The sequence below is a fragment of the Planktotalea arctica genome (assembly GCF_002105285.1).
Taxonomy (GTDB): Bacteria; Pseudomonadota; Alphaproteobacteria; order Rhodobacterales; family Rhodobacteraceae; genus Planktotalea; species Planktotalea arctica.
Genome location: NZ_MUHR01000004.1, coordinates 1 through 94,825 on the forward strand (window position 1 = coordinate 1; position 94,825 = coordinate 94,825).

The 94,825-nt window shown below is 55.8% G+C and carries 94 protein-coding genes, 5 pseudogenes and 1 other annotated feature; of the genes and pseudogenes, 54 read left to right on the forward strand and 45 right to left on the reverse strand.

Going from position 1 to position 94,825, the window contains the following annotated elements:
* Positions 1–152: 152 nt before the first annotated feature.
* A complete protein-coding gene (locus B9P63_RS04210; RefSeq protein WP_085307322.1) occupies positions 153–845 on the reverse strand; it encodes a GntR family transcriptional regulator in 693 nt (230 codons plus the stop codon).
* Between the two features lie 257 nt (positions 846–1,102).
* Here B9P63_RS04210 and B9P63_RS04215 point away from each other — a divergent pair, with 257 nt between their 5' ends.
* The 7 genes from B9P63_RS04215 to B9P63_RS04245 all read left to right on the forward strand — a co-directional run bounded on the left by B9P63_RS04215 (position 1,103) and on the right by B9P63_RS04245 (position 8,133).
* Complete coding sequence (locus tag B9P63_RS04215) at positions 1,103–2,290, forward strand: ABC transporter substrate-binding protein (protein WP_085307323.1); 1,188 nt, start codon at positions 1,103–1,105, stop codon at positions 2,288–2,290.
* Between the two features lie 89 nt (positions 2,291–2,379).
* On the forward strand, positions 2,380–3,249 hold the full coding sequence (locus B9P63_RS04220) for a branched-chain amino acid ABC transporter permease (RefSeq protein WP_085307324.1): 870 nt from the start codon (positions 2,380–2,382) through the stop codon (positions 3,247–3,249).
* 4 nt (positions 3,250–3,253) lie between these two features.
* Entirely contained in the window at positions 3,254–4,234 is a 981-nt protein-coding gene (locus B9P63_RS04225; RefSeq protein WP_085307325.1) for a branched-chain amino acid ABC transporter permease, read from the forward strand.
* Positions 4,231–5,013, forward strand: coding sequence for an ABC transporter ATP-binding protein (locus tag B9P63_RS04230; RefSeq protein WP_085307326.1), 783 nt, complete (start codon positions 4,231–4,233; stop codon positions 5,011–5,013). The genes B9P63_RS04225 and B9P63_RS04230 overlap by 4 nt, the downstream gene beginning before the upstream one ends.
* A 3-nt stretch (positions 5,014–5,016) precedes the next feature.
* Positions 5,017–5,739, forward strand: a complete 723-nt coding sequence (locus B9P63_RS04235) for an ABC transporter ATP-binding protein (protein WP_085307327.1) — start codon at positions 5,017–5,019, stop codon at positions 5,737–5,739.
* Positions 5,740–5,745: 6 nt separating this feature from the next.
* Positions 5,746–6,429 (forward strand): aspartate/glutamate racemase family protein, encoded by a 684-nt coding sequence (locus B9P63_RS04240; protein ID WP_085307328.1) that lies wholly within the window; start codon positions 5,746–5,748, stop codon positions 6,427–6,429.
* Positions 6,430–7,185: 756 nt separating this feature from the next.
* Positions 7,186–8,133, forward strand: coding sequence for an aldo/keto reductase (locus B9P63_RS04245; protein ID WP_425439731.1), 948 nt, complete (start codon positions 7,186–7,188; stop codon positions 8,131–8,133).
* On the opposite strand, the gene B9P63_RS04250 is transcribed toward B9P63_RS04245, so the two are convergent.
* From B9P63_RS04250 to B9P63_RS04285, 8 genes are all read right to left on the reverse strand, one after another.
* Complete coding sequence (locus B9P63_RS04250) at positions 8,130–8,357, reverse strand: hypothetical protein (protein WP_139816199.1); 228 nt, start codon at positions 8,355–8,357, stop codon at positions 8,130–8,132. The genes B9P63_RS04245 and B9P63_RS04250 overlap by 4 nt on opposite strands.
* 163 nt (positions 8,358–8,520) lie before the next feature.
* Positions 8,521–9,210, reverse strand: coding sequence for a phosphate regulon transcriptional regulator PhoB (gene phoB, locus B9P63_RS04255; protein WP_085307330.1), 690 nt, complete (start codon positions 9,208–9,210; stop codon positions 8,521–8,523).
* Positions 9,211–9,223: 13 nt separating this feature from the next.
* Positions 9,224–9,925 carry a phosphate signaling complex protein PhoU gene (gene phoU / locus B9P63_RS04260; RefSeq protein WP_085307331.1) on the reverse strand — a complete coding sequence of 234 codons (702 nt, stop codon included), beginning with the start codon at positions 9,923–9,925 and terminating at the stop codon, positions 9,224–9,226.
* 10 nt (positions 9,926–9,935) lie between these two features.
* Entirely contained in the window at positions 9,936–10,733 is a 798-nt protein-coding gene (pstB, locus tag B9P63_RS04265) for a phosphate ABC transporter ATP-binding protein PstB (RefSeq protein ID WP_085307332.1), read from the reverse strand.
* Positions 10,734–10,744: 11 nt separating this feature from the next.
* Positions 10,745–12,076: a phosphate ABC transporter permease PstA gene (gene pstA / locus B9P63_RS04270; protein WP_085307333.1), complete on the reverse strand. Its 1,332-nt coding sequence runs from the start codon at positions 12,074–12,076 to the stop codon at positions 10,745–10,747.
* On the reverse strand, positions 12,076–13,548 hold the full coding sequence (gene pstC / locus B9P63_RS04275) for a phosphate ABC transporter permease subunit PstC (protein WP_085307334.1): 1,473 nt from the start codon (positions 13,546–13,548) through the stop codon (positions 12,076–12,078). The genes pstA and pstC overlap by 1 nt, the downstream gene beginning before the upstream one ends.
* A gap of 107 nt (positions 13,549–13,655) precedes the next feature.
* The gene (locus B9P63_RS04280; protein ID WP_085307335.1) at positions 13,656–14,696 is read right to left on the reverse strand and encodes a substrate-binding domain-containing protein; all 1,041 of its coding nucleotides are present in this window, start codon (positions 14,694–14,696) and stop codon (positions 13,656–13,658) included.
* 134 nt (positions 14,697–14,830) lie between these two features.
* Entirely contained in the window at positions 14,831–15,889 is a 1,059-nt protein-coding gene (locus tag B9P63_RS04285) for a sensor histidine kinase (RefSeq protein WP_085307336.1), read from the reverse strand.
* 303 nt (positions 15,890–16,192) lie between these two features.
* Between B9P63_RS04285 and phnC the strand changes: the two genes are divergently transcribed.
* The 7 genes from phnC (at position 16,193) to B9P63_RS04320 (ending at position 22,475) form a co-directional block, all read left to right on the forward strand.
* Positions 16,193–17,008: a phosphonate ABC transporter ATP-binding protein gene (gene phnC / locus B9P63_RS04290; protein ID WP_085307411.1), complete on the forward strand. Its 816-nt coding sequence runs from the start codon at positions 16,193–16,195 to the stop codon at positions 17,006–17,008.
* A gap of 72 nt (positions 17,009–17,080) precedes the next feature.
* The gene (gene phnD / locus B9P63_RS04295; RefSeq protein WP_085307337.1) at positions 17,081–17,992 is read left to right on the forward strand and encodes a phosphonate ABC transporter substrate-binding protein; all 912 of its coding nucleotides are present in this window, start codon (positions 17,081–17,083) and stop codon (positions 17,990–17,992) included.
* A 64-nt stretch (positions 17,993–18,056) separates the two neighbouring features.
* Entirely contained in the window at positions 18,057–18,932 is an 876-nt protein-coding gene (gene phnE / locus B9P63_RS04300) for a phosphonate ABC transporter, permease protein PhnE (protein ID WP_085307338.1), read from the forward strand.
* 19 nt (positions 18,933–18,951) lie between these two features.
* The gene (gene phnE, locus B9P63_RS04305; protein ID WP_085307339.1) at positions 18,952–20,265 is read left to right on the forward strand and encodes a phosphonate ABC transporter, permease protein PhnE; all 1,314 of its coding nucleotides are present in this window, start codon (positions 18,952–18,954) and stop codon (positions 20,263–20,265) included.
* The gene (locus tag B9P63_RS04310; RefSeq protein WP_085307340.1) at positions 20,265–20,906 is read left to right on the forward strand and encodes an SDR family NAD(P)-dependent oxidoreductase; all 642 of its coding nucleotides are present in this window, start codon (positions 20,265–20,267) and stop codon (positions 20,904–20,906) included. The genes phnE (B9P63_RS04305) and B9P63_RS04310 overlap by 1 nt, the downstream gene beginning before the upstream one ends.
* Positions 20,903–21,532 (forward strand): LbetaH domain-containing protein, encoded by a 630-nt coding sequence (locus tag B9P63_RS04315; protein ID WP_085307341.1) that lies wholly within the window; start codon positions 20,903–20,905, stop codon positions 21,530–21,532. The genes B9P63_RS04310 and B9P63_RS04315 overlap by 4 nt, the downstream gene beginning before the upstream one ends.
* Before the next feature lie 70 nt (positions 21,533–21,602).
* The gene (locus tag B9P63_RS04320) at positions 21,603–22,475 is read left to right on the forward strand and encodes a lysophospholipid acyltransferase family protein (RefSeq protein ID WP_085307342.1); all 873 of its coding nucleotides are present in this window, start codon (positions 21,603–21,605) and stop codon (positions 22,473–22,475) included.
* 30 nt (positions 22,476–22,505) lie between these two features.
* On the opposite strand, the gene arsJ is transcribed toward B9P63_RS04320, so the two are convergent.
* From arsJ to B9P63_RS04340, 4 genes and pseudogenes are all read right to left on the reverse strand, one after another.
* Positions 22,506–23,768, reverse strand: a complete 1,263-nt coding sequence (gene arsJ / locus B9P63_RS04325) for an organoarsenical effux MFS transporter ArsJ (protein WP_085307343.1) — start codon at positions 23,766–23,768, stop codon at positions 22,506–22,508.
* On the reverse strand, positions 23,765–24,763 hold the full coding sequence (locus tag B9P63_RS04330; RefSeq protein ID WP_085307344.1) for an ArsJ-associated glyceraldehyde-3-phosphate dehydrogenase: 999 nt from the start codon (positions 24,761–24,763) through the stop codon (positions 23,765–23,767). Before B9P63_RS04330 ends, arsJ begins: the two co-directional genes overlap by 4 nt.
* Positions 24,760–25,599, reverse strand: a pseudogene (locus B9P63_RS04335) (arsenate reductase/protein-tyrosine-phosphatase family protein). Before B9P63_RS04335 ends, B9P63_RS04330 begins: the two are co-directional and overlap by 4 nt.
* A gap of 79 nt (positions 25,600–25,678) precedes the next feature.
* Positions 25,679–26,335, reverse strand: coding sequence for an HAD family hydrolase (locus B9P63_RS04340; RefSeq protein WP_085307345.1), 657 nt, complete (start codon positions 26,333–26,335; stop codon positions 25,679–25,681).
* 216 nt (positions 26,336–26,551) lie between these two features.
* On the opposite strand from B9P63_RS04340, the gene B9P63_RS04345 reads away from it, so the two are divergent.
* A complete protein-coding gene (locus B9P63_RS04345) occupies positions 26,552–27,769 on the forward strand; it encodes a glycerophosphodiester phosphodiesterase family protein (RefSeq protein ID WP_085307346.1) in 1,218 nt (405 codons plus the stop codon).
* Between the two features lie 95 nt (positions 27,770–27,864).
* Here B9P63_RS04345 and phnF read toward each other — a convergent pair whose 3' ends face one another.
* Positions 27,865–28,587 carry a phosphonate metabolism transcriptional regulator PhnF gene (gene phnF / locus B9P63_RS04350; RefSeq protein WP_085307347.1) on the reverse strand — a complete coding sequence of 241 codons (723 nt, stop codon included), beginning with the start codon at positions 28,585–28,587 and terminating at the stop codon, positions 27,865–27,867.
* An 81-nt stretch (positions 28,588–28,668) separates the two neighbouring features.
* Here phnF and phnG point away from each other — a divergent pair, with 81 nt between their 5' ends.
* From phnG to phnN, 7 genes are read left to right on the forward strand one after another with little or no spacing between them, the layout of a single operon-like run.
* Positions 28,669–29,124 (forward strand): phosphonate C-P lyase system protein PhnG, encoded by a 456-nt coding sequence (gene phnG / locus B9P63_RS04355; protein WP_085307348.1) that lies wholly within the window; start codon positions 28,669–28,671, stop codon positions 29,122–29,124.
* Positions 29,124–29,726, forward strand: a complete 603-nt coding sequence (gene phnH, locus B9P63_RS04360; protein WP_085307349.1) for a phosphonate C-P lyase system protein PhnH — start codon at positions 29,124–29,126, stop codon at positions 29,724–29,726. The genes phnG and phnH overlap by 1 nt, the downstream gene beginning before the upstream one ends.
* 1 nt (position 29,727) lies before the next feature.
* Positions 29,728–30,816 carry a carbon-phosphorus lyase complex subunit gene (locus tag B9P63_RS04365; protein WP_085307350.1) on the forward strand — a complete coding sequence of 363 codons (1,089 nt, stop codon included), beginning with the start codon at positions 29,728–29,730 and terminating at the stop codon, positions 30,814–30,816.
* On the forward strand, positions 30,813–31,664 hold the full coding sequence (locus B9P63_RS04370; protein WP_085307351.1) for an alpha-D-ribose 1-methylphosphonate 5-phosphate C-P-lyase PhnJ: 852 nt from the start codon (positions 30,813–30,815) through the stop codon (positions 31,662–31,664). The genes B9P63_RS04365 and B9P63_RS04370 overlap by 4 nt, the downstream gene beginning before the upstream one ends.
* Positions 31,661–32,431 carry a phosphonate C-P lyase system protein PhnK gene (gene phnK / locus B9P63_RS04375; protein WP_085307352.1) on the forward strand — a complete coding sequence of 257 codons (771 nt, stop codon included), beginning with the start codon at positions 31,661–31,663 and terminating at the stop codon, positions 32,429–32,431. The genes B9P63_RS04370 and phnK overlap by 4 nt, the downstream gene beginning before the upstream one ends.
* A gap of 3 nt (positions 32,432–32,434) precedes the next feature.
* The gene (gene phnL, locus B9P63_RS04380) at positions 32,435–33,118 is read left to right on the forward strand and encodes a phosphonate C-P lyase system protein PhnL (protein WP_085307353.1); all 684 of its coding nucleotides are present in this window, start codon (positions 32,435–32,437) and stop codon (positions 33,116–33,118) included.
* Positions 33,115–33,675: a phosphonate metabolism protein/1,5-bisphosphokinase (PRPP-forming) PhnN gene (gene phnN, locus B9P63_RS04385; RefSeq protein ID WP_085307354.1), complete on the forward strand. Its 561-nt coding sequence runs from the start codon at positions 33,115–33,117 to the stop codon at positions 33,673–33,675. Before phnL ends, phnN begins: the two co-directional genes overlap by 4 nt.
* On the opposite strand, the gene B9P63_RS04390 is transcribed toward phnN, so the two are convergent.
* Complete coding sequence (locus B9P63_RS04390) at positions 33,657–34,328, reverse strand: DUF1045 domain-containing protein (RefSeq protein WP_085307355.1); 672 nt, start codon at positions 34,326–34,328, stop codon at positions 33,657–33,659. The two genes, phnN and B9P63_RS04390, sit on opposite strands and share 19 nt — an antisense overlap.
* Here B9P63_RS04390 and B9P63_RS04395 point away from each other — a divergent pair.
* From B9P63_RS04395 to B9P63_RS04430, 8 genes are all read left to right on the forward strand, one after another.
* Positions 34,327–35,520: an alpha-D-ribose 1-methylphosphonate 5-triphosphate diphosphatase gene (locus B9P63_RS04395; protein ID WP_085307356.1), complete on the forward strand. Its 1,194-nt coding sequence runs from the start codon at positions 34,327–34,329 to the stop codon at positions 35,518–35,520. The two genes, B9P63_RS04390 and B9P63_RS04395, sit on opposite strands and share 2 nt — an antisense overlap.
* 106 nt (positions 35,521–35,626) lie before the next feature.
* Complete coding sequence (locus B9P63_RS04400) at positions 35,627–36,496, forward strand: PhnD/SsuA/transferrin family substrate-binding protein (RefSeq protein WP_085307357.1); 870 nt, start codon at positions 35,627–35,629, stop codon at positions 36,494–36,496.
* Positions 36,456–37,307 (forward strand): phosphonate ABC transporter ATP-binding protein, encoded by an 852-nt coding sequence (locus B9P63_RS04405; protein WP_085307358.1) that lies wholly within the window; start codon positions 36,456–36,458, stop codon positions 37,305–37,307. Before B9P63_RS04400 ends, B9P63_RS04405 begins: the two co-directional genes overlap by 41 nt.
* Complete coding sequence (phnE, locus tag B9P63_RS04410) at positions 37,300–38,133, forward strand: phosphonate ABC transporter, permease protein PhnE (protein WP_085307359.1); 834 nt, start codon at positions 37,300–37,302, stop codon at positions 38,131–38,133. The genes B9P63_RS04405 and phnE (B9P63_RS04410) overlap by 8 nt, the downstream gene beginning before the upstream one ends.
* The gene (locus B9P63_RS04415) at positions 38,130–38,774 is read left to right on the forward strand and encodes a class I SAM-dependent methyltransferase (RefSeq protein ID WP_085307360.1); all 645 of its coding nucleotides are present in this window, start codon (positions 38,130–38,132) and stop codon (positions 38,772–38,774) included. The genes phnE (B9P63_RS04410) and B9P63_RS04415 overlap by 4 nt, the downstream gene beginning before the upstream one ends.
* Positions 38,775–39,980 (forward strand): alpha-D-ribose 1-methylphosphonate 5-triphosphate diphosphatase, encoded by a 1,206-nt coding sequence (locus B9P63_RS04420; protein WP_085307361.1) that lies wholly within the window; start codon positions 38,775–38,777, stop codon positions 39,978–39,980.
* Complete coding sequence (locus tag B9P63_RS04425; protein ID WP_176219100.1) at positions 39,950–41,215, forward strand: MFS transporter; 1,266 nt, start codon at positions 39,950–39,952, stop codon at positions 41,213–41,215. Before B9P63_RS04420 ends, B9P63_RS04425 begins: the two co-directional genes overlap by 31 nt.
* On the forward strand, positions 41,175–41,990 hold the full coding sequence (locus B9P63_RS04430; RefSeq protein ID WP_085307363.1) for a sugar phosphate isomerase/epimerase family protein: 816 nt from the start codon (positions 41,175–41,177) through the stop codon (positions 41,988–41,990). The genes B9P63_RS04425 and B9P63_RS04430 overlap by 41 nt, the downstream gene beginning before the upstream one ends.
* 93 nt (positions 41,991–42,083) lie before the next feature.
* Here the strand turns inward: B9P63_RS04430 and B9P63_RS04435 are convergent, their stop codons facing one another.
* On the reverse strand, positions 42,084–42,290 hold the full coding sequence (locus B9P63_RS04435) for a hypothetical protein (protein ID WP_139816201.1): 207 nt from the start codon (positions 42,288–42,290) through the stop codon (positions 42,084–42,086).
* 643 nt (positions 42,291–42,933) lie between these two features.
* On the opposite strand from B9P63_RS04435, the pseudogene B9P63_RS19390 reads away from it, so the two are divergent.
* Positions 42,934–43,928: pseudogene (locus B9P63_RS19390) on the forward strand (IS3 family transposase); the annotation flags it as partial.
* Positions 43,215–43,331, forward strand: a sequence feature (AL1L pseudoknot). Its footprint overlaps the pseudogene before it by 117 nt.
* Here B9P63_RS19390 and B9P63_RS04450 read toward each other — a convergent pair.
* Positions 43,906–45,311 (reverse strand): annotated as a pseudogene (locus B9P63_RS04450) (IS30 family transposase). The pseudogenes B9P63_RS19390 and B9P63_RS04450 sit on opposite strands and share 23 nt — an antisense overlap.
* Positions 45,312–45,354: 43 nt before the next feature.
* On the opposite strand from B9P63_RS04450, the pseudogene B9P63_RS04455 reads away from it, so the two are divergent.
* The 3 genes and pseudogenes from B9P63_RS04455 to B9P63_RS04470 form a co-directional block, all read left to right on the forward strand.
* Positions 45,355–45,657, forward strand: a pseudogene (locus B9P63_RS04455) (integrase core domain-containing protein); the annotation flags it as partial.
* A 305-nt stretch (positions 45,658–45,962) separates the two neighbouring features.
* The gene (locus B9P63_RS04465) at positions 45,963–46,244 is read left to right on the forward strand and encodes a hypothetical protein (RefSeq protein WP_085307367.1); all 282 of its coding nucleotides are present in this window, start codon (positions 45,963–45,965) and stop codon (positions 46,242–46,244) included.
* Between the two features lie 256 nt (positions 46,245–46,500).
* Complete coding sequence (locus B9P63_RS04470; RefSeq protein ID WP_085307368.1) at positions 46,501–47,274, forward strand: SDR family NAD(P)-dependent oxidoreductase; 774 nt, start codon at positions 46,501–46,503, stop codon at positions 47,272–47,274.
* A gap of 102 nt (positions 47,275–47,376) precedes the next feature.
* Here the strand turns inward: B9P63_RS04470 and B9P63_RS04475 are convergent, their stop codons facing one another.
* A complete protein-coding gene (locus B9P63_RS04475) occupies positions 47,377–48,627 on the reverse strand; it encodes a urate hydroxylase PuuD (RefSeq protein WP_085307369.1) in 1,251 nt (416 codons plus the stop codon).
* A 96-nt stretch (positions 48,628–48,723) separates the two neighbouring features.
* Between B9P63_RS04475 and B9P63_RS04480 the strand changes: the two genes are divergently transcribed.
* Positions 48,724–49,629 carry a LysR family transcriptional regulator gene (locus tag B9P63_RS04480; RefSeq protein ID WP_085307370.1) on the forward strand — a complete coding sequence of 302 codons (906 nt, stop codon included), beginning with the start codon at positions 48,724–48,726 and terminating at the stop codon, positions 49,627–49,629.
* Between the two features lie 649 nt (positions 49,630–50,278).
* On the opposite strand, the pseudogene B9P63_RS04485 reads toward B9P63_RS04480, so the two are convergent.
* The 4 genes and pseudogenes from B9P63_RS04485 to paaI form a co-directional block, all read right to left on the reverse strand.
* A pseudogene (locus tag B9P63_RS04485) lies at positions 50,279–51,535 on the reverse strand (IS256 family transposase).
* An 81-nt stretch (positions 51,536–51,616) separates the two neighbouring features.
* Positions 51,617–52,216: a TetR/AcrR family transcriptional regulator gene (locus B9P63_RS04490; protein ID WP_085307371.1), complete on the reverse strand. Its 600-nt coding sequence runs from the start codon at positions 52,214–52,216 to the stop codon at positions 51,617–51,619.
* Between the two features lie 3 nt (positions 52,217–52,219).
* Positions 52,220–53,524, reverse strand: a complete 1,305-nt coding sequence (paaK, locus tag B9P63_RS04495) for a phenylacetate--CoA ligase PaaK (protein WP_085307372.1) — start codon at positions 53,522–53,524, stop codon at positions 52,220–52,222.
* Between the two features lies 1 nt (position 53,525).
* On the reverse strand, positions 53,526–53,957 hold the full coding sequence (paaI, locus tag B9P63_RS04500) for a hydroxyphenylacetyl-CoA thioesterase PaaI (RefSeq protein WP_085307413.1): 432 nt from the start codon (positions 53,955–53,957) through the stop codon (positions 53,526–53,528).
* 93 nt (positions 53,958–54,050) lie between these two features.
* Here paaI and paaZ point away from each other — a divergent pair, with 93 nt between their 5' ends.
* Positions 54,051–56,069 carry a phenylacetic acid degradation bifunctional protein PaaZ gene (gene paaZ / locus B9P63_RS04505; RefSeq protein WP_085307373.1) on the forward strand — a complete coding sequence of 673 codons (2,019 nt, stop codon included), beginning with the start codon at positions 54,051–54,053 and terminating at the stop codon, positions 56,067–56,069.
* Positions 56,070–56,075: 6 nt separating this feature from the next.
* On the opposite strand, the gene B9P63_RS04510 is transcribed toward paaZ, so the two are convergent.
* The 6 genes from B9P63_RS04510 to B9P63_RS04535 all read right to left on the reverse strand — a co-directional run bounded on the left by B9P63_RS04510 (position 56,076) and on the right by B9P63_RS04535 (position 60,361).
* The gene (locus tag B9P63_RS04510; RefSeq protein WP_085307374.1) at positions 56,076–56,669 is read right to left on the reverse strand and encodes a 3'-5' exonuclease; all 594 of its coding nucleotides are present in this window, start codon (positions 56,667–56,669) and stop codon (positions 56,076–56,078) included.
* Complete coding sequence (gene maiA / locus B9P63_RS04515) at positions 56,666–57,307, reverse strand: maleylacetoacetate isomerase (protein WP_085307375.1); 642 nt, start codon at positions 57,305–57,307, stop codon at positions 56,666–56,668. The genes B9P63_RS04510 and maiA overlap by 4 nt, the downstream gene beginning before the upstream one ends.
* Positions 57,304–57,492 (reverse strand): DUF2783 domain-containing protein, encoded by a 189-nt coding sequence (locus tag B9P63_RS04520; RefSeq protein ID WP_085307376.1) that lies wholly within the window; start codon positions 57,490–57,492, stop codon positions 57,304–57,306. The genes maiA and B9P63_RS04520 overlap by 4 nt, the downstream gene beginning before the upstream one ends.
* 2 nt (positions 57,493–57,494) lie before the next feature.
* Positions 57,495–59,126 (reverse strand): FAD-dependent oxidoreductase, encoded by a 1,632-nt coding sequence (locus B9P63_RS04525; protein ID WP_085307377.1) that lies wholly within the window; start codon positions 59,124–59,126, stop codon positions 57,495–57,497.
* Positions 59,127–59,311: 185 nt separating this feature from the next.
* Complete coding sequence (locus B9P63_RS04530) at positions 59,312–59,653, reverse strand: RidA family protein (protein WP_217806495.1); 342 nt, start codon at positions 59,651–59,653, stop codon at positions 59,312–59,314.
* 9 nt (positions 59,654–59,662) lie between these two features.
* Entirely contained in the window at positions 59,663–60,361 is a 699-nt protein-coding gene (locus B9P63_RS04535; RefSeq protein ID WP_085307379.1) for a fumarylacetoacetate hydrolase family protein, read from the reverse strand.
* A gap of 69 nt (positions 60,362–60,430) precedes the next feature.
* On the opposite strand from B9P63_RS04535, the gene B9P63_RS04540 reads away from it, so the two are divergent.
* From B9P63_RS04540 to B9P63_RS18980, 3 genes are all read left to right on the forward strand, one after another.
* Positions 60,431–60,901 carry a MaoC family dehydratase gene (locus tag B9P63_RS04540; protein ID WP_085307380.1) on the forward strand — a complete coding sequence of 157 codons (471 nt, stop codon included), beginning with the start codon at positions 60,431–60,433 and terminating at the stop codon, positions 60,899–60,901.
* A gap of 123 nt (positions 60,902–61,024) precedes the next feature.
* Complete coding sequence (locus tag B9P63_RS19620; protein ID WP_085307414.1) at positions 61,025–61,210, forward strand: BrnT family toxin; 186 nt, start codon at positions 61,025–61,027, stop codon at positions 61,208–61,210.
* 42 nt (positions 61,211–61,252) lie between these two features.
* A complete protein-coding gene (locus tag B9P63_RS18980; protein ID WP_281252304.1) occupies positions 61,253–61,417 on the forward strand; it encodes a BrnA antitoxin family protein in 165 nt (54 codons plus the stop codon).
* On the opposite strand, the gene B9P63_RS04550 is transcribed toward B9P63_RS18980, so the two are convergent.
* Together B9P63_RS04550 and B9P63_RS04555 are read right to left on the reverse strand one after the other, a co-directional pair.
* A complete protein-coding gene (locus B9P63_RS04550; protein ID WP_085307381.1) occupies positions 61,414–63,645 on the reverse strand; it encodes a glycosyltransferase family 2 protein in 2,232 nt (743 codons plus the stop codon). The two genes, B9P63_RS18980 and B9P63_RS04550, sit on opposite strands and share 4 nt — an antisense overlap.
* Positions 63,642–64,679 carry a glycosyltransferase family 2 protein gene (locus B9P63_RS04555; protein ID WP_139816203.1) on the reverse strand — a complete coding sequence of 346 codons (1,038 nt, stop codon included), beginning with the start codon at positions 64,677–64,679 and terminating at the stop codon, positions 63,642–63,644. The genes B9P63_RS04550 and B9P63_RS04555 overlap by 4 nt, the downstream gene beginning before the upstream one ends.
* Positions 64,680–64,812: 133 nt before the next feature.
* On the opposite strand from B9P63_RS04555, the gene B9P63_RS04560 reads away from it, so the two are divergent.
* On the forward strand, positions 64,813–65,586 hold the full coding sequence (locus B9P63_RS04560; protein WP_139816204.1) for a class I SAM-dependent methyltransferase: 774 nt from the start codon (positions 64,813–64,815) through the stop codon (positions 65,584–65,586).
* Between the two features lie 32 nt (positions 65,587–65,618).
* Here the strand turns inward: B9P63_RS04560 and B9P63_RS04565 are convergent, their stop codons facing one another.
* The 4 genes from B9P63_RS04565 to B9P63_RS04580 all read right to left on the reverse strand — a co-directional run bounded on the left by B9P63_RS04565 (position 65,619) and on the right by B9P63_RS04580 (position 69,174).
* A complete protein-coding gene (locus B9P63_RS04565) occupies positions 65,619–66,200 on the reverse strand; it encodes a hypothetical protein (protein ID WP_085307384.1) in 582 nt (193 codons plus the stop codon).
* Positions 66,200–67,030 (reverse strand): hypothetical protein, encoded by an 831-nt coding sequence (locus B9P63_RS04570; protein WP_139816205.1) that lies wholly within the window; start codon positions 67,028–67,030, stop codon positions 66,200–66,202. The genes B9P63_RS04565 and B9P63_RS04570 overlap by 1 nt, the downstream gene beginning before the upstream one ends.
* A complete protein-coding gene (locus B9P63_RS04575; protein ID WP_085307415.1) occupies positions 67,027–68,088 on the reverse strand; it encodes a GSCFA domain-containing protein in 1,062 nt (353 codons plus the stop codon). The genes B9P63_RS04570 and B9P63_RS04575 overlap by 4 nt, the downstream gene beginning before the upstream one ends.
* A 111-nt stretch (positions 68,089–68,199) precedes the next feature.
* Positions 68,200–69,174 carry a glycosyltransferase family 2 protein gene (locus B9P63_RS04580; RefSeq protein ID WP_085307386.1) on the reverse strand — a complete coding sequence of 325 codons (975 nt, stop codon included), beginning with the start codon at positions 69,172–69,174 and terminating at the stop codon, positions 68,200–68,202.
* Between the two features lie 213 nt (positions 69,175–69,387).
* Here B9P63_RS04580 and B9P63_RS04585 point away from each other — a divergent pair, with 213 nt between their 5' ends.
* Entirely contained in the window at positions 69,388–71,595 is a 2,208-nt protein-coding gene (locus B9P63_RS04585; RefSeq protein ID WP_085307387.1) for a glycosyltransferase family 32 protein, read from the forward strand.
* A gap of 3 nt (positions 71,596–71,598) precedes the next feature.
* Here B9P63_RS04585 and B9P63_RS04590 read toward each other — a convergent pair whose 3' ends face one another.
* From B9P63_RS04590 to B9P63_RS04605, 4 genes are read right to left on the reverse strand one after another with little or no spacing between them, the layout of a single operon-like run.
* The gene (locus tag B9P63_RS04590; RefSeq protein WP_085307388.1) at positions 71,599–72,549 is read right to left on the reverse strand and encodes an aldose epimerase family protein; all 951 of its coding nucleotides are present in this window, start codon (positions 72,547–72,549) and stop codon (positions 71,599–71,601) included.
* Positions 72,546–73,484, reverse strand: coding sequence for a ParB N-terminal domain-containing protein (locus B9P63_RS04595; protein ID WP_085307389.1), 939 nt, complete (start codon positions 73,482–73,484; stop codon positions 72,546–72,548). The genes B9P63_RS04590 and B9P63_RS04595 overlap by 4 nt, the downstream gene beginning before the upstream one ends.
* A 3-nt stretch (positions 73,485–73,487) precedes the next feature.
* Positions 73,488–74,819 carry an AAA family ATPase gene (locus tag B9P63_RS04600; RefSeq protein WP_085307390.1) on the reverse strand — a complete coding sequence of 444 codons (1,332 nt, stop codon included), beginning with the start codon at positions 74,817–74,819 and terminating at the stop codon, positions 73,488–73,490.
* A 48-nt stretch (positions 74,820–74,867) separates the two neighbouring features.
* Positions 74,868–75,929: a helix-turn-helix domain-containing protein gene (locus B9P63_RS04605; protein WP_139816206.1), complete on the reverse strand. Its 1,062-nt coding sequence runs from the start codon at positions 75,927–75,929 to the stop codon at positions 74,868–74,870.
* A gap of 485 nt (positions 75,930–76,414) precedes the next feature.
* Here B9P63_RS04605 and B9P63_RS04610 point away from each other — a divergent pair, with 485 nt between their 5' ends.
* The 5 genes from B9P63_RS04610 to B9P63_RS04630 all read left to right on the forward strand — a co-directional run bounded on the left by B9P63_RS04610 (position 76,415) and on the right by B9P63_RS04630 (position 81,160).
* Entirely contained in the window at positions 76,415–77,143 is a 729-nt protein-coding gene (locus B9P63_RS04610) for a 5-oxoprolinase subunit B family protein (RefSeq protein WP_176219102.1), read from the forward strand.
* Positions 77,140–78,138: a 5-oxoprolinase subunit C family protein gene (locus B9P63_RS04615; RefSeq protein WP_085307393.1), complete on the forward strand. Its 999-nt coding sequence runs from the start codon at positions 77,140–77,142 to the stop codon at positions 78,136–78,138. The genes B9P63_RS04610 and B9P63_RS04615 overlap by 4 nt, the downstream gene beginning before the upstream one ends.
* Positions 78,135–78,902, forward strand: a complete 768-nt coding sequence (locus B9P63_RS04620) for a LamB/YcsF family protein (RefSeq protein ID WP_085307394.1) — start codon at positions 78,135–78,137, stop codon at positions 78,900–78,902. Before B9P63_RS04615 ends, B9P63_RS04620 begins: the two co-directional genes overlap by 4 nt.
* Positions 78,895–80,217, forward strand: coding sequence for a CoA transferase (locus B9P63_RS04625; RefSeq protein ID WP_085307395.1), 1,323 nt, complete (start codon positions 78,895–78,897; stop codon positions 80,215–80,217). Before B9P63_RS04620 ends, B9P63_RS04625 begins: the two co-directional genes overlap by 8 nt.
* 118 nt (positions 80,218–80,335) lie before the next feature.
* Positions 80,336–81,160, forward strand: a complete 825-nt coding sequence (locus B9P63_RS04630) for a bifunctional allantoicase/(S)-ureidoglycine aminohydrolase (protein ID WP_085307416.1) — start codon at positions 80,336–80,338, stop codon at positions 81,158–81,160.
* Here the strand turns inward: B9P63_RS04630 and B9P63_RS04635 are convergent, their stop codons facing one another.
* Positions 81,161–82,540 carry an aspartate aminotransferase family protein gene (locus tag B9P63_RS04635; RefSeq protein ID WP_085307396.1) on the reverse strand — a complete coding sequence of 460 codons (1,380 nt, stop codon included), beginning with the start codon at positions 82,538–82,540 and terminating at the stop codon, positions 81,161–81,163. It lies immediately after the preceding gene.
* Between the two features lie 304 nt (positions 82,541–82,844).
* On the opposite strand from B9P63_RS04635, the gene B9P63_RS04640 reads away from it, so the two are divergent.
* Positions 82,845–83,051 (forward strand): cold-shock protein, encoded by a 207-nt coding sequence (locus B9P63_RS04640; RefSeq protein ID WP_009829425.1) that lies wholly within the window; start codon positions 82,845–82,847, stop codon positions 83,049–83,051.
* A gap of 112 nt (positions 83,052–83,163) precedes the next feature.
* Here the strand turns inward: B9P63_RS04640 and bhcR are convergent, their stop codons facing one another.
* Positions 83,164–83,985: an HTH-type transcriptional regulator BhcR gene (gene bhcR, locus B9P63_RS04645; protein ID WP_085307397.1), complete on the reverse strand. Its 822-nt coding sequence runs from the start codon at positions 83,983–83,985 to the stop codon at positions 83,164–83,166.
* A 175-nt stretch (positions 83,986–84,160) separates the two neighbouring features.
* Here bhcR and bhcA point away from each other — a divergent pair, with 175 nt between their 5' ends.
* From bhcA to B9P63_RS04670, 5 genes are all read left to right on the forward strand, one after another.
* Positions 84,161–85,327 carry an L-aspartate--glyoxylate aminotransferase BhcA gene (bhcA, locus tag B9P63_RS04650; RefSeq protein WP_085307398.1) on the forward strand — a complete coding sequence of 389 codons (1,167 nt, stop codon included), beginning with the start codon at positions 84,161–84,163 and terminating at the stop codon, positions 85,325–85,327.
* A 14-nt stretch (positions 85,328–85,341) separates the two neighbouring features.
* Positions 85,342–86,292: a beta-hydroxyaspartate dehydratase BhcB gene (gene bhcB, locus B9P63_RS04655; RefSeq protein ID WP_085307399.1), complete on the forward strand. Its 951-nt coding sequence runs from the start codon at positions 85,342–85,344 to the stop codon at positions 86,290–86,292.
* Positions 86,293–86,306: 14 nt separating this feature from the next.
* Positions 86,307–87,467, forward strand: a complete 1,161-nt coding sequence (gene bhcC, locus B9P63_RS04660; protein WP_085307400.1) for a 3-hydroxy-D-aspartate aldolase BhcC — start codon at positions 86,307–86,309, stop codon at positions 87,465–87,467.
* 118 nt (positions 87,468–87,585) lie between these two features.
* The gene (gene bhcD, locus B9P63_RS04665) at positions 87,586–88,551 is read left to right on the forward strand and encodes an iminosuccinate reductase BhcD (protein ID WP_085307401.1); all 966 of its coding nucleotides are present in this window, start codon (positions 87,586–87,588) and stop codon (positions 88,549–88,551) included.
* A 73-nt stretch (positions 88,552–88,624) separates the two neighbouring features.
* The gene (locus B9P63_RS04670) at positions 88,625–89,134 is read left to right on the forward strand and encodes an AmiS/UreI family transporter (protein ID WP_085307402.1); all 510 of its coding nucleotides are present in this window, start codon (positions 88,625–88,627) and stop codon (positions 89,132–89,134) included.
* Here B9P63_RS04670 and B9P63_RS04675 read toward each other — a convergent pair.
* The 5 genes from B9P63_RS04675 to puuE form a co-directional block, all read right to left on the reverse strand.
* Complete coding sequence (locus B9P63_RS04675; protein WP_085307403.1) at positions 89,078–89,449, reverse strand: DUF1801 domain-containing protein; 372 nt, start codon at positions 89,447–89,449, stop codon at positions 89,078–89,080. The genes B9P63_RS04670 and B9P63_RS04675 overlap by 57 nt on opposite strands.
* A 3-nt stretch (positions 89,450–89,452) precedes the next feature.
* On the reverse strand, positions 89,453–89,794 hold the full coding sequence (locus B9P63_RS04680; RefSeq protein WP_085307404.1) for a VOC family protein: 342 nt from the start codon (positions 89,792–89,794) through the stop codon (positions 89,453–89,455).
* A gap of 128 nt (positions 89,795–89,922) precedes the next feature.
* Complete coding sequence (locus B9P63_RS04685; protein ID WP_085307405.1) at positions 89,923–91,347, reverse strand: uracil-xanthine permease family protein; 1,425 nt, start codon at positions 91,345–91,347, stop codon at positions 89,923–89,925.
* Positions 91,348–91,411: 64 nt separating this feature from the next.
* Positions 91,412–91,894 (reverse strand): ureidoglycolate lyase, encoded by a 483-nt coding sequence (locus B9P63_RS04690; RefSeq protein ID WP_085307406.1) that lies wholly within the window; start codon positions 91,892–91,894, stop codon positions 91,412–91,414.
* Positions 91,891–93,288, reverse strand: coding sequence for an allantoinase PuuE (gene puuE, locus B9P63_RS04695; RefSeq protein ID WP_085307407.1), 1,398 nt, complete (start codon positions 93,286–93,288; stop codon positions 91,891–91,893). Before puuE ends, B9P63_RS04690 begins: the two co-directional genes overlap by 4 nt.
* Positions 93,289–93,431: 143 nt before the next feature.
* Between puuE and uraH the strand changes: the two genes are divergently transcribed.
* Positions 93,432–93,785: a hydroxyisourate hydrolase gene (gene uraH, locus B9P63_RS04700; protein WP_085307408.1), complete on the forward strand. Its 354-nt coding sequence runs from the start codon at positions 93,432–93,434 to the stop codon at positions 93,783–93,785.
* A gap of 283 nt (positions 93,786–94,068) precedes the next feature.
* Positions 94,069–94,467, forward strand: a complete 399-nt coding sequence (gene tnpA / locus B9P63_RS04705; protein ID WP_085307409.1) for an IS200/IS605 family transposase — start codon at positions 94,069–94,071, stop codon at positions 94,465–94,467.
* Positions 94,468–94,825: the final 358 nt, after the last annotated feature.

Here is a 94,825-nt window from a genome sequence, read left to right on the forward strand (position 1 = left end):
AAAGCGAACTCTGAGCCCGAGTCACCGATGCTGCGCGACGCACGAATGACGGCTTTGATCAGGGGCAGAAAACCAGTCGTTCAATAGCTTGGACTTACGTGAAGAAAAAGCAACGTACTCTGTTCGCCAACGACGCTCGGACATTCCCTGGATCAATCCGATCCAAGAATAGCTGCCAAGTCATCCTGAGGCTCCTGCCGAGATTCCATATCTAGACCGCTCTGGATGTGGTTCAGGTGAGATATGAGAAGCTGTTCAGCCAGCGCTGGATTATGGGACTGGATCGCCTTCAGGATGTTGCTGTGTTCATCATCCGGACAACTGGCGTTTTCTGATGATCCGAAAAGGCCGACGATCAATGATGTCCGTGTGACCAACTCGCGCATCATACGGAAGATAAACTTGTTTCTAGTCGCTTGGGCGAGTTTTGTGTGGAATTCACCAGACAGCCGAATGATCTCGGTGCGCTCTTTCTTTTGGCGAGCTGCATCTTCAAGCGCAATGTGGTCGATGAGGAGCTTCAGATCAATATCACCCGAGTTCTGCGCCAGTTGCCGAACGAGCGGCGGTTCAATTAACATCCGGGCCGCGAATACATCGTTCGCTTCGGACTTGTCGGGACAGGCCACATATGCACCACGATTTGACTGTAGCTTAATGATACCCTGACTTGAGAGCAGAAGAAGTGCGCGCCGAACGCGCATGCGACCAACACCGAATGTCTCACAGAGGCGCGCCTCACTCAGTTTGGTATTCGGTGCCAAACGTTGTTCCATGACGGCCTTGTATATTCGCTCAACTATAAAATTTTCATCTGGTCCCGTTTTAGGGTCCAGGGTAGCCATACTGTTTTGGTCTGGGTTGGAGGACACAAGATTACTTTCAAGACTGATTGGTTTTACGACTTCGTTTGATTGTAAACGCTTAAACTCTAATCAGTGTAAGGCCAAGCCATGGCATTTGTCGATCAAATCAACAAATGTGTTGACATAGATTGTTAACAATCGTGAACTGACGACGCGGCATGCATGGGATTCCATCAAACTGCCGGCCAAGAATGGCGCAAAATGCGTCGAAATTGAATTCAACGGGAGTTTGAAACATGCAACGAAGATCACTTATGAAGGCGGCATTGACAGCTGCAACACTGACGGCGTTTGGCGCAACGGCTGCCTTCGCTGAGAATCCAGTTCTGAAAATCGGATTTGTTGGCGTCACCAGTGGCCCTGCTGCTGCTTGGGGCATTTCCAACCAACGCTCTATGGAAGCGCGTGCTGCTTGGATTAATGAGACCGGCGGCTATACCATCGGCGATACGACTTATGACATTGAGATCGTGTCTTTCGACGATCAGAAAGACCCAAAGCGCGCAATCGCTGGCATGGAGAAGATGGCCCAAGAGGGTATTCACTATGTTGTTGGTCCGAACGTCGATGACGGCGCTGCAGCTGTCCGTCCCGTGGCTGAATCCAACGGGATCATGTATTTCCCTTACGCCTTCCCTAAGTCGCTTTATCAGGCACCAGCCTCCAATGCGGTTCTGGGCATGGTTGCAAACTACCAGTCTGGTCCTGCGATCTACAAATACCTCATGGAAAACGAAGGCGTTAAGACCGTTGCGTTCATCGCAGCAAACGAATCTGATCCTCTCAGTCAGCGTGACGGCGGTGTTGAAGCCGCAACTGCGCTTGGTATGGAAGTTGTTTCCGACAATGTGACATATCAGGTTGATACCACCGACTTTACACCAGTTCTGACGCCTGTGATGCGCGCGCAGCCAGATTTGTTGGTGCTGTCAGGTGTATCGCCCGCAAACGCACCTCAGTTGATCCGTTCAGCCCGTGAGCTGGGTTTCCAAGGCCTTATTTCGACAGAAACTGCACAGGATGCTGGCGTTCTGGCCGAAGGAGCTGGTGATCTGGCAAATGGATTTATCTCTGTAGGTGGCGCGTCCACACCAGAGCTTGCATCGCCTATGATGATTGAATTCGTTCAGCGGTACACCGATATGTTTGGCGAATATAATGACGAGTCAAACACCAAGGTCTATGCTTTAGAGTATATCCTTGAGACGCTCAAAGTTGATCCTTCTGCGATCACTGATGTTGATGCATTCCAAACGACAATGGACACGTTTGAAGCACCAAATCCCTACATGAATGGCGACGCGAAGCTGCGTTATGTCGGCATGACGTCCTTTGGCCAGCGCCGTCAGGTTGCGGTTCCTTTGGTGGTGAATGTATTTCAGGATGGCGCGTTTGAAACGCTGTTCGTCGCTGAAGTCGACTAAAGACGTCCCTTTCTGCTTTTGACCTTTTCCTAAGCAGAACCTCCCCGGGCCGCACTTGGCTCGGGGCTTTTTCAAGAAAGAAAAGCTCCATGGAACAGATACTTGCCAATGGCGTCTATCTGGGGTCCCAGTATGCGATGATCGCGCTTGGTCTGACCCTGATCTTTGCCCTGATGAACGTCCTCAACTTTGCCCACGGTCAGATGTATGTAATTGGCGGTTTCGTCACCTATACGTTCTACGGCCAGTGGGGCGTCCCGTTTGTTTTGGCGCTTGTGATGTCTTGTGTCACGCTCGCCATCCTTGGGGCCCTGATTGAAAGATTTCTCTTCGCGCCGGTTATCAAAGGATCGGCCCGCGAAGAAAGCACCATGTTGCTGGCTGCTGGTATCGCCTTCTTCCTTGATGCAGTGATCCTTCTGGTTTTCGGCGAAAAGCAACGCGGCGTTCCTAAGATTGTCGACGGCGTATTCAACTACGATTTTCGGTTGATCATGCCATATGACCGTATTTTGATATGTGTGCTGGCGATCCTGTCGATCGTCGCATTCATCGGCCTGATGCAATACACAAAGACGGGCCGCGCCCTGCGCGCCTTGGCCCAAGACCGGACTGCCGCCCAGCTGATGGGTGTGAATGTAGACCGTTACTCGATGATCGGTTTCGCTCTGGGTGCGATGCTTGCCGGTCTGGTCGGTGGTCTGCTGGTCACCATTACAGGGGTGAACCTTGGTATGGGCGGCCCGACATCAATCAAAGCCTTTATGATGGTCATGATCGGTGGTGCTGGTGTGATTTCCGGCGCGATTTGGGGCGGTATCATCCTTGGGTTCATGGAGGCCATTGGCCTCGCGGTTCTCTATCAATACGGTGATATCACTTACCTGCTGATCTTCGTCTCCTTAATGATTTTCCTAGCCATTAGACCGCAAGGCCTGATGGGCAAACCGTGGGGTTGATGTGATGCTTGGATTTACCTCAAAACAGCTTATCGGCGTCGGGATCTTCTTGTTCATGATCTTCATTGGTGTCCCGCTGATCATCGGCGCAACAGGGCGTTGGGATTTTTACTTTACCCTGACATCTGTCGCCCTCTTGGCAATCGCAAGTGCCGGAGTCTGGCTGACCTTCTACATTGGCCGGATCAACATTGGCCAAGGCGCGTTTGCGCTGATCGGCGCTTATGTCTCAGCCATTCTGGTGGTCAAAGCGGGCTGGTCCTTCTGGATATCACTCCCCGCGGCGGGCCTCTTCGCGGCCATCGTGGCAATCTTGATCGGCCTGCCCATCCTGCGTTTGCGTGGCGTATATTTCGCAATGATCACGCTGGTTCTTACACAGGTTGTGACGCTGACGGCCTTGGCGCTGCCCATCACCAACGGGGCAAAAGGCATATCGAACATCCCTTTGCCATCCGGAATATCGCTGTTCGGCATTCCGATCCTGCCTGACTTTGCAGGGATGGAGAACACGAAGCTGGCCTTCTATTACACAGCCTGCGTCATCATGATTTTGACCTATGCCGCACTTTACCGGCTGGTGAATTCCCGCCTTGGGCACCTGTGCCGCTCGATGCAACAGAACGAAGAGCTCGCCAGTTCGATCGGGGTTAATATTTCCTACATCCGCATCGTGATTTTTGCCATTTCCAGCTTCTTCGGCGGGCTTGGTGGCGCCATGTTCGGGTCGATCGCGCAGTCGGTCTATCCGTCCAGCTTTCAAGTTGCGGACTCGGTCAATTTCATGCTGAACTGCTTTCTTGGTGGCCTTGGCTATGTCTTTGGCCCGATGCTCGGCACGCTGGTGCTCTACTTTGGCTGGGACTTGCTATTTGAGTTCGGCAAATACCAAATGTTGATCTACTCAACGGTTCTGATCCTCATTATCCGCTTTCTGCCCAATGGCCTGTTGAGCATCCGTATCGGCAAAGGAGGTGACAAATGAGCCCGCTTCTTCAAGTCAAGAACGTCACCAAGAAATACGGTGGTTTGACGGCAAACAATGCGATCAGCTTTGATGTGGCCGAGAATGAAATCCTGTCGGTGATCGGACCGAACGGCGCGGGCAAATCCACGCTGTTCAAAATGATCGCTTCGTTTACTCCGACAACATCTGGCGAAGTGATCTATCAAGGCGAGCGCATCTCGAACCTCAAGCCACATATCGTGGCGCGCAAAGGGGTCGTGCGCACGTTTCAGGAAACCACGATTTTCAAAAGCATGACCGTGCGTGAAAGCGTTGTGGTGGCCCAACACTTGCGCGCCAAGGCCTCGCTTGCGGGATATTTCTGGGGGTCGAAAACGGCCAAGGAGGATGTAACCGCGTTTGAGAAATATGCGGACGAGTTGCTGGAGTTCCTTGGCATGTCCGAGATCAGCAATGAACAGGCCAGCAATCTGCCGCAGGGCAGTCTGCGCGCGCTTGGCATTGCAATAGGCCTTGCGACGGACCCCAAGGTGCTGCTGCTGGACGAACCGTTCGCGGGGATGAACCATGATGAAACCATGAATATGGTTAATTTGGTGCGCTCAGTGCGCGACGAGCGTGGTGTGACGGTCATGCTGGTGGAACACGATATGCCAGCGGTCATGAATATTTCGGATCGGATTGTGGTGCTGAACTTCGGCGAAAAAATCGCAGAGGGCACGCCTTCTGAAATCCAGAACAATGAAAAAGTCATCGAGGCCTATCTTGGCAGCGTCGACGATGAGATCGGGATGTAAACCATGACAGCAATGTTAGATTTCAAAGACGTCGAACTTTACTACGATCATGTCTATGCGCTGAAGGGCGTGTCCCTGCACGTAAATCAGGGTGAAACCGTTGCCCTGATTGGGGCCAATGGTGCGGGCAAGTCATCAATCTTGCGCGCCATCACTGGGTTGGCAAAGCCTGTGATGGGCTCTGTGACATTCGAAGGCGAGCGTGTAGATAGTACTGATCCCTCGGACATCGTCAAACGCGGTATCGCAATGGTGCCCGAAGGCCGCCGTGTCTTCCCGTTCATGTCGGTCAAAGACAACCTGATGATGGGGGCCTTCACCCGCAGCGACAAAGCCGACATCCAGAACACATTGGACAGTATTCTGACGCGCTTCCCTCGCCTCAAGGAACGTTACAGTCAGGCTGCTGGAACCCTGTCAGGTGGTGAACAACAGATGATGGTCATCGGCCGCGCGCTGATGGCCAAGCCCAAGCTGTTGCTGCTGGACGAGCCCAGTCTCGGCATCGCCCCCAAGCTGGTGCAGGACATTGCCCGTTCAATTGTTGCGATTAACCGCGATGAAGGCGTGTCAGTGCTACTGGTGGAACAAAACTCACGCATGGCGCTGAGCATTTCACACCGTGCATACGCAATGGCGACCGGGAATGTTGTCATCGAAGGTAACTCCAAGGAATTACTGCACGATGACCGGATCAAGGCCGCCTATCTTGGTGGTGAGGTGTGAGCTGATATGAAAATCCTGGTTATTAACCCGAATACGACCAGATCCATGACGGATAAAATTGCAATTGCGGCAAGGGCCGTTGCCCGTCCTGATACAGAGATCATTGCCACCAACTCGCAAGAAGGACCAGCCAGCATTCAGGGCTTTCTGGATGTCGCCACCTGCATACCCGGCCTGCTAGCCGAAGTTTCGCGGCATCCAGATGTCGATGCGATCGTTATTGCCTGTTTCGATGACACTGGCGTCGATGCAGTGCGGACACTTGTCAAGGTACCCGTCTTGGGCATCGGCGAGGCCGCCTATCACGCAGCCAGTATGATCGCCAACAAGTTTAGCGTCATAACAACACTCTCACGCTCTGTACCAGGTCTGGAAAACAACCTGATGCGCTATGGGCTTGCCCAAAAATGCGCGCGGGTTCGCGCAACAGACATTCCCGTCTTAAAACTGGAAGAGGGCGATCCGGCAACATTGTTCAAAATTAGATCTGAAATCCGCGAGTCAATCGAGCAAGACAAGACAGAAGCAATCGTTCTGGGGTGTGCCGGGATGGCGGATCTTATGGCGCAGCTCAGTGAGGAGTTTGGACTACCTGTGATTGATGGTGTTACGGCAGGTGTCACCTTTGCTGAGGCGCTAGTGAACAATCGGTTGGGTACTTCAAAAATTGGAGCGTACTCGGCCGATTGATTGAGCGGATGGCAACATCCCATTGCACCCGGATGCTGATAGACTTGAGAAATGATTAGTCGTGAGTGCGCCATAGCTGACCTTGGCGCAAGCGCAGCGAAATGGGGCTTTGTCCGCGTCTTTCCAAATCAGGCCAGGTGCAGCGAAAGGCCTGTTTGGTTTCCAGCACTACTTGCCCGTCTGAATGGCTGGTTTGGTAAAAATCGCTGCGTTGAAGAGACTATCGCGCTGAGCGCGCGAATAAATGCTGCGTCAGCATCATGGCTTAACGTCAATTTTGGGCTCTTTCGACACCTTCGCCGCTATCTGCACGAACGGCTGCTTCAGCGAAATCGCACGATTGATAACGGCGCCCAAGGTAGATCAAATTGCTATTTCTGCCTCGAAGTAGGGCGCTTGGTCTAGAATATTTTACCAGATGATAAAAAACGCATAATATACATTATGTTAAATATTTGCTTAGATCTTTGTTGGCACTTTGATTTCAATATTGTACATGTTTTGCACATAGGCGGCTGTTTAGATTCTCAATAATATGTCGAATCCGCCCACTCCTCAATTGGAGAGGATGCGGATGAAGAGTTCGAATGCATAACTGCGAACAATGCTGGCGTCGAGCTCATTTGATGATCCGCCATTCGACGCCCAAACTACGCAGAGACCTACTAATGTGGGGTTTGACAGCCTTCTTTCGGCGACGTCATAGAACAGTCATACAATTGGGCTAAAAATCACTACGATATAACCTTCGTCGGAGTGTTTCAGTTGAGAGATTTGCATGCGATAACGGGCACAAACCTTTCACCGCTTTGCTTTGGGTGCATGCAATTCGGTGGCGCATCTGATGCAGTCGCGAGCCAGGCGATGTTTGAGGCATGCCTTGGTCACGGAATAAATTTCTTTGACACAGCTCACACTTACAATGGTGGACAGTCAGAGCGATTTTTGGGGAAATTTGTAAAGCATGATCGTGAAAACCTCATCATTGCAACGAAGGCAGGCTATACAGGCGGTAGCAGCGGCGACAACATCTTTAAACAGTTTGATGAAAGCCGGGTACGGTTGGATCTGGATACGATCGACATTCTCTATTTGCATCGGTGGGATGCAGAGACATCTCTACTTGAGACTTTCGAGACTTTGTCTCGTCTTCAGGAATCGGGTAAAATTCGCTACATTGGTGTGTCCAATTTTGCAGCATGGCAGGTGATGAAAGCGCAAGGCGTTGCAAATTTGGTCGGCACGCGGATTGATGTTATCCAGCCAATGTATTCACTGATCAAACGTCAGGCCGAGGTAGAGATATTCCCGATGGCAATTGATGAGGGGATAGCAGTTGCACCCTATTCCCCTCTTGGAAGCGGCCTGCTGACGGGCAAATATCTGTCTGGGGGAACAGGGCGGCTTTCTACGGATAAACGCTATGCTGCGCGGTATGGACAGGATTGGATGGCTGAGACCGCGCAAGGTTTGTCGGATATCGCGACTGAAATGGGCATTGACGCGGCGACGCTTGCTGTGGCTTGGGCAGCGCGACACATTGCGGTGACTGCCCCTATCATCAGCGCGCGCAGTGTCGCGCAATTACAGCCCTCGTTAGAGGCGTTGGACCTAAAATTGACTGATGAGGCATACGACCGCATCGAAGCTTTGTCTGTGCGGCCCGCACCTGCGACGGATCGCTTGGAAGAAGCGGTGTTTTAAGCGGGATTCGTCAAAGAACCTTCCCAATGTTCCCCCATCGCGACAATACAGGATGTTCCGTTTGCATAGTTCTGCACAATCACCCAATCGCCGTTGCGCACAGTGACCCACACCTCAAGCATTGTCTCCGGATCGCGCAAGCCCATCCCGTGGCGTTTGGCTCCCCTCGTTTCTTTCAGGGTTTTGATCATCCGGGTGCTGTCATCACAAATAACATCAGACATCCGCGCCTGTGAATGCGTCGGGATGGCCAAACTGATACCCAGAAAAATTGCACACCGGCTGATCATTGGAAAACCTCACTGCTCTGAATCTAGAGAGTAACAGTTTTATGACACGCTGTGGATAAAATTTCCTGAACCGACGGAGATCCCCTGCCTGCTTGGGCTAGCCAAGCGCATATCCTACGCCACGCACTGTGCGCAGCGGATCGGCGCCTCCATGCTGTGACAATGCTTTTCTCAGACGGCCAATGTGGACATCCACTGTACGGGTATCGACGTATAGATCCCGCCCCCATACACGGTCGAGCAACTGCTCACGGCTCCAGACGCGCCCGGGTTTCTCCATGAACGTGGTGAGCAGCCGGAATTCCGTTGGCCCTAGCTTGAGCTCGTCTTTGCCGCGTGTGACTTTGTGCGTCTCACCGTCCAGAATAATATCGTCAAATGCAAGTTGTTGGCCAAGCGAAGAAGGTCGCACGCGGCGCAGCTGGGTACGCACCCGCGCCATCAACTCGATCACCGAATAGGGCTTGACGACATAATCATCCGCGCCAGTTTCCAGCCCGCGCACTTTATCCACCTCTTCAGAGCGCGCCGAAAGCATGATCACCGGAGTAGAGCGTGTCTCTGGCTTGTTCTTGATGCGCCGACAGACTTCGATGCCGGACATGTTGGGCATCATCCAGTCCAGCACAATGATGTCCGGCGCTTCCTCACTGATGATCAAAAGAGCTTCTTCCCCGTCTCTCGCACGGCTTACCGCAAACCCTTCGGCTTCGAGATTGTAGGCCAGAACTTCCAACTGGGCTGGCTCATCCTCTACGACCAAAACACGGGGCTGATCAGTGGACATCTGAAAGGTCTCCTTAGCTTGGCAATGATGTTTTGTCGCCTTTGGCGCGCGCCTCATCCGGGATTGCGCCAGTGACAAGGTAGACAACCTGCTCTGCGATCGACGTCACATGGTCGCCCATGCGTTCAATGTTCTTGGCGATGAAATGCAGGTGCATACAAGCGGTGATGTTGCTGGGGTCTTCCATCATAAAGGTCAGGAACTCGCGGAACAGCGCGTTATACATCTGGTCGACTTGAATATCGCGGTCGATCACGTCCTGCGCCAGTTCGGCGTCCCGTGCGACATAGGCGTCCAGCGCGTCTTTCAGCATCCCCTCGACCTCTTTGGCCATGCGGCGCAAGGCCCCCGCACTGCCATTCACGGGCTCCATTTGCGACAGCACGCCTGTGCGCTTGGCAAGGTTTTTGGCGTAATCCCCGATGCGCTCCAGGTTGGCACTCACTTTGATGACAGAAAGCACGACGCGCAGGTCAATCGCCGTGGGCGCACGTAAGGCGATTACACGCGCGGCCTCTTCGTTGATAAGTTCTTCTAAGGCGTCGATGGCTTTATCGGACTTGCGCACTGCTTCTGCACGCTCTTCGTCTCGCGTCTCAAGACTGATTGCAGCCTCAAGGATGGCATTCTCTACCAGCCCGCCCATTTTCATAATCTGTGCCTGGATCGCTTCAAGATCACGGTCGAAGGCTGATGCGATATGTTTATCGTGCATTTTTAACTCCTTAGCCGATACGGCCAGTGATGTAGCTTTCGGTGCGTGGGTCGACTGGATTGGTAAAGATGGTGGTCGTCTCACCATACTCAACAAGGTGGCCGAGGTGGAAAAAGGCCGTTTTTTGGCTGACTCGTGCTGCTTGCTGCATTGAGTGTGTGACGATCACGACCGAGTAGCTCTTGCGCAGTTCGTCAATAAGCTCCTCGACTTGGGCCGTGGCGATAGGGTCAAGGGCGGAACATGGCTCATCCATCAACAGCACTTCGGGCTCTGTTGCGATAGCACGCGCAATGCAAAGACGCTGTTGCTGGCCACCGGAAAGGCCCGTGCCTGGTGCATGCAGGCGGTCCTTGACCTCATCCCAGATCGCACCGCGGCGCAGGGCGTTTTCGACAATGTTATCCAGATCTGCCTTGTTCTTGGCCAAACCGTGGATTTTGGGGCCGTAAGCTACGTTATCGTAGATGGATTTCGGAAACGGGTTCGGCTTTTGGAACACCATACCGACCTTTGCGCGCAACTGCACAGGATCGACTTTGGCATCATAAATGTCTTCGCCATCAATCATGATGTCACCCGTCACACGGCAGACATCGATCGTGTCGTTCATCCGGTTGATGCAGCGCAAAAAGGTCGACTTGCCGCACCCCGAAGGGCCGATGAAAGCTGTCACAGTCTTATCTTCAATTTCGACGCTCACGTCTTTTATAGCATGGTTGTCGCCATAATAGACCTGCACGTCTTTGGCTGCGATCTTAACCTCGTTGGTGTCCACTTTTCTCTCCGCAATTCTCATGTCATTCATTGTACCGCTCCCTACCACCGACGCTCAAAACGGCGCCGCAAGAGCACGGCAATGGCGTTCATCGTGATCAGGAAGAGCAGCAGAATGATAATGCCGCCCCATGCTTTTTCGTAGAATCCGGGGTCCGCGCGGCTGGCCCAAGTGTAGATCTGCGCGGGCATGGCCGAGTTGGCGTCGGTAAAGCCGCCGACGAAAGTCTCGGGATATTCGCGCGCGACAAACCCAACCATTCCAATCAGCAGCAAAGGCGCTGTTTCGCCCAAGGCTTGGGCCAATCCGATGATCGTGCCCGTCAGGATGCCCGGCATCGCGAGCGGTAGCACATGATGAAATACCGACTGCATTTTCGAGGCCCCAACACCCAGCGCCGCATCGCGAATGGACGGCGGCACAGCGGCCAGTGAGGCGCGTGTCGAGATGATGATCGTAGGCAGCGTCATCAGCGTCAGGACCAGACCACCAACCAGCGGCGCCGACTGTGGAAAGCCCGCGAACTGGATGAACACAGCCAGGCCAAGGATACCAAACACAATGGAAGGCACGGCCGCAAGGTTGGAGATGTTCACCTCGATCAGATCCGTCCAGCGGTTCTTGGGGGCGAATTCCTCAAGGTAGATGGAGGCAGCCACCCCGATGGGCAGCGACAGAAACAGCACGACAAGCATCATAAAGAACGAGCCGATCACAGACGCGCCCAAGCCCGCCCCACCGGGGTTGTCCACGCCGGAATCCGTGCCCGTGATGAAGTTCCAGTTGAACGCGCCTTTGACAATGCCCGCGTCTTGAAGCGCATCCACCAGATCAAGGTCAGTTGCCATCAGGAACCGACTGTCCACAAGCGTATCGCGGGTTATCCGGCCATTGAGATAGCCATCGACACGCGACGACGCGGCCAATTCAAACGATACTGGTGTGCCGATGCGATCGGGGTTTTCAAGAAAGAAGCTGCGGATCGTGCCGCCGGGCTTTCCGACAATCCGCTCAATCGCCTTATTATCAAAGTCGACGTCCAACCCACTGGCATTAAGCTGCCCTGAAAGCGCGTTTACGAATATCTTTTGATATTCGCCGGTCTTGAGCATCTTGGATTCCGCGGTGTCGAATTGTTCCTGCGTCAGCGTAAATTCGATTTCCACAACGGTCTGGGTAAAAGCGGGAAGACCCGAGCGCAGAATAGACGTGAACAGGAACACCAAAAACAGCAGACCCACAGCGATGGCGGCCATACCGTACATGCGAAAACGGGTTTCGGCGGCGTTGCGTTTGCGTGTACGCGCGTCCTGCACCAAAAGGCTGGATTTTTCGGGCGCGGCTGCGGCGGGTGTCATACTTGTGTCAGTCATTAGTCATACTGCTCCCGATATTTGCGCACGATGTAGAGGGCAAAAACATTCAGCCCGAGCGTTAGAACAAAGAGGGTCATGCCGAGGGCAAATGCCACAAGCGCCTCCGGCGAGGCGAAATCGGCATCACCGGTCAACTGGCTCACGATCTTGGCAGTGATGGTGGTCATTGCCTCAAACGGGTTGAGCGACAGGCGCGCCGCGGCCCCTGCCCCCAGCACCACAATCATCGTCTCGCCAATGGCCCGCGAAGCGGCCAGCAGGATCGCACCGACGATACCAGGCAACGCGGCAGGCAGGATCACCTGACGGATGGTCTCAGACTTGGTGGCACCAAGCCCATAAGACCCGTCCCGCATCGCTTGCGGTACGGCATTAATGATGTCGTCTGACAGCGAGGAGACAAAGGGAATAAGCATGATGCCCATCACGAGGCCAGCCGTCATCACGGCAGTGCCGCCCTGCATCCAGCCAAGCGTATCTTTGCCAAACATGCTCACCAGCATTGGGCCAACAGTTAGCAGCGCAAACAGCCCGTAGACGATGGTCGGAATCCCAGCGAGGATTTCGATCAACGGCTTGGCGACACTGCGCACTTTTGGCCCGGCATATTCCGACAGGTAGATCGCGGAAAAGAGGCCGACGGGCACAGCGACCAGAAGTGCGATGAATGAAATATAGAAGGTGCCCCAAAGCAGCGGCAGCACGCCAAGGTCTGAGGAACCACCGCGCCCCGAAAAACTGGGTGCCCAATTCGTCCCGAAAAAGAAATCAGCCGCGGGGTACAGCTTGAAAAACTCGATGGTGTTGAAGAGCAGAGCAAACAAGATCCCGATTGTGGTCAGGATCGCGACAGACGCTGCTGCAATCAACAGCGCAAGGATGCCCCGCTCGACAGTGTTGCGGGCGCGGAAATCAGCATGGGATCGCGAATAGGCATAAGCGGCCCCACCCAGTGCGATGAGCAGGACAACCACTGTCATAAGCTTGGAACTGGTTGCATTAAGCGTGCGGTAAAGCTGCGCGCCCTTCAGCACATCCGCGCTGACAGCGGAGCCAAGGGCCACACCAACTTCTCCCAAGCGCTCACGCACATCAGACGTATCAGTGCTGAGGGATGCCGCCTCATCGCGGCTCATCGCGCCTTGCTGCACCGCCACATCAAGGCCATCTGCCACGCGGCGCACGTCACTCATCACAAGGCCGATGGAGCTTCCTTCCGACACCACCGCACCAGGCAGCGTCGCGAGCACGCGGGAGTTCACGAAAAACGGCTGCGCCAACATCCAGATGATGAGCACGGCCGCAGCGGGCACGATGGCCCACATGGCCACGTTTGCGCCGTAGTATACAGGTAGAGAATGCAGATCACGACGGTCACCACCAGCACTTTTCAGCGCGCGACCACGGCCCAGAACAAATCCGATCGCGGCAATGGCAAGAAGGATCAATACGAGCCAGGTAAACGGCATTTCGGCTCCAATCGTCGAGATAGTCAAAGTGTTAAACACCCCGATAAAGGGGCGTCAGATTTGCAAGGTGGAGGTGGCGCACCGCGCCACCTCCAATATTATCAGGCTCAGCTACCGCCGCCCATCGTTGTTTCTTCTGCAATGGTTGTCTGAGTGGCAGACAGTTCAGGGTCTGCAACCAGACCGTATGCGGAGAGGGGGCCGTCAGGTCCGGCAATCTCGTCTGCGACGAAGAAGGACGCGAACTCTTTGAGGCCCGGGATCACGCCTATATGCGCTTTTTTGATGTAGAAGAAAAGCGGGCGCGATACAGGATATTCACCAGTCGAAATGGTCTCGGTGGAAGGTGCTACACCGCCCATTGTCGCCACTTTCAGCTTGTCCTGGTTGTTCTCGTAGAATGCCAGACCAAAGATGCCGATACCGTTCGGGTTGGCGTCGATGCGGGCCAGTGTTTCTGTGTAGTCGCCGTCGATGTCTACGGACGCTCCGTCCTGACGCACGTCGATGCAAGCATCTTCCGCGTCATCTTCGGACACGCCTGCTTCCATCATAGCGGCCATTGCGCCGGTGTCTTCACAGCCCTGCAACAGAACTTTGTCCTCGAAAACTTCACGTGTGCCGTGTTTGGTGCCGGGAATGAAGGCAACGATGTCAGACGCTGGGAGGTCGGTGTTAAAGTCGGCCCACTGGCTGTGCGGGTTGTCAACAATCGCGCCGTCCACAAGAACCTTGGAGCCCAGAGCGTTGAAGATATCTGCAGGCTGGAAGGCAGTGTAGGCAGGTCCATTGATCTGGCTGGCGAAGACGATGCCATCATAGCCGATGCGTACTTCGATGATGTCTGTCACACCTGCTTCGGCACAGGCCTTGATCTCTTTTTCGCGGATGGCGCGTGATGCGTTCGCAATGTCGATGGTGTTTTCGCCGACACCTTCGCAGAACCGCTTGAGACCCGAGCTTGAGCCGCCAGATTCGACAACAGGTGTCGGGAAATCAAAGTTTTCGCCAAAGGCTTCGGCTACGATGGATGCGTAAGGCAGCACGGTGGACGATCCGGCGATCTGTACCTGATCCCGTGCAGCGGCAGTTGTTGCTGCCATCGCGGAAAGTGCGAGCGCGGATGTTGCGAGTTTCATCAAAGACATGGGTGTCTCCCGTTTGTACATTTAAAAGCGATCCCCCCATGGGAATCTCCCGTTCCATTTACGCAGGTTACGTAACAGCTTTGTGACATTCGCATTACATGTTTATGACAACCGCCGAAATACTCTTTTATGGCTCATGGGCCTTCGTGGATAGGCAGAATAACCGTAAAGGTGGTGCCTTTGCCTAACTCACTTTCAACGCGCAGACGGCCGCGGTGACGGTTGATGATATGCTTGACGATCGCAAGCCCAAGGCCCGTACCGCCAAGCGCGCGACTGCGGTGGTCATCGGCGCGGTAGAAACGCTCGGTCAGGCGTGGCAAGTGGATAGGGTCAATGCCAGCACCATAATCGATGATCTGAACACGCACGCCCGGCGCACGTAGAACCGGTTCGCGCGCGCTCTCAGCCATACGCACCGTCACCCGCCCCCCTGACCCACCATATTTAATCGCATTCATAATTATGTTGGTGAAGACCTGTTTAAGCTGATCCCCATCCGCAATCATCGATACAGGGTTCTCGGGGAATTCGGTTTCAAAAATCACATCCGCCTCGCGCGCCAGATGCTGTAAGGTGTGGAGAGTCGAATTCAGGATGTCATTCAACACGACGCTTTGCGTGGGCCGTACCCGCTCGTCCCCCTCAACCCTGTTGAGCGACATCAGATCACCCACAAGACGGTTCATCCGATCCGCCTCGTTTTGCATGATATCAAGGAACCGTGCGCTCGCCTGAGCATCATTGCGCGCAGGCCCGCGCAGGGTTTCGATAAAACCCATCAACGCCGTCAAAGGCGTGCGCAATTCATGGCTGACATTGGCGACGAAATCGCGGCGCATCTGGCCGGCTTGCTCGGTGTCAGTGATATCTTCAAAGGAGACGAGCACGACGCCTGCCTTGCCTTGGCCCAAACCTTGCACCGCGCGGCAGCTCACCCGAAATGTCGTGTCCTGCGCCCCATCATTGCTCAGGTAATGTGTCGTGCGCGCCATGCCGTCTGTCAGTGTCGTTTCGATTGCGTCAAGCAGCGCAGGCTGACGCAGCATAGTCACATAGTTCTGCCCAATAGCCTGTTGGTTGATCAATGTAAGCGCCTCGGTGTTGGCAGCGATAATGCGTTCCCTGCGATCGATGGCAAGGCTCGGCAGAGGAAACCCAGCCAGAAGAGCATTAAGAATCTCATCATTCATCTTGGACCTCATCAATTCGGTGGCTACCTGAATGGCGCTTGCGCACACATCTCTTAAGACATGCATAACCCTCAGTCCAACCAAGACATGAAAAAGCTGTAGATCAGAAAACTTTCCACCCGTCTTCGGATAAAAATTGACCTGACTTCAAATTTTACAAACGCACTGAGCACGCATCATTAACGATGAAAATTCCAAGTCGCAGCGTCACAGCATATTTGTGCAATTGTCACGTAACTGAAACAGAAGCGTCGCAAGTCTGTGATGTTCACCGCGTATCCCTCGGGCAAACTCGGGGGCGATATGCTAAGAATCGACACATTGACGAAACGCTTTGGAGATAAAACAGCCGTGGATGCGGCTAATATCTCTGTAAACGAACCATCCATGATCGGAATTATCGGGCGATCAGGCGCAGGAAAATCCACTCTGTTGCGAATGGTCAATCGCCTGAGTGATGCAACGTCTGGTACGATCACGTATCAAGGCGAGGACATCACCGCGTTGCGGGGTGCCGCGCGGCGAAACTGGCAATCGCGCTGTGCGATGATCTTTCAGCAGTTCAACCTTGTACCCCGCATGGACGTGGTATCGAATGTACTGCACGGCACGCTGAACAAACGCTCGACCGTTGCGACGCTGTTCAATCTTTATCCACAGGCAGACATCCATAAAGCAATCGAAATCCTTGACCGTCTTGGTATCGCTGAACAGGCACCCAAGCGCGCCGAGGCTCTTTCAGGCGGCCAGCAACAGCGCGTAGCAATCGCACGGGCCCTGATGCAAGATCCCAAAATTATCCTCGCCGACGAGCCGATTGCCTCTCTTGACCCGATGAATGCGCAGGTGGTGATGCAATCACTTCGCGCCATTCACGAAGAAGACGGGCGCATGGTAATCGCCAATTTGCACACGCTGGATACGGCGCGCCGCTATTGCGACCGTGTTATCGGCATGCGGGATGGCAGGATCGTATTTGATGGCACCCCTGCGCAACTCACCACTGGCGTTGCCCGCGACATCTATGGCGCAGGCGCGGATTTTTCCGAATCTGCCACCTCTACCGAAATCGAAACACTGGACAGACCAGAGATCCGCGAAGCGGAAGCCTACGTCTGAGCCAGTTTCCACCCTCACCTAAGCTGCCCTCAAAGCCCAAAGGCAATCGGGCAATCAACCACGGAGAAGACCATGAAAAAGACACTTGCACTTGCACTGGCCGCCACTACAGCCCTCGGCACGGGTGCTTTCGCACAAGAAATCACCGAATTCCGCATCGGCATCCTTGGCGGTGAAAACGCCCAAGATCGCATGAACAGCTATCAGTGCCTTGCTGATTACACGACAGAGGCGCTCGGCGTCGAGACAAAGCTGTTTGCACCTGCGGACTATAACGGTGTGATCCAAGGCCTGCTGGGCGGTAACATCGACATGGCATGGCTCGGTGCCTCCGCCTATGCCGCGACATTCCTGCAAGACGCGGACGCCGTTGAGCCTGTGCTGATCAAAGTGAACGTAGACGGCTCCGTCGGCTACCACTCCATCGGTTTTGCCCGCAAGGACAGCGGCGTGACATCACTGGATGACATGGAAGGCAAGGTATTCGGCTTTGGTGATCCAAACTCCACCTCCGGCTACCTGATCCCCTCCATCGAGATCCCGCAGTACAAAGACGGCGTAACCATGGAGAGCGGCGAGTACTTTGGCGAAGTAAAATTCACTGGTGGTCATGAGCAGACCATCGTTGCGGTAAACAACGGTGACATCGACGGCGGCGTGACATGGGCCGACGGTCAGGGCAACTGGGAAGACGGCTACAACTCCGGCGCGCTGCGCAAGGCGGTTGATGCGGGCCTTGTTGATATGAACGACATGGTCCAGATCTGGAAGTCCAAGGTGATCCCCGAGGGTCCCGTTGTTTTGCGCAAAGCTCTGCCAGCGGATGTGCGGACAAAGATGACTGCACTTGTAGATGGTCTTTATGAGGCTGATCCGGAATGCGCCTACGGCGTGGCTTCAGGTGACACACTCGGCTTTCAACCGGTTACGCATGACACCTACATTTCCATCGTCGAGGCCCGCAAAGCGAAAATCGGCGGCTAAGTAATTTTTATGACGCATCCGGTAGCCCTTTAGGGCTGCCGGTATTTCTTTGCCTGGGGACAACATGGTAGATATTTCACTCAGCGGCGCACCACAGTCTGTGCAGACGATACAGTCCAGCTATATGGCGCAGGTGCAGCGGCGCAGGCTCTATAGCGGTCTCACACTTTTGATATTTGTGATCCTGATGGTTTCGGGGTTCAACATCGCCGATGACCGCAATGCCGGTGGCTTTTGGAACGGGCTGCATCAAGTGGGAGACTACCCCGCAGATGTTCTGTCCGAAGCGTGGAAAAAACGCGCCGACCTTCCTGCACTCATGGTGAAGTATTTTCCCGCTTTGATCGAGACGATCAATATTGCGGCTGTTTCCACACTGATTGGTGCCATCGGCGGGCTGTTCCTGTCCCTGCTGGGAACACGAGGTCTGGCCAAATGGCCCCGTTTGATCCCGCTCTTTCGCCGTATCTCCGACATCATGCGCGCAGTGCCCGAAATCGTGATCGCGCTGGTGCTGATATTTGTGCTGGGCGGTGGGCCTGTGCCTGCGATGATCGCTATTGCCATCCATACTGCGGGTGCGCTGGCCAAGATGTTTTCCGAAGTCTCCGAGAATACTGACTTGAAAGCCGTCGAGGGATTGTCCTCCACGGGTGCCACATGGCTCCAGCGGATGCTGCTGGGCGTGTTGCCACAGGTCGCTCCAAATTACGTGAGCTACACGCTCCTGCGCTTTGAGATCAACATCCGCGCCTCCGCCATTCTGGGTTTTGTGGGCGCAGGCGGTCTTGGCTACGAGCTGCGCAATGCCATGGCATGGGGGCCGGGCCGTTTTGACGAGGCGGCGGCGATTTTCATCCTGCTGTTCGGTACGATTGTCTTCTTTGATCAGGTTTCCAGCCGCTACCGCAACAAACTGACCGATGGTCAGACACATTAAGCTTTGAAGGACCAAGCCCATGACCGCGATTGATCTGGACACCACCAAGCTTGCAGCCGACAGGCTTTTTCAGCGCAAGCGGCTGATGGGCTTTAGCATTCCCGCCGTTATCCTCGCCTATCTTACCTATATTTTCTTCGCCTTCGACCTGCCGGGTCTGGCCGAACGCGCCAATATGGACAATGCTGTCACGCTAGTCTCTGACAGCTGGTCCCACAAGGTGCATGTCACCCGTGACAACCGCTCGGGCGAGATCAGCTATGCCGTCGAAGGGGAGCGTAAAGGCCGCTACCCCGAAGGTGCGCGGCCTGCTTGGGTCACGGGTGACGAGGTCATCACTATTGATCTGGGCGGCGATCATATTGTCCGCTATTTGTCCGACAACCGGACCGAGATCGAGATACCGGATTTTCCGCTGATCGAGGTACAAGCAGAGGGTCGTGCCCTGACCACGAATCTGCCTGATGATTTGCCTGACTGGATTTCAGCCTCAAATCGCCGCATCGGAATCACAACGCCCGAAGGACGCATCACGCTGACAGGAGCGCGCACCGAAGTCTTCAACTATTTCCCCGGTTGGGAGCTGTTCTGGTTCACTCTCGACAGCCCTTACCACGGCCAAAGCCTTTCAAAGATCCTGTTCGGTGAGCGTGTGGACCCTGTGCGATCAAACATCTCGGGCGCGATTTCTGATTGGTGGAACAACGCCATGTGGCGCCACAAGGACGTGGCTTGGGCCATCGGCGAGACAATCCTGATGGCGTTTCTGGGCACTATGGGCGCTGCCATCATAGCACTGCCGCTGGGCTTTCTCGCAGCAAAACGTTTTTCACCAATTATGATCCTGCGCGCAGCAACACGCCGCCTGTTCGATTTTGTACGCGGTGTAGACGCTTTAATCTGGACGGTTGTACTCGCCCGCGCCTTTGGCCCCGGCCCGTTGACGGGCGCACTGGCGATCCTAATCACAGACACAGGCACCTTCGGCAAAATCTTTTCCGAGGCTTTGGAAAATGTCGATCAAAAACAGATCGAAGGGGTTTCCTCCACAGGGGCCAAACCCTTGCAACGCTACCGTTTTGGCGTGATCCCCCAGTTGGTGCCGGTGCTGCTCGCGCAAATCCTGTATTTTCTTGAATCCAACACCCGCTCTGCCACGATCATCGGAGCCATCACCGGCGGTGGCATCGGGCTGATGCTGACCCAAGCCATCCAGACCCAAAAAGACTGGGAAGAGGTCGCCTATTACATCGTGCTGATAATCGCCATGGTGATGTTCATGGATTGGCTCTCGGGTTGGCTGCGTGGCAAGCTGATCGGGCGAAAAGACTGATGGTACAGAGCCTGATCACAGGCAGAAATCGCGGCATTGGGGCAGCACTTGCCGCTGAGGCAGAAACCCGCGGACATAGCATTTTGCGCGCAACGCGGACGGGTCAAGGCGGCGATATTATCTTTGACATCAGCGACCCTAAACAGGTCGAGCAAGCGATGGCAGCTGTAAACCAGCCCATTGATATCGTCATCAATAACGCGGGTATCATTGGCCCTGACAGCCCCACCACAGATATGGACTGGACGGCCATGGCCCATACCTTTGCCGTCAATGTTGCACGAGCCCTTGCCGTGAGCACGGCCTGTCTCGATAATTTGCGGCGCAGCGACAGTCCCCGCATCCTGACGATCTCGAGCCAGATGGCCTATATGGGCTATGCCAAATCAGATCGCATCTCTTACCGTGCATCCAAAGCGGCGGTAAACAAGGTTATGCAAGGACTGGCTACGGATCTCTACCCTGATGGTATCTCAGTCGTGCTTGTTGATCCGGGTTGGGTCCAGACAGATATGGGCGGCGCGAAGGCCGAGCTTACGCCAACCGAGGTTGCGGCAGGAATTATTGATCTCGCTGAGCGCGTCACGCTTGAGCACACTGGCAAGTTCTTTCGCTGGATTGGTGAGGAGCGCGCATTTTGACCGAGACCAGATTAAAACCCGACACCGCCTTTGTTCATCCTGACTGCGAGATAAAAGATGCGACATTCGGAAAATATGTGGAAATCGGACGGGGCAGCCGCGTGGCCCATTCCCATATGGACGACTACTCCTATTGCGACCGGTTTGCCGACATTGCCAATGCCTCCGTGGGTAAATTCGCGAACATCGCCTCCTTCGTGCGGATCGGGGCAACAGACCACCCGATGGAGAAAGCCAGTCTGCATCACTTTCACTATCGCTCGGCCGACTATTTTGAGGATGCAGCTGACGATGACGCTTGGTTCGCCCTGAGGCGCAGCCGCCTCACAGTGATTGGTCACGACACATGGCTTGGCCATGGCGCACAGGTACGGCCGGAGGTGTCCATCGGCCACGGGGCCGTCATCGCTGGTGGCGCAATCGTGACCAAGGATGTGCCCCCCTACATGATCGTCGCGGGCATTCCGGCAGTTCCAATACGCCCCCGTTTTGCGCCAGACATTGCGGATAGACTGATGGCGCTGGCGTGGTGGGATTGGCCGCACGACCGTCTGCGCGCCGCGCTGAGTGAGTTTCGCAGCCTTGGTGCCGAAGTGTTTCTCGAGCGCTATGAGAGCACAGACTGAACAGCAATGTCATAAATCTGTAGTGAAACCACGCTAAGTGTCGCCAAGTGTTTCAGAAGGATTGACGCGGATGGACAAGCACGCCCCTTCACAGGTTTCTTATGCCAAAGCGGCACAATCGCGGGCAGGACAAAATGTCATCAAGCTGATTGAGAACGCCACGGGCAGGCAAGGTCTTATGAGACGCGCACAGGATTATGATATCGAAATTGCGCAGGGTCGGAGCTTTTGGGACGTCATGCTCGGCCGATACGGCGTAAGCCTTGATGTGATGTCAGGATCTTTGGCGGATATTCCGGCGCAAGGCCCCTTGGTGATTGTCGCAAACCATCCTTTTGGCATCCTTGATGGCCTTGTTATGGGGCATATTCTTTCCAAGCGGCGGCCCGCGTTTCACATTCTGGCAAATAGCGTCTTTCAGGATGCTCCCGAACTTGCAGGGACTGTTTTACCCATCAGTTTTGACGAGACGAAGGAAGCGGTGAAGCTCAACCTTGAGACACGTGCCACGGCCTTGAGCTCTCTTAAGGCTGGTGGTGCAATCGGCGTCTTTCCGGGCGGGACCGTATCCACTGCGGCAAAGCCGTTCCAGCGGTCCATGGACCCGAGCTGGCGGCGCTTCACAGCCCGCATGATTACCAAATCCAACGCGACTGTGGTCCCTGTCTTCTTTGATGGTCAGAACTCAAGACTTTTCCAGTTGGCCAGCCATATCCACTACAACTTGCGCGTCGCCTTGTTGCTTAAGGAATTCGGCAGGCGTGCGGATCAGCCCGTGAAAATTGCGGTCGGCAAACCCATATCCCCTGAAACGATTGCAGCCTGTTCGCATGATGCTCAAGGCCTAATGAACTATCTTCGAGGCCAAACTTATGCACTCTCGCCTAATCGCATTGAACAATTGGATTTTGGGTACGAGTTTGAAGAACAGTATAGGATGTAGGGGCGGCGGGCCTGCGCTCGCCCGTCTTTTTTATTCACTCTCAGGCTTGAGAAACCCAACTGTAATGGCTGAGGCCGCAACCATAACCGTCGCAGTCCCGAGCATGAGCGCGAGGCCCCCCGCCTGGTAGGTCAGCCCGGAAAGCAGCGTACCCGCGAGCCGCCCTGCGGCATTGGCCATGTAGTAAAATCCCACATCCATCGTCACACGCTCGGCCTGTGTGAACGACAGGATCAAATAGGAGTGCAGCGATGAGTTCACCGCGAATATCGCACCGAAGGCCAGCAGTCCGGCCACCAGAGTGACGGTCAGCCACAGTTGCGGCTCCCCTCCGATGAAGGCTGCGAAGGTCAGAGCAAATGGCACGGCAACAAGGCCCCAACCCCAGCTGCGGGCAGCGCCAATAAGCTCTGCTGCGCAGCGATCCTTTGCCCGCAGGATGCGCGGCGCGTTGGCTTGTACAAGGCCATAAAGGATGACCCACCCCGCCATGAATGTCCCGATCATAAAGAATGCGGCACGGTTACCAGCGATCGTGCCATCCGACAGCACTGCGTAAAAGTAGATAGGGATGCCCACCACAAACCACACATCCCGCGCGCCAAACAGGAACACCCGCGCGGCACTTAGCCAATTGACGTTAGCTGATTTCGAAAAGACTTCCGAAAATTTGGCGCCCTTGCGCCCCTTGGGCAACCCCGCAGGCATGGCCAGCAGAACAGCCAACAGGATCACCGCGAGGATCGCGGCCATGCCCAAAACGGCCCAGACAAATCCGACCGTGGCAAGCAATGCGGCCCCCAGTAAAAAACCCGCACCCTTCACCATGTTTTTGGACCCCGTGAGCAGCGCAACCCAACGAAACAGCCCCCCACCCTCGGACGGGGCCAGCAATTTCACAGCGGATTTCGACGACATCTTGGCGAGGTCTTTGGCAACGCCACTCGCCCCCTGCACCAGCATGACAAAGACGACGGAAGCCCCCACAGCCCAATTCGAGTCAAGCTGTGCCAACGCCAGCAGCGCCAGCACCTGCAACCCGAGCCCTGCATAAAGCGTCGAGGTCAGACCAAACCGCGCCGCAATCCAGCCCGCGCAAAGGTTCGTGACGATGCCCGCGATTTCATAAAGCACAAACAGATAGGCCAGCTGCACCGGCGAAAAGCCAAGCGTGTGAAAGTGCAAGAGCACCAGCATCCGCAAAGCGCCATCAGTCAGCATGAAGGCCCAATAGGCCGCCGTCACCGCGATATAGGCAGACAAGCCTTCAGGGCGCGCAGCCGTTTGTGTCACAAGCTGTCCCCAACCATGCAGGCGACATCGACCAATCGGTGTGCATAGCCCATCTCATTATCATACCACGCATAGACCTTCACCTGCGTGCCATTGATCACCATGGTGGAGGGCGCATCGATGATGCTGGAGCGTTCGTCATTGGTATAATCGGTTGAGACAAGCGGACGGGTCTCGTAGCCCAAAATCCCTTCAAGAGGTCCCTCGGCGGCAGCTTTGAACAGCGCATTCACTTCTTCCGCCGTCGTCTCGCGCTCCACCTCAAAAACACAATCCGTCAGGGAGGCGTTCAGCAGTGGCACGCGCACAGCATGGCCGTTCAAACGGCCCTTAAGCTCCGGGTAGATGAGCGTGATTGCCGTGGCGCTGCCCGTGGTCGTCGGGATCAGCGAATTAAGTGCCGAGCGCGCGCGACGCAGGTCCTTAGCAGGCCGGTCTACAATGGTTTGCGTGTTGGTTACGTCATGGATCGTCGTGATGGAGCCGTGTTTGATGCCGAGATTCTCGTGAATGACCTTCACCACAGGTGCCAGACAATTTGTGGTGCAGCTCACTGCGGTTACGATCCGATGACGCTCGGCCGCGTAGATGCCCTCATTCACCCCCATCACAATATTGGCAGCATCTCCATCCTTTACTGGCGCCGACACGACCACTTTCTTCACGCCTGCTTCAAAAAAGGGGGCGAGTTTTGCATCTGTTTTGAATGCGCCAGTACAGTCGATCACCACATCGACGCCTGCCAACGGCAGATCCGCAATGCTGCGGGTCCCGATGAAGGGGATCTTCACCCCGTCAATTGTCACACTGTCTGCGTCATGGGAAAAATCCGCCTGCCAACGGCCATGCACCGTATCGAACTCAAACAAATGGGCGTGCATTTCAGGGTCGCCCACCCCGTCATTGATCCATGCGATCTTGGCACCGCGCTCCAGCAGGGGTCTGATGGCAAGCTTGCCAATACGGCCAAGGCCGTTGAGTGCGTAAACAGTCATTTTAAGGTTCTTTCTTCGTTTGTCTGGCCAATCTCGTCGACGGCCTTTTGCAAAGACATGCGGTCGAGCGAGGCAAGCGGCAGGGCAGTAAAGGCGATCAACCGGTTGCGCAGCGCGCCATAGGTCTGCTGAAAAGCAAGGCTTTTTTCGGCATCCGAGCCCGCAACGCTGACGGGATCAGGCATCCCCCAATGGCCGCTGACGGTCTATGCAGGACATTCCTCATTTGCGGCCTGATTGCAGACCGTAAAAACAAAATCAAAGGCGGGCGCGTCATCGCCGACAAATTCGGAAATATTCTTGGACCGCAGGGAGGCCACATCATGCCCCTTTTGGGCCAGTGCTTCGAGCGCGAGGGGGTTCATCTCAGAGCGCGGTTTGGTCCCTGCCGAACGGACTTCGAAGCGATCACTCCCAAGATCGCGCAAGATGCATTCCGCAAAGATGGATCGCGCAGAATTGCCCGTACAAATGAAAAGCACATTGTATTTTTCGTCAGTCATGGGACGATCTCCCGCTCCTTCGGAATTGAAAAGAGGCGCGCAGATCTCGGGCCGTCCACGACAACAATCAAGGAGGAGGTAGTCAATGGTCGTGCGGGTGGCCTCCATGTCGATGGCATAGCGCAAGGATGTTCCAACCCGCTCCTGAGTAATTAGCCCAGCCTGCATCAACGCGTTCACATATGTCGATAATGTATTGGGCTTCAGCCGCAATGCCTGCGCCAGCTCGGTCGCTGGAACACGGTCGGGATAGCGGCGCATTAACAGCCGAAATAGCGCCAGCCGTTGAGGATGACCAAGGACTGTGAGGCGATTGGGAATCAGATTTTCCATACTTCATGAATATATGAAGTATGGCTTCATTAACAATGAAGGTTTTGTGACACCGGGACCCCACCACTGACAGATCGCTCTACTCAATATAGTCAGCGACGGCACTAAGCCGGTCAACGACTACGGCAGCACCTGCCTCATAGAGGCGCGCTGCATGATCTTCGGTGCAATGGGAACCACCCGTAAATCCAATGCAGGTCATGCCCGCCGATTTGGCCGCTGTAACGCCTGCAACACTGTCCTCAATCACAATGCAGCGCGCAGGCTCCACCCCTATTGCTCTGGCGGCATAAAGAAAGATATCAGGATACGGCTTTCCCCTTTCCACCAATCTAGTCGAGAAAATATTGGGGTAAACCAGTTCGAACAGCTCAGTCTCGATCAAACCCAGCGCCAACTTTGCGGGCGCAGCTGAGGATGCGATGCACTTGGCGATACCAAGCGAAGAGAGCAAAGCATGCGCGCCATCAATCGCGCGCAACTCGGTCTGGTATTTTTCAATGACGGCCTTTTTTATCGCAGACCTGAAACCATCGGGCAGAGGTTTGCCCAACTCTTTGGCCAGTGCCGCATCGACAGCTTCATCTGGCATGCCCGCAAAGCGTCTGGAAATTTCTTCTGTTGTGATTGGGTATCCCAAAAGTGTGTAAGCTTCGGCATCCGCGCGACACGCAATAATCTCACTATCGAGCAACACACCATCACAGTCGAATATCACAAGATCAAATCTGGCCATCAGAAACGCCCTCAAAATTAAGCTGCGCTGCTAAAAGGGAGCTGGCTTTCTGCGGACACTCATCCAGTGCAACGAGAGAATAGCAACAGCTTGCCGACACAAAGGGTCCGTTTTTTTTGCGCGCCGCCAAAAATAATAAATCTTTCATAAAACCTTAGCGCAGCTGTCATGATTGGCGACACATAAGCGAGGCATTGCATTCTGATGGAGAGAAAAATGCGAGTTACCGCTGCTATCGTTTCTACCTTGTTTGTGGCTCTGCCAGCTTGGGCCCAGACTGTCGAAAACGTGGAATATGGTCCGCGCCCCTACTACCTTATCGATAAAATGGAAGCGGGCCCGCTCAAAGACAAGCTCACCCAGTGCATGGGTCAGGAAGGGAAAACATCGATGTTCTCGATCGGGCATCGGGGCGCGCCTATGCAGTTCCCCGAGCATACTGTCGAATCCAATGTGGCCGCGGCACGGATGGGTGCAGGCATACTCGAATGCGATGTCACCTTTACCAAAGACCTTGAGCTGGTATGCCGTCATGCGCAAAATGATCTGCACACCACCACAAACATTTTGACCAGCCCGCTGGCAAGCACGTGCGCACAGCCCTTCACGCCTGCGAATGGGGAAACGCCTGCCGCCGCGGAATGCCGCACGTCCGAGATTACACTTGCAGAGTACCGGACACTCACCCCGAAAATGGATGCGGCTGACAAAACAGCGACGACCGCCGAAGCTTATTTGAACGGCACAGCGGGTTGGCGCACGGATCTCTATTCGGCCGAGCCAGCAAAGCTGATGACCCATGCCGAGTCCATCGCGCTGTTCAAATCTCTGGGCGCAAAGTTCACGCCAGAACTTAAATCACCATCAGTCGAAATGCCTTTCAACGGGTTCAGTCAGGCCGACTATGCGCAAAAACTGGTCGATGAATACAAGGCAGCCAATATTCCAGCCTCTGATGTCTGGCTCCAGTCTTTCAACCTCGAAGACGTGCTGTATTGGATCGAAGCAGAGCCGGAGTTTGGCGCGCAAGCGGTTTATCTGATGGATGAATACGACATCGAAGGCTATTCCCCGATGGATGCGGCCACATGGCCCAACACCATGGAAGAGCTGAAATCGATGGGTGTAAATTATATCGCACCTCCAACATGGATGTTGGTCACCACATCTGCGGACGGCGAAATCATCCCGTCCGAGCTGGCTGTTCAAGCCAAAGCAGCCAGGCTTGAGATCATCACATGGACGATCGAGCGGTCTGGCCCACTCAAGGACGGTGGCGGATGGTACTACCAGTCAATCTCGGATCTGACAGACAGCGATGGCGTCATGTACGAATACATCGACGCCTTGGCGCAGGATGTGGGCGTTGTCGGTATATTCTCCGATTGGCCTGCAACGGTAACCTACTACGCAAACTGCATGGGGCTTGAATAGGCTAGCACCTCTTCATGATACGCTGATCCTCCCCCGTCCGTATCATGCAGCCCTTAAAGCCCCGGCCCTTTTCGGCGGGGGCTTTTTTCTTCCAATTACGAAGCATCAAGCGTCAGTGTGACACGATCTCCTGCAAACCAGGTTCTACCGTATTCTACGGGCTTACCGATCGTAGATGTATTGACACTGGACGATCTCAGCAAAGGATCGCCTTCGCCAACATTCAAATGCAGCGCATGTGTGGCAGTTGCGCGGACAGCCGTGAGCCGAGTTGAGGCCCGCGTATAGTCATCGATACCGGCAATGCTCAGCGCTTGGGTGACGCTACTTGTCTCGGATAATGCTGCGGTAATGCGCGGGAGCCTCAGGAGCGGGAACAGGCTTTCAAATACGGCAATTGGCTGACCATCTGCCAATGAAAGCCCATGATAAGCACAGACCGGATTGCCCGCCTCGATCTGCAACGCCTGAGCCTCGCCAATCGTCGCAGCGCGCTCGTCCAACGCGAGCATGCGCTTTTCGGGTCTGCGGCCTGCGGCAATCAGGTTTTCGTGGAACCGGACCCGATTGCCAATCGGATAGTCGGTCGGCGTGGCCGCGACAAAGGCCCCTGCACCGCGACGGGTGCGCACCAGCCCTTCCTCAACCAATGCCGAAATCCCGTGGCGCACCGTGTGGCGGTTCACGCCGAAGCGGTCTGCCAGCGCAGCCTCGGTCGGCAACTTGTCCCCCGGCGCATAACGTTCTTCAGCTAAGTCACTGCGCAATGCATTGGCGATGGCCTTCCAGATCGGGGTTTTGTCAGAACTGTCACGCAAATTTCACAAAACTCTTCTGTCATGAGGACATCAATATGATAAGATATGTATAGTTGTATAGGAAAGAGACAAGTTGTCGAGATGAAAGACACTGTGAGCGAAAATAATCCCCGTAAGGTGTGGATGGGTCTGCTGGCGAAGGCGCCCGAAGGCCGTGTGGCTGCACTGTTGGATGCTGAAATATCGCGCCCTGCTTTTACTTGGCTGCGTGCACCAGAGATTGGCAGCACGATGGTCCGCGCACGCGCTGGTTCAACCGGCGCACCATTCAACCTGGGCGAGATGACTATAACCCGCTGCGCTTTGACGTTGGAAACCGGCGAAGTCGGGCACAGCTATATTCAAGGGCGTAGCAAAGCAGATGCCGAGGTCGCCGCTCTCGTAGATGCGCTTATGCAGACCACAATGGCAAGTAGGCTGCGCGAGGCGGTCTTTGAGCCTCTGGAAGCAGGAATGGCCACCATGAAAGCCGCCCGCGCGGCCAAGGCAGCCGCGACAAAGGTTGATTTCTTTACCATGACCCGAGGAGAAGACTGATGCAGGCAAACACCCTGTCCGGCGGCTTTGCCGATCCAGCCACCCAGTCAGCCCACGCCTTTCGCAGTGTGATGGAGGCCATGGCGCGCCCCGGCGCCATTCAGGATATCCACGGGGCAGCACCCCCTGCCCCGCTGTCGCCCGCGATGGGCGCCGTTCTGCTGACGCTCTGCGATACGGAAACACCGATTTATCTGGCTGGCGATATGGATTGCGAAGCGGCGCGGGCGTGGCTGGCCTTTCACACTGGTGCCCCTTTTGTTGGACCCGCGCAGTGTATGTTTGCGGTTGGCAAGTGGGACGCGCTCGCGCCACTTTCGGTCTACCCGATCGGCACGTCCGAGTACCCTGACCGCTCAGCCACGCTCATAGTCGAATGTTCCGAACTTGCCGCCTCAGGTGCCACATTGACGGGTCCCGGCATCAAGGATCAGGCAACGCTTTCCTTGCCAGAAGTGGACGCGTTTCAGGACAATCGAACCCTGTTCCCGCTGGGGCTGGATTTCATTTTCACATGTGGCGAACGCCTCGCGGCTTTGCCCCGCTCAACCGAAGTCTCGCGCTCAAGTAGCGAAGCGATAGCGCAAGTAGGAGCATCCTGACATGTATGTTGCAGTCAAAGGCGGAGAGCGGGCAATCGAGAATGCCCATGCTTGGCTCGCCGAAGAACGCCGCGGTAACACGGATATCGCGGAGCTCAGCATTGCGCAAATCCGCGAGCAACTAAGTCTTGCCGTCAATCGCGTCATGGCCGAAGGATCGCTTTATGATCCGGACCTTGCGGCACTTGCAATCAAGCAGGCGCGTGGCGATCTGATCGAAGCGATCTTCCTCATGCGCGCCTATCGCACCACTCTGCCGCGCTTTGGTGCGTCCGAGCCTGTCGATACCGGCATTATGGCGTGCGACAGGCGCATCTCGGCCACGTTCAAGGACTTGCCCGGCGGGCAGGTCCTGGGCCCAACATTTGACTACACGCACCGTTTGCTTGATTTCAAACTGGCCGCTGATGGCGAGGTGCCCAAGGCTCCATCACGTGACGCCGAGACGGGCAATGTCCCGCATGTCACCGAATTTCTGAACCGCGAAGGGCTGATCGAAGAGGCCCCCCATGACGATACGCCGCCCCCCGACCTGACCCGCGAACCACTGGAAATGCCCAGCCCCCGCGCCCTGCGCCTGCAAGCGCTGACCCGCGCGGATGAAGGTTTTACCCTTGGCCTCGCCTACTCCACGCAGCGCGGCTACGGGCGCAACCATGCCTTTGTGGGCGAGCTGCGGATCGGGTCAGTTCCGGTTGAGATGGACATCCCCGAACTGGGATTTGCCGTTGAGATCGGAGAAGTGATCCTGACCGAATGCGAAACCGTCAACCAATTCACGGGCTCGAAAACCGAGCCGCCACAGTTTACCCGCGGGTACGGGCTGGTCTTTGGCCAGACCGAGCGCAAGGCGATCTCCATGGCCTTGGTCGATCGCGCGCTACGCTGGGAAGAATTAGGCGAGGATAACGTTGGTGCACCCGCACAGGACGCAGAATTTGTTTTGTATCACGCCGACAACATTCAGGCGACGGGGTTCCTAGAACATATCAAACTGCCCCATTACGTCGATTTTCAGTCTGAATTGGAACTGGTGCGCAAGCTCCGTCGCGAAGCGGGTGCGCAACAGGTGCAGGAGGCAGCGGAATGACCGAGTATAACTTCGCCTATTTGGACGAACAAACCAAACGGATGATCCGCCGTGCAATCCTTAAGGGGCTTACCATTCCCGGCTATCAGGTTCCTTTCGCCTCTCGCGAGATGCCAATGCCCTATGGCTGGGGAACAGGCGGCGTGCAGGTGTCGGCTGCGGTGCTGACGCCCAAGGATACGTTCAAGGTGATCGACCAAGGGGCCGATGACACCACAAACGCGGTTTCAATACGGACTTTCTTTCAACGCACTGCTGGAGTTGCGACGACCACTGCGACAAGTGATGCCACTGTGATTCAGACCCGGCACCGCATCCCCGAAGAGCCGCTGCACGAGGGTCAGATCCTTGTCTATCAGGTGCCGATCCCGGAACCGCTGCGCTTTCTCGAACCCCGTGAAAGCGAGACACGTAAGATGCACAGCCTTGAAGAATATGGACTGATGCATGTGAAACTTTACGAAGATATCAGCCGCCACGGTCATATCGCGACCTCTTATGCCTATCCGGTCAAGGTCGAAGGGCGCTATGTGATGGACCCCTCCCCGATCCCCAAATTCGACAACCCCAAGCTGGGTGATATGGCCGCAATCCAGCTTTTTGGCGCAGGGCGCGAGCAACGTATTTATGCGCTGCCCCCATATACCCAAGTGGTCAGCCTCGACTTTGAGGATCATCCGTTTGAGGCGTCCAAGGCAGATCACCCCTGCGGGATGTGCGGTGCGACAGACAGCTATCTGGATGAGTTGATCATCGATGACTTAGGTGGGCGGATGTTTGTCTGCTCTGACACCGATTATTGCGAAGCGCGCCAGGCAGCGGGCCACAAAGGAAAGGACGCAGCATGACACCTTTGCTTTCCGTTCAAGGCATCACCAAGCGATATGGTGCGCATATCGGTTGCGCCGATGTGTCATTCGACCTGTATCCCGGTGAGGTTATGGGGATCGTTGGCGAAAGCGGGTCAGGCAAATCCACTTTGCTCAATTGCATGGCTGGGCATCTGACCCCCGATGCGGGACAGGTGGTGTTCGACACCCGCACGGACGGCCGCCGCGATACAATTACGATGTCGGAGCCGGAGCGGCGGATGCTCGGTCGCACCGATTGGGCTTTTGTCCACCAACACGCCCGCGACGGGCTGCGCATGGGCGTCAGCGCCGGTGGCAATGTAGGCGAGCGGTTGATGGCTGTGGGAGAGCGTCACTACGGCGACATCCGCGACAAGGCCACGGACTGGCTCGGGCGGGTCGAGATCGACGCGTCCCGTGTAGATGATAGACCCACAACCTTCTCTGGCGGGATGCAGCAACGCTTGCAGATAGCGCGCAACCTCGTGACGGGCCCGCGTCTGGTGTTCATGGATGAACCCACAGGTGGTCTAGATGTGTCGGTCCAGGCGCGGCTGCTGGATTTGCTGCGCGGTCTGGTGCGTGACTTGGGGCTATCGGCGATCATCGTAACCCATGACCTGGCTGTGGTGCGCCTACTCGCGGATCGCCTGATGGTCATGAAATCAGGCCGCGTGGTCGAGGCGGGCCTGACAGATCAGGTACTGGACGATCCGCAGCACGCCTATAGCCAGCTTCTTGTCAGTTCCGTTTTACAGGTGTGAGCGATGATTGAACTCAAAAACGTTTCCAAAACCTTTACCCTGCACAATCAGGGGAGTGCCGTGATCGAAGTGATCAGCGATGTGTCCTTCGCGGTTGCCCCCGGTGAATGCGTGGCGCTCACTGGGGCCTCTGGTGCTGGTAAATCCACGCTGATGCGGATGATCTACGGCAATTACCTGACGCAGGCAGGTGAAATTCGCATTGGCGGTTTAGACATCGTGAGGTCTGAGCCGCGCGACATCATCAAATTGCGCCGTGATGTGCTAGGATATGTTAGCCAGTTTCTGCGTGTGGTTCCACGCGTACCAACGCTCGATGTGGTTGCTGAGCCTCTGCGCGCTTTGGGCGTACCGGCAGACGACGCGCAGGACCGCGCATCGGCGCTTCTGACCCAATTAAATATCCCCGAGAGGCTGTGGTCCTTGTCCCCCACAACCTTCTCGGGCGGCGAGCAACAGCGCGTCAATATTGCCCGTGGTTTTGCCCATACCTACCCTGCGATGTTGCTTGATGAACCTACCGCGAGCCTCGACGCTGCGAACCGCGAGGTGGTGCTCTCCTTGATCGAGGACGCCAAAGCGCGAGGTGCGGCCATCATCGGTATTTTCCATGATGAGGCAGCCCGTACCCGAGTCTGTGATCGTGAAATTGATGTCGGCCGCTTTACCCCCGGAATGGCTGCATGACGCTTGTCTCAAAGTCTGGGGGACGCCTCATCGCGGTGGTCGGCCCATCGGGTGTCGGCAAGGACAGCGTGATGGCAGGCCTACACGGCGCAATACCCGATTTGTATCTAGTGCGCCGCGTCATCACACGGGCGCCCGACTTGGGTGGCGAGGATTACGATGCGGTGTCTGTGTCACAATTTGAAGCCATGGCGGAAGATGGTGCATTTGCCGTGCATTGGGGCGCGCATGGGCTGCATTACGGCATTCCGATCACCGTCAAATACCAATTGGGCAAGGGCATCGATTGCCTTGTCAATTTCTCGCGCAAGGCACTGGCGCAGGCGGCGGAAATTTTCCCACGCCTCGAAGTTCTCAACATCACCGCGAAACCGGAAACGCTTTCGCACCGTCTGGCCGCGCGGGCCCGTGAGACAGAGGAGGAGATCAGCAAACGCCTTGCCCAGGCTGACAAGCCCTTGCCGGCTGGGCTCAAGGTGATCAACCTCGCCAACGATGGCCCGCTGTCCCAGACCGTCGCCCGAGGGGCGGCACTGCTTCAGCCGGTGAGCTTGTAGCAATGGATCACCTCGAACCGGCCATCTTTCCGCTCACCGCACAAAGCGATCTGATCCAGCACAAAAAGGCCACGCAGGTCCGGCAAATGACGCCGCACAGCGGCCGACCATCGGGCGATGTCAGCCTGCGGCAGCCGCGCCGTCAGGGTCATGTGGAACCGAAACTCCTCCATCACGTAAGGATAGCCCCATTGCGCGAGCAGCGCCTCTTGCCGCGGGCTCAGACCAACTTTGCGGCGGCGCGCGCTTTCTGTCTCGGAAGCCGGGGCGCGAAACCGATCAAGCTCTCGCACACAGGCGCCGGCAACCCTGCGCACAGCTTGCATATCGTCTTGGGGGGTCAGCGCCAGAAAACCGCCCAAAGTCGTCAGTTCCAATTCGTTGCATATGGCCGGCGCGAGGCCTGCAGCAAGGTCAGATACAGCGGCTTCCAAAGCTTTCACATCTTGCCCTTCAGCCAGACGAAACGGCGGCTTCAAAGTCGCATGAAACCCGTATTTGCGCGGTGTCATCGTGATGTCATCCAGACCCGGCATATTGGGCTGGGATGCCTCACAGCCATGCAAAACATCCCAACCGAGCCAAGACGCGCCGAAATCGGCCAAGGGCCCTACCGGCGGCACATAGTAAATTGCAAATCGAGAGTATGACATGAATTCCCCTTTTCCCACGACCTCGTTAACGAAGGCTTGTGACAACGATGTGTCAAGCGACCTATGTCTCGCCAATGCGCAGCTTGTGTTGGTAGATCAGGTACTCACTGGTGCAGTGACAATCGAAAAAGGCGTCATTTGTAACATTGCTGAAGGGGATCATGTCCCAACCGGTGCCCTGGATTGTGCCGGTGATCTCGTTATTCCCGGTCTTGTCGAATTGCATACAGACAATGTCGAACGCCATATCGAACCGCGCCCAGAGGTGGACTGGCCACATTTGCCCGCCCTGATCGCGCACGATGCAGAGCTGGCGTCCACTGGCATCACGACGGTGTTTGACGCCATGCGGGTGGGGTCCATCCACAGCGGCAAGGGACGCTACATCGACTACGCCCGAAAGCTGGCGGATGAACTCTTGGCGGCGCGTGCACAAGGGTATTTCAAGATCAGTCATTTCCTCCATCTACGGGCAGAAATCTGTTCAGAGACGCTGCTTGAGGAATTGGCGGCGTTCGGATCGTCAGACAGGGTCGGCATCGTCAGCCTGATGGATCACACCCCGGGCCAGCGCCAGTTTCGCGATCTGACCGCGCTGAAAACATACGTCGCAAAGAAGCGCGGTATGAACGACGCAGAGTTTGCCGAACATGTTGAGACCCTGTTGGGTCTGCAAAAACGCTTCGGGGCAAAGCACGAGGCGGGTGCAGTGAAAGAGGCCCGCCGCCTGGGTGCAGTTCTGGCCAGCCATGATGATACCACGGCCGATCATGTAGGCACCTCTGCGGTGAACGGCGTGGGTTTTGCCGAGTTTCCCACAACGGTTGAGGCCGCAGCCGCCTGTCGCAGCCACGGCATTGCCGTGATGATGGGTGCGCCCAACCTGATCCGCGGCGGATCCCACTCCGGCAATGTTGCGGCGGTGGATCTCGCAAAAGCTGATCTTCTCGACATTGTCTCATCAGACTACGTGCCCTCGGCACTGCTTTTGTCTGCCTTCCGCCTTGCAGATATTTGGAATGACCTTCCCCGCGCCATTGCTACAGTGACAAGCAACCCCGCAAAGGCCGTGCGGTTGCATGACCGGGGTGCTTTGAAAACAGGTTTGCGCGGTGATGTTCTGCGTGTGCGCAAAATCGACCAAATACCTCTGCTCCGCGGCGTCTGGAGCCAAGGTAACAAAGTTGGCTGAGGCTTTTGGAGTCTCGGCCGCATACGTCACAAAGGTTTCATGAAACTGTAGCGCCATTGATACGCAGTCCCACTATTCATCCGAATGAATAAACCTGGAGGGTGCTATGAAACTGAAATCTCTTTTGCTGGGTGTAAGCCTTGCCACTGTGTCTGCCTTTGCAGCGACAGCAGAAACCTGGAAACTTGCCGTCACAGATGTTGAAGGCATGGAACGCCTGCAACTGGAATGGGGCCCGTTTAAGGAGGCGCTTGAAGTGGCCACCGGCGACACATTCGAATTCTATGCAGTAAACTCGCGCACGGCTGCAGCCGAGGCGCTGCGCGGTGAGACCGTGGATTTCGTAGTCTCTGGACCTGCAGAATATGTGGTTATCAACAAGCTGACCAATGCCACGCCGCTGATCGGCCTCGGTCGCCCTGATTATCACTGTGCCATTATCGTGCGCGCTGACAGCGGCATCAACGTGCCTGCTGATCTGATCGGCAAGTCGGTCGCCTTTGGCGATATCGGTTCGACCTCAAACATGCTTTGCCCCATGCAGGTACTCGCTGATCACGGCGTCGATCCGGTGAATGACATTGAAAAAACCCACACCTCACGCAACATCGCCTTTGAGGCGTTGAACAACGGCGATATTGACGCGCTTGGCATGAATGCAGGCACTTTCATCGGCGTCCGCAATGGCCAAACGGAGCTGCCTTACGGTTTTTACAAGATGATTGCGCGCTCGGGCGACCTGCCCAATGACATGATCATGGTGGGTGCACATGTGCCAACCGAGGCTGCCGAAGCAGTGCGCGACGCGGTCCTTGGGAACAAGGCGCAGGTCATCGCAGGCATCACGGCTCACGAAGAAAACGACAAGTATGTCGGCATGGACCTCGTTGCGATTGAAGACAGCGCGTATGACTACGTCCGTTCGATGTACACGAATGCGGGATACCCTCAGTTCGACAATTTCATCGGTGACTGATCTTTTGCTGAGAAGTCCGGCGGCACCGGATGTGCTGACTGAACAAACCGGGGCGGCCTTCGCTCCGGTTTGTTCAGTTGAAATTGAAGCCCGCGCCCTTTCCAAAACCTTTGGGGCAACGCCGATCTTTTCCGACGTGAGTTTCCGCCTCGCCCGCGGAGAGGCGACAGCACTTGTTGGTGCCAACGGCACTGGGAAATCGACCCTGCTGCGCTGCCTGATGGGGTTGATCCCAACCTCAGGTGGCACTGTGCATTTGCTGGGACAGCAGACAGATAAAGCAACCGGGCGCCAGATGCGCAACATTCGCGCGCAGGTCGGTCTGGTCTCTCAGAAGCACAACCTGGTGCCCCGACTGACTGTGCTTTCAAATGTCTTGCACGGTCTTCTAGGCAAGCATCCCGGCATACGCCATTGGAGCCATTCGCTGGCCCCCCAATTCTCTCGGGAAACTGCCATGCAGGCTTTGGAACGCGTTGGCCTTGCTGATTTCGCGCACCGGCGCGCGGATCGGCTATCGGGCGGGCAATCGCAACGCGTGGCCATTGCCCGCGCCATCGTCGGCGCGCCCAAGGTTCTCTTTGCGGATGAGCCTTGCGCGTCACTTGATCCAAGTGCAGGCGAAGACGTGATGGAGCTGTTCTTCCAACTCGTCCGCGACGAGAATGTGACGGTCGTCTTTACCTCGCACAACATTGAACATGCATTGAAATACGGCGACCGCTTGCTTGGCCTTGCGCAGGGGCGCATTCAACTTGATGCGACAGCAGCCTCGCTGAGTTCCGCCGATCTGAGAGGTCTTTATGACTGATACTGCGTCTCCCAGGAATGAACGGGCCCGATTTGAGCTGGCGCGGTTTGAGCGGCCCTCTGCCATCAGTTTTTTGGGCTATGCGCTTGGACTTGTCATCATCTTCTGGTGCCTTGCCGGTGCCGGCTTCTCGCTTGAAAAAGTAGCCAGCTCCCCACCCCGCTTTGCCGATTTCGCCGCGCGGGCCTTCCCGCCGAACCTTGACCCACAAGTGCTCACGCGGCTGGGCTGGAAGATGGTCGAAACCCTACAAATCGCGGTTGCCGGTGCTGTTATCGGGGTAATCCTATCCGTTCCTGTCGCACTCTTGGCAGCAAAGGGGCTGATCGCCGGCCCATTGGTGAACCAAATTGTACGCACCGGGCTGAGTTTCATCCGTGCAGTCCCCGACATTGCCTGGGCACTGGTTTTCGTTGTGGCCGTGGGCCTTGGCCCCTTTGCAGGCATGCTGGCAATCGTGATCGACACAATCGGCTTTTGCGGTCGCTTTTTCGCCGACGACATGGAAGCAACCGACAAAGGCCCCGCGGAAAGCCTAACAGCCACTGGTGCGCGGAAACTCGATGTTGTGGCCTGTGCCACGATCCCCGGCAGCCTGCCTGCTTTCATTTCCACCTCTCTCTTTGCCTTGGAGAAAGCCGTCCGGTCGTCGACTATCCTTGGCCTTGTCGGTGCGGGTGGGATCGGGATCGAGCTTAAAGTTGGCTTTGACCTTTTCGATTACCCCACAGCGATGACCGTGATCTTGATGATCGCAGTTGTTGTGATCGGGATCGAGCTCGTCAGCGGCTGGGCCCGCACCAAAATTATCGGAGAACAACGGTGAAATCGGATACAGCAGACCAGCATTGGAATGACCAATGGAAATCCATCGAAGAAGATAGCAAGTGGCTGACGCCCGAGAAGGACGTGCAAGAATGGGCGGCTGGTCTGGCACAAGGCGCACGCATTCTTGATCTGGGGGCGGGCGTGGGGCGTCACGCGCTTTGGCTGACAGCCCAGGGCTTTGACGTGATCGCTTTGGATGCCGCGCCCCGCGGGTTGGCAGAGATTGAAAGGGCCGGTGGCGTAGAAACAGTTCTGGCCCGCATGGATACGCTGCCGTTCAAGGATCACGCCTTTGACCACGTGCTCAGCTGGAACGTGATCTACCATGGCGATGAAGACATCCTGCTGCGCACCATTGCCGAAATTCGTCGCGTACTAAAGCCCGGCGGCAGCTATATGGGCACCATGCTGTCCAAACGCCGCCTGTCGCATGAGCAGGCGAAATACACAGGTCGTGAAATCAGCCGCAACGCATGGGTTTTTGATGCGCTCGGTACGGACAAAATGCACCCGCACTACTTTTGCGCGGCGGCCGATCTGTTGGCCCTGTTTTCAGGTTTTGAATGCCTGAAGCTTGAGGACCGTGAACACGAAAAGCCGGGGACTTTCCACTGGCATCTTACAATGGAACGACTTTGAATGATTACCTTTGAAGGCGCACAAGTCTACCTGCCCGGCGAGATCACTGAGACGACTGTTGCCATTAGCAATGGCAAGATCGTCGAATTAGGTGGCCGCGCGCAAGGCGAGGTGATCGACGCACGTGGATTGATATTGGCCCCTGCCCTGATCGACGTACATGGCGATGCGTTCGAACGCCAGCTGATGCCCCGTCCAGGGGTTTTCTTCCCAACCGAAACGGCGCTCATCGACACTGACCGTCAACTTGCAACCAACGGGATAGCCACCGCTTATCACGCCATCACGCTGGGATGGGAGCCGGGGTTGCGCGATGTGGCACGCGGCCGCGAACTCATGCAAGCCATGCGCGATCTGGCCGCGCGGCTGACCGTGGAAAACCGCGTGCAGCTTCGGTGGGAAACCTTCGCGTTCGAGGCTTTGGACGTTATCGAATGGGCGCTTGCCGGGCCGCTATTGCCTTCTGTGGCATTCAACGACCACACGTCCATGACCATGAGGGCCTATGACGTCCCAATTCAGGACCGCGCTTTTGAGCTGTCCCCGGATTTTTCAATCGCCTCTTTAGACGACGCGCGCATGAAAAAGCGCACCGCTTCCAAAGCCCATCGCGCAGGGCTGAGTGAGGAAGACTATATCGCGCTCCTGGGCCGCGTCTGGGATCGGCGCAGCGAGGTGCCGGACGCAATCGCATCGGTTGCACAGATGGCCCGAACAGCGGGAGCGCCCATGCTAAGCCACGATGATACACGGGCGGAAACCCGCGCCTATTTCCGCGAGCTTGGCGCAGGAGTGGCGGAATTTCCGATGGTGATTGAGGCAGCAGAAGCGGCCCGCAAAGGTGGTGATCTGATCATCTTTGGCGCGCCGAATGCCGCCCGTGGAGGGAGCCATATAGGCTCGCTTGGTGCGGGTGACATGGTGGAGGCCGGTCTGTGCGATGCGCTCGCTTCGGATTATTTCTACCCCGCCATGCTGACCGCAATTGCCAAGCTTGACGCAGAGCGCCGCGCGGATCGGCTTGCGCTTTGGTCGCTCGTTTCATCTGGCCCCGCGCGGGCGATGGGTTTGCCCGACCGGGGCGACATCACTGTTGGCAAGCGCGCGGACCTTGTTCTGGTGGATTGGCCCGACGGCTCTGTCCCGGCCATTCAGGGAACATGGGTTGCGGGCCGTTGCGCCTATCGCGGTATACCGGCTGGATGAACCTGCCAAGACTGAACCGCGATTATATTCCTGCCATTGGACTCGGCGTAACCCAGATCATGGGCTACGGGACGTTGATGTACGCCTATGCGGTGCTCTTACCAGAAATGGCCAATGATCTTGGACTGACTCTGTCAGAGGTATTCGGCATTCTGTCGCTGGGCCTTTTCTTTGGCGGCCTGGTCTCACCCATTGCCGGAAAACTGGTGGACCACTGTGGCGGTCGCTGGGTGATGACACTGGGGTCAATCGTAGCCAGCCTTGCGCTGATAGCGATGAGCCAAATTGAAGGGCGGATCGGGTTGTTTGTGCTGATCCTGGTGGCCGAAGGCGCTGGCATGTTCGTGCTGTATAATGTGGCTTTTGCCAGTGTGGCGCGACTGGATCTAGGCGTTCTGCCGCAACGCTCGATTTCTGTCATCACGCTGTTTGGCGGGGTCGCCTCGACTATTTTCTGGCCGCTGACTCTCGCGCTGTTTAACCGGTACGGCTGGGAAACAACATGGGTGATCCTCGGCTTCAGTGCCTTGGTGATCTGCACACCGATCCACTTCTTTGTCTTGCGCGGACCTGAACGTGAAGCCGATGCACCCAAACCTGACAATGCGCCGGACTGGCCCGAACTGACCGGGCATCTGCGCAAGCAGGCAATGCTGTGGATGGTCGTTTCTTTCATTTTTTCAGGCTACCTGATGGGCGCTGTTATGACACTTTGGGTGACCAATGTTCAGGACTTGGGCCACACGGCGGCCATGGCAGCCTTCGCCGGCGCAGTGATCGGGCCGTTTAAGACCGTGGGCCGGTTTTTTGAGATGGTGGTGAGTCGCAGCATGTACCCGTTATTGACCTATGCGCTTAGCCTTGGCCTGATGTTTTCTGGCTTTGTCGTCCTGTTGATCTTCGGGTTTACGTTAACTGGACTTCTGCTTGCGGCCGCACTTTACGGAATGGGCGACGGGATCAAAACCATCGCGCGCGGTACCCTGCCTTTGGCGCTATTCGGTGCCAAAGGTTACGGCGCACGACTGGGGTGGATCTCCTTCGTGCAAATGGGGATCAACTCCTCTGCCCCTTTTGTTTTTGCATGGACCACGCAAACCTACGGCGGCTGGTGGTCTTTTGCTGTCATGGCCATGTGTCTTTGCTGTGCCATCGCTACCTATATGTTTATTCCCGACCCAAGGACCCACAGACATGACCCCGCTCAAAATAGGCGCCTGCCTGAAAACATCTGAGATTGCAGACCACCGCGATTGGCTGTTTGATGCCGCCCGCGATATCGAACTACAGGATTTCATGTCCCATGTCGCGCTAACCACCGGATTCGACGATCGCATTGCCGCCGCCAAGACGGCGCTTGATGGGCATACTGGACGCCTTGGCATTCATGGGCCCTTTGAAGGTCTGGATATCGACAAAAAAGACCCGGAACTGCGCCCGATCATTACTGCGCGGTTCCTCAAAGCTCTCGAGGCCGCGGATCGGATCGGCGCGCGCCAGATGGTCCTGCATTCCCCTTACACGGCTTGGTATCAGAACAACTTCTTCAGCTTTCCGGGCTACGCCGAAAGCAAGATTGGCCGCATCCATCAAATTCTAGACCCTGTCGTGCGCGCAGCCGAAGACATGGGCATCACTCTTGTGATCGAAAACATTCAGGACGTTCGCCCAGAAACACGTCGCGCGATGGTGGATAGCTTTGGCTCACAAGCAATCGCACTTTCCATCGACACCGGGCACGCTCAGTTAGCCCGTCGCATGTCTGGCGCCCCGCCCGTTGCCGACTTTATCACTGATGCCGGTGCGCAGCTTGCCCATATCCACCTGCAAGATGTCGATGGACATGCCGACCGCCACAGGGCCCCGGGGGAAGGGGAAATCGAATGGACAGCTGTCTTCCGTGCCTTGGCTGCTTGCAAAAGCGACCGGCACCTCGTCCTGGAACAGTGTGATAAGGTTGACATGCCAAACGTATTTCGCGCGCTGAGTGATCTTGGTGTGGTGATTTGAGAACGTCCATTCCGCAAACAAGTCGATTGAGTTCACGAAGATGCGCAATAGTGCTGGATCACGTTCTTAATTGACCAATCCAGCTGTACTGCGTCAGCGCGACATGCGGCCCTGCCGATCAATGCCAGCGATCCAGCTCATAATTTTTTCTTCTGAGGCACCAATAAAAACAGAATTCTTGTTCGGATCAAAGATATGTTTCCGAGGATCAAAAACGCTCGGCCCGCGCGCCAAATTTTCCTTGACCCAAACAGCTGCAACATTTTGTTTTTCATCGAGTTCGGCAATGTAATCTGTCATAGGCCCCTCAGCCATGTTTCGTAACACTCATGTGACGGTATTTTGGTGTTTTCGATTCGGCAAGCTTTGTAGCTGAGTACCAAACAGGTCATTCTGAACATTGAGCTCTGTTTGAGCCAAAATATAACGTTTGGCTGAAAACCCGCTTTGGCAGAAGTGCCGGTAAATGATAACTAATTGATCAGGCTTTGCTGCATGACCATTTCGTGTTGTGCATAAATGCTCGGTAGTCTGCGTCAGCGCGTATTTTCGGGTTCGGCAAGGCTCACAAGAGTTAAAAGCCCTCCTTCGATCTGTTCCCAGTTGCGAGTAGCTGCGGCTACTTCATAAGCATGCCTTGTCCTTTGTTCGCAAGAAAGACCATCCATCCAAGTTCATGTTCCGGGAAAAGCGGTTTGGCGTTGACTACAATCTGTTCAAGACAATGTTAGAGAGATTGATTGTCGACCCTCTGATTGCACCGACCCCTAAGCTCAGTACCGATGCTTATGGCAATATCACATGAGCGCACTTATGCGATTTTTGGCATCGAATGGGCGCGTGCCGTTCCCATTGGAGGCGCTTCAAAAATCGCGCCAAACGTATCGCTCTGAACCGCCCCCTGTTTGCCAGATGCTCCAACTCATGAGTAGGATGGAGCATGATGAACAAGACAACAAACAAGTATACGCCAAAAGTCCGCGAACGTGCGGTACGGATGGTTTTAAATGGCGAAGGGCAGCATGAGAGCCGTTGGGCGGCGATCGTGTCGATTTCTGCGAAGATCGGCTGTGCGCCGCAAACACTGAACGAATGGGGCAATAAGGTCGAGGTTTATACCGGCCAGCGTGGCGGCATCACAACCGAGATGGCGCAGAAAATGAAGGCGTTGGAACGTGAGAACCGCGAGCTGAAGCAAGCCAACGAGATCCTTCGCAAGGCTTCCGCGTATTTTGCACAGGCGGAGCTCGACCGCCCGTTCAAGAAATGATCCAGTTCATCGAAGATCACCACGATGATCATGGGGCCGAGCCGATTTGCAGGGCTCTGCCGATTGCCCCAGCCACCTTCTATGACAACATGGCCAAGCGGGCCGATCCGTCCCACCTGTCGGACCGTGCTAAGCGCGATGCTGAACTCAAGCCCGAGATCGAACGGGTCTTTGAGCAAAATCTTAAAGTCTACGGCGTGCGGAAGGTCTGGCATCAGATGCACAGGGAAAGCTTTGATATTGCGCGCTGTACAGTCGCACGTCTGATGAAAGACATTGGTATTGAAGGCGTCATTCGGGGTAAAAAGCCAAGAACGACGATCCCTGACAAAGCGTTACCTTGTCCGTTGGACAGGGTGAACCGCCAGTTCCACGCACCTGCGCCAAACGTCCTATGGGTCAGTGACTTCACCTATGTCGCCACCGCTGCCCGGCAGGCGATGCTTGCATAGCTGAGAGGGGGGCAAGGTTTTGTCTATGTGGCCTTCGTCATAGATGTTTTTGCGCAGCGCATCGTTGGCTGGCGCGCAAGCCGCACAACCAATGCAGGCTTTGTTCTCGACGCATTGGAATAGACCATTCATCAACGCAGGCCAGCACAAGATCAACTGGTGCATCACTCAGATCGCGGATCGCAAGGCGGATTCAATCGGTCGTCGCAACGGTTGGTTTATATCTCATGCTAGGGTTTCGTCCAATGCTTCAGCCGGTGTTTTCCATCCGAGAGTTTTGCGGGGTCGGCTGTTCAGGGTATGTGCCACTGCGTCCAGTTCATTTCGACTGTGCTTGCTGAGGTCTGTGCCTTTAGGGAAGTATTGCCGCAGAAGGCCGTTTGTATTTTCATTGCTCCCGCGTTGCCACGGGCTTTGAGGGTCGCAGAAATAGATATCGATCCCTGCCTGAGACTTGAGCTTTTCGTGTTGCGCCATTTCGGCGCCCTGATCCCAGGTCAGCGATTTGCGCATGTGTTCTGGCAGGTCTTGAATGGATCTTGCAATTGCGTCCCGAACCGCTTCGGCACCATGTCCAGCCAGAGCAGGACCGTTTTTCTGGCGCGGACCATCACCGTGACCTGGCTTTGGTGGCAAGTGCAACAGAAGGGTGAAACGGGTTTTACGTTCGACAAGCGTGCCGATGGCTGAGCTTTTCAGACCAAGAATTAAGTCACCCTCCCAGTGGCCCGGCACAGCCCGATCCGCGACTTCGGCCGGACGTTCACTGATCATGATTTCATCTGGTACGAAGTTTCTTCCTTTACCTTTTCGTCGCGCACGAGGAACACGCAAGGCGCGGCCAGAGCGCAAGCAGGCAACTAATTCGCGCCGTAGCGCACCACGACCCTGAATGAACAAAGACTGATAGATGGTTTCAGGGCTGATGCGCATTAAAGGGTCATCCAGAAAATCCAATGGTAGCCGTCGGGCAATCTGTTCAGGGCTCCACGCCAGAGCCCACTTACGGTGCTGACGACGGACCGAACGTCGCTTTGTCCAGCGCACATTGGGACCAGCAATCACTGTCCCATCGGGGCTCAAGATCTGTCCTGAAAGCCGGTCTTCGACATACTGGCGTAACGCCAGGTTTTTGGCCAGCTTTGCTATTCTAGGGCGCTTCGCAGCTCGATTGGCGTGCCATTGTGCCGTCGTCGCGCGATACTCAAAACCACCACTACGTGTTGCAGAATTGCGACGCAACTCCCTTGATATGGTCGACGCAGCCCGTCCAATTTTGCGAGCGATGACACAAACACCGAAGCCCTGAGCCCGATATAAAGCAATCTCTTCACGCTCATTGAAAGATAAATACCGCCCAGATAGCCGCCCTGAAGATGTTGAGTACTGAGATGGTGGCATGCCTCCGGCCTCCCTAAACCAACGACCGCCAACAGGAGCGGACGCGCCAACCTGAACCGCAGCATCTTCGCTGGAAAGCCCCTTCCTGATCAGTGTCCAGAACGTGACATGCTGTTCTCGGTGCGTCGCTTTCGGCCTTCCAGGCGAACTCAGTTTTAATCGTGTGCTTTGATCAGAGGCACGTTTGTGTGTCGTCATAACAGTCTCCATTTTAGAACCGTTGCGACGACCGATTGAATCCGCCCAATACTTGTCGATCAAATACACCGAACGACTGGCAGAGGCGAAGATTGCACCGTCAGTCGGCAGCGTTGGGGATTCCTATGACAATGCTTTGGCCGAAACAATCAACGGTCTCTTCAAAGCTGAAGTCATTCACCGGCGTGGCCCCTGGCGCAGCTTTGAAGCTGTCGAATAAGCCACGCTTGAATGGGTCGACTGGTTCAACAATCGCCGCCTGCTGGAGCATATAGGGAATATACCGCCAGCTGAAGCAGAGGTAAACTTCCATGCAGCTCTGGAAAGATCAGACATGGCCGCGTAACTAAGACAAATCAGTCTCCGGTAAAACCGGGGCGGTTCAGTTGGCACTTCGCCGCGCTTTCCTGCACTGTCTTGTCAACACGCAGCGCCTCAGGCGCCACGGTAGCCTTAAACTTGTCTGAAAAATTCCGCCACTTTGTCATTCTCGTATCCATTCAATCGTGTTGGGTACACCGTAGCGCGCTGTCCAATTTTACCGGACCACTTCAGTTTTTCCAAAACAGCGCACAATCGGGTCAATGTTGCGAAAGACTTACCGCCTGATTACGCGTAGGGGTAAGCGGTGCTCACACTAAGGAAGACCCAATGTCAGACGATCAAGAAAACGCCGACAAAACCCACTATATTTGCCAGACCTACATCGAAACCAAGCCGACAAAAGGTCGCCCAGCCGGTTTGAAAATCGACAAGCAATTTCAATACACCACTGAAGCCGAGGCCAGCAATCGTGCAGAGCGGGAAAGCCTACTAGAGAGCTGCGCAGGTGCCGATGCCTATATGATAGTCGAAGACGCTGGTTCCGGCGAGGTCAGCGCGCCAACATTTCTCGCGCGCTTCGGAAACGTACCTGAATCCGACGATTTCTAAACAAAGCCGATGACCCGCACCAAAGAAAAAAGCGTCTGAACACAGCGCGCCAGACCCAAACTTTGTTTTGTGCCGTCATTGGCACCAGTCTGCGTGGCACAATTTCATATCCCGATACGACAGGGGCGCTTACGTTTCGTGATTACAATGCGCCTGACTTCAAGCTGCCGCAAAACACCTTGCTCATCAGTTGTCTTCTGAGCAAAACTGCACGGAAATTCAAAGCAGATCAACGGTATTTGGGGAGAGACAGAAAATGAACCTTAACGATTGGGCCGGACAAACCGCCATCGTCACAGGCGGTGCATCAGGACTTGGTGCAGCAACCGCCAGCGCGCTTTCGCATGCTGGCCTCAAAGTTGCGCTCTTTGATCTGAACGAAGAAAAGGGCGACGCCCATGCCAGCGCTTTGGGCGGTATCTTTTGCAAAGTCGATGTCTCCGACCCCGCGAGCGTCAAGGCAGGCATGGACAAGGTGCTTGCAGAGCTCGGCGCAGCGCGCGTCATGGTCAATTGTGCGGGCATCGGTCTAGCGGGCAAGACCGTCAGTCGCGGCGAAGCGCACGATTTCGAGATGTTCGACAAGACTATTCGCATCAACCTTATCGGCTCGTTCAACTGCGCCTCGCAAGCCGCTGCTCATATGCTCGCTCTCGACCCCATGCAGTCAGACGGCGCGCGCGGCGTCATCGTTAACACAGCTTCCGTTGCCGCCTTTGACGGGCAAATCGGCCAAATCGCCTATGCCGCCTCCAAGGGCGGCATCGTTGGGATGACCTTGCCCATGGCACGCGATCTAGCGGACAAGGGTGTTCGTGTCTGCTCTATTGCGCCAGGTCTTTTCCTCACGCCCCTGCTGGAGAGCCTGCCAGAGGACGTTCAACAGTCCCTCGGCGCACAAGTTCCCTTCCCCTCCCGCCTTGGTCATCCAGCTGAATTTGGCAAATTGGTCTGCCACATCATCGACAACCCCATGCTCAACGGGGAGGTCATCCGCCTTGACGGAGCAATCCGCATGGCACCGCGATAGCACGTGACAAAGTAGGCTCTCTTGATGCAGAGGTTACGCTCGGTTTGTCAAACCGTAACGTCTTTGCGATCTACTCGCCCGTTCGCACCGCTCAACCAAACCTTAGCCCTCAACCGCTGCCACCTTCCCAGCGCCGCGGAACCAGCGCACGATTTTAGCGCGGTCTTCGTCGGGTAACTCTGTGATGTTGGCCGGCGGCATCGCGTGGCTAACGCCGGCTTGCAGATAAATCTCGCGCGCAGAGCGCACGATGTCGTAGCGCGTCTCAAGGAAAACGCCCTTAGGTGCCCAGCGGATGCCGTCCCAGCTTGGCTCGCGGGCGTGGCACATGGAGCAGCGGCCGAGAACGATGTTCTCGACCTCCTCGTATCCCGCCGAAGCTACCATCATTTCCTGATGATTTGAGAGCGGCTGCGCGTCAGCAACATCATAGTCCGCGCCCCACGTATTTGCGGTAGACAGCCATGCGATGATGATCATCAGGATAACCGTCACAGCCCAGGTCCAGCTAGGCCCCTTACCCGTGGAATGCAGCGTATTGAAGTAATGACGGATCGTGACGCCCGTCAGGAAGATCAACGATGCGATGATCCAAGAGTACTCAGTCCCGAACGCCAAAGGATAGTGGTTGGACAACATCAGGAAAATCACAGGCAGCGTCAGGTAGTTGTTATGCGTGCTGCGCAATTTGGCGATCTTGCCGTATTTCGCATCAGGCGTGCGCCCTGCTTTAAGGTCGGCCACGACGATACGCTGGTTCGGCATTATGATGAAAAACACATTCGCCGTCATGATCGTCGCGGTGAAGGCACCAAGGTGCAGCAAGGCTGCACGACCTGTGAAAATCTCGTTATAACCCCACGCCATGACCACAAGGATCACAAAAAGCAGAACCATCAGCAGTGTCGGCGTTTCACCTAGCTTGGATTTGCACATGAAGTCATAGGCGATCCAACCGATCGTCAGCGAGCCTGCGGAAATCACGATCGCCATGAACACCGAAAGATCGGCCTTGGCCGGATCAATCAGGAACAACTCGGCCCCCGCCCAATAAACGATCATCAGCAAGGCCGCGCCAGAAACCCATGTGATATAGCTTTGCCATTTGTGCCAGATCAGATGTTCGGGCATGTTTTCGGGCGCCACTAGATATTTCTGGATGTGATAGAATCCGCCGCCGTGCACTTGCCATTCCTCACCGCTCGCGCCTGCGGGCATATTCGGGGCTTTCTTCAGACCAAGGTCCAAAGCGATAAAGAAGAAGGACGCGCCGATCCACGCCATAGCGGTGATGACATGCAGCCAACGCACCACGAACGCGAGCCAGTCCCAAATGATTGCCAGATCGTACATTGATGATTTCTCCCTCTGTTAAGGCACAGACTATCCACTGGATTATTTTTCCGCTATAATTGGCATTATACAAAGAGTGTCAAAAAATTCCGCATAATGTCATATTTTGATAACATCCGAACCTTCGTGCGCATCTATGAGTTGGGCTCTATGTCCGCCGCTGCGCGCGATCAACGCATTTCGCCTGCAGTCACCTCTGCGCGTATCTCACAACTTGAGGGGCATTTGGGTGTGCGCCTGTTCCAACGAACTACGCGTAGCCTGACCCCGACCGAACAGGGACGCATCTTTTATGTGGGCGCATGTTCGGTTCTAGAGGCGGTCGAGGCCGCTGAAGCGGGCGTGGGCGATGCCACTGAAAACCCGCGCGGCACGCTGCATATCGCGGCCCCCCTCGGCGTGGGGCGCCGCCTGATTGCGCCCCATGTGCCAGAGTTCGCCGCGGAATATCCGCTAGTGGATGTGCGTCTGCGCATGACAGATCGCAAGATCGACCTGACCGCCGAAGGGCTCGACATCGCGTTCTTCCTTGGTCGCCCCGAGGATTCAAACATGCGCATCCGCAAGATCGCCGGTTGCGAACGCATGTTGTGCGCAAGCCCGTCTTATGTGGCCGAGCATGGCCATCCCAAAAGCGGCGCAGACATTGATCGCGGCAAGCACAATTGCCTAAATTTGCGCTTCCCCGGCGCGACTGAATTCCAGTGGGAGTTGTCCACCGTAGACGGCCCACGCAAGTTCGACGTGCAAGGCCGGTTCGAGTGTGACGACAGCGATGTGTTGACCGATTGGGCGCTGCAAGGCGCCGGCATCGCGCTGCGTCCCGTGTTCGAGATCGCCCATCATCTAAAGTCAGGCGCTTTACTTGCCGTTGCCGAAGAAACACCGCCGCTACCTGTGCAAATGGCCTGCCTCTATACACACCGCCGCCACCAAGACCCCAAAGCACGTTTGTTCATGGAGTTCATGATCGAGCGGATGGAGGGGGCTGTTCGGGGGTGATGTTAGTAAAGATGAGCCAACTCTTGTTACCACCCTAAAGAGAAACTAAGCCTAAAAATCAATTAAAAGGTGTTGTGCGGGGAAAAGTTGAAGATTGTCGCATTTCCCTACGAAAAATGTTCACTGTAAACCGTTTTCAAAAAGTCCCATGGTGGTTGGGCAATATCGCAGATGTGGCTTGGGTTAAAATCAATCAAATCGCCCTTAGACAGATCTAAATCTGTCGGCTTTCCCTGGGTCGTTATCTAGTATGCCACGGTAACGATCACCTAGGACAGAAATCACAATCACCCACATTCTATCAATGCCACGATCTATGACAGTCCCGCTTTCACGCGTTTCAATATCAAACAAGATTCTCGCAGCCTCGCCTCTTAGCGAATTACGGCGGCCCGCCTATGACAGAATTTTGAATGTATCGGGGCTTGTTTGGAGGCGTTGGACAGCGGAAACAAGCACCCACCCGTCTTCTTCTAATGTCGTAACCATAGTATATTTCCTAGACCTTCGTGCGAGAGACTAGCCACTTGAAAACCTAAGTCAAAACCCAAAATCTGATAGGGCCTGATACGTTACCAAAGCCAGTTAAAAACCTAGGCTCACAAAAAATTCTGACAGAGTTATGCCCAAAAGTTGGTGATGGTTGCCATCAGGCGGCGTTTTGAAGTTGCTTGATCCCGTCCTTGAACTCAACCCCTTGAATGACTTCGGGCAGTCGGTTTGTGCCGCTGAGCTTTCGCCATTTCTTCTTGGCTGACATCATCAGCTTGAAGACCATGGCGAGGGCGGTTTTGCGGCTCAGGCAGCCCTTGGTTTTGCGTGTCCGATTGCGGACTGTGGCAAAGACATTTTCAATCGGGTTTGTCGTGCGGATGTGCTTCCAGTGTTCGGCTGGGAAGTCGTAGAACGTCGGCAGCACGTCGCGATCCTTGGTCAGCTTCTTGACCGCCCGCTCGTATTTGACGCCGTAGGTTTCAACGAACAGATCGAAGGCCGCATTGGCCTCCTTCTTCGTCTTGGCCATCCAGATATCTTGCAGCGCTGCCTTGGCCTTTTCATGCAGGGGCTTTGGCGTCGCGCCGGTGATGTTAGCCATCTTGTGGACCCAGAAGCGCTGTTCTTTCGTCGTTGGATACACGTCCCGCAGCGCGGTCCAAAAGCCCAGAGCACCGTCCCCACAGGCCAGATCAGGCGCAATCCTCAGCCCCCGTTTCTTCAGGCCACGAAGAAGATCCCGCCAGCTGTCTGCGTTCTCGCGGAACCCGTCCATGATACCAAGAACATCCTTGTCCCCGTATTAATCTGCACCGATAATGACCAACATACATTGACGATCATCGTCCAGACGCGGATTGAAGTAGACACCATCAGCCCAGATATAGACGTAGCCCTTTCCTGAGAGGTCACGCTTGCGCCACGCTTCGTACTCGTCCCACCAAGTCGACTTCAGCCGCGTAATCGTGGAAGAGGACAGTCCATCAGCATCTGGCCCCACAAGCGAAGCCAGTGCCTCGCTGAAGTCGCCCGTCGAGATGCCCTTCAGATACAACCAGGGCAGAAGCTCTTCGACGGATTTGGCCTTGCGCAGATAGGGCGGCACCAACGAAGAGCTGAACCGGACCTTCGAGCCATCCGCATTTGCCCCACGGTCCCGCACCCGAGGAACCTGAACCGCAACCTTGCCAATCCCGGTCAAAACTTCGCGCTCTGGCAGAAACCCGTGCCGTACCAGCCGCTGGCGACCTTCATCGTCCAGAAAATTGGCGTGCGACGCGATGAACTCGGAAACCTCCGCACGCACCGCCGTCGCCAGAAGCTCACGCGCACCCTGGCGCAGCACATCCGTCAGCGGATCAGGTGAAAAATCGCTTGGCCTCGCGAAGTCGATAACTGTATTCTCGGTCATGTGGCATATCCCTTTCTCAATGAGAATTGCGGCGCGTCAACAACGCCATGATATGCCGCCCATCCGGGCCGTCACCAACTTTCAGCTATAACTCTTCTGAGCTCCCAATACCAATCCGCTTACATGCGCAGCATAGCTTTCACGTGCTGCTCTATCCGCGCTACTGTTCCACATATAAAACCAATTTAGCATTCCAAACACCGACATCGTCGTTGCGGTCAAACGGGCTTTGTCGCTCACCAAATGCGCGGGGGCTGCACCTTGCAAGATTCCGCTGAGTTGCCGCACCATATCCCTCTGATAGCCTTTCAAGACCTGTTGCTCGGCAGCCGCCAAAACTCCGATCCCTTCCGTCTGGATTTGATGCTCTGCATCCATGCCATCATAGGCCAAAAGCACTTCGGTAACGAAGCTCAAAAGCTGACTGGACGGCTCCAAATCGACCAAATCAAGGCCAACCAAACGATCTCGCAGAGCACTCAGATAGCTGTCCAGAATATCAAATAGCAGCGCATCTTTACTGTCATAGTAGTGGTAAATATTCGCCTTCGACACACCGCACGCCACCGCCACTTGCGCCATGGACGCACGGGCAATGCCAACCTCAGCAAACACGCGCGCGGCTTCGCGCAGGATGTGCAGGCGCTTAGCGCCATGATCTTTCGCAATAGGGCGCGCCATGTGCTAACCCCGATTATCCACAACGCGCACGGCCTTGCCCTGCGAGCGCGCGACAGAGCCAGGATCGCCAACGACTACCTCGGTCGAGACCCCAACCATATCCTTGATCCGCTTTGTCAGCATCCGCGCCGCTGCATCCTTTGCCGCCTCGCCGGACGCATCCGGCGTCATTTCGACCATAACGCGCATCGCATCCATGCGACCGGATTTATACAGCTCGATCTGGAAATACGGGCCAAGGCCACCCGTCGCCATCACCTGTTCCTCGATTTGCGTCGGGAACACGTTCACGCCGCGCAAGATTATCATATCATCAGAGCGTCCTGTAATCTTGGCAATCCGCCGCATCGAACGTGCAGTGCCCGGCAAAAGCCGCGTCAGATCACGGGTGCGGTAACGGATGATCGGCATGCCTTCTTTTGTGAGCGTGGTAAAAACCAACTCGCCCTCTTCCCCATCATGCAGCACATCGCCCGTCACCGGATCAATGATCTCGGGGTAGAAATGATCCTCCCAAATGACAGGGCCGTCCTTTGTCTCAACACATTCGTTCGCAACCCCAGGCCCCATCACTTCGGACAGGCCGTAAATATCGACCGCATGCAAATCGAAAGCCTCTTCAATCTCTGTGCGCATGGCTTCGGTCCATGGCTCCGCGCCGAACACAGCCACTTCCAAAGAACTCTTGCGCGGGTCAAGGCCAGCTTTATGAAACGCCTCCAAAATGTTGAGCATATAGGAGGGCGTCACCATGATCCCGCGTGGCTTGAAATCATTGATCAGGCCAACCTGCTTGTCCGTTTGCCCCCCGCCCATAGGCACGACCGTGGCACCCAAACGCTCTATCCCGTAATGCGCACCAAGGCCACCCGTGAACAGACCATAACCATAAGCGTTATGGATCATATCGCCCTTGCGCAGCCCCGCCGCACGAAGGGATCGCGCGACCAGATCAGCCCAGTTAGAGATGTCATTGGCCGTATATCCCACCACCGTTGCCTTGCCCGTCGTGCCCGATGACGCATGGATACGAGCGATCTGGTCTTGCGGCACGGCGAACATGCCAAAGGGGTAATTGTCGCGCAGATCATCCTTTACAGTGAAAGGAAATTCCGCCAGATCGGCCAGCGATTGCATATTATCGGGATGCACCCCTGCCGCGTCAAACCGCGCGCGATACATCGGCACATTTTCATAGGCATGGCGCAGCGACCATTTCATCCGCTCCAATTGCAGCGCAGAAATTTGGTCGCGGCTGGCAATCTCGATCGGGTCCAGAATGGCGGGGTCCGGTTTCAAATGGCTCATCCTAAATATCCTCGTCAAATAGCTGGCCTTTTATCGCCCGCGACAACCCGCGCATCTCTGCGATCAGCGTGCCGTCTTGATTGGTGACCCGCACATCGTAAATTCCGCTACGCCCCGTCAGCGATACTTCGCGCGCATCGGCGTTCAGCACATCGCCTAGCTGACCGGGCGCGACGAAGGTAATCATGTTATTCTGCGCGACCGTGTTCTGGTTTCGCGAATTACACGCGAAGGCAAACGCGCTGTCCGCAAGCGCAAAAATCACCCCACCGTGGCACATTCCATGTCCGTTGCAATGATGCTCTTGCACGTGAAGCGTCATGCGCGCGCGCGCCTCGTTAACCTCGCCAAGCTGCATCCCGATCCAGGGCGACGCACGATCATTGGCCCACATGGCCTTGCCGGCTTTCTCAGCTCTGTCTTGCGGTGTCATCATCCCCTCCCAAGGCGCGTGTTTCGATATGTCTTGCATAACCCGTCCAAGCGGTCAATTAATAACGAAACCCGTCAACCAAGGATCGATGCCATGACCCTGCTTCAGATTAACTCCTTTGCCGCAGGTGCCTGGGTCACCCCCAATGCGGGTGCGCGCCCTATCGAAAATGCAGTGACAGGCGAGGTGATGGCAGAGGCCGGCAACGACAGTCTCGACGTCGCTGGTATGCTCTATCACGCGCGCAAAGTGGGCGGACCGAACCTACGCAAGCTGACGTTCCATGATCGTGCCCGCATGCTCAAGGCGCTCGCGGCGCATCTCGATAAATATAAACAAGCGCTTTATGATCTGTCTTTTGCCACAGGCGCAACGCAGGCCGATCACCTGATTGATATCGACGGCGGCATTGGCACGATGTTCGTTTTCGCCTCTAAGGGGCGCCGTGAAATGCCTGACGGGCATGTGTATATTGATGGCGAAGTCGAGCAGCTATCGCGAAATGGCACATTCCTTGGCCAGCACATTTGCACATCGATGCAAGGCGTTGCCGTTCACATCAACGCCTTCAATTTCCCGGTTTGGGGTATGCTGGAAAAACTGGCCCCCACCCTTTTGGCGGGGGTTCCTGCGATCGTGAAACCGGCGACAGCGACCTGCTATGTCACCGAGCTCGCCGTGCGTTTAATGCTTGATAGCGGCATCCTGCCGGAGGGTGCTTTGCAACTCGTGAGCGGTGGCATCGGTGACATGCTGGATCGGCTTACGCTGCAGGATATGGTCAGCTTTACAGGCTCTGCACAGACCGCTCTCAAGCTGCGTTCAAACCCACATATTCTAAAGAACTCCATCCGATTTGTAGCCGAGCAGGACAGTCTGAATGCCTCTATCCTTGGCCCTGATGCGGGGCCTGATACGCCCGAATTCGATCTCTTTATCAAAGAGGTCCAACGCGAAATGACGGCAAAAGCGGGCCAGAAATGCACCGCAATTCGCCGCATTCTTGCGCCCGAGAGCCATGTTGAAGCCGTGATAGATGCACTGTCCGACCGCCTGTCCAAAACGGTGATTGGAGATCCTTCCAACCCCAAAACACGCATGGGCGCGCTGGTCTCGGGCGCGCAAAAACGCGATGTTCTGGCGAAGGCAGCAATTATCGGGACAGAGGCAACACAGGTCTATGGCAACAATGACTTCCATGACCACAAGGGCGCGTTCCTTACTCCCATGGTCTTTCACTGCGAGAACCCCGATAGTGCCGAGCGCGTGCATGACACAGAAGCCTTCGGCCCTGTTTCCACCGTCATGGGCTACCGCGATCTAAGCCACGCCATAAGGTTAGTTAACAAGGGCCAAGGCTCGCTTGTCGCCTCCGTTATCACCCAGGATCCCGCCGTTGCGCGCGAAGTTGTGCTGGGCGCTGGCGCGTACCATGGTCGCCTCTATTTCAACAACCGCGATTCGATGAAGGAAAGCACCGGCCACGGTTCCCCTCTTCCCCATATGGTACATGGCGGCCCGGGGCGTGCTGGCGGCGGCGAGGAACTCGGCGGCGTGCGCGGCGTGATGCACTACATGCAAAGGACGGCGATCCAAGGCAGCCCCGACATTCTGACAGCGATTGGCGGCACTTGGGTCGATGGCGCGATCGAAAAGCCTGCCCCAGCCCATCCATTCACGCGCACCTTCCACGAAGTGCAGATTGGTGAAACCATCCACACCGATCCGCGTATCATCACACGCGACGACATCGAACATTTCGCCGATTTCACTGGAGATACCTTCTACGCGCATATGGACGAGGACGCCGCCATGCGGAACCCGTTTTTTCCGGGTCGCGTCGCCCATGGCTACCTACTGCTCAGCTTCGCAGCCGGCCTGTTCGTCGAGCCGAACGAGGGGCCGGTACTGGCCAACACCGGCCTTGATAGTTTGCGCTTCATGAAACCTGTGCAGGCAGGCGACACTATCAAAGTACGTCTGACGGTGAAAATGAAAACGCCGCGCAATGAAGAATATGGCGAGGTGCGCTGGCACGTCACACTCACCAATCAGGACGCTGAAAAAGTGGCGGAGTACGAGTTGCTCACAATGAACGCCTACATGCGCTGAACTGGCTTAGTTGAACTGAAACGTCAATTGCCGCTCTACTTTTAGATGCGGCAACGGCGCTCTCATACGTTCTTCCGCCAATAAAATGACTGTAGCGGAAGCACGCGCATCTTCGCCGGCGTCATGGTGATGAAACTCCAAACCCAGAACTTTTTTCAGATGAGCCAACCCGTGACCACCCGCTCCTTTGAACTCAGGCCACGCTTTACGCGCGACCTGCACACTGTTCGTCCAATGCGATGTCACCATGCTCATCTCATAGCGCGCGCAAGCCGCCTCGAATGCGCGTTCATCAAAGCGGCTGTGCCGCGCCAAATGGTTATCTTCCAACACCGCATAGAGCGCACCATAGGCATCCGCAAAATTTGGAGCTTGCGTGACCATATCTGAAGTGATGCCATGGATTTGCGTGTTGAACGGATCAAACGGCCCTTCGGGGTTCACCAGTGTCGAGAATGTCTGTAACTGGTTGCGCACATTTACAAAGCACAGACCAATTTGGCAAATACTTGCGTTTGATTTATTGGCCGTTTCGACATCAATCGCGATGAACCGAAACGGTCCATCGGGGATGGTTTGAAGATGTCGGAACCTATTCACGAGCTAGCGTCTGGCTGCGCTTCGGGCTTGGCGCGCTGAAAGGCGTCCAGCTTCATTGCCTCCGCTTCGATTTCGAGCAGTCTGGAAAATTCGCTCATATCGACACCCCAACGGTGCGCATTATAGAGCTGCGCAACGAGGCAAAGATCACACAAGAGCGGGGTGTCGCCAAAGCTGAACCTATGCGCTTCATATGGCAAAAGCCTTGTGTAGGCTCTGAAACCCTCGCACATCCAGTGCTGCATCCATGCCACGCCGTCCTCATCGCTGGCACCATGTTCACCTTTCAAACGCCCCACAATCTTGAGGTTGTTCACCGGATGAATATCAAGCGCAATCACATGTGCCGCCGCCAAAACCCGAGCGCGCATCAGCGGATCAGCAGGAAGCAGCGCAGGCTCTGGCGCGAGCGCATCGAGATAATCGAGGATCGCCATGGACTGCGTCAAAACGCTACCATCCTCCAACGCCAACGCAGGCACGCCTTGGCTCGGATTCAGCGCTGCAAATTCCGGTGCGTGCTGCGCCCCCGCAACCAAATCAACCGAGCGGGTTTCATACGCCAGCCCTTTCAGGTTCAGAGCGATGCGCACGCGGTAAGAGGTTGTCGAGCGCCAATAGGAATAAAGCACCATCATAGTTTGGCCGCCTCAAGCGCGCCGCGCAAAACATCGCTATCCCCGATATGATTGGCCAGAACAAGGATCAGCCGCGCATTCAGCGCATCGCTTTGCTCTTTACTCAGCCCCTCATGGGCGCCCAGCAGGTCCGCGTAAAAATCATCGGGCCTGTCGATATTCGGGGTCAAGTTCACGTCACTCATGGCTAGGCCTCCTGCCCGCTGGCGCGGCGCAGAGCAGCGCGCATCGATGCTTCACAAAAGTGTTCAAACCGCGCTGCGACGTGCTGGTCGGGGCGGATCAGATAGACGGCTGAATGCGCCTCTCCAAGGTAGCGGCCAGCTAGCTGGCCGCTGGGGTCATCGACGCTGGAAACAGAGACTACGCGTACGTTTAGACCCGATTGCTCGAACGCGCCCGGCGCTTCGGCATCTATCGCCAGGATCACAAAATCATCCCCCAATTCAGGCAACAGAAAGCCATCCGCCAAAGGCGCGTCAGGACAAGATGAACCAGGCCGCGTGCGCAAGGGGCCAGCGTTCAAACCATCGACGCTATTCAATGAAGAGCCATCGTATGTGCAAGGCACCGACAAGCGCCCCGAATTCACCAAGGGGCGCGCAAAGGCGTGTTTTTCGGACAGGTTCAAAACCGCATTACGAAAGATCTTGGAAATCTCCGACTTCGGCGTAATGAAATCAGTCGCGCGGGTCGAGTTAAGAATATTCTCGTCCGCCCCATGCCCACGCTCAAAATCATAACTGTCAAGCAAAGTCTCCGGCGCTTTGCTACTCAGAACCAGCCCCAGCTTCCACCCAAGATTATCCACATCCTGCATGCCCGAATTCGCGCCGCGCGCCCCAAAGGGCGAAACCTGATGCGCGCTATCGCCTGCGAACAAGGCGCGCCCCTCGCGGAAACGGTCCATGCGCTTGCATTGGAACGTGTAGATCGAGGACCAGACCATCTCGTATTCAATGTCAGGCCCCAGCATCGCATCCAGCCGCGCGCGGATGTTCTCCTCTTTCATTTCCTCTTTGCGATCCACGTCCCAGCCTATCTGGAAATCAATGCGCCACACATCGTCGGGCTGCTTGTGCAAAAGCGTCGAAGCCCCCGATTTGAACGGCGGCTCGAACCAGAACCAACGCTCCGTCGGGAAGCTAGCATCGCCCTTCATCTTGATGTCCGCAATCAGGAAACTGTCCTGGAACACGCGCCCTTCAAATTCCAGCCCCAGCATACCCCGCAGCGGCGAGTTCGCCCCATCCGCACCGATCAGCCAATCCGCTTCAATCGTATACGGCCCCTCTAGCGTCATCACATGGATCACCACGTGATCTTCTTTCATTTCGACGCTATCCACGCGATTTTTGCCGCGCAATTCAATCGGCGCACCCTTTGCTTGCAACTCGCGTACGCGATCGATCATGAACTGCTCAAAATAGGGCTGCTGCATGTTGATGAAGGCAGGGAACTTGTGGCCGTCCTCGGGAAGCAGATTGAACTCGAACACATTGCGATCCTCGTAGAACACTTTGCCCACGTTCCACACGACGCCCTTTTCCAGCATCGGACCTGCACAACCATAGCGATCCGCGATCTCCAAGGACCGCTTAGCAAAGCAAATCGCGCGGCTGCCCATGCCGACGCCCTCGTGATCATCGAGCACAATCGCGCGTATGCCCTGGCGCCCAAGATCAAGGGCTGTCGCAACACCGATTGGACCGCCTCCCATGATCACCACCGGATGCCGAACCGGCGTTTTCGCGTCTTGATCTGGTGAACGTTGATAAGGATACGCCTTGAAGGCCAGTTGATATCGATCGTCCAACATAAGGCAAATCTCCCTAGGAAAGGTGCGCAAGGATACAACAAAGATATATCGTTACGTTTGCAACCGTTGTGCGAGGCCTGCGCGCCAAAGTCAATATGGTCTCAAATGTAACCTTTCGGCCTGCCCGCGTAACGCAAAAGGCCCACCAGCGGCGGGCCTTCGTTCAGAAGCACAAACAATCACTTCTACTTCAACGCCGCAATTACGATCACTTCGACCTTGAATTCTGGCGTTGCCAGCTTCGCTTCACCCGTCGCGCGCGCAGGAGTATGGCCCTCGGGCACCCACGCGTCCCAGGCCGCATTCATTTCGGCAAAATCTGCCATGTCCGCCAGCCAGATCGTCGTTTGCAGCAAATGCTCGCGGCTCGAACCGACCTCCTCCAAAAGCGCATCAACCTTGGCAAGGCAACCGTTCATCTGGACCTCCACGTTCTCGCCTTCGCTCACCTGCCCCGCAAGATACGCCACACCGCCATGGATCACCGCTTGGCTCATGCGCACGTTTGTATGCAATCTAGTAATCATCATCTTCTCCTATTCAGCATCCATTAAAGTTAATTCAATCGGTGCAAGCCCCTCGATGCCACCGCGCAGCACATCACCCGCGACCACCGGACCAACGCCCGCTGGCGTGCCTGTCATGATTACATCGCCCGCGCCAAGGTGGTAGTATTTCGACAGATCCGCGATCATCGCAGGCACCGAATGGATCAACTCCGCAAGGCTGGCATCCTGTCGCGTCTTGCCGTTGACCTCCAAGTGAATACGCTGCTCTTTCGCCGCCCCGAAATCAGCCGCCTTGCGCGCTTGTGCAAAGACCGCCGACGCCTCGAAATCCTTGGCCATGTCCCACGGACGCCGCTCCGCCTTGGAGTCGTTTTGCAAATCACGCCGCGTCATATCCAGCGCGCAGCAATAGCCATAAACTGCATCCAGCGCTTCCGCCTCAGACACCCGAAACGCAGGCGTGCCAATCAAAACCGCCAGTTCCATCTCGTGATGGTAGTTCTGCGTGCCCGGCGGATAGGGAATCACCGCGCCGCTGGAAACCGCATGCGCGGGGGACTTGGTAAAGTAGAACGGCGCCTCGTAATCCGGCACATTGCCCATTTCAGCCGCATGCGCCGCATAGTTGCGCCCGACGCAAAAGATGCGGTGAACGGGAAATTCCGCGCTTTCGCCCTCAACCGCGATTGTGTGCACAGATGGGGCGGAGAAGAGTAAATCGCTCATGAAAATCTCCTTTGGTGCAGATGGCCCTGTGCGCTTGAACGTGTCAAGCAGATCGCTAGGCTACGCGCCATGAGCACCTTGATAGAGACTTGCAAAAACTTGGCCGCGCACATCGGCGCGCCCCTGCCCCCTTCGCGCTGGATCACCATGACCCAAGCGCGCATCGACGCCTTCGCCGATGTCACCGAGGACCACCAGTTCATCCACCTCGACCCCGCGCGCGCCGCCGCTGAAACCCCCTTTGGCGGCACGATCGCGCATGGCTACCTCACGCTCTCCATGGCCAGTGCGTTTGCCTATGAGGTGATGCACCCGATTGAGGGGCAAAGCGCGTCGATCAACTACGGGTTCGACAAGGTCCGCTTCCTTGCCCCCGTGCGCGCAGGCACCCGGATCAGAGGCCAGTTCGTTTTGAAAAGCGCCATGCCAAAGGGCGAGACTGCGATCCTGCAAATGCACGCCTTGAGCATCGAGATCGAGGGATCTACAACCCCTGCCCTCGTCGCGGACTGGCTCACTTTGCACCAGTTGGAGAAGTAAGCGCGTTAACCATATGTTGATTAAAAATGTGTATGTAAAGCGCCAAAGCACGAATGGGATGATGCGAAGTATTTGCGAAACCTCAGTCATCATCGCGTCGATCTCGCGCTGATTTAAGGTTCTATTTGGACAACAGCCTTAACACGCGAAGATAATCGCGTCGAATATGGCGAGAGGCGTTTTATCTCCATAGGCCTCATCGGAGATCGCCATTTCGTTGCGGTTTGGACCCGAAGGGACGACGCTTTAAGGCTTATAAGTTTGCAAAAAGCAAACAAGCGAGAGGTTAATATCCATGACAGAGGTTAAATCCTATATCGACGAAAATGGAGATGCCCGCGAGCTTAACCAATATTTCTTCGCCAGCGCAAACGCGGACGCCCGCCAATGCCCACGGAACAACGCAAACGCCGGGTCAATCTCATGCTGGCCCCCGATGTGATCGCAGCGCTCAAAGCGCGCGGCTCGATGAGCGCACAGGTGGACAAAATTTTGCGCGAGGCGCTTGGCCTTTAATGTGCCGTTTCGCCCTCAAGCTCGACCGTGAAAAACCACTCCACATCCGGATCGCGCGCGACGACCTCGTCGGGCACCACGTTCGGGCCTGACAGAAACACGTTCGATCCGAAATGAGCATGCAACCGCGCCAGTTTTTCCTGCCGCGTGCCTGTCAGCTCCGAAAAGAATTTCGAATAGTTCTCGCCCGCCTTCAACTCGTCGATCTTGGCACGGTGGCATGTCACCGAATGTTCGTGCGCCGCGGCAATCTCGGGATCGCTCATCAGCCGCGCAAGTTCTTCGCGCATCATCGGCAAGCGTTTCAGGATCGAGGTCTCTTCCTCGTAATTATTGTTCATGCGAAACCAGTAGGCGAGGCCCTGATCACGGTCCACATGGTTGACGCGGCCACGGTCCCGCTTGACCAGAAAACTCTCGGCAGAGCGCACAGCGTAGTGGTTCAGCTGCACCAGATCATAGCCATAGGTCTCGATGGTCGAGCGCCAGCCATTGCGAAACATCTCGCGCGGCAGCGGATCGCCCGAGCCGTTCACCCAGTTGATGTCTTCCCACAATTGCGGATTAAGCCCCTTGGGGCGATGCACGCCCAGCTTTTTGAATAGCCCGATATTCTGGAACAGCGTCTTGAACCCCCAAGCCTGATGCGGCTTGCGCGCGAACTCGGGCGCGCAGCGCAGAAACTGCTCGGTGATCGGCCTATCGACATAATCATGTACATCACTATTGCCGAACAAACGCCATGTCATCGCGATCATATTCGCGTCCGGCACAGCCTTGAACAACGTGTCCAAGGTCCCATCGCCAACCTTGATATTCACGAACTCGTCGACGTCGATGCAAGTCGCCCATTTGGAATTCTTGATCACGTCTTCCTCTTCAGCAGACTGAAGCGCTGCGTGTTGCGGTTTCAGATCCATCTCGCGAAAACGGTTCTCGCGCCACTGAACAATGCCTTTGCGTTCTAGCATTTGTAGCATCGTATCAGTGCCATCCGTGCAATCGTTGGTGTAGACAATAATATCGTCAAACCCGATTGCGCGGTGATAGGCAAGCCACTCCAGAATGAACGGACCCTCGTTTTTCATCGTCGTCACAATCGCGCAGCGGCCCCGGCCCTTAGGCACGCTGTCTTGTTCGATCTCGGGCATGCGCACGGGGTTATGACCCCAGAAGCCCACCGATTGCTCCAACAGCGGCGGATGCTCGATCAGCGATGTTTTCGGCACGATCTTGGAAATCGCCTCGCTCGGGTGGCGCAGCGACATATGACGATAGAAACCCATGGTGCACGCGGCATCGGCCACTGCATTGCCCATACGCACCAGCCGCCAGATCGCATCAACCGGCGCTTTGGACGGCGCGATGCACCAGCGTTGACGCCCGCCGCCCGCATCGAATTGCACGCATATATGATCGCCGAACAGCGTCGGGTGATCGTTGCGCACGCGCCACGGATAGCAATGCCGCCCGATCAGTGCGATCAATCCGCCCTCTGCTGCGACCGCCGTATCAAAGACCGACACCTCGCTGCGCATCAGCAGGTCATGCACATCGATATTAGCCACCGCGCGCACCTGATCAAGGAAACGCGCACGCGTGATCTCGTAATAGCACAGCGCGCCCAATGGTGCCTCCCATGGCGCGGGCGGCGGCACTTTCATACGGTCCTTGCCGGGCGCTTCGGGTACGCAAAACGGATTCGCTTCAGCTGGCAGATCAGGTTTGCCGAAGGGCACGTCGCTGCTCAGCAAGATCACCGTGCAGCCCAGTTTCGCCACACCTTTTTTTAGCGCTTTGGCAAAACCTTTGTCACTGCCGGGGCGCGCGCGATCAAAGATCACCGCACCGTTCATCCCATGCTGCTCCATGTGATAGCCCAGCCAGGCCAGCACCGTTTCCGCGTTCTCACCGTTGCGCACGGCGACCAACGCGTTCGCGCCTTCCAGCAAGTCTTGTTCTGCCTCAGCGGGTATAATATCAACTGGCTTGCCTGCAAACTCGAACCTTAACGCAACGTTTTGCGGCATCGCATAGCTCACATAAGGCGCGCCCCCGACCGAGCGCTCGGCTACCAGCTTTGCCCGTTCAGGCGCTTTGATGTCCACCAGATCGACGCCATTATCAAAGAACAGCGTGACGTGCCGCACGCCGTCAACCTCTGCCTCGACCGCATCCAAAAGGGTGATGGCTCCGACAGTCTGGCTTGCGAGTAAGCGCTCTATCATGTCTTGTCTTTCTGCAAAATTTCGATCTGCGCGCGCATAAAATCGCGCCCCTCTTGCGCGCTTGGCGGCGTGCTTCCTGTGAGAAGGCGGAGGCGGAAGTGCAAGCGCAATGTCTCGATATCGCCCATCGTCGCTTGATAAAGCGCGCTTTGCGCCGTGACACACGCAGCCACCTCACGCGACACATCCGGCAACCGAGCCATTTCAGCGCGCGTCGCCTCCAGCATCGGCAATATTTCTGTCGCCTCTTCATTGTTCCAGTTGCGCTCGGCCCAATAGGTCAGGCCAATCTCGCGCTCCATGTGATTGGGCAATCCGCGTGCGCGTTTGGCCAGAAATTCCTCTGTCGAACGCAGCGAGTAGTGGTTCAGCCACGCGCGGCGCGCGCCCTGCCCTATGCCATATAGCGAAATCGCGCCGTCACTGCTCGCGAACCCCGCTGGCAAGGCACCGCCATCCGGACCCAGCCAGCGCGCAGGCTTGCTTTTCTTTGCGCGCGGACGATGCACACCCAAAGCGCGAAAGGCGCTCGGGCGATGCAAGGTCTTAAACAAATGTCCCATTGGGAAATGCAAATCCTGCGGCGCGCCCAGTGTAAAGCGCTCGGGCGTCAGCCCCTCTGTGCGCATGTCCTGCCCGCCCGAGCCATAGAGCCGCCACGGCAGCGCCAGCGCATCGAACGCGCCTTTCTCTGCCTCCAGCGCCGAAATCAAATCCTGAACCGTTCCGCCCTTTGGCAAGCACAGGAATTCGTCGCAATCAAAGAATATCGCCCAATCCGCAGCGCCCAGCCAGGCATGATCCTGCGCCAGTTTCAGCGCCTGCCATTGCACTGACTTTTGACCCTTAGGGGCAAACGAAACATACGCGATACGTGGATCGGCAGCCAAACCCTCCAGCACCGCATCCGTACCATCCGTGTTGCCGTGTGACAGCACCAGCATCCGATCAAAGCCGGCCGCAAAATGGTGTGCAATCCATTCAAGCGCATACGCGCCATCATTGCGCATACAAGTGATGCCCAGAATACTCAAACCTGCTCTTAGCCTCCGCGCGCTACGCGCTTTTTACTTGCTTATACGGCAATCCCGTAACCAAAGTCATCCAAACCTAATTGATTGTTCACAGATTGTTGGCAATGAGTCACAAAACACAAAGGCCACCCCAATGATTACCTTTCAGCAAGCCATGTCCGCCATGGATGCACCCCAGATTACCGAAATCAACACCGATGCGCTTGATAACAGTGATGTGCTGAACCTGATCTTGCAACGGTCGGAAATTATCCGAGATCAAGAGAATTATAACCGCTACATTCGCGCATGGACCCGCGGCAATGATGCCCCTATTCTTGAGTTGATTGGCGTCATGGGCCGCGACACGCTCATTCGCCGCGCCGCAGCCTTCATTTATCTGGAGTTCGAGCAGCTTCGCCATATCTTCGATGACAAAGCCCCCAAGAAGATCGCCGATATCGGCTGCGGCTACGCTTTGTTCGATCTGTTTCTCGCCAAGGAATACGACAGTAAACTCGCGTTGATCGATCTCGAAAGCAACGACAATCGGCACTTCGGTTTCAAGGACTCCGGCGCGGCCTATTCAAGCCTCGCCAATGCGTCGAAATTTCTCGCAGCCAACGGCGTGAAGAAATCAGCGATCACAACTTTCAATCCCGAAGCGGACGATCTGAGCAAACTAAGCAAACTTGATTATGCCTTCAGCTTCATCTCCTGCGGCTTCCACTACCCGTGGTCAACTTACGAGGATTTCTTCAAGCACAACGTCGCCCCCGACGGCCGCATCATTCTTGATATCCGCAGCCACAAACTTGGCGATCATGTGCGCGAAATGTCAGGCATGGGCTTTGTGCGTTCCGTGGTAATGGCCGCGAATAACACCGCAGACCGGATTATGATCGTGAAATCGCTGAAAGCAGCTTAAGGGCAGAGGCCCGTCAGAACCGGTAAGCGTGCCTAAAAATGGCTTGCAAACTTCCCTATGATCTCGGTCAGCTTGTCGCGCGGCAGCGACGTTTCATCTACCTCGAAGCGAGCCATGTTATCGACGGTTTCCACCTTCTCAAGGTAGTCCTCGATCACATGATAGCCCTTGCGCCCCTCATAATCATCAAACAAAAGCGTGGTTTTTTTGATGCTGCGCAGCATCGCAGTAAGTGCGCAGGCCACACGAAAACGCCCGTCCACCAGAATGACATCGGGGTGCTTGAACTCTTCTGAATCCCAGATCGAAAGCGGATAAAGGTGATAGCGCTGAAAGCCTGATCCGTCCTTTGGGCTACCCCATTTCCCCGTGGGGCCGATGTTCACATGCTGCATGACAGGCATCGAAATGGGTTTGGCTTCTTCAAACCAACCCCGCATCATCTTGGTCCAGACCCGCGAGCTTTCGACCGAGAAAATTGTCTTACCCGGCATTTCAGAGGCCATCACAGTTGATCCACCACTGCCGTATTCCAAAATCACATCCGCTACCTCGTAATGCTTGCGCACAAGTGCACCAACATCAGCTGTGAACGTTAATTCCGGTCTATCCATTATGCGGCCGCCTGTTCGTTTTCTTTATACGCTAACGTAGGAAAAGCGCGGCGCAAAGCGCCTTTCGAGAACCAGTGCTCCCAACATGCACGCCCAAAGGCCGCATTCATGTGAAACACATCCAGCGCGCGGTGCTCGCCGCCACCGCCCTCGCGAAACTGCTTGGAGCCCTCGGAATATCGCTGATCCGTCATCACCCCGTCCTTGATCGTTTCCTGAGGTTGGCGCAAAATCTGGAAACCCTCTGCCTCCAGATGCTGATCAAGCCCTGCCATAATGCGCGTTATGAATGCACCATCCACCGCTTCGATAATCGGGCTATACAGCGCCTCGCGCCATCCAATCTGCATCAGAACTTCGCTCAGAAACGGCTGCCACACGATGAAGATCGGCGCATCGGTATGGGCGCGCAGCGTGCGCGCCGTGTGCAACATCATCCCGTCTTTGAGCTCGTCCCAAAGCGCCTCGATCAGCGTTTCATCACTCACGAACTGTCGTGCAAAAGCGTGGTTATTCGTGCTCGGCGTTGCGAAATCTGCATAGTTGCGAAACAGGTAGTTCGGGAAAAATTTCATCCCCGTGAGCACGAAAGCCTCATACTGTTCCGGCACGACGAAATCGCCTGTCATGGAAATCCCCTTGAAGAACGCCGCCGCCTCCGGCTCGCACGGGCCAAGCTTTCCACCCACTTCACCAAAGCTCTTCATGCCGTCCTTGAGACAGCCGAAGAAATCAGCGCGCACATGATGTGCGAGGCCATCCAGAGGCGGCCAGCCATCTTTGAGGGCCGCCACATGGGAATTCCCGATAACGCATAAATTGGATGTCATTTGTTAAACGCCTCCAGAAGGATTTCTTCGCAGACCAGATCATCGCCCGCTTGCTCCCGCTCATGGTCTTTGGTCGCCTGTTGCGGTGTAGTCGCGCCGCCGCGTGGGTCATGCTCGTTCAGGAACACGCGCATCGCGTTTTCCACGCCTGGTGCAGAGACGGATCGCAAGTTGCGCTCATAGAATATCCCGCGCGAGGAGGGCGCAGTGATCAGCTCATACGACGGGTAATAGTCGATCATCTTGTTACGCTGGCTTAGCTCTCCGCAAACACCGCGCAGGACCGATTTGGAATAGGTGCTGGCGCTTAAAACATGATCGCCGCAGGCCGTTGCTGTCAAAGGCACGGGCGACACCGTAATGATACACTTGAGCCGCCGTCCACGATGGGCGCGCATCAGCTTGAGGAAACTGGAAAACGCATCAATCGTTTCGCTGTGCGTATAATTGTGAAACGCATAGACCTCGGGATCAAACGCGCCTGCAATATTGCCGGGTGCCGTCGGATAGACCGTGCCAGTTTCGCGGTGAATCCACGCTTCCGTCAAACCGAATGTAAACACAAACACATCCATCTCCATGAACATCTCCGCCACGTTGCGCAGATGGAACCGTCGCGCAAGCATTGCCTCTTCGGCGGTGGCCCAACCGTTTGGCTCAACGCCGGGGCGCTGCGCATCATAGAAACGTCCGTTCTTTTCCCAGATCGGCTCTGCAGGAGCGAGGCCGTCCAGCGCCTCGCGCGCGAGTTGCAGTAGCTGCGCGGGGGTGTAGATGTTGCCGAAACGGCAAGTATAAATACCAAAGCTACGGTCCTTGGCGCTCTGCTCGCTCAGGCCCGCTGGCGCAGGCTCCATCTGCATCACATTGAAACTGCGCCCTTTAAGATTGCGCGCAATATGCTGAGCAAAACAACTGCCCGCCGTGGCAATCGCTTCGCTTTTACGGATGCCGAATTTGCGGTGATAAAGATCGTCCATCGCCAACGGACTTTTCTCTGCGACACCGCTACTCCAAAAGGCGCGCGGCTCCAGTCCTGAATAGGGAGACTCTGTCATGTCAAATGTCCTGCCTGTCGCAGGGTAGTCCCCCGCTTTTTCAGGATCATGTTTCATCGGCCTTTATGGCGACAGTATGGCAATTTTGAACGTATTGTTCACAAATTTGCGCTAACCCTTCACGCTTTTCTGCAAACCTGCGGTCAACTCGTCCATCTCCGGGTCCATCTTCATCGCTGCCGCTTTGCGCTTGTGCCAGGCGACCGCTTTTTCATGCAATTCGCCCAGGAACTTATCCGCCTTGAACTCTTTCACCCATTTATCGCTCGCCTTTTTGTAACGATCAATCGAAGTGTCTTTTTCATCGTTCAGATTGAATTTGTTCCAATAATCCATGCCAAGCACATGGCTCGAATGGTTGGCCCGCCCGCGCGCGCGCTTAATCAAAAAACTCTCCATTGAGCGCAGCGCATAGTGGTTCACCTGTGCATGCGTGAACAGCGGTGGGTTTTCTGTGCGCTCACCGTTAACCACATAATCCGCGCCACCAGGCAACACACGTTTGGTGTTTGCCACATGCTCATCCAAAGACACTGGCGCGTGCAAGCCCATGCGCTGAAACTTATCCTGATTGGTGTAGATGGATTTGACAAATTTGCCTGTCGTTGGACGCTCTTTCTCGTCCCACTCAAATTCGCCCATGCGGAACTGCTCGGTCACGGGCGCGTCCTTCAATTCTTCGATGCCATCGGGCCCAAAAATGCGCCATGGCACGGAAATCACATCCGCATCTTCCCCAGATCCCTCTACCAAAGCACGCGCCGATCCATCGCCGATGTGGATATTCAGGTACTCGTCCACATCGCACACGAAGACCCATTTCGCCTTCATCACCTCGTCATATCTACGCGAGGCCTGACGCAGCGCCGAGCGATGAATCCCCGCCTTGCGCACAATGGTGTTGTGCTGGATCACATGACCCATCTCTTGCAAACGCAGCAGAATATCGACCGTCGGGTCGGTGCAATCATTGGTGCAGACCAAGATATGATCAAACCCGAGGGTTTTGTAATGTGCCACCCAATCCAGAATATAGGGGCCTTCGTTCTTCATCGTCGAGACGACGGTATGGGTATCAGTGCTCATATTTGCCCCACCAACAAAACTGCTATCTTTGGATCGTTATAGGTAGTATCTTTGGATAGCAAATTAGTGCAACCACTAATTTTGGTGCGCGAAGCGCGTGCACATAGATTCCCTTCATTTGTGATCTGATGGTACACAAACACCACGCAAGACCCTAGGGTGGGACAAAATAAGCCACCCTGAACGGGGGCAACAGGCATGAGGAAGCACGGTATGACGCGCACACGCGAAGTCGGAACACTCTGGATCGGCGGCCCGCTCAGCTGGATGGAACAGCTTTGCCTCAAGTCCTTCGTGGACAAGGGGCAAAGGATCACACTGTTCAGTTATGAAGACATCCCGAACGTGCCAGACGGCGTTATCCGCCGCGATGGTCGCGAGATTATCGACACCGATGATTTCATCAAATACGAGCAGAAAAACAGCTATGCGCTCTTTGCCGACTGGTTCCGTCTGCACATGATCCAGCAATGTCCCAGCATGATCTGGATCGACACGGACGTCTATTGCCACCGCCCCATGGAGTACGACAGCGATTATGTTTTCGGCTATGAGTTGCCCGGCGAGCACCGCGTCAACAACGCCGTGCTCGGGATGCCAAGCGATAGTGAGATTTTGCGCCAGATGATCGAATTTACCGATGATCGCTACTCTATCGCATCGTTTCTGCCAAAGAAACGACAACAAACCATGCGCCGCATGGCAAAACGCGGCAAACCTGTGCATATCACCGAACAGCCCTGGGGCGTTTGGGGGCCGATGATGATCACCCACTATGTGCACGAACTTGGCCTTGAGGAACATGTCCAAGGCCTTAACGCCTTTTATCCCGTCACCTTCCGCGAGCGTTTCAAATTCATGCGCGGTGCGGAACTGGCCGCTGGATTAATCACCGATGACACCACCGCGCTGCATCTTTGGGCCTCGAACAAACGCCAGCTCGGCAAAATCCACGATGGCCTACCACCCAAGAAAAGCTACCTCGAGAAGCTGGTAAACAAGCACGGCATCAACCCTGCCCTCGCTCCAATCAAAGGGCGGGGCAACACAACGTTCGACGGCGCGCTCATTGATGATCTGGACCTAAGCGAAGTCGCCTCCATCGCCGACCTGACCGGCACCGCACGCAGCTTTGTTTTGGCGACGCATCACAAGTTCGACTGCGACATCCATCTGATCAACGCCAATCGGCGCGGCAAGTTCAAAGAGGGCGATGAGGACTGGCTGAAAGCCTACATCAAATTCCTACTCGAACATGACGTAGAGGAAGATCGCATCAAAATCATTCGCGATGAAAAAGACCTACGCACGGTCGATGTGCTGTGCAACCTTGACGGCTACGGTGATCGCTACAAAGTGCCATTTCTCGAAAAATTTATGGATAGATGTCTGCATTCCGACACCCGCGTCTTTATGGACGTGCGCAAAGGTTCAGGCGGCTTTCCCTTTCTCAATCGCTATGGCTCCAACACCGCACTTTCGACCCGCGAAACCGATGACGGCGAAGTCACCCGCGTGCGCATGACGCCAAAACCTCCTGAAGTCACCGATCCGGAGGGAAGCTGGGACAGGCTCGCCGCCGAGCTGGCTGGCAAAGATGGCTGGTATCGCCCCGGCACCAATGGGCACAGCTTCCTCTACATGCCACGCTCGACTGATACATTGGTTGTGACTTTCGACAATCTTGATATTGCCATGACCAAACGCGAAGATCGCCGCCCTTGGGGCTATAGCTTCATCAAGGATCAGGGCTGGTCCATGCTGGGCGTACTGGCTGGTGGCTGGACATGGTATCGCGAGCAGTGGGTCTCGGATCAGTTCGATCAATTGCAAAAAGAAGGCTTCTTCAAACAGTTTCGGCGCGTGGTATTTTACGGTGCTTCCATGGGCGGTTATGCCGCCTGTGCCTTCTCCCCCGCTGCGCCGGGCTGTGATGTTGTCGCGATCTCCCCGCAAAGCACCGTGGACAAGTCTGTTGTCCCGTGGGAGAGCCGCTACAAGGTGGTCTGGGACCGCGACTTCAATGGCAAGTATGGCGATGCTGCCAAAGTCTCTAAAGCGGCGAACAGGGTCTCGATCCTCTATGATCCTTACGAGCCGCTCGATGCCCAGCACGCCGCGCGCTTCACCGGCAAGAACGTGCAACACTTGCGCGCGCCGCTACTGGGGCATCGCCTTGGCTCATCGCTCAACCAGATGGGAATCCTTTCGCCCATTATCCTTGGCGCGCTTGATGGAAGCTTAAGCAGCGAGGATTATTACAAACTCCTGCGCACCCGTAAAACATCGCCGCGTTATCAACGCGAGTTGTTCAACAAGGCGGTGGACAAGGGACACACAGAGCTGGCCAAATCCTTGGGCGAGCATATCCTCAAGCAGAATCCCAACCGCGCCGTGCGCATCGGCATGCGGGCGTTGTAGTCTCTAATCCGCAGTGTGGAGTCTGAATTCAGACGTGACGCGATAGGTCTCTCCCTTGCGCAGTGTCATGCTGGGAAAGCCGGTCTGGTTCACCGCGTCAGGCCAGACCTGCGGCTCGATCGCCAGCCCTGCGCGCGCGAGGCGCAAGTGCCGCCCGTCATAAATCTGCACCCCCGTCTCCGTACTCGCCACTTCCAGCGTCACGCCGCTTTTGGGGCTGTGTAGCCACACCACCGCACACAGCGGCGCACGCGCGCGGCTCAGGCAGAAATTGTGATCAATCCCAGCACCGCCAATCGCCCTCGCTTGGCTAAAATCAAAAGCGCTCTTCTTGAGCGGCGCAACCTCCCCCGTCGGGATCAGCGCAGCATCAACAGGCAGGAAATGCTCAGCCGCGATGCGCAACTCATGGGCGTCGATGTTCGCTTCACCCGAGAGATTCCAATAGCCGTGTGGCGCAAAACTGCACAGCGTATCTGCATCGCTTGTCGCCGTGATCTCCAAGCGCAGCACCTCTGCCTCGACGCGGTAGCGTGCTTGCACATCCAGCGCGCCAGGAAAGCCCATGTGCCCATCGGGCAGATGCAGCGTCAATGTCACCTGCGCCGCGCTGTGATCCAAGATCGTCCAGATCAACTGCCCTGCCCCGTCAGAACCACCGTGCAGACAGGCACCGTTTGGCTCGTTCGCGTCCAGACTACTGGCAACCCCATCAATCATTGCGCGCGCACCGGCAATCCGGTTGGCGACCCTGCCGACCACCGCGCCCGCATATTTCAGCGGTCCCAGATACGGCTCAAACCGCTCGCTGCCGACAACCATTTGTGCACCATTAAACAGCACGCTTTGCACGCTCGCGCCATAGCTGAGCACCTGAACCTTCAACCGCCCCTCGCCGATCGCGACACTGTGTACGGCGCGCCCGTCGGGCATCTGCCCAAAGGTGCTGATCAACTGCGCGTCGCCATCCGCGACGCCAAATATCGCGAAAAATCTTCAGCTAGCTTTTGAGGTTCCATTTCACCAAGCCCGTTGCCTTTGGCCTTGATTGTGAAACCGCCCTGCGCAGATTTTATATCCACGGATATACCACCCTGCGCAAAGGACCCGAGCTTGGCATCCACCTTCGGCTTCGCCTCAGTAACCTTACCACGTTTGAGTTTGGGAATAATCGAGCGGTACGCACGCTTTGGCGTGTTCACAACGTCCACCTCGGCCAAAATCCGGTCGCGCAACAGCACGCAAGCAAGCCCAAGCGACACATCTCCCTGCGCCACGCTCAAGCGCTGCGCAACTTCCTCCTGTGTCAAATCAGACAGGCTCTCGGCTAAAAGACCGATAGAGAGCAACTCTTCAAAACCACTCAGATCTTTGCGCATCGTATTCTCGTGAAAGCGCTCTTCAAGGTCCGCGAGCGCTACGTCCCCCATTTCCGTCGAAAGGATTGCAAGCACCGGAAGCCCAAGTTGACGGCACACTTCCAACCTACGCCGGCCCGATTGCACCGTAAACAAGGCGTCGGTTTCCAGCGGGGCATCAGGATTTGGTGCCCAATCAGCGGTCAATGGACGAATGCGGATAGGCTGTGTTTGACCACGCCGCGAGATGTTCGCCTTCAGCGCCTCAAAATCATCATCATTACTCCAGGCACCAAAGCGATCACTACCTGCTGTATCAACCACCTGTTCCGGATCAAGTGAGAGCGCAACAGTGCCATTTAAAATACCTGAAAGAAGCGAGCCATGGGTGTCGTCAATCCGCTGTTTGAGCAAGTTCATAGCAGAACCTGCCCACATGCCGCCCATCGCAGGTTTCGTTGCTGGCGCAACGGTTTGGACTTCCTCCTCAAGAGGGGGCAATCCAGCGTCAAGTTTACGTTTCTTAGCCATGTCTTAACTCCAACGATCTTTAATGAATTGAGCGGCAAAGCCACGCTCTGGAAGCTCCGGCCAGACCCTTTGAACCAACGCGTCATTCACCGCGTTTGCATTGGTCATAAAAGCGCGCGCAGAGGTGCGGCGCGATTTCGGCGGCAGATACTCGTAGATGCTTTTGTACTCCTCAGAGGCATTGGCAATCGCATCAGAACGGTTGTACCAGACCTGCATAATCTCACGTGGAGCGCGGCGATAGAGGTCTAAGATTTGGTCCGTGTCCTGATTGTTCTGCTCCTGCACGATCGTGGGCAAGACCACATGTTCGCCTTTGCCTATTTCGATATCTCCCTCGAATCCCATAATGAATTCCAGGTATTCACCGATGTTAGAAACATATGTGGACAGCGTCGCAAGATCGAAGCCCTTCATGGTCTGCGGAATCACCACCGTATCAGCCGCGATCAAACCATTGAGTTGCATCAGTGTTAACGATGGCTGCTGGTCGATTACGATAACATCCACCGTTTCATCCAAGGCTTGCTCGTAAGCGATAAGATCAAATGATCCATCCGCACGCCGCAGATCGGCGGCGTTCGTTTTGGCACCATGCGCGCTGTCCCAGCTTGCAATCGCCTCTTTGAGGATACGGTAGACCGGTATCTGTGACTGACGCGAGAGAAAGAACAGACTGATATCGCCGTTCTGGATGTTTGCGCCCCCTGGAATAAGTTTGATACCAGGCCAAGGCGTCGGCTGCCAAATAGCGTTCAACGCATCAGGGGAGGGGGTATTTAGGGTCTCCGCGCCCGGATCATCGACGCCCATGAAGTCTGCAAGAGTTGGCGTATCTGGCTGAAACAACGGCAGGGCTTCATCGGCAAAATACAGACTGACGGTTGCCTGTGGGTCGGCATCGATGACGCCAACGCGCAGGCCATAGAACAGGTTAACATATTGCGCGAAATGCGCCGCAGACAAACTTTTGCCAGTGCCACCTTTTTGCGCTCCAAAGGTGACGACCTTAACGGGCTCACCTGGTTTACGCCAATGCAGATGCTGACGCCGCGCGCTTTTGTTGGAACCTATCAGTGAACGGACAAGCATGATTTCAGAGGGCGAGAACGTGCGCTCGCGGCCGATTTTTTCGCCCTCCGGGAAGTCAGATTCTTCATTCGAGACACGCGCTAGATAAGTAACATCAACTGATAATAGCTCAGCCACCTCTGTCATGGAAAAACGGCGTGCAACACGGGTGCGCAAGGTTAAATCGCGCTGAAGTTTTGTGTTCACACTGCCCATGACTCGGGTCATGTTGCGGATGAATTGTTCGAAATTGCCGTAGGCCATATGAAATATATCCGCGGATATAGGGTTTGAAAGGAACGTTCTGCAGGATCAAGCCGCCTGTTTGACCGCCAAACTGGGTGATTGGGCGCTGCGTTGCAACTTCTTTTGCGATAATTCCCACCGGTGCAGATATTGTTTTAACACGCGATGCATTGCTTCGCTACGGTTTGATGCACCTGCTGCGGTTCGCAACTCATCAAATTGCGGTGCGCTCGGTGGTTTACGCCAATGAGGCTGCCACGCCGCGCGGACGGTCTTCACGAAGGCCGACAAACCAGTTTCAGTGATGCCGCCTTTGGCAAGGGTAATGCTTTGCACCTTTAATTCATTCGGATCACAGAATACGCGAAGTGACGCCCAAAGAGTCGTGAGGCTTGCCTCAATCACTTTCTTTTCAAGCGGTGAAGGCAGCCTTGAGCTAACAATATTCCTAGTTTCTTCTAGCAAGGCACAAGGTACTGGAGCGTTGAAGTCAGGGAAGGGTGCAGCTTTTGCCAAATCAGACCATTTAGTAAAAACAGACACCAATTCGGGCGTTTCAGAAATCGTTTCCAATTTTTTAGAAGGTTTTTGTTTTTTATGGATATGGTTTTTAGAGTTTACTCTGCATTCAGTTGGCTGAACGCTGCATTCATCTTTCTGAATGGGCGCGGGGATGGGCTGTGTCGTAAGATTTGCGCGCCAATCCTTCCAGAAGGTTACGCAGTATTTGAGACGGTAGTTATACCCATTGGCCATACGCTGCGACAGGGTCTGCACCAATTCGAGTGCGCGCAGTTCTGTGATGTAGCCGGATATCGCAGCTTTAGAACGCCCGATTCGGACGCTCAGTTGACCAAGCGAGGGCCAACACTCTCCAGTACGATTTGCCATGCGGCAGAGTTCTACTAGTAGACGAAACGCGCCGGGGCTCATCTCAATGTCCATTATATCAGAGGGTAGCGCGACATAGCCTCGTGCCGGATCGAATTCATGTAAAGACGCCATATTTTTCCTGTTCCCCGAAGCGTAAAGCTTGCGGTGATTCTGGCATTCTGCTATCAAGGCCATAGGAAAAGCGTGATAGCGAAAGCTGTTCGTTCCGGGCTTTGAGTGGTTGCCGCCGCTCAAAGCCCTTTCTTTTAGGGCGGTTTTTATGCGGGCTTTATGTCATCGCCTTGGTCCTTGCTCGTGTGCAGATGCGCCAAGGCCAAACGTCGAACGCTAGTTTGCGCAAGATGAATGGCGTGGTCGGTCTACGTCTTTGCCCGCCCTTTGATAGGGCGATGCTGGTTTCTTGTACTAACTGCCTCTGAGATCGATTCTGATCCCTTATACGTTGTGTTTGAACCATTAATGCCGCGAAAGCCATGTTTAGTGCAAGACATTCTGTGCTTTGGCTTGGGGGTGCTGTGTTTTTCTGAAGTCTGGATGTTTACATCTTTTACTTAAGCCTTTGAAAAGATAAATAAAATCCAAATTGTCCGTGCACTGCGTCGAGTAAAGCTTGATTGCGTAAAACTCTCATGGACACGGCAAAGCAGGCGAATCACCGCCCCCCTTGTGAATTGTGGGTCTGCATGATGCAGTGGCACAGTAACCGCGACGGACTTGAAATGACTCAGCAAACTGCTTTTCCGAATCTGTCCTACATTGGCGTCGATGGCGTTTTGGTGCGCTTTGGCGCAACGGTGACGGAAAAGGTTAATCGCGCTGCGCTGGCGTTTCACGCACACGTAAGTACCGCCGATCTGGACGGCGTTTTGGAAAGCGCACCTTCGCTGACCGCGGTTTACTTGCGGCTCGACATTTTTGGGGATGTGGAGCGCACGTCTCAAAGCATCGAGGCCGAAATGCGCGCACAGGATTGGTTCGTGCCAAAATCAGCGGCGGGGCGCATTTGGACGATCCCCTGTTGTTTTGATGGACCGGACTTGGCCGAGACGGCGAAGCTGGTCGGGTTGAGCGAGCGCGCAGCGATTGCAGAAATCACACAAACGCAAGTGCGTGTGCTGACACTTGGCTTTGCGCCGGGTCAGCCCTATCTAGGCAATCTTCCGGAGCGTTGGAATTTTCCACGTCTCGGCGGAATTACCCCGAACGTGCCTGCGTGCGCACTGGTGGCTGCGGTGAGCCAGTTGGTGATTTTCGCTAATGATACGCCGACGGGCTGGCGCCATATTGGCGATACGCAGTTTCATGATTTCAAGGTGGATCGTCCGGAGCCGTTTGCGTTTCGTGCGGGTGATCTGGTGCAATTCGCAGTGGTGGGGCGCATAGAAATAGACGCGCTGGCGGGAGCGAGCGACGGCTTTGGTGGTGCGACATGCGAAGCGCTGACATGAGCGCGCTGATCGTCCAGCGCGCTGGACCTGCAGTGACGGTGCAGGACGGCGGTTGGAGCGGCACGCTTGCCAGCGGTCTGTCGCGTGGTGGGGCGGCGGACGTGCGCGCGCTGACAGAAATCTGGGCGCTTTTGGGTGAACAGAGCGCGGTTCTTGAAATGGCGGGCACGGGTGGGCGGTTCACTTGCGATGGCCCGCTGCGCATTGCGCTGAGCGGTGCCAAGATGGCGGCGAGCCTTGATGGGGCTGCGCTTTTGTGGGGTGCGGTGCACCGCATGGAGGCGGGGCAGGTACTTGATATCGGCGCGGCGTTGAACGGGGTTTATGGCTACCTTGGCGTTGGAGGCGGTTTCGACACGCCGCATTTTCTTGGTTCGGCCAGTACGCATCGCGCATCGCGCCTTGGGCATGTTGTGCAAGCGGGTGATCTGCTGGCGATTGGCAAGGATAGCAAAGCGAAGCGTGTTGGGCTGGCCTTGCGAGAGACTCGCCAACGCGTGGGGCCAATCAGGATCGTGGCGACGGCGCATACGGACCTCTTTGGTGCAGAGGTTTTAGAGCGGTTCCAAGCGGCGGACTTCACCCGCTCGAACCAAGGTAACCGTCAAGGTGTTGCGCTGGAGTGCGCCGAGAGTTTCGCGCTGGAGGGCGGTCAGTCGATCCCGTCCGAGACGGTGATCGCGGGGGATATTCAGGTGCCGGGGCAAGGCGCGCCCTATGCGCTGCTTGCGGATTGCCAGACCACGGGGGGCTACCCGAGGATTGCCGCGATCTTGCCATGCGATCTGCCGCGCGTGGCGCAGGCCGTGCCGGGGACGAGCCTGCGATTCACCATGATCACGCGCCAAGAGGGGATCGCAGCGGAACTGGCAGAGCACAAGGCGCGCGCGGCTTTGGGCAGAGCGTGCGCGCCGATTTTGCGCAACCCGAGCCAGATGAATAATTTGCTGTCTTATCAATTGATCAGCGGCGCAATTGCGGGAGATGAGGAATGACACGAACCGTCGATTTGAATGCGGATATGGGCGAGAGCTTTGGACCTTGGATCATGGGGCGTGATGCCGATTTGCTCAAAATTGTAACCTCTGCCAATATTGCTTGCGGCTTTCATGCGGGCGATCCTGATGTGATGGCCGAGACCATGGCGCTGGCCGTGAAGAACGGTGTGGGCATCGGCGCGCACCCGGGTTTTCCCGATCTGCGCGGTTTCGGGCGCTATCGCATCCAGATGCCGCTGGATCAACTGGCCAATGCGGTGAGTTATCAGGTGAGCGCGGCGCAGGGCATGGCGCGTGTGGCGGGCGGCGAGATGCGCCATGTGAAGTTGCACGGCGCTCTTGGAAACATGACCTCGGAAGATCAGGAGATGGCGAAGGTGTGCTACTCAGCGGCGCTGGACATTGATCCTGATCTTTATGTGATGGTGCTGGCGGGGACAGCGCAGCAGCGTGCGGCTGAAAGTCTTGGTGCAAATTTTGCAGCGGAGATTTTTGCGGATCGCGCTTATAACGATGATGCAACACTGGTGGACCGAAGGTTCAAGGGCGCGGTGATCCATGACGCGCATCTGGCAGCCAAGCGGATGGTGGCGATGGTGCAAGAGGGCGCAATTATCACCGAAAGCGGTAAAAGGATCGACGCGCGTATCGACACGATTTGCATGCACGGTGATACGCCCGAGGCCGTGGAGATTGCCCGAGCGGTACGCGCGGCTTTGGAAACGGCGGGGATCTTGGCAAAAGCGTTTCCGCATGGGTAATCCGTTTTGGGATCAACTTTGCGCTGCTGTTTTTAGCGAACCGGCTGCGCCCTATGGCGTGACAGGAGAGGGGCGTTTGCCCTCGGTCTACAAGACCTCCGATTTTGCAGAAGCGACGATTGGACTGGCTGGGACCGCTTTTGCGCGTTTGCAGGGCGGCGCAGTGGCGGTGGATCGGCGGTTTGCCTCGCTCTGGTTTGATATGACGCTGCGGCCTATTGGTTGGCAAGTGCCCTCGCTTTGGGATGCGGTTGCGGGGAACTATGCGTGCAAGGATGGATGGATTCGTTTGCACACCAGTGCGCCGCATCACCGCGTTGCGGCCTTGTCGGTTCTGCACGTGCCAGCGGAGCGCGCGGCTGTTGCCGAGGTGATTGCTGGCTGGAACGGTGCGGAATTGGAGTGCGCGGTTGTGGCGGCCAATGGCTGCGCGGCACAGATGCGCAGCGCTGAGGATTGGGGAGAGCATCCGCAGGGCAGGGCGGTCGCGGCAGAGCCTTTGGTGCATTGGGAGGATCATGGGGAATGTGCGCCTGATGCGCGCGCTGGTTTGCGGGGCACCAAGGTGCTTGATCTCACGCGGGTTTTGGCAGGGCCGGTTGCAACGCGGTTTCTGGCAGGCTTTGGGGCGCAGGTCTTGCGCATCGATCCGCCAAGCTGGAACGAGACGAGCGTGGAGATGGAAGTCACGCTGGGTAAGCGCTGCGCTGGTTTGGATTTGAAGCAGTCGAGGGATTTGGCGCGGTTGAAAGTGCTGCTGCGCGAGGCGGATGTGTTTGTGCATGGGTATCGTGCGGATGCTTTGGAGCGGCTTGGACTTGGTGACGGCGTGCGCCGTGCACTCAACCCGAATTTGATCGACGTGCGGCTGAACGCCTATGGGTGGGGCGGGCCTTGGCGGGAACGGCGCGGGTTTGACAGCCTCGTGCAGATGAGCTGCGGGATTGCCGTGCACGGGATGTTGGAGGCGGGGGCGGACAAACCTGTCCCACTGCCTGTGCAGGCGCTGGATCATGGGACGGGCTATCTGATGGCGGCTTGTGTTTTGGAGGCTCTGGCGCAGCGGCGCGCGGGGCGTGTGCGTTCGGCAAAAGTGTCATTGGCGCGCACGGCGCATTTGTTGATGCAGCATCCTTGCGCGCAGGTTGAAAGCGGCGCGATTGTGTTGGCGGCTAGTGATTCCAGCGCGCGCATTGAGGCGACGGGCTGGGGCGATGCACATCGTATCAAAGTGCCGTTGAAGGTTGGCGGGCAGGGGCCTGTTTGGGCGCTTCCTGCAAGGCCGCTTCGCGGTGATCCTGCGCAATTTTCTTGAAAGACGGAAAACCGCGAGAGATTGTCAAATAATTCAAAAGGTTCTTTTCGGCATTCAGGCGCTTGGCGATCGCGGCGTGAGGCCCCAAGTTTGGTCCAATCAACATCCGGAGCAGAGCATGACCAAACGCACATATTTCGCACCCCAGGGCGGGCATCCGGGTCAGGAGCAGATGCTCACAAGTCAGGCGATTTTCACCGACGCCTATGCGTTTATTCCCGCCAGCACGATGCGCGATATCGTGACCAGCTTTCTGCCATTCTGGGATAAGACCCGCCTTTGGGTGATTGCGCGCCCGATGACAGGGTTTGCCGAGACGTTCTCGCAATATATCATGGAAGTGCAGCCAGGAGGTGGGTCTACGCGGCCCGAACTTGATAAAGCGGCGCAGGGTGTTTTGTTTGTGGTCGAGGGTGAAGTGACCGTCAGCTTCAAGGGCGAGAGCCATGTTTTGAGTGAGGGAGGCTATGCCTATTTACCCGCTGGCATGGATTGGACTTTGACTAACGCTGGCAGTGGGGTCGCGCGTTTTCACTGGCTGCGCAAAACCTATGATGCGGTTGAGGGGTTAGATGTGCCAGATCCCGTGATTGCCAACGAGAATGATATCGAACCTACCGTGATGCCCGACACCAATGGCGGTTGGGCGACCACGCGCTTTGTGGACCCCAACGATTTGCGCCATGACATGCACGTGACTGTTGTCACGCTGATGCCCGGGAATGTGATCCCCTTCATGGAGACGCATGTGATGGAGCACGGGTTATACGTGCTTGAGGGCAAGGCGGCTTATAAACTCAACGCGGATTGGGTTGAAGTTGGTCCCGGTGATTTCATGTGGCTGCGCGCGTTCTGCCCGCAGGCGTGCTATGCGGGCGGTCCGGGTCCGTTTCGCTATTTGCTCTATAAGGACGTGAACCGCCACGCGAAGTTAGGGCTGTAACTAGCCCAAGATTTCGGTGATTGAAGCGAGCGTCGCTGCCACCACTTCATCCGCTTGATCGCGGGTGAGGGAGAAGGGTGGAGCGAAGCCGAGGATATCGCCCTGGGGCATGGCCCGTGCGATCACGCCGTGTTCCAGCATATTGCCAACGATCTGCGGGGCGATCTTGTCGGAGGCATCGAAGAAGGTGGGCGTTTCACGTTCTTTGACCAGTTCTACGGCGCAGAGCATGCCCTCGCCGCGAATTTCACCGACGTTGGGATGATCCGTTAAAGCGTCCCGCATGGCGCGGTTGAGATATGCACCAACGGTTTTCGCGTTGCTCATCAGGTCCAGATCATCGAGCAGTTTGAGATTGGCGACCCCCGCAGCGGCGCCGATGGGATGGGCGGAATAGGTCCAGCCATGACCGATGGGGCCGAACTCATCCGTGCCGCGTTCCAGCACTTCCCACATACGATCTGAAATAATGGAACCGGAAAGGGGCGCGTAGGCAGAGGTGAGACCCTTGGCGATGGTGATGATATCAGGGGTCATGCCGTAATGCGTAGAGCCAAACATGGTGCCGAGGCGCCCGAAACCTGTGACGACCTCGTCCGCAATGAGCAAGATGTCGTGTTTTTGTAAGACTGCTTGAATAGCCTCCCAATAGCCCACAGGGGGCGGAACGATGCCGCCCGTGCCAAGAACCGGCTCGCCAATGAAGGCCGCGATGGTGTCTGCGCCCTCGGCCTCGATCATCGCCTCCAGCTTGGCGGCGCAGTGGTTGGAGAAGTCTTGCTCGCTCATCGAGCGATCTGTGCGGCGGTAGTAATAGGGTGCTTCTGTGTGCAGCACGCCTGCGAGCGGCAGGTCAAATTTCTTGTGGAAAAGTTCGAGGCCCGTGAGCGAGCCTGTCATCAGGCCCGAGCCGTGATAACCGCGCCAACGCGAGATGATTTTCTTCTTTTGCGGGCGGCCGAGGATGTTGTTGTAATACCAGACCAGTTTGATGTTGGTCTCGTTCGCGTCGCTGCCGGATTGACCGTAATAGACATGGTTCATCCCTTCGGGTGCGCGATCAGCAATCATCTTGGAAAGGGTGATCGAGGCCTCGGTACCGTGGCCAACGTAGGAATGATAATAGGCGAGTTCATGTGCTTGCGCGGCAATAGCGTCGGCGATTTCCGTGCGGCCATAACCGACGTTGACGCAGTAAAGACCCGCGAATGCGTCAAGTGATCTGCGCCCCTCTCGGTCGGTAATGTGCACACCATTGGCTCCCGTGATGATCCGGTTGCCCATTTCACGGCGCGCGAATTGGCCGAGATGTGTCGAGGGATGAAAGAAGTGATCGTGATCCCACTGGGTCAATTGATCGTTGCTAAGGGCCTTGTTCATCACATCTCTCCTGTTTTGTGCAGTGCGTTTCCCGTACCGCAGCACAGCTAGACAGGAAGCGCCACGCGAGGTAAATCCCCCTTGAGGCGAAAATTTTGCGGCGTCAAAATAGGGTGAACCTTGTGCGCGCGGGAAAACGCCTGCTGGGTGTATCGAATCCTTGCAAATTCCAGCACTCGGCCTTATATGGCAGTTGCGACGTTACCACTATCGACCCTACTGCTCCTATCGACGGCTCAGTTTCGATCTTGCACTGACTAGCCGACCTGCCGCATTCCGTGGGCAGTATATTAGGAGAATTACGATGGCTACTGGCACCGTAAAATGGTTTAACACTACAAAAGGCTTCGGCTTTATCGCACCAGACGGCGGCAGCAAAGACGTGTTCGTACACATCTCTGCAGTTGAGCGTTCCGGCCTGACAGGTCTTGCCGACAACCAGAAAGTAACTTTCGACATCGAGCCCGGCCGTGACGGTCGTGAGGCAGCGATCAACATCGCACTGGCATAAGCCGGTCTTCCTTTCGGGGAGTGTGAAAGTTAAGTAATTAAAAAGGCGCTCTGGAGACAGAGCGCCTTTTTTGCATTTGGTGCAGCTTGAATTTTCTTGAAAATTCGCAGGATCATTTCGCTCCAAGAGCGCGAGAGACATCATTTGCTGCGCGCATGACGGCTGTTGAAAGCGTCTCCACCTGCTCCACCGTCACGCGCGTGGTTGGGCCAGATACAGAAAGACCGGCAATGACCTCGCCATATGCGTTGCGAATAGGGGCGGCGATGCAACGCATACCTAGATTGCGTTCCTGATCATCGAGGGAATAGCCGCGGGACTTGATTGCAGCAAGATCGGCGGTGAGGTCGGGCAAAGTGGATTTGGTGTATTCGGTGAAATGCTCAAGGCCTTTGGCGGCGAAGCTGTTGATTTGCGGCTCGTCCATATGCGCCAATAGCGCCTTGCCGATGCCGGAGGCGTGCATTGCGGATAGGGTTCCGGGGGCGAAGAAGGCGCGAATGGGGGCTTGGGTTTCGACCTGCGACACGAACAGCACCGCGCCGTTTTTCTCGATCCCGAGGTTCGCGGTCTCGCCCGTTTGCTCCATCAAAGCGCGCAGGATCGGGCGCGAAACATCGATGAGGCTGGTGCGGCGCAAGAACACCGATCCGATCTGATAAGCCTCCGGTCCGATGTGCCAAGTTTGAGCCGCCTCATCCGCCTCGACGATGCCATGTAGCGCGAAAGTGGTGAGCACGCGGTAAAGGGTAGCGGGGGATTCGCTCATGGCTTGTGCGAGTTCAGAGAGGGTCGCGCCCTCGATCTGCGCGAGTTCGGAGAGGACACAGAGCGCGCGGTCGAGTGATTTGATCGTGTTTTGTTCGGTTTTTTCATTGAATGCGCGGGGGCGGCCACGCTGGCGGCGTGGCTCAGATTCGGGGTATTTGGCCATAGTTTTGGTGCCACCCTTTTACTTTTAAAAATTGTTTTCACATTATGAAAAATTCAAGCATCTGACAATGTTTGATTTTTCGAAATTTCAAAAAAATGAAAAATAATTTCAAAAAAATTTCACATAGCAGATAGTTAGTCTAGCCTGAGCTAATAATCCGTTAGGAGACGATGTCATGAGCTTTCAAAATCCAGTTTTCATTCCCGGCCCCACGAACATGCCCGAGGCGATCCGCCAAGCGTGTTACATGCCTACGATTGATCACCGCTCCCCTTTGTTCGGCAAAATCTTGCATCCTTGCCTTGATGGTGTTCGCCGCGTTCTGAAATCTGAGTCGGCGCATATTTTTATTTTCCCATCTACGGGAACGGGCGGTTGGGAAACGACGCTAACCAACACGCTGAGCGCGGGCGATAAGGTTCTGGTTGCACGCAACGGCATGTTCTCGCACCGCTGGATTGATATGTGCCAGCGTCATGGCCTTGATGTTCAAGTGGTCGAGACGCCTTGGGGCAATGGTCTGTCCGTCAATGAATACGAGGCTATCCTGAAAGCCGACACAGGCCACACGATCAAGGCGGTTCTGGCGACGCATAATGAAACGGCGACGGGCGTGAAATCTGACATCGGCGGTGTGCGCAAAGCGCTCGACGCAGCAGCACACCCTGCATTGTTCTTCGTGGATGGCGTCTCTTCCATCGGCTCCATGGATTTTCGCATGGACGCGTGGGGCGTGGACGTTGCGGTCACGGGTTCGCAGAAGGGATTCATGCTGCCTGCAGGTCTTGCGATTGTTGGGTTTTCCGCCAAAGCACGCGCGGCTGTGGAGACGGCGACCCTGCCGCGAACCTTCTTTGACATTCGTGACATGGAAAAGGGCTATGCGGCAAACGCCTTTCCCTATACTCCGCCTGTCGGCTTGATGAATGGTCTGAAGCTTGCCCTTGAAATGATCGAGGCGGAAGGCCTTGAGAACGTGTTCAAGCGTCACACGCGGATCGCTACGGGCGTGCGCCTTGCAGTGGATGCCTGGGGTCTTGAGCTTTGTGCGACAAGTCCTGACGTCTATTCAGATAGTGTCTCGGCAATCAAAACACCCGAGGGCTTTAACGCGACAGATGTCGTGACGGTTGCCGCTGAGAAATATGGTATGGCCTTCGGTGTCGGCCTTGGCGAAGTGGCAGGCAAAGTGTTTCGCATCGGGCATCTTGGTAGCCTCACGGATGCGATGATGCTGTCAGGTTTGGCCACGGTAGAAATGGTGATGGTCGATCTTGGGCTTGATATCAAGCTGGGATCGGGCGTTGCCGCTGCACAAGAATTCTATCGCCACGGTTCTTAAGGAAGGCGCTGATTATGTATATTCCAACCTATCAAGACATGCTGGACGCGCATGAGCGGATCAAACCCTACATCAACCGCACCCCTGTGCGTACCTCGAAGTTTTTGAATGAGCTGACAGGCGCTGAGCTATTCTTCAAATGTGAGAACTTCCAAGAGGCGGGCGCGTTCAAAGTACGTGGGGCCAGCAACGCAGTGTTTGGTTTGAGCGACGAGCAGGCCAAGCTGGGCGTTGCGACGCACTCCTCCGGCAATCATGCGTCCTGCCTGAGCTATGCAGCGATGTTGCGGGGTATTCCGTGCAATGTGGTGATGCCAAGCACAGCGCCGCAAGCCAAGAAAGATACGGTGCGCCGTTATGGCGGTGTGATTACAGAGTGCGAGCCATCCACCAGCGCTCGCGAAGAAACTTTTGCCAAGGTGCAAGCGGCCTCGGGAGGTGATTTTGTGCATCCCTACAATGATCCACGGGTGATCGCGGGGCAGGGCACCTGCGCGCGTGAGTTGATGGAGCAGACAGATGGGCTGGAAATTGTCATGGCCCCGATTGGGGGCGGGGGCATGATTTCGGGAACGTGTTTGACGCTCTCGCATCAAGCGCCCGAAGTGCAGATTATCGCAGCAGAGCCGGAACAGGCAGACGACGCGATGCGCAGTTTCAAAGCGGGGTATATTATTGCGGATGATGCACCCAAGACGATTGCGGATGGGCTGCTGGTGCCTCTGAAAGAGCGGACTTGGCATTTCGTAAGCAATCATGTCACCGACATTTTGACTGCGTCCGAGGAAGAAATCATCGATGCGATGAAATTGACTTGGAAGCACCTGCGCATTGTCATGGAGGCGAGTTCGTCCGTGCCACTTGCGACGATTTTGAAGAACAAAGAACGCTTTGCGGGCAAACGTGTCGGCATCATCATTACAGGCGGAAATGTCGATCTCGACAAGCTGCCATGGCTTAAGTGAACGGAGAGAACACCATGAAAGATATCAATTTTGATGAGTTGGAAGTTGGCTATGATGTTCCTGCCGTTCCCGGCATGGACGAAGCGGACATCCAGACGCCTTGCCTTGTGCTGGATCTGGACGCGCTTGAGAGCAACATCAAGAAGATGGGCGATTATGCCAAAGCGCATGGCATGCGTCACCGCGTGCACGGCAAGATGCACAAGTCCGTAGACGTCGCAAAGTTGCAAGAGAGCCTTGGCGGATCTTGCGGTGTGTGCTGCCAGAAGGTGTCTGAAGCGGAAGTCTTTGCGCGCGGTGGCATCAAGGATGTGATGGTGTCCAACCAAGTGACGGATTTGGCAAAGATCGACCGCTTGGCGCGTATGCCGAAATTTGGCGCGCGCGTTTTGTGCTGCGTTGATGATCCAGACAACGTGGCGAACCTGTCTGCCGCGGCAGTCAAGCATGGTACGCAGATCGAAGCGCTGGTTGAGATTGACTGCGGCGCAGGGCGTTGCGGCGTGACCACGACGCAGGACGTTGTGAATATCGCGAAAATGATCGACGCAGCGGAAGGTCTGAAATTTGCAGGCATCCAAGCCTATCAGGGCGCTATGCAGCATATGGATTCTTATGTGGATCGCTCGGGAAAAACGGCGATTGCGATCGATATGGTCAAGGATGCGATTGCCGGTCTGAAATCCGTGGGTCTCGAGTGCGATATCGTTGGCGGCGGCGGCACTGGTTCGTATTACTTCGAGAGCAATTCGGGTGTGTTCAACGAGCTTCAGTGTGGCTCCTACGCGTTCATGGATGCGGATTATGGCCGCATCCTCGACAAGGACGGCAAGCGCATCGACGAGGGTGAGTGGGAGAACGCGTTGTTCATCCTAACGACCGTGATGAGCCATTCCAAAGCCGACAAAGCGATTGTCGATGCGGGCCTCAAGGCGCAATCGGTGGATAGCGGTTTGCCAACTATTTATGGGCGCGACGATGTCACCTACCTCAAGTGCTCGGACGAGCACGGGGTAGTGGGTGATCCCGACGGTGTGCTGAGAGTGAATGACAAGCTGAAGTTGGTGCCGGGTCACTGCGATCCTACCTGCAACGTGCATGACTGGTATGTGGGTGTGCGCGGCGGCAAAGTGGAAACGCTTTGGGCTGTGTCTGCGCGCGGTAAAGCGTATTGATATATCGGATTGCTTTCGCAATCCGACCGGTGCGAGGGGCGATGCCCCTCGCGCTGCCTTTTATAGGTGGGGGCTAGCCCCCACACCCCCACGATATTTGTAGAAAGAGGAAGCGTAGATGTGGATTGTTCCAGAGCGCGAGATTGCGGACCTGTTGACGCGCGATGCGTCTTTCGAGGCGGTTGAAAACGTCTTTGCTGCCATGGCTGCTGGTGATGCGTATAATTTCCCTGTGATCCGTGAGGCGATTGGCCATGAAGATGCGCTATACGGTTTCAAGGGCGGTTTTGACGGTAAGGGCAAAACGCTGGGTTTGAAGGCGGGGGGATACTGGCCGCATAACCTTGAGAAGCGTGGTTTGATCAATCACCAGTCCACGGTGTTTCTGTTCGATCCGGATACGGGCAAAGTGGCGGCGATGGTTGGCGGCAATTACTTGACCGCGCTGCGCACAGCAGCTGCGTCGTCTGTGTCGATCAAGCACCTGGCGCGCAAGGATGCGAGGGTCATGGGGATGATCGGCGCCGGTCATCAGGCGACGTTCCAGCTTCGCGCGGCGCTGGAGCAGCGCGACTTCGAGAAGGTTATAGGCTGGAATTATCATCCCGAGATGCTACCCAATATCGAGAAGATTGCTAATGAAGCTGGCGTGCCCTTCGAGGCGGTCGAGCTAGAGGGCATGGGCGAGGCGGATGTAGTGATTTCGATTACCTCGACCTTCGCGCCAACGGTGATGTCGAAACATATTTCCGCAGGTACGCATATCGCCTGCATGGGCACGGATACCAAAGGCAAGCAAGAGGTCGAGGCGGCCTTGCTGGCGCGCGCGACGGTGTTCACCGACGAGGTGGCGCAGTCGATTTCTATCGGCGAGGCGCAGCATGCGATTGAACAGGGCTTGATCACCGAAGCGGACGTTCATCAGTTGGGTGCAGTGATCAATGGCACCCATGCAGGGCGCACATCGGACGACGAGATCACGCTGTTCGACGGCACAGGCGTAGGCTTGCAAGACCTTGCCGTCGCCAGCGCCGTGGTACGCCTTGCCATAGAGCAGGGCGTGGCGATTGAGGTCGATTTTTAGGCGGTTTCAAGCGATGAATTTCGGAGAGTCCGGTGCATGGCGCGCCGGGCTTTTTCCGTTCTAAAGGGCAGTTATGCTGACAGGTCTTTCCTTGCTCTTTGTGGGCGCGGTGTTGTTCATCAACGGGCTGTGGATGCTTGGGCGCATCGCGGATCGCGAGATTATTTTCATCAATCTGTTTGCAGGCATCGTGACTGGCGCGGTGGCGTTTAAGACTGCTTTCGGGGTAGGGGCGAGCCTTGTGGAGGTGCGTATGGGGGCGCTGACGTTAATGTTTACAGCGACTTACCTGTGGGTTGCGGTGAACCGGATATTGGAATTGGACGGTCGCGGTCTGGGCTGGTTCATCCTGTTAGTGGCGATGACGGTCGTGCCTGTGATGGTGCAGGAGTGGAGCGCTGCGAGCAGCGCGCTGGAGGTATGGCTGGCGATAACTTGGGGCATCTGGGCCGTGCTTTGGGCGATGTATTTCGCGCTTTTGACGCTGGGTTGGCGGATCGAGCGGGCGACGGGTTGGGTCACGCTGCTAAGCGGGGTTTTCACCGGATGGGTGCCTGCGATGTTGCTGCTGAACGGCGGTTAACAGCAGGGTCTGCGCCAAAAAATTCTTGGTGGATTTGCGCTCTATGTCCTCCAGTAAATGAAGTTTCAAATGGCGGCGCAGCTTGCCTTTGCCTTCCAAATGACTGCCGGGGTCAAGCAGGGAGTTGCCTTGCGAAAATTCCAGTGAGACGTGATCCTTATAAGTGAACATGCCGCCGACAAAGCGCGTGTCGCTGCTCGGCTCGAGGCACATCACTTCACCGCCGTATTTTGGCACGAAGCGTACCTGCTGGGCGATATCGGCGACGAGCGCGTTAAGAGCAAATGTGATGATGTCCGACGTCAGCGCGTCCATCTGTTAACTCTGCGTCCAGACGGCCAATTCGGTGCCGCCCGGCTCCTTAAATTGAAAGCGCCGCCCGCCGGGGAAGGTGAATATTTCCTGGGTAATTTTCCCGCCTGCGCCTTTCACTTTTGCCAGCATCGCGTCCAGATCATCGGTTTCCAGCACAATGAGCGGAGGGCGCAGCGCGCCCCGCTCGATGCCGCCGCCTATGCCAGCGCCGCCTATGTCTTTGTAATCGGGGCCGTAATCCACATAGTCCCAGCCGAAGGCTTCGGTAAAGAAGGCCTGGGTTTGCTCAAGCGCGGGGGACGTGAATTCGACGTAGTTGATCTTGGTCGTCGCGGTTTCGCTCATGAGCGGGGCCTTTCGTCTATGTGCCGTGCCGAGAGATTAGAACAACATGGCGCTGCGTGAAAGGCGTGCCGAATGAAAAAGGCGCCCCCTTGCGGAAGCGCCTTTCGTTATTTCAAGACAGGCCCAGTTTAGCTTTTGGAGTTACCTTTGATGCCGTCAACGCCGTGTGCGATGCCGCTATCGTGCTCGTCATCGGGATCGTTGCCAAGCGATGCTGGCAACACAAGGTTCAGACCAATTGCGATGAACGCGGCTGGCAGAAGGCCGGATGTCATCAGAATGCGCGCTGTGTCGCCCAAGAAGACCATCGCATCAGGCACCTGTTGCAAGCCAAGTCCAACGGACAGGGCTGTTGCAAAGATCACCATGTTACGGCTGTTCCATTTCACGTCCCCCAGCATCGATGCGCCTGCTGCTGCGACCATACCGAACATCACGATAACGCCGCCGCCGAGCACTTGGATCGGCACTGAGTTGATGACCGCGCCAACTTTTGGCACCAAGCCGCAAGCGATCAAGAAGATCGCACCGATTGTGACAACGTGGCGGGACATAACACCTGTCATCGCGATTAGACCAACATTTTGGCTGAACGATGTGTTTGGCAAAGAACCGAATACACCTGCAATTGTCGAGCCGAGACCGTCAGCGTATGTTGCGCCTGTAACCTCTTCGTCTGTTGCTTCGCGGCCTGCGCCACCTTTGGTGATACCGGAGACGTCGCCCACGGTTTCAATGGCCGAGATGAACGCCATCAGGCACATCCCGATGATGATTGCCCAGTTCAGTTCGAACCCGAATTTGAAGGGTGTAGGAAGCGCAAACCAACCTGCGCCGGATAAGCCACCAAAGTTAACGTCGCCCATAAGGTAGGCAACGATGTAACCCACAATCAAGCCGATCAGAACTGCTGACACAGAGAGCATACCACGTGCGAAGAATTTGAGACCTAGTGTAACAAAGACTACAATGCCTGCTTGGAACCAGTTGGACACGCCGCCCCATGTTTCCTTGCCGCGGTTGAAATCACCCGCGCCGCCAGCCGCATATTCGATGCCGACTTTGATCAGCGCCAGACCAATCATCAGAACGATGAGGCCTGTGACCAGTGGTGGCAAAGCAAAGCGGATGCGGCCAACGAACAATCCGAGGAATGCGTGGAAGAGACCGCCGATGACAACACCTGTCATCAAGCCCGCCAGACCTGCCGTGCCAGCCCCGACCATCGCCGGGATCATCACTGGCAAGAACGCAAAGCTGGTGCCTTGAACGATTGGCAAACGCGAACCAACTGGACCTATGCCGATAGTCTGGATCAGTGTTGCAACACCGGCAAACATCATCGCCATCTGGATCAGATAAACGCGTGTCTCTGGATCTGCGTTCGGCCCGAAAGCAATGCCTGCAGCACTTGAGATGATGATCGCAGGTGTCACGTTGGACACGAACATCGCCAGAACGTGCTGGATGCCCAGCGGAATCGCTTTTGCGAGCGGGGGTGTGTAGTTTGGATCCCGAAGTTGTTCCGGTGTTCCGATTGAAGTATCAGCCATGAGTGGTTCCTCCCTTAGAGCTGTCCCTTGACGGCCGCTTATGATGCGGCCTGTTTTGCGTGCTTTACTCGACGAGCATGGCCTCCTCAAACCAGTGCTCTTCGAGGTTGTCCCCCGTGCTGACCCGATCAACGACCATGAACAGGCCGGGATCGGACAAGGGACAGAGAACGCCGTGCCAGACGTTTCTTCCAATGTTCACGCCTGTGCCAGCCCCGACGATGAACGCGCGGGGGGCGCCAGGCGCGCCGTTTTCGTCATCTGCAAGAACGACGAGATACTCACCCTGTTGCATCGGCAGGAAAGCCTGCGATCCATAGGGGTGACGTTCCATCATCTCGACCTTGAAAGGCAAAGTGAAGGAATTCGAATTGAAAACGCTAATGCCTGCGTGCCCATCCACCATGTCAATCGTCGCGCGGTCATGAAACCGTTCGCATTGATCTTGGTTGATCATCTTGTCCGGCGTGCCGTTTGCGTCGATCACTTCGGCGAGGCCTTCGACGGCCTTTTGCGTGATCGGCGTAGCTTTGATTGTATGCGTCATGGCAGGATATCCATCAGGCGAAAATCTGCGATGCGCTCTACTTGTTTGCAGGCCTCTTCAAATTCTGTAGCGCGATCATTGTTAATACGGGACTCGAAGGCGTCCATAATACGCGCCTTGCTGTAATCGCGCACGGCAATGATGAACGGAAAACCGTGTTTGTTTACATATTCATCGTTGAGTTTAGTAAATGTCGCTTTTTCAGCATCTGTGAGATGATCGAGGCCCGCCGCGGCCTGCTCGGCGGTGCTTTCTGCGGTCAGGCTTTTCGCCTGCGCTAGTTTGCCTGCGAGATCGGGGTGGGCTGTAAGCACACCAAGGCGCTGCTCCTCGCTGGCGGAGCGGAAGATACGGCAAAGTACATTGTGCAGGCCTATCGCAGTATCATGCACAGGGCCAAGTTCGAGGTCATAGGCCCCCTTTGCGATCCAAGGGGAATGTTCAAAGATAGAGCCATACTTGGCGACGAAGGTGGCGCGGTCCATCTGGCTTGGGCGGGCGTAGCGCACATGCGGGTGCGTCGCGGCCCAATGATCGGCGATCTGCTCGCGCGTGGCGAACCAAACACCTTCATGGGAATTCGCGTAGGCCAGAAAATCCTGCAACGCTTGCGCACGGCCCGGGCGGCCCATCAGGCGGCAATGCAGGCCGATGGACATCATGCGCCCACCTTCCGCGTAAAGCACGTCAAAGCTGGCCTTGAGATATTCAAAGAAATGCGCGCCCGTGTTGAAACCCTGCGGCGTGGCAAAGCGCATGTCGTTGGCGTCCATCGTGTACGGCACGACAAGTTGGTCATGCTCGCCGAATTCCATCCAGTAGGGGACATCATCCGCGATAGAATCGGCCACGTATTTGAACGATCCATTCTCGGCGGCAAGGCGCACAGTGTTTTCAGAGCAACGCCCGATATAAAGGCCAACAGGCGCTTCACCGACGACTTCTGTATGTAAGCGGATCGCCTCTAGCATGTCTGCTGTTTCGACTTCGGGCGTCGCGTCTTTGTATTCGATCCATTTGAGGCCATGGCTGGCGATTTCCCAGCCTGCTTCTTTCATTGCGCGCACTTGTGCGGGGGCGCGGGCCAGTGCGGTGGCGACGCCGTAAACCGTGATGGGCGTGTTCTGCAGCAAACGGTGCAGGCGCCAGAATCCGGCACGCGCGCCGTATTCATAGATTGATTCCATGTTCCAATGACGCTGACCTGGCCAAGCCGCTGCGCCGACAATTTCGGACAAAAACGCCTCTGATGCGGCATCACCGTGCAGGATGCAATTCTCGCCGCCCTCTTCATAATTCATCACAATTTGCACGGCGATTTTTGCGCCGCCGGGCCAGTTGGCCTCTGGCGGAGTGGCTCCGTATCCGTGCATGTCGCGGGGGTAGCGTGTCATTTGATGATCTCCCTAGTGCTAGCTTGATAAGCGATAAGATCATAAAGTTTTTTCAAAAAAAACAGAATACACTATAGGGTGGAACAAACTTTCACGCTGCTGCGTAAAAGTGCATATTTATCAAGTAATTCAGGAGAAAACCGATGGCCGGATATTTGACAACCCACGTTCTAGACACTGCACGCGGCTGCCCTGCGGCTGGTCTCGTGATTGATTTGTACCGCATCGAAGGCGATGTGCGCACGAAATTAAAGAGCGTTGTGACCAACGAGGATGGCCGTACGGACGCGCAGATTCTGCCCGCCGCTGAGTTCGAGCTGGGCACATACGAGTTGGTCTTCCATTGCGGTGCATACTTGGACGCTTGCGACGTTCCCCCCGAAAGCCCCCGGTTCCTCGACGCCGTGCCTTTGCGCTTCGGCATGTCAGAGGCCGCGCACTATCATGTACCACTGCTGCTGTCGCCATTCGGGTATTCGACGTATCGGGGGAGTTGAGGGACGTAAGTTCTACCATGACAAGCGCGGCATGGAGCTTAACATATCAGCGCTTACGCGTGAAACACCGCCCAGAACTCAGAGATGCCCAAGGTCGAGCTCAGACGAGGACGAAACCGCTCTCGCGGTATTGGCGCTTGTGGTTAGCGTTGTGCGATGGCGCAAGCGGTGTGGATTTGACTTTCCACCTAAAGGATCGAAGCCACCGGCTTCTAGCCGGTCCGCTTCAGCGAATCTTTCTCTGATCTTCTCTCCTGAATTTNNAAATTCAGGAGAGAAGATCATGCGTTATTCCAAATCCGCGCACACGCGATTTTACCACAGGTACCACGTCTTGTGGGCCACAAAATACCGCTACAAGATTTTACAGGGCCCAATGCGGGACCGCATCCGCGAGATTATCATCCAGACGTGCAGTGAACTGGGCGTCCATATCGTCAAAGGTGTTTTGGCGCGCGACCATGTCCATATGTTCCTGTCGATCCCGCCGAAGCACTCGCTATCCAATGTCCTGCAACGGATCAAAGGGCGCTCATCGCGCCGCATCCAGATGGAGTTTCCCGAATTGCGAAAACGCTATTGGGGCAGGCGGTTTTGGGCCCGTGGATATTTCTCAACCACATCTGGAAATGTGACAGACGATGTCATCAAGCAGTACCTGGAATTACATTCCGACAAATGATGCCTCCGGCGTCAGCCGGTGGTCCTTCACTGCATCGAGCTCGTGGGTGAAAAAAGCACCAACCATGGTGTAGTAAATTAGATCATGCACGCCTTGGCTTTCTAAACGTTCTCAGTGAGTTATTCAGTATCATTCCGGGACATGCCGAAAAAGAGCCGACCTTCATCCCCGTGCGGCGAAATCACGCTTCGTCCCGCACTGTGTGAATCCGCGCTCCAATCTATGCCTCGCTCTGCATAAATGACCGCTTGCCTCGCTGCGCCGCAGTGAAGTTTCTTTCGGTTGTGCGGCATTTTTCTTGCTGCGTGCGCGCGCAGCGTAAAATCGCTATGACCGAGTCGGGCTCAGAGTTCGCTTT

What these genes read in the sequence shown, in the direction of transcription:
- B9P63_RS04210 (WP_085307322.1), bottom strand. Translation starts at nt 845, where the DNA reads ATGGCTACCCTGGACCCTAAAACGGGACCAGATGAAAATTTTATAGTT.
- B9P63_RS04215 (WP_085307323.1), top strand. Translation starts at nt 1,103, where the DNA reads ATGCAACGAAGATCACTTATGAAGGCGGCATTGACAGCTGCAACACTG.
- B9P63_RS04220 (WP_085307324.1), top strand. Translation starts at nt 2,380, where the DNA reads ATGGAACAGATACTTGCCAATGGCGTCTATCTGGGGTCCCAGTATGCG.
- B9P63_RS04225 (WP_085307325.1), top strand. Translation starts at nt 3,254, where the DNA reads ATGCTTGGATTTACCTCAAAACAGCTTATCGGCGTCGGGATCTTCTTG.
- B9P63_RS04230 (WP_085307326.1), top strand. Translation starts at nt 4,231, where the DNA reads ATGAGCCCGCTTCTTCAAGTCAAGAACGTCACCAAGAAATACGGTGGT.
- B9P63_RS04235 (WP_085307327.1), top strand. Translation starts at nt 5,017, where the DNA reads ATGACAGCAATGTTAGATTTCAAAGACGTCGAACTTTACTACGATCAT.
- B9P63_RS04240 (WP_085307328.1), top strand. Translation starts at nt 5,746, where the DNA reads ATGAAAATCCTGGTTATTAACCCGAATACGACCAGATCCATGACGGAT.
- B9P63_RS04250 (WP_139816199.1), bottom strand. Translation starts at nt 8,357, where the DNA reads ATGTCTGATGTTATTTGTGATGACAGCACCCGGATGATCAAAACCCTG.
- phoB (WP_085307330.1), bottom strand. Translation starts at nt 9,210, where the DNA reads ATGTCCACTGATCAGCCCCGTGTTTTGGTCGTAGAGGATGAGCCAGCC.
- phoU (WP_085307331.1), bottom strand. Translation starts at nt 9,925, where the DNA reads ATGCACGATAAACATATCGCATCAGCCTTCGACCGTGATCTTGAAGCG.
- pstB (WP_085307332.1), bottom strand. Translation starts at nt 10,733, where the DNA reads ATGAATGACATGAGAATTGCGGAGAGAAAAGTGGACACCAACGAGGTT.
- pstA (WP_085307333.1), bottom strand. Translation starts at nt 12,076, where the DNA reads ATGACTGACACAAGTATGACACCCGCCGCAGCCGCGCCCGAAAAATCC.
- pstC (WP_085307334.1), bottom strand. Translation starts at nt 13,548, where the DNA reads ATGCCGTTTACCTGGCTCGTATTGATCCTTCTTGCCATTGCCGCGATC.
- B9P63_RS04280 (WP_085307335.1), bottom strand. Translation starts at nt 14,696, where the DNA reads ATGTCTTTGATGAAACTCGCAACATCCGCGCTCGCACTTTCCGCGATG.
- B9P63_RS04285 (WP_085307336.1), bottom strand. Translation starts at nt 15,889, where the DNA reads ATGAATGATGAGATTCTTAATGCTCTTCTGGCTGGGTTTCCTCTGCCG.
- phnC (WP_085307411.1), top strand. Translation starts at nt 16,193, where the DNA reads ATGCTAAGAATCGACACATTGACGAAACGCTTTGGAGATAAAACAGCC.
- phnD (WP_085307337.1), top strand. Translation starts at nt 17,081, where the DNA reads ATGAAAAAGACACTTGCACTTGCACTGGCCGCCACTACAGCCCTCGGC.
- phnE (WP_085307338.1), top strand. Translation starts at nt 18,057, where the DNA reads ATGGTAGATATTTCACTCAGCGGCGCACCACAGTCTGTGCAGACGATA.
- phnE (WP_085307339.1), top strand. Translation starts at nt 18,952, where the DNA reads ATGACCGCGATTGATCTGGACACCACCAAGCTTGCAGCCGACAGGCTT.
- B9P63_RS04310 (WP_085307340.1), top strand. Translation starts at nt 20,265, where the DNA reads ATGGTACAGAGCCTGATCACAGGCAGAAATCGCGGCATTGGGGCAGCA.
- B9P63_RS04320 (WP_085307342.1), top strand. Translation starts at nt 21,603, where the DNA reads ATGGACAAGCACGCCCCTTCACAGGTTTCTTATGCCAAAGCGGCACAA.
- B9P63_RS04330 (WP_085307344.1), bottom strand. Translation starts at nt 24,763, where the DNA reads ATGACTGTTTACGCACTCAACGGCCTTGGCCGTATTGGCAAGCTTGCC.
- B9P63_RS04340 (WP_085307345.1), bottom strand. Translation starts at nt 26,335, where the DNA reads ATGGCCAGATTTGATCTTGTGATATTCGACTGTGATGGTGTGTTGCTC.
- B9P63_RS04345 (WP_085307346.1), top strand. Translation starts at nt 26,552, where the DNA reads ATGCGAGTTACCGCTGCTATCGTTTCTACCTTGTTTGTGGCTCTGCCA.
- phnG (WP_085307348.1), top strand. Translation starts at nt 28,669, where the DNA reads ATGAAAGACACTGTGAGCGAAAATAATCCCCGTAAGGTGTGGATGGGT.
- phnH (WP_085307349.1), top strand. Translation starts at nt 29,124, where the DNA reads ATGCAGGCAAACACCCTGTCCGGCGGCTTTGCCGATCCAGCCACCCAG.
- B9P63_RS04365 (WP_085307350.1), top strand. Translation starts at nt 29,728, where the DNA reads ATGTATGTTGCAGTCAAAGGCGGAGAGCGGGCAATCGAGAATGCCCAT.
- B9P63_RS04370 (WP_085307351.1), top strand. Translation starts at nt 30,813, where the DNA reads ATGACCGAGTATAACTTCGCCTATTTGGACGAACAAACCAAACGGATG.
- phnK (WP_085307352.1), top strand. Translation starts at nt 31,661, where the DNA reads ATGACACCTTTGCTTTCCGTTCAAGGCATCACCAAGCGATATGGTGCG.
- phnL (WP_085307353.1), top strand. Translation starts at nt 32,435, where the DNA reads ATGATTGAACTCAAAAACGTTTCCAAAACCTTTACCCTGCACAATCAG.
- phnN (WP_085307354.1), top strand. Translation starts at nt 33,115, where the DNA reads ATGACGCTTGTCTCAAAGTCTGGGGGACGCCTCATCGCGGTGGTCGGC.
- B9P63_RS04395 (WP_085307356.1), top strand. Translation starts at nt 34,327, where the DNA reads ATGAATTCCCCTTTTCCCACGACCTCGTTAACGAAGGCTTGTGACAAC.
- B9P63_RS04390 (WP_085307355.1), bottom strand. Translation starts at nt 34,328, where the DNA reads ATGTCATACTCTCGATTTGCAATTTACTATGTGCCGCCGGTAGGGCCC.
- B9P63_RS04400 (WP_085307357.1), top strand. Translation starts at nt 35,627, where the DNA reads ATGAAACTGAAATCTCTTTTGCTGGGTGTAAGCCTTGCCACTGTGTCT.
- B9P63_RS04405 (WP_085307358.1), top strand. Translation starts at nt 36,456, where the DNA reads ATGCGGGATACCCTCAGTTCGACAATTTCATCGGTGACTGATCTTTTG.
- phnE (WP_085307359.1), top strand. Translation starts at nt 37,300, where the DNA reads ATGACTGATACTGCGTCTCCCAGGAATGAACGGGCCCGATTTGAGCTG.
- B9P63_RS04420 (WP_085307361.1), top strand. Translation starts at nt 38,775, where the DNA reads ATGATTACCTTTGAAGGCGCACAAGTCTACCTGCCCGGCGAGATCACT.
- B9P63_RS04430 (WP_085307363.1), top strand. Translation starts at nt 41,175, where the DNA reads ATGACCCCGCTCAAAATAGGCGCCTGCCTGAAAACATCTGAGATTGCA.
- B9P63_RS04435 (WP_139816201.1), bottom strand. Translation starts at nt 42,290, where the DNA reads ATGACAGATTACATTGCCGAACTCGATGAAAAACAAAATGTTGCAGCT.
- B9P63_RS04465 (WP_085307367.1), top strand. Translation starts at nt 45,963, where the DNA reads ATGTCAGACGATCAAGAAAACGCCGACAAAACCCACTATATTTGCCAG.
- B9P63_RS04470 (WP_085307368.1), top strand. Translation starts at nt 46,501, where the DNA reads ATGAACCTTAACGATTGGGCCGGACAAACCGCCATCGTCACAGGCGGT.
- B9P63_RS04475 (WP_085307369.1), bottom strand. Translation starts at nt 48,627, where the DNA reads ATGTACGATCTGGCAATCATTTGGGACTGGCTCGCGTTCGTGGTGCGT.
- B9P63_RS04480 (WP_085307370.1), top strand. Translation starts at nt 48,724, where the DNA reads ATGTCATATTTTGATAACATCCGAACCTTCGTGCGCATCTATGAGTTG.
- B9P63_RS04490 (WP_085307371.1), bottom strand. Translation starts at nt 52,216, where the DNA reads ATGGCGCGCCCTATTGCGAAAGATCATGGCGCTAAGCGCCTGCACATC.
- paaK (WP_085307372.1), bottom strand. Translation starts at nt 53,524, where the DNA reads ATGAGCCATTTGAAACCGGACCCCGCCATTCTGGACCCGATCGAGATT.
- paaI (WP_085307413.1), bottom strand. Translation starts at nt 53,957, where the DNA reads ATGACACCGCAAGACAGAGCTGAGAAAGCCGGCAAGGCCATGTGGGCC.
- paaZ (WP_085307373.1), top strand. Translation starts at nt 54,051, where the DNA reads ATGACCCTGCTTCAGATTAACTCCTTTGCCGCAGGTGCCTGGGTCACC.
- maiA (WP_085307375.1), bottom strand. Translation starts at nt 57,307, where the DNA reads ATGATGGTGCTTTATTCCTATTGGCGCTCGACAACCTCTTACCGCGTG.
- B9P63_RS04520 (WP_085307376.1), bottom strand. Translation starts at nt 57,492, where the DNA reads ATGAGTGACGTGAACTTGACCCCGAATATCGACAGGCCCGATGATTTT.
- B9P63_RS04525 (WP_085307377.1), bottom strand. Translation starts at nt 59,126, where the DNA reads ATGTTGGACGATCGATATCAACTGGCCTTCAAGGCGTATCCTTATCAA.
- B9P63_RS04530 (WP_217806495.1), bottom strand. Translation starts at nt 59,653, where the DNA reads ATGATTACTAGATTGCATACAAACGTGCGCATGAGCCAAGCGGTGATC.
- B9P63_RS04535 (WP_085307379.1), bottom strand. Translation starts at nt 60,361, where the DNA reads ATGAGCGATTTACTCTTCTCCGCCCCATCTGTGCACACAATCGCGGTT.
- B9P63_RS04540 (WP_085307380.1), top strand. Translation starts at nt 60,431, where the DNA reads ATGAGCACCTTGATAGAGACTTGCAAAAACTTGGCCGCGCACATCGGC.
- B9P63_RS04550 (WP_085307381.1), bottom strand. Translation starts at nt 63,645, where the DNA reads ATGATAGAGCGCTTACTCGCAAGCCAGACTGTCGGAGCCATCACCCTT.
- B9P63_RS04560 (WP_139816204.1), top strand. Translation starts at nt 64,813, where the DNA reads ATGATTACCTTTCAGCAAGCCATGTCCGCCATGGATGCACCCCAGATT.
- B9P63_RS04565 (WP_085307384.1), bottom strand. Translation starts at nt 66,200, where the DNA reads ATGGATAGACCGGAATTAACGTTCACAGCTGATGTTGGTGCACTTGTG.
- B9P63_RS04570 (WP_139816205.1), bottom strand. Translation starts at nt 67,030, where the DNA reads ATGACATCCAATTTATGCGTTATCGGGAATTCCCATGTGGCGGCCCTC.
- B9P63_RS04575 (WP_085307415.1), bottom strand. Translation starts at nt 68,088, where the DNA reads ATGACAGAGTCTCCCTATTCAGGACTGGAGCCGCGCGCCTTTTGGAGT.
- B9P63_RS04580 (WP_085307386.1), bottom strand. Translation starts at nt 69,174, where the DNA reads ATGAGCACTGATACCCATACCGTCGTCTCGACGATGAAGAACGAAGGC.
- B9P63_RS04585 (WP_085307387.1), top strand. Translation starts at nt 69,388, where the DNA reads ATGACGCGCACACGCGAAGTCGGAACACTCTGGATCGGCGGCCCGCTC.
- B9P63_RS04595 (WP_085307389.1), bottom strand. Translation starts at nt 73,484, where the DNA reads ATGGCTAAGAAACGTAAACTTGACGCTGGATTGCCCCCTCTTGAGGAG.
- B9P63_RS04600 (WP_085307390.1), bottom strand. Translation starts at nt 74,819, where the DNA reads ATGGCCTACGGCAATTTCGAACAATTCATCCGCAACATGACCCGAGTC.
- B9P63_RS04610 (WP_176219102.1), top strand. Translation starts at nt 76,415, where the DNA reads ATGACTCAGCAAACTGCTTTTCCGAATCTGTCCTACATTGGCGTCGAT.
- B9P63_RS04615 (WP_085307393.1), top strand. Translation starts at nt 77,140, where the DNA reads ATGAGCGCGCTGATCGTCCAGCGCGCTGGACCTGCAGTGACGGTGCAG.
- B9P63_RS04620 (WP_085307394.1), top strand. Translation starts at nt 78,135, where the DNA reads ATGACACGAACCGTCGATTTGAATGCGGATATGGGCGAGAGCTTTGGA.
- B9P63_RS04625 (WP_085307395.1), top strand. Translation starts at nt 78,895, where the DNA reads ATGGGTAATCCGTTTTGGGATCAACTTTGCGCTGCTGTTTTTAGCGAA.
- B9P63_RS04630 (WP_085307416.1), top strand. Translation starts at nt 80,336, where the DNA reads ATGACCAAACGCACATATTTCGCACCCCAGGGCGGGCATCCGGGTCAG.
- B9P63_RS04635 (WP_085307396.1), bottom strand. Translation starts at nt 82,540, where the DNA reads ATGAACAAGGCCCTTAGCAACGATCAATTGACCCAGTGGGATCACGAT.
- B9P63_RS04640 (WP_009829425.1), top strand. Translation starts at nt 82,845, where the DNA reads ATGGCTACTGGCACCGTAAAATGGTTTAACACTACAAAAGGCTTCGGC.
- bhcR (WP_085307397.1), bottom strand. Translation starts at nt 83,985, where the DNA reads ATGGCCAAATACCCCGAATCTGAGCCACGCCGCCAGCGTGGCCGCCCC.
- bhcA (WP_085307398.1), top strand. Translation starts at nt 84,161, where the DNA reads ATGAGCTTTCAAAATCCAGTTTTCATTCCCGGCCCCACGAACATGCCC.
- bhcB (WP_085307399.1), top strand. Translation starts at nt 85,342, where the DNA reads ATGTATATTCCAACCTATCAAGACATGCTGGACGCGCATGAGCGGATC.
- bhcC (WP_085307400.1), top strand. Translation starts at nt 86,307, where the DNA reads ATGAAAGATATCAATTTTGATGAGTTGGAAGTTGGCTATGATGTTCCT.
- bhcD (WP_085307401.1), top strand. Translation starts at nt 87,586, where the DNA reads ATGTGGATTGTTCCAGAGCGCGAGATTGCGGACCTGTTGACGCGCGAT.
- B9P63_RS04670 (WP_085307402.1), top strand. Translation starts at nt 88,625, where the DNA reads ATGCTGACAGGTCTTTCCTTGCTCTTTGTGGGCGCGGTGTTGTTCATC.
- B9P63_RS04675 (WP_085307403.1), bottom strand. Translation starts at nt 89,449, where the DNA reads ATGGACGCGCTGACGTCGGACATCATCACATTTGCTCTTAACGCGCTC.
- B9P63_RS04680 (WP_085307404.1), bottom strand. Translation starts at nt 89,794, where the DNA reads ATGAGCGAAACCGCGACGACCAAGATCAACTACGTCGAATTCACGTCC.
- B9P63_RS04685 (WP_085307405.1), bottom strand. Translation starts at nt 91,347, where the DNA reads ATGGCTGATACTTCAATCGGAACACCGGAACAACTTCGGGATCCAAAC.
- B9P63_RS04690 (WP_085307406.1), bottom strand. Translation starts at nt 91,894, where the DNA reads ATGACGCATACAATCAAAGCTACGCCGATCACGCAAAAGGCCGTCGAA.
- puuE (WP_085307407.1), bottom strand. Translation starts at nt 93,288, where the DNA reads ATGACACGCTACCCCCGCGACATGCACGGATACGGAGCCACTCCGCCA.
- uraH (WP_085307408.1), top strand. Translation starts at nt 93,432, where the DNA reads ATGGCCGGATATTTGACAACCCACGTTCTAGACACTGCACGCGGCTGC.
- tnpA (WP_085307409.1), top strand. Translation starts at nt 94,069, where the DNA reads ATGCGTTATTCCAAATCCGCGCACACGCGATTTTACCACAGGTACCAC.